At 67.7% G+C, this 109,437-nt stretch carries 116 protein-coding genes, 1 tRNA gene and 2 pseudogenes (1 of these 119 only partly in view); 62 read left to right on the top strand and 57 right to left on the bottom strand.

Annotated features, from left to right (window positions below; translation table 11 throughout):
* Both ACJASC_RS00595 and ACJASC_RS00590 read right to left on the bottom strand, forming a co-directional pair.
* Positions 1-1,537, bottom strand: the 5' portion of a protein-coding gene (locus tag ACJASC_RS00595; RefSeq protein ID WP_415142670.1) for a heparinase II/III family protein. 170 nt of this gene lie to the left of the window's left edge; only the first 1,537 of its 1,707 coding nucleotides appear in the window; the start codon lies at positions 1,535-1,537; its stop codon lies beyond the left edge, outside the window.
* A 63-nt stretch (positions 1,538-1,600) separates the two neighbouring features.
* Positions 1,601-2,914, bottom strand: coding sequence for an RsmB/NOP family class I SAM-dependent RNA methyltransferase (locus tag ACJASC_RS00590; protein ID WP_415142668.1), 1,314 nt, complete (start codon positions 2,912-2,914; stop codon positions 1,601-1,603).
* A gap of 83 nt (positions 2,915-2,997) precedes the next feature.
* On the opposite strand from ACJASC_RS00590, the gene ACJASC_RS00585 reads away from it, so the two are divergent.
* Positions 2,998-3,189: a DUF1674 domain-containing protein gene (locus ACJASC_RS00585; protein WP_021692320.1), complete on the top strand. Its 192-nt coding sequence runs from the start codon at positions 2,998-3,000 to the stop codon at positions 3,187-3,189.
* Positions 3,190-3,193: 4 nt separating this feature from the next.
* Here ACJASC_RS00585 and dapB read toward each other — a convergent pair whose 3' ends face one another.
* A complete protein-coding gene (gene dapB / locus ACJASC_RS00580; RefSeq protein ID WP_021692321.1) occupies positions 3,194-4,012 on the bottom strand; it encodes a 4-hydroxy-tetrahydrodipicolinate reductase in 819 nt (272 codons plus the stop codon).
* A gap of 85 nt (positions 4,013-4,097) precedes the next feature.
* On the opposite strand from dapB, the gene rbfA reads away from it, so the two are divergent.
* Genes rbfA through truB form a run of 3 tightly spaced genes read left to right on the top strand, consistent with a single transcriptional unit; the run spans position 4,098 to position 6,247 of the window.
* Entirely contained in the window at positions 4,098-4,547 is a 450-nt protein-coding gene (rbfA, locus tag ACJASC_RS00575; RefSeq protein ID WP_021692322.1) for a 30S ribosome-binding factor RbfA, read from the top strand.
* Positions 4,544-5,308, top strand: a complete 765-nt coding sequence (locus ACJASC_RS00570) for a phosphodiester glycosidase family protein (RefSeq protein WP_415142665.1) — start codon at positions 4,544-4,546, stop codon at positions 5,306-5,308. Before rbfA ends, ACJASC_RS00570 begins: the two co-directional genes overlap by 4 nt.
* A 33-nt stretch (positions 5,309-5,341) precedes the next feature.
* On the top strand, positions 5,342-6,247 hold the full coding sequence (gene truB, locus ACJASC_RS00565) for a tRNA pseudouridine(55) synthase TruB (protein ID WP_415142663.1): 906 nt from the start codon (positions 5,342-5,344) through the stop codon (positions 6,245-6,247).
* 17 nt (positions 6,248-6,264) lie between these two features.
* On the opposite strand, the gene ACJASC_RS00560 is transcribed toward truB, so the two are convergent.
* From ACJASC_RS00560 to rnhA, 3 genes are all read right to left on the bottom strand, one after another.
* Entirely contained in the window at positions 6,265-7,029 is a 765-nt protein-coding gene (locus ACJASC_RS00560; protein WP_415143042.1) for a sulfite exporter TauE/SafE family protein, read from the bottom strand.
* A gap of 63 nt (positions 7,030-7,092) precedes the next feature.
* A complete protein-coding gene (gene recO, locus ACJASC_RS00555) occupies positions 7,093-7,821 on the bottom strand; it encodes a DNA repair protein RecO (protein WP_415142661.1) in 729 nt (242 codons plus the stop codon).
* A 7-nt stretch (positions 7,822-7,828) separates the two neighbouring features.
* A complete protein-coding gene (rnhA, locus tag ACJASC_RS00550; protein WP_021692327.1) occupies positions 7,829-8,296 on the bottom strand; it encodes a ribonuclease HI in 468 nt (155 codons plus the stop codon).
* 136 nt (positions 8,297-8,432) lie between these two features.
* Between rnhA and ACJASC_RS00545 the strand changes: the two genes are divergently transcribed.
* On the top strand, positions 8,433-9,257 hold the full coding sequence (locus ACJASC_RS00545; protein WP_045319574.1) for a manganese catalase family protein: 825 nt from the start codon (positions 8,433-8,435) through the stop codon (positions 9,255-9,257).
* Positions 9,258-9,475: 218 nt separating this feature from the next.
* On the opposite strand, the gene ispH is transcribed toward ACJASC_RS00545, so the two are convergent.
* Together ispH and ACJASC_RS00535 are read right to left on the bottom strand one after the other, a co-directional pair.
* Positions 9,476-10,435, bottom strand: a complete 960-nt coding sequence (gene ispH / locus ACJASC_RS00540) for a 4-hydroxy-3-methylbut-2-enyl diphosphate reductase (protein WP_021692329.1) — start codon at positions 10,433-10,435, stop codon at positions 9,476-9,478.
* A gap of 107 nt (positions 10,436-10,542) precedes the next feature.
* A complete protein-coding gene (locus ACJASC_RS00535; RefSeq protein ID WP_045319550.1) occupies positions 10,543-11,112 on the bottom strand; it encodes a LabA-like NYN domain-containing protein in 570 nt (189 codons plus the stop codon).
* Positions 11,113-11,230: 118 nt separating this feature from the next.
* On the opposite strand from ACJASC_RS00535, the gene folK reads away from it, so the two are divergent.
* The 12 genes from folK to ACJASC_RS00475 all read left to right on the top strand — a co-directional run bounded on the left by folK (position 11,231) and on the right by ACJASC_RS00475 (position 20,977).
* Positions 11,231-11,824 (top strand): 2-amino-4-hydroxy-6-hydroxymethyldihydropteridine diphosphokinase, encoded by a 594-nt coding sequence (gene folK, locus ACJASC_RS00530; protein ID WP_415142657.1) that lies wholly within the window; start codon positions 11,231-11,233, stop codon positions 11,822-11,824.
* A gap of 130 nt (positions 11,825-11,954) precedes the next feature.
* Positions 11,955-12,308: a DNA-directed RNA polymerase subunit omega gene (gene rpoZ / locus ACJASC_RS00525; RefSeq protein ID WP_021692332.1), complete on the top strand. Its 354-nt coding sequence runs from the start codon at positions 11,955-11,957 to the stop codon at positions 12,306-12,308.
* A 37-nt stretch (positions 12,309-12,345) separates the two neighbouring features.
* The gene (locus tag ACJASC_RS00520; protein WP_021692333.1) at positions 12,346-14,502 is read left to right on the top strand and encodes a RelA/SpoT family protein; all 2,157 of its coding nucleotides are present in this window, start codon (positions 12,346-12,348) and stop codon (positions 14,500-14,502) included.
* Between the two features lie 11 nt (positions 14,503-14,513).
* Positions 14,514-15,170, top strand: coding sequence for a DUF2062 domain-containing protein (locus ACJASC_RS00515; protein ID WP_045319552.1), 657 nt, complete (start codon positions 14,514-14,516; stop codon positions 15,168-15,170).
* Between the two features lie 26 nt (positions 15,171-15,196).
* Positions 15,197-15,946, top strand: coding sequence for a pyridoxine 5'-phosphate synthase (locus tag ACJASC_RS00510; RefSeq protein WP_021692335.1), 750 nt, complete (start codon positions 15,197-15,199; stop codon positions 15,944-15,946).
* A 234-nt stretch (positions 15,947-16,180) separates the two neighbouring features.
* Positions 16,181-16,792, top strand: a complete 612-nt coding sequence (locus tag ACJASC_RS00505; protein WP_415142654.1) for a hypothetical protein — start codon at positions 16,181-16,183, stop codon at positions 16,790-16,792.
* A 166-nt stretch (positions 16,793-16,958) separates the two neighbouring features.
* The gene (locus tag ACJASC_RS00500) at positions 16,959-17,399 is read left to right on the top strand and encodes a DUF2383 domain-containing protein (RefSeq protein ID WP_415142651.1); all 441 of its coding nucleotides are present in this window, start codon (positions 16,959-16,961) and stop codon (positions 17,397-17,399) included.
* A gap of 104 nt (positions 17,400-17,503) precedes the next feature.
* Positions 17,504-17,911 carry a holo-ACP synthase gene (gene acpS, locus ACJASC_RS00495; protein WP_415142649.1) on the top strand — a complete coding sequence of 136 codons (408 nt, stop codon included), beginning with the start codon at positions 17,504-17,506 and terminating at the stop codon, positions 17,909-17,911.
* Positions 17,912-18,082: 171 nt separating this feature from the next.
* Entirely contained in the window at positions 18,083-18,934 is an 852-nt protein-coding gene (gene lepB / locus ACJASC_RS00490; RefSeq protein WP_415142647.1) for a signal peptidase I, read from the top strand.
* A complete protein-coding gene (rnc, locus tag ACJASC_RS00485; protein ID WP_415142645.1) occupies positions 18,931-19,611 on the top strand; it encodes a ribonuclease III in 681 nt (226 codons plus the stop codon). The genes lepB and rnc overlap by 4 nt, the downstream gene beginning before the upstream one ends.
* Positions 19,608-20,648 carry a GTPase Era gene (gene era / locus ACJASC_RS00480; RefSeq protein ID WP_415142643.1) on the top strand — a complete coding sequence of 347 codons (1,041 nt, stop codon included), beginning with the start codon at positions 19,608-19,610 and terminating at the stop codon, positions 20,646-20,648. The genes rnc and era overlap by 4 nt, the downstream gene beginning before the upstream one ends.
* Positions 20,645-20,977: a DUF1491 family protein gene (locus ACJASC_RS00475; RefSeq protein ID WP_415142641.1), complete on the top strand. Its 333-nt coding sequence runs from the start codon at positions 20,645-20,647 to the stop codon at positions 20,975-20,977. Before era ends, ACJASC_RS00475 begins: the two co-directional genes overlap by 4 nt.
* 17 nt (positions 20,978-20,994) lie before the next feature.
* Here the strand turns inward: ACJASC_RS00475 and ACJASC_RS00470 are convergent, their stop codons facing one another.
* The 6 genes from ACJASC_RS00470 to mbfA all read right to left on the bottom strand — a co-directional run bounded on the left by ACJASC_RS00470 (position 20,995) and on the right by mbfA (position 25,599).
* On the bottom strand, positions 20,995-21,894 hold the full coding sequence (locus tag ACJASC_RS00470; RefSeq protein ID WP_415142639.1) for an ornithine cyclodeaminase family protein: 900 nt from the start codon (positions 21,892-21,894) through the stop codon (positions 20,995-20,997).
* Entirely contained in the window at positions 21,891-22,511 is a 621-nt protein-coding gene (locus tag ACJASC_RS00465; RefSeq protein WP_021692344.1) for an HAD family hydrolase, read from the bottom strand. The genes ACJASC_RS00470 and ACJASC_RS00465 overlap by 4 nt, the downstream gene beginning before the upstream one ends.
* Entirely contained in the window at positions 22,508-22,966 is a 459-nt protein-coding gene (locus ACJASC_RS00460; protein ID WP_415142637.1) for a YaiI/YqxD family protein, read from the bottom strand. Before ACJASC_RS00460 ends, ACJASC_RS00465 begins: the two co-directional genes overlap by 4 nt.
* Positions 22,963-23,793: an S-formylglutathione hydrolase gene (gene fghA, locus ACJASC_RS00455; protein WP_021692346.1), complete on the bottom strand. Its 831-nt coding sequence runs from the start codon at positions 23,791-23,793 to the stop codon at positions 22,963-22,965. Before fghA ends, ACJASC_RS00460 begins: the two co-directional genes overlap by 4 nt.
* Complete coding sequence (locus ACJASC_RS00450; RefSeq protein WP_415142635.1) at positions 23,790-24,497, bottom strand: nitroreductase family protein; 708 nt, start codon at positions 24,495-24,497, stop codon at positions 23,790-23,792. The genes fghA and ACJASC_RS00450 overlap by 4 nt, the downstream gene beginning before the upstream one ends.
* A gap of 124 nt (positions 24,498-24,621) precedes the next feature.
* Positions 24,622-25,599, bottom strand: a complete 978-nt coding sequence (gene mbfA, locus ACJASC_RS00445; RefSeq protein WP_415142633.1) for an iron exporter MbfA — start codon at positions 25,597-25,599, stop codon at positions 24,622-24,624.
* A gap of 125 nt (positions 25,600-25,724) precedes the next feature.
* Here mbfA and ACJASC_RS00440 point away from each other — a divergent pair, with 125 nt between their 5' ends.
* The gene (locus tag ACJASC_RS00440) at positions 25,725-26,342 is read left to right on the top strand and encodes a TetR/AcrR family transcriptional regulator (RefSeq protein WP_415142631.1); all 618 of its coding nucleotides are present in this window, start codon (positions 25,725-25,727) and stop codon (positions 26,340-26,342) included.
* On the opposite strand, the gene ACJASC_RS00435 is transcribed toward ACJASC_RS00440, so the two are convergent.
* Both ACJASC_RS00435 and ACJASC_RS00430 read right to left on the bottom strand, forming a co-directional pair.
* A complete protein-coding gene (locus ACJASC_RS00435; RefSeq protein ID WP_021692350.1) occupies positions 26,339-27,079 on the bottom strand; it encodes an NYN domain-containing protein in 741 nt (246 codons plus the stop codon). The two genes, ACJASC_RS00440 and ACJASC_RS00435, sit on opposite strands and share 4 nt — an antisense overlap.
* A gap of 79 nt (positions 27,080-27,158) precedes the next feature.
* Positions 27,159-28,289: an S-(hydroxymethyl)glutathione dehydrogenase/class III alcohol dehydrogenase gene (locus tag ACJASC_RS00430; protein WP_415142628.1), complete on the bottom strand. Its 1,131-nt coding sequence runs from the start codon at positions 28,287-28,289 to the stop codon at positions 27,159-27,161.
* A gap of 128 nt (positions 28,290-28,417) precedes the next feature.
* Here ACJASC_RS00430 and ACJASC_RS00425 point away from each other — a divergent pair, with 128 nt between their 5' ends.
* The gene (locus ACJASC_RS00425; protein WP_415142626.1) at positions 28,418-28,705 is read left to right on the top strand and encodes an I78 family peptidase inhibitor; all 288 of its coding nucleotides are present in this window, start codon (positions 28,418-28,420) and stop codon (positions 28,703-28,705) included.
* A gap of 314 nt (positions 28,706-29,019) precedes the next feature.
* Positions 29,020-29,361, top strand: a complete 342-nt coding sequence (locus ACJASC_RS00420; protein ID WP_415142624.1) for a DUF2794 domain-containing protein — start codon at positions 29,020-29,022, stop codon at positions 29,359-29,361.
* Between the two features lie 3 nt (positions 29,362-29,364).
* Here the strand turns inward: ACJASC_RS00420 and ACJASC_RS00415 are convergent, their stop codons facing one another.
* The 3 genes from ACJASC_RS00415 to ACJASC_RS00405 form a co-directional block, all read right to left on the bottom strand.
* Positions 29,365-30,180 (bottom strand): C40 family peptidase, encoded by an 816-nt coding sequence (locus tag ACJASC_RS00415; RefSeq protein WP_415142622.1) that lies wholly within the window; start codon positions 30,178-30,180, stop codon positions 29,365-29,367.
* Between the two features lie 5 nt (positions 30,181-30,185).
* A complete protein-coding gene (locus ACJASC_RS00410; RefSeq protein ID WP_415142620.1) occupies positions 30,186-31,580 on the bottom strand; it encodes a leucyl aminopeptidase family protein in 1,395 nt (464 codons plus the stop codon).
* A 98-nt stretch (positions 31,581-31,678) separates the two neighbouring features.
* Positions 31,679-32,068 carry a hypothetical protein gene (locus ACJASC_RS00405; RefSeq protein WP_021692356.1) on the bottom strand — a complete coding sequence of 130 codons (390 nt, stop codon included), beginning with the start codon at positions 32,066-32,068 and terminating at the stop codon, positions 31,679-31,681.
* Positions 32,069-32,181: 113 nt separating this feature from the next.
* Between ACJASC_RS00405 and ACJASC_RS00400 the strand changes: the two genes are divergently transcribed.
* Positions 32,182-32,829: a carbonic anhydrase gene (locus ACJASC_RS00400; protein WP_045319554.1), complete on the top strand. Its 648-nt coding sequence runs from the start codon at positions 32,182-32,184 to the stop codon at positions 32,827-32,829.
* On the opposite strand, the gene ACJASC_RS00395 is transcribed toward ACJASC_RS00400, so the two are convergent.
* The 7 genes from ACJASC_RS00395 to ACJASC_RS00365 form a co-directional block, all read right to left on the bottom strand.
* Positions 32,793-33,899, bottom strand: coding sequence for an AbrB family transcriptional regulator (locus ACJASC_RS00395; protein ID WP_415142617.1), 1,107 nt, complete (start codon positions 33,897-33,899; stop codon positions 32,793-32,795). The genes ACJASC_RS00400 and ACJASC_RS00395 overlap by 37 nt on opposite strands.
* Before the next feature lie 41 nt (positions 33,900-33,940).
* Positions 33,941-34,813 (bottom strand): oxygen-dependent tRNA uridine(34) hydroxylase TrhO, encoded by an 873-nt coding sequence (trhO, locus tag ACJASC_RS00390; RefSeq protein WP_415142615.1) that lies wholly within the window; start codon positions 34,811-34,813, stop codon positions 33,941-33,943.
* A gap of 118 nt (positions 34,814-34,931) precedes the next feature.
* Positions 34,932-37,085 (bottom strand): selenide, water dikinase SelD, encoded by a 2,154-nt coding sequence (gene selD / locus ACJASC_RS00385; RefSeq protein ID WP_415142613.1) that lies wholly within the window; start codon positions 37,083-37,085, stop codon positions 34,932-34,934.
* Between the two features lie 49 nt (positions 37,086-37,134).
* Positions 37,135-37,689, bottom strand: a complete 555-nt coding sequence (locus ACJASC_RS00380) for a pyridoxamine 5'-phosphate oxidase family protein (protein WP_415142611.1) — start codon at positions 37,687-37,689, stop codon at positions 37,135-37,137.
* Positions 37,682-38,719 carry a lipocalin-like domain-containing protein gene (locus ACJASC_RS00375; protein WP_415142609.1) on the bottom strand — a complete coding sequence of 346 codons (1,038 nt, stop codon included), beginning with the start codon at positions 38,717-38,719 and terminating at the stop codon, positions 37,682-37,684. The genes ACJASC_RS00380 and ACJASC_RS00375 overlap by 8 nt, the downstream gene beginning before the upstream one ends.
* Entirely contained in the window at positions 38,709-41,090 is a 2,382-nt protein-coding gene (locus ACJASC_RS00370) for an FtsX-like permease family protein (RefSeq protein WP_415142607.1), read from the bottom strand. Before ACJASC_RS00370 ends, ACJASC_RS00375 begins: the two co-directional genes overlap by 11 nt.
* A complete protein-coding gene (locus ACJASC_RS00365; RefSeq protein WP_415142605.1) occupies positions 41,087-41,743 on the bottom strand; it encodes an ABC transporter ATP-binding protein in 657 nt (218 codons plus the stop codon). Before ACJASC_RS00365 ends, ACJASC_RS00370 begins: the two co-directional genes overlap by 4 nt.
* Before the next feature lie 214 nt (positions 41,744-41,957).
* Between ACJASC_RS00365 and ACJASC_RS00360 the strand changes: the two genes are divergently transcribed.
* From ACJASC_RS00360 to idi, 4 genes are all read left to right on the top strand, one after another.
* Positions 41,958-42,518 (top strand): heme oxygenase-like domain-containing protein, encoded by a 561-nt coding sequence (locus tag ACJASC_RS00360; RefSeq protein ID WP_415142603.1) that lies wholly within the window; start codon positions 41,958-41,960, stop codon positions 42,516-42,518.
* Entirely contained in the window at positions 42,519-45,092 is a 2,574-nt protein-coding gene (locus ACJASC_RS00355; RefSeq protein ID WP_415142601.1) for an HWE histidine kinase domain-containing protein, read from the top strand.
* Positions 45,093-45,166: 74 nt separating this feature from the next.
* Positions 45,167-45,499 carry a hypothetical protein gene (locus tag ACJASC_RS00350; RefSeq protein ID WP_021692369.1) on the top strand — a complete coding sequence of 111 codons (333 nt, stop codon included), beginning with the start codon at positions 45,167-45,169 and terminating at the stop codon, positions 45,497-45,499.
* Positions 45,500-45,592: 93 nt separating this feature from the next.
* The gene (idi, locus tag ACJASC_RS00345) at positions 45,593-46,117 is read left to right on the top strand and encodes an isopentenyl-diphosphate delta-isomerase (protein ID WP_415143040.1); all 525 of its coding nucleotides are present in this window, start codon (positions 45,593-45,595) and stop codon (positions 46,115-46,117) included.
* 7 nt (positions 46,118-46,124) lie between these two features.
* On the opposite strand, the gene ACJASC_RS00340 is transcribed toward idi, so the two are convergent.
* From ACJASC_RS00340 to ACJASC_RS00310, 7 genes are all read right to left on the bottom strand, one after another.
* Positions 46,125-46,577: a c-type cytochrome gene (locus ACJASC_RS00340; protein ID WP_415142598.1), complete on the bottom strand. Its 453-nt coding sequence runs from the start codon at positions 46,575-46,577 to the stop codon at positions 46,125-46,127.
* Between the two features lie 116 nt (positions 46,578-46,693).
* The gene (locus tag ACJASC_RS00335) at positions 46,694-48,907 is read right to left on the bottom strand and encodes a xanthine dehydrogenase family protein molybdopterin-binding subunit (RefSeq protein ID WP_415142596.1); all 2,214 of its coding nucleotides are present in this window, start codon (positions 48,905-48,907) and stop codon (positions 46,694-46,696) included.
* Positions 48,904-49,887 carry an FAD binding domain-containing protein gene (locus ACJASC_RS00330; protein WP_415142594.1) on the bottom strand — a complete coding sequence of 328 codons (984 nt, stop codon included), beginning with the start codon at positions 49,885-49,887 and terminating at the stop codon, positions 48,904-48,906. The genes ACJASC_RS00335 and ACJASC_RS00330 overlap by 4 nt, the downstream gene beginning before the upstream one ends.
* On the bottom strand, positions 49,884-50,396 hold the full coding sequence (locus ACJASC_RS00325; RefSeq protein WP_415142592.1) for a 2Fe-2S iron-sulfur cluster-binding protein: 513 nt from the start codon (positions 50,394-50,396) through the stop codon (positions 49,884-49,886). The genes ACJASC_RS00330 and ACJASC_RS00325 overlap by 4 nt, the downstream gene beginning before the upstream one ends.
* A 66-nt stretch (positions 50,397-50,462) precedes the next feature.
* Positions 50,463-51,026, bottom strand: coding sequence for a putative glycolipid-binding domain-containing protein (locus ACJASC_RS00320; RefSeq protein WP_415142590.1), 564 nt, complete (start codon positions 51,024-51,026; stop codon positions 50,463-50,465).
* Positions 51,027-51,130: 104 nt separating this feature from the next.
* Positions 51,131-53,179, bottom strand: coding sequence for a DNA helicase RecQ (gene recQ, locus ACJASC_RS00315; protein ID WP_415142588.1), 2,049 nt, complete (start codon positions 53,177-53,179; stop codon positions 51,131-51,133).
* Between the two features lie 104 nt (positions 53,180-53,283).
* Positions 53,284-53,571 (bottom strand): YggT family protein, encoded by a 288-nt coding sequence (locus ACJASC_RS00310; RefSeq protein ID WP_415142586.1) that lies wholly within the window; start codon positions 53,569-53,571, stop codon positions 53,284-53,286.
* Between the two features lie 167 nt (positions 53,572-53,738).
* Between ACJASC_RS00310 and ACJASC_RS00305 the strand changes: the two genes are divergently transcribed.
* Positions 53,739-54,311, top strand: a complete 573-nt coding sequence (locus tag ACJASC_RS00305) for an acyl-CoA thioesterase (protein ID WP_415142584.1) — start codon at positions 53,739-53,741, stop codon at positions 54,309-54,311.
* A gap of 43 nt (positions 54,312-54,354) precedes the next feature.
* Here the strand turns inward: ACJASC_RS00305 and ACJASC_RS00300 are convergent, their stop codons facing one another.
* Positions 54,355-54,486 (bottom strand): hypothetical protein, encoded by a 132-nt coding sequence (locus ACJASC_RS00300; RefSeq protein ID WP_021692379.1) that lies wholly within the window; start codon positions 54,484-54,486, stop codon positions 54,355-54,357.
* A gap of 326 nt (positions 54,487-54,812) precedes the next feature.
* Between ACJASC_RS00300 and ACJASC_RS00295 the strand changes: the two genes are divergently transcribed.
* From ACJASC_RS00295 to arfB, 4 genes are all read left to right on the top strand, one after another.
* Positions 54,813-56,174, top strand: a complete 1,362-nt coding sequence (locus ACJASC_RS00295) for an MFS transporter (protein WP_415142582.1) — start codon at positions 54,813-54,815, stop codon at positions 56,172-56,174.
* The gene (mepA, locus tag ACJASC_RS00290; protein ID WP_415142580.1) at positions 56,171-57,088 is read left to right on the top strand and encodes a penicillin-insensitive murein endopeptidase; all 918 of its coding nucleotides are present in this window, start codon (positions 56,171-56,173) and stop codon (positions 57,086-57,088) included. Before ACJASC_RS00295 ends, mepA begins: the two co-directional genes overlap by 4 nt.
* Positions 57,089-57,092: 4 nt before the next feature.
* Entirely contained in the window at positions 57,093-57,947 is an 855-nt protein-coding gene (locus ACJASC_RS00285) for an esterase-like activity of phytase family protein (RefSeq protein ID WP_415142578.1), read from the top strand.
* Between the two features lie 368 nt (positions 57,948-58,315).
* Entirely contained in the window at positions 58,316-58,732 is a 417-nt protein-coding gene (gene arfB, locus ACJASC_RS00280; RefSeq protein WP_415142576.1) for an alternative ribosome rescue aminoacyl-tRNA hydrolase ArfB, read from the top strand.
* Positions 58,733-58,809: 77 nt separating this feature from the next.
* Here the strand turns inward: arfB and ACJASC_RS00275 are convergent, their stop codons facing one another.
* The 6 genes from ACJASC_RS00275 to ACJASC_RS00250 form a co-directional block, all read right to left on the bottom strand.
* Positions 58,810-59,049 (bottom strand): Lrp/AsnC ligand binding domain-containing protein, encoded by a 240-nt coding sequence (locus ACJASC_RS00275; RefSeq protein WP_099275511.1) that lies wholly within the window; start codon positions 59,047-59,049, stop codon positions 58,810-58,812.
* A gap of 15 nt (positions 59,050-59,064) precedes the next feature.
* Positions 59,065-60,351: a nicotinate phosphoribosyltransferase gene (gene pncB / locus ACJASC_RS00270; RefSeq protein WP_415142573.1), complete on the bottom strand. Its 1,287-nt coding sequence runs from the start codon at positions 60,349-60,351 to the stop codon at positions 59,065-59,067.
* A complete protein-coding gene (gene pncA / locus ACJASC_RS00265) occupies positions 60,351-60,953 on the bottom strand; it encodes a bifunctional nicotinamidase/pyrazinamidase (protein WP_021692386.1) in 603 nt (200 codons plus the stop codon). The genes pncB and pncA overlap by 1 nt, the downstream gene beginning before the upstream one ends.
* 51 nt (positions 60,954-61,004) lie before the next feature.
* Entirely contained in the window at positions 61,005-62,057 is a 1,053-nt protein-coding gene (gene mnmH / locus ACJASC_RS00260; protein ID WP_415142571.1) for a tRNA 2-selenouridine(34) synthase MnmH, read from the bottom strand.
* A 197-nt stretch (positions 62,058-62,254) separates the two neighbouring features.
* Positions 62,255-63,850: a phosphoglycerate dehydrogenase gene (gene serA, locus ACJASC_RS00255; RefSeq protein WP_415142569.1), complete on the bottom strand. Its 1,596-nt coding sequence runs from the start codon at positions 63,848-63,850 to the stop codon at positions 62,255-62,257.
* 84 nt (positions 63,851-63,934) lie between these two features.
* A complete protein-coding gene (locus ACJASC_RS00250; protein ID WP_415142567.1) occupies positions 63,935-65,089 on the bottom strand; it encodes a phosphoserine transaminase in 1,155 nt (384 codons plus the stop codon).
* Positions 65,090-65,248: 159 nt separating this feature from the next.
* On the opposite strand from ACJASC_RS00250, the gene serB reads away from it, so the two are divergent.
* From serB to ACJASC_RS00220, 6 genes are all read left to right on the top strand, one after another.
* The gene (gene serB / locus ACJASC_RS00245; protein ID WP_415142565.1) at positions 65,249-66,121 is read left to right on the top strand and encodes a phosphoserine phosphatase SerB; all 873 of its coding nucleotides are present in this window, start codon (positions 65,249-65,251) and stop codon (positions 66,119-66,121) included.
* Between the two features lie 76 nt (positions 66,122-66,197).
* Entirely contained in the window at positions 66,198-66,521 is a 324-nt protein-coding gene (locus tag ACJASC_RS00240) for a YciI family protein (RefSeq protein WP_415142563.1), read from the top strand.
* 475 nt (positions 66,522-66,996) lie between these two features.
* A complete protein-coding gene (locus ACJASC_RS00235; protein ID WP_415142561.1) occupies positions 66,997-67,536 on the top strand; it encodes an invasion associated locus B family protein in 540 nt (179 codons plus the stop codon).
* 108 nt (positions 67,537-67,644) lie between these two features.
* The gene (gene rlmN / locus ACJASC_RS00230; protein WP_415142559.1) at positions 67,645-68,832 is read left to right on the top strand and encodes a dual-specificity RNA methyltransferase RlmN; all 1,188 of its coding nucleotides are present in this window, start codon (positions 67,645-67,647) and stop codon (positions 68,830-68,832) included.
* Positions 68,833-68,871: 39 nt separating this feature from the next.
* Positions 68,872-69,672, top strand: coding sequence for a hypothetical protein (locus ACJASC_RS00225; protein WP_415142557.1), 801 nt, complete (start codon positions 68,872-68,874; stop codon positions 69,670-69,672).
* Between the two features lie 61 nt (positions 69,673-69,733).
* Entirely contained in the window at positions 69,734-69,946 is a 213-nt protein-coding gene (locus tag ACJASC_RS00220; protein ID WP_021692395.1) for a hypervirulence associated TUDOR domain-containing protein, read from the top strand.
* Positions 69,947-70,098: 152 nt separating this feature from the next.
* Here the strand turns inward: ACJASC_RS00220 and ACJASC_RS00215 are convergent, their stop codons facing one another.
* A complete protein-coding gene (locus ACJASC_RS00215; protein WP_415142555.1) occupies positions 70,099-70,950 on the bottom strand; it encodes an LOG family protein in 852 nt (283 codons plus the stop codon).
* A 90-nt stretch (positions 70,951-71,040) separates the two neighbouring features.
* Here ACJASC_RS00215 and dapD point away from each other — a divergent pair, with 90 nt between their 5' ends.
* The 8 genes from dapD to ACJASC_RS00175 all read left to right on the top strand — a co-directional run bounded on the left by dapD (position 71,041) and on the right by ACJASC_RS00175 (position 79,215).
* Positions 71,041-71,874 carry a 2,3,4,5-tetrahydropyridine-2,6-dicarboxylate N-succinyltransferase gene (gene dapD / locus ACJASC_RS00210; RefSeq protein ID WP_021692397.1) on the top strand — a complete coding sequence of 278 codons (834 nt, stop codon included), beginning with the start codon at positions 71,041-71,043 and terminating at the stop codon, positions 71,872-71,874.
* A gap of 61 nt (positions 71,875-71,935) precedes the next feature.
* Positions 71,936-72,964 carry a sodium:calcium antiporter gene (locus ACJASC_RS00205; RefSeq protein ID WP_415142553.1) on the top strand — a complete coding sequence of 343 codons (1,029 nt, stop codon included), beginning with the start codon at positions 71,936-71,938 and terminating at the stop codon, positions 72,962-72,964.
* A 132-nt stretch (positions 72,965-73,096) separates the two neighbouring features.
* Positions 73,097-73,354 (top strand): GlsB/YeaQ/YmgE family stress response membrane protein, encoded by a 258-nt coding sequence (locus tag ACJASC_RS00200; RefSeq protein WP_045319560.1) that lies wholly within the window; start codon positions 73,097-73,099, stop codon positions 73,352-73,354.
* Between the two features lie 107 nt (positions 73,355-73,461).
* The gene (locus ACJASC_RS00195) at positions 73,462-73,827 is read left to right on the top strand and encodes a hypothetical protein (protein WP_415142551.1); all 366 of its coding nucleotides are present in this window, start codon (positions 73,462-73,464) and stop codon (positions 73,825-73,827) included.
* Positions 73,828-73,903: 76 nt separating this feature from the next.
* Positions 73,904-75,052, top strand: coding sequence for a succinyl-diaminopimelate desuccinylase (dapE, locus tag ACJASC_RS00190; protein ID WP_415142549.1), 1,149 nt, complete (start codon positions 73,904-73,906; stop codon positions 75,050-75,052).
* A complete protein-coding gene (locus ACJASC_RS00185; RefSeq protein ID WP_415142547.1) occupies positions 75,049-75,477 on the top strand; it encodes a GNAT family N-acetyltransferase in 429 nt (142 codons plus the stop codon). The genes dapE and ACJASC_RS00185 overlap by 4 nt, the downstream gene beginning before the upstream one ends.
* A 52-nt stretch (positions 75,478-75,529) precedes the next feature.
* On the top strand, positions 75,530-77,794 hold the full coding sequence (rnr, locus tag ACJASC_RS00180) for a ribonuclease R (RefSeq protein WP_415142545.1): 2,265 nt from the start codon (positions 75,530-75,532) through the stop codon (positions 77,792-77,794).
* A 164-nt stretch (positions 77,795-77,958) separates the two neighbouring features.
* Positions 77,959-79,215 carry a lytic murein transglycosylase gene (locus ACJASC_RS00175; protein ID WP_415143038.1) on the top strand — a complete coding sequence of 419 codons (1,257 nt, stop codon included), beginning with the start codon at positions 77,959-77,961 and terminating at the stop codon, positions 79,213-79,215.
* Between the two features lie 29 nt (positions 79,216-79,244).
* On the opposite strand, the gene ACJASC_RS00170 is transcribed toward ACJASC_RS00175, so the two are convergent.
* The 8 genes from ACJASC_RS00170 to ACJASC_RS00135 form a co-directional block, all read right to left on the bottom strand.
* A complete protein-coding gene (locus tag ACJASC_RS00170; protein ID WP_415142543.1) occupies positions 79,245-79,694 on the bottom strand; it encodes a hypothetical protein in 450 nt (149 codons plus the stop codon).
* A 14-nt stretch (positions 79,695-79,708) separates the two neighbouring features.
* Complete coding sequence (locus ACJASC_RS00165) at positions 79,709-80,191, bottom strand: RNA pyrophosphohydrolase (RefSeq protein WP_021692407.1); 483 nt, start codon at positions 80,189-80,191, stop codon at positions 79,709-79,711.
* Positions 80,188-81,591, bottom strand: a complete 1,404-nt coding sequence (locus tag ACJASC_RS00160; RefSeq protein ID WP_021692408.1) for a S41 family peptidase — start codon at positions 81,589-81,591, stop codon at positions 80,188-80,190. Before ACJASC_RS00160 ends, ACJASC_RS00165 begins: the two co-directional genes overlap by 4 nt.
* Positions 81,592-81,643: 52 nt before the next feature.
* A complete protein-coding gene (locus tag ACJASC_RS00155; protein ID WP_415142541.1) occupies positions 81,644-82,771 on the bottom strand; it encodes a murein hydrolase activator EnvC family protein in 1,128 nt (375 codons plus the stop codon).
* Positions 82,768-84,282, bottom strand: a complete 1,515-nt coding sequence (gpmI, locus tag ACJASC_RS00150) for a 2,3-bisphosphoglycerate-independent phosphoglycerate mutase (RefSeq protein WP_415142539.1) — start codon at positions 84,280-84,282, stop codon at positions 82,768-82,770. Before gpmI ends, ACJASC_RS00155 begins: the two co-directional genes overlap by 4 nt.
* 72 nt (positions 84,283-84,354) lie before the next feature.
* Entirely contained in the window at positions 84,355-84,825 is a 471-nt protein-coding gene (rlmH, locus tag ACJASC_RS00145) for a 23S rRNA (pseudouridine(1915)-N(3))-methyltransferase RlmH (RefSeq protein WP_415142537.1), read from the bottom strand.
* Positions 84,825-85,190 (bottom strand): ribosome silencing factor, encoded by a 366-nt coding sequence (rsfS, locus tag ACJASC_RS00140; RefSeq protein ID WP_415143036.1) that lies wholly within the window; start codon positions 85,188-85,190, stop codon positions 84,825-84,827. The genes rlmH and rsfS overlap by 1 nt, the downstream gene beginning before the upstream one ends.
* Before the next feature lie 158 nt (positions 85,191-85,348).
* Positions 85,349-86,773, bottom strand: coding sequence for a mechanosensitive ion channel family protein (locus ACJASC_RS00135; protein ID WP_415142535.1), 1,425 nt, complete (start codon positions 86,771-86,773; stop codon positions 85,349-85,351).
* A 110-nt stretch (positions 86,774-86,883) separates the two neighbouring features.
* Between ACJASC_RS00135 and ACJASC_RS00130 the strand changes: the two genes are divergently transcribed.
* The 9 genes from ACJASC_RS00130 to ACJASC_RS00090 all read left to right on the top strand — a co-directional run bounded on the left by ACJASC_RS00130 (position 86,884) and on the right by ACJASC_RS00090 (position 94,980).
* Positions 86,884-87,018, top strand: coding sequence for an isopropylmalate isomerase (locus tag ACJASC_RS00130; protein WP_200861242.1), 135 nt, complete (start codon positions 86,884-86,886; stop codon positions 87,016-87,018).
* Positions 87,019-87,107: 89 nt separating this feature from the next.
* The gene (gene leuC, locus ACJASC_RS00125) at positions 87,108-88,511 is read left to right on the top strand and encodes a 3-isopropylmalate dehydratase large subunit (protein WP_415142532.1); all 1,404 of its coding nucleotides are present in this window, start codon (positions 87,108-87,110) and stop codon (positions 88,509-88,511) included.
* The gene (leuD, locus tag ACJASC_RS00120; protein WP_415142530.1) at positions 88,511-89,116 is read left to right on the top strand and encodes a 3-isopropylmalate dehydratase small subunit; all 606 of its coding nucleotides are present in this window, start codon (positions 88,511-88,513) and stop codon (positions 89,114-89,116) included. The genes leuC and leuD overlap by 1 nt, the downstream gene beginning before the upstream one ends.
* Before the next feature lie 402 nt (positions 89,117-89,518).
* Positions 89,519-90,343, top strand: coding sequence for a hypothetical protein (locus ACJASC_RS00115; protein ID WP_369385336.1), 825 nt, complete (start codon positions 89,519-89,521; stop codon positions 90,341-90,343).
* Positions 90,340-91,443 (top strand): endonuclease/exonuclease/phosphatase family protein, encoded by a 1,104-nt coding sequence (locus tag ACJASC_RS00110; protein ID WP_415142528.1) that lies wholly within the window; start codon positions 90,340-90,342, stop codon positions 91,441-91,443. The genes ACJASC_RS00115 and ACJASC_RS00110 overlap by 4 nt, the downstream gene beginning before the upstream one ends.
* Positions 91,444-91,545: 102 nt before the next feature.
* On the top strand, positions 91,546-92,652 hold the full coding sequence (gene leuB, locus ACJASC_RS00105; protein ID WP_415142526.1) for a 3-isopropylmalate dehydrogenase: 1,107 nt from the start codon (positions 91,546-91,548) through the stop codon (positions 92,650-92,652).
* Positions 92,653-92,764: 112 nt separating this feature from the next.
* Complete coding sequence (locus ACJASC_RS00100; RefSeq protein ID WP_045319563.1) at positions 92,765-93,730, top strand: DMT family transporter; 966 nt, start codon at positions 92,765-92,767, stop codon at positions 93,728-93,730.
* Between the two features lie 52 nt (positions 93,731-93,782).
* Positions 93,783-93,859: transfer RNA gene (locus tag ACJASC_RS00095), tRNA-Pro, on the top strand.
* Between the two features lie 98 nt (positions 93,860-93,957).
* The gene (locus tag ACJASC_RS00090) at positions 93,958-94,980 is read left to right on the top strand and encodes an aspartate-semialdehyde dehydrogenase (RefSeq protein WP_415142524.1); all 1,023 of its coding nucleotides are present in this window, start codon (positions 93,958-93,960) and stop codon (positions 94,978-94,980) included.
* Positions 94,981-95,087: 107 nt separating this feature from the next.
* Here ACJASC_RS00090 and ACJASC_RS00085 read toward each other — a convergent pair whose 3' ends face one another.
* From ACJASC_RS00085 to merF, 5 genes are all read right to left on the bottom strand, one after another.
* Entirely contained in the window at positions 95,088-95,351 is a 264-nt protein-coding gene (locus ACJASC_RS00085; RefSeq protein WP_021692421.1) for a hypothetical protein, read from the bottom strand.
* A 759-nt stretch (positions 95,352-96,110) separates the two neighbouring features.
* Positions 96,111-97,457 carry a dihydrolipoyl dehydrogenase family protein gene (locus ACJASC_RS00080; RefSeq protein WP_415142521.1) on the bottom strand — a complete coding sequence of 449 codons (1,347 nt, stop codon included), beginning with the start codon at positions 97,455-97,457 and terminating at the stop codon, positions 96,111-96,113.
* Positions 97,458-97,504: 47 nt separating this feature from the next.
* Entirely contained in the window at positions 97,505-97,867 is a 363-nt protein-coding gene (locus ACJASC_RS00075) for a hypothetical protein (protein WP_415142519.1), read from the bottom strand.
* A gap of 4 nt (positions 97,868-97,871) precedes the next feature.
* Positions 97,872-99,287, bottom strand: a complete 1,416-nt coding sequence (gene merA, locus ACJASC_RS00070; RefSeq protein WP_415142517.1) for a mercury(II) reductase — start codon at positions 99,285-99,287, stop codon at positions 97,872-97,874.
* A 12-nt stretch (positions 99,288-99,299) separates the two neighbouring features.
* Positions 99,300-99,509, bottom strand: a complete 210-nt coding sequence (gene merF, locus ACJASC_RS00065; protein WP_021695835.1) for a mercury resistance system transport protein MerF — start codon at positions 99,507-99,509, stop codon at positions 99,300-99,302.
* Between the two features lie 173 nt (positions 99,510-99,682).
* Here merF and ACJASC_RS00060 point away from each other — a divergent pair, with 173 nt between their 5' ends.
* The 5 genes and pseudogenes from ACJASC_RS00060 to chrA all read left to right on the top strand — a co-directional run bounded on the left by ACJASC_RS00060 (position 99,683) and on the right by chrA (position 103,495).
* A complete protein-coding gene (locus tag ACJASC_RS00060) occupies positions 99,683-100,114 on the top strand; it encodes a MerR family transcriptional regulator (protein WP_021695834.1) in 432 nt (143 codons plus the stop codon).
* Positions 100,115-100,214: 100 nt separating this feature from the next.
* Positions 100,215-100,484: pseudogene (locus tag ACJASC_RS00055) on the top strand (transposase); the annotation flags it as partial.
* A gap of 92 nt (positions 100,485-100,576) precedes the next feature.
* A pseudogene (locus ACJASC_RS00050) lies at positions 100,577-101,630 on the top strand (IS110 family RNA-guided transposase).
* Between the two features lie 264 nt (positions 101,631-101,894).
* Positions 101,895-102,092, top strand: a complete 198-nt coding sequence (locus tag ACJASC_RS00045) for a chromate resistance protein ChrB domain-containing protein (protein WP_415142512.1) — start codon at positions 101,895-101,897, stop codon at positions 102,090-102,092.
* Positions 102,092-103,495 carry a chromate efflux transporter gene (chrA, locus tag ACJASC_RS00040; RefSeq protein WP_415142510.1) on the top strand — a complete coding sequence of 468 codons (1,404 nt, stop codon included), beginning with the start codon at positions 102,092-102,094 and terminating at the stop codon, positions 103,493-103,495. Before ACJASC_RS00045 ends, chrA begins: the two co-directional genes overlap by 1 nt.
* A gap of 3 nt (positions 103,496-103,498) precedes the next feature.
* Here chrA and ACJASC_RS00035 read toward each other — a convergent pair whose 3' ends face one another.
* Both ACJASC_RS00035 and ACJASC_RS00030 read right to left on the bottom strand, forming a co-directional pair.
* Positions 103,499-104,821: an MFS transporter gene (locus tag ACJASC_RS00035; RefSeq protein WP_415142508.1), complete on the bottom strand. Its 1,323-nt coding sequence runs from the start codon at positions 104,819-104,821 to the stop codon at positions 103,499-103,501.
* Positions 104,822-104,828: 7 nt separating this feature from the next.
* On the bottom strand, positions 104,829-105,089 hold the full coding sequence (locus ACJASC_RS00030) for a metal-sensing transcriptional repressor (protein WP_415142506.1): 261 nt from the start codon (positions 105,087-105,089) through the stop codon (positions 104,829-104,831).
* A 135-nt stretch (positions 105,090-105,224) separates the two neighbouring features.
* Here ACJASC_RS00030 and ACJASC_RS00025 point away from each other — a divergent pair, with 135 nt between their 5' ends.
* The 3 genes from ACJASC_RS00025 to ACJASC_RS00015 all read left to right on the top strand — a co-directional run bounded on the left by ACJASC_RS00025 (position 105,225) and on the right by ACJASC_RS00015 (position 107,005).
* Positions 105,225-105,527 carry a hypothetical protein gene (locus tag ACJASC_RS00025; RefSeq protein ID WP_415142504.1) on the top strand — a complete coding sequence of 101 codons (303 nt, stop codon included), beginning with the start codon at positions 105,225-105,227 and terminating at the stop codon, positions 105,525-105,527.
* 61 nt (positions 105,528-105,588) lie between these two features.
* Positions 105,589-106,317, top strand: coding sequence for a HupE/UreJ family protein (locus tag ACJASC_RS00020; RefSeq protein ID WP_415142502.1), 729 nt, complete (start codon positions 105,589-105,591; stop codon positions 106,315-106,317).
* A 19-nt stretch (positions 106,318-106,336) separates the two neighbouring features.
* The gene (locus ACJASC_RS00015; protein ID WP_415142500.1) at positions 106,337-107,005 is read left to right on the top strand and encodes a transmembrane anchor protein; all 669 of its coding nucleotides are present in this window, start codon (positions 106,337-106,339) and stop codon (positions 107,003-107,005) included.
* Between the two features lie 120 nt (positions 107,006-107,125).
* Here ACJASC_RS00015 and ACJASC_RS00010 read toward each other — a convergent pair whose 3' ends face one another.
* Complete coding sequence (locus ACJASC_RS00010; RefSeq protein WP_415142498.1) at positions 107,126-108,511, bottom strand: IS1182 family transposase; 1,386 nt, start codon at positions 108,509-108,511, stop codon at positions 107,126-107,128.
* A 493-nt stretch (positions 108,512-109,004) separates the two neighbouring features.
* Between ACJASC_RS00010 and ACJASC_RS00005 the strand changes: the two genes are divergently transcribed.
* On the top strand, positions 109,005-109,437 hold a 433-nt coding region (locus ACJASC_RS00005), incomplete at its 3' end, for a phospholipase D-like domain-containing protein (protein ID WP_462806363.1).

Here is a 109,437-nt window from a genome sequence, read left to right as displayed (position 1 = left end):
GCGCCAGCGACAGCCGCGCGCCGCCGTCATGCGCCAGCCGCCAGACCTCGCCCGAGCGCAGCCGCAAGAGCGCCACCGCGCCCTGCGCGTCGAGATCGGGCTCCACATCGGGGTGCAAGTGAAACCGGATGGTGAAGGCGACCCCCGGATCGCGGCCGGCATGGCTCGCGGCATCGAAGGCGCGTTCATCGGCTGGGCCGAGCGTGGTCAAAAGATCCTCGCCCACCAGCGTCAGGCCGCCCCGGTCTAGGCCCAGCCTGCGGTCATGCGTCAGGCCGAAAGCCGCGCGCCATGCGTCATGGCCGGCCTCGATCCGCTGCAACCCGTCGGAATCGGCCCGATGCGCCAGCACCTCGCGCGGCCCGTCGACCAGCGGTTCGCTCCCGCCCGCCCCCCTGCCGAGCCGGGCCGAGGAATGCCCATCGAGGCAGAGCGTCGAATGCGACGGCGTGGCGCGGCCGGCGCGGCGCCAGTCAGGGCCGTGATGCGTGCCCGAGCCGCAGCTGACGATGAGCGGACGGCGGCCGCAGGTCATCTCGAAGGCGAGGGTCGAGGCATGGGCGCGCGCCGCATCCGGGCCGCGCGGCGGCGGTGCCGCGTCGAGCAGAACGGTGGTGCGCGCGCTGGCGAGCCGCGCGAACCCCATGCGCAGATCGAAGGGCGATGGGCCCGCCGCCTCGCCCGCCTCAGCGAGCGCCCGCTCCAGCCGCCCTTCGGCCCCCCGCCCGCCGCCGTGAAACCGCGCCAGCCCGCCATCGGCATGGCGCAGCGCCCGCAAGGTCCGGGCCGCGCGCGCCATCGCGTCGCGTTGGGCGGGGGCGGTGGCCTGCCCGAGGATCACGGCGGCGGCGGCAAGTGCGCAGAACAGCTCGAGCAGCGCCTCGGGATCGCGCGAGGCGACATCACCGCCAGGTCCGATGGCCGAGGCCGCCGCCTGCCCCAATGCCGCCGCCCGGCGCGCCGCATGACGCGGCGCCCCGAAGAGCGCCGTCTCGACCTGCAACAGCGCCGCGAGCGCCGCGATGCGCCCCGCCTCGTCCCCCGCCCTGTGCCAATGTCGCGCCAGCCAGCGCGATTGCATCGACAGGCTGCGCAGGAACGCCGCCTCGTCGGCCTGCGGCGACGGGCTCTGGCACACCCACGCGCTGTTGGAGAGCCAGCGCGTCAGCCGTTCCGCGACGGCCTCAGGCGACCAGCCCGGCCCGCGCCCGTCGCCGTAACGCCCGATCCAGTCCATGAGCCAGACCCAGGCGAGGTCGCGAGACGCGGCCCCGCCCAGCGCCGCGAGGTCGTCGAGCCAGCCGAAACGGTGCTGCGTGGCGGTTTCGGGATCGGCCTCGGGCCCGAGCGACCAGATCGTGCGGCCCCGGCCCTCGACCTGCTGCCCGGCCCTGAGATGCCGCCCGGCGAGGAGGTCGCGGCCGCGCGCGGGATCGCCGAAGCCCTCGGGCGCTGCCGGGCGGGCCAGCGCCGCGGGCACGGGCGCGCGCATGTCCGCGCGCCAGCGAAGCCGCTCGATCCCCCATCGCCGCTGCATGACCGCCACCGGCCTCTCCCCCCTACCACGCGCCGCCATGCTAGGGCCGGGCGCGGACGCATGTCACCCGTCTCGCGCGTCGGGCCGCAGGCAAGCGATGAAAAAGCCGTCCATGCCGCCGCGTTCGGCCCAGAAGTCGGGCCGCAGGCGCAGCCCTTCGGGGCCGATCCAGTCGGGCTCGATGCCGGGCCGGGCCAGCGCCTTCAGATCGTTGGTCAGCCCTTCGTGCCGGGCCAGCGCCTCCTCGACTTGCACCTCGCCCTCGTCGGGCAGAAGCGAGCAGGTGCAGAACACCAGCCGACCGCCGGGCTTCAGGAGCGTCAGCGCGTGGTCGATCATCTCGGCCTGAAGCTCGATCAGCGCGCCGAACTCCGAGCCGTCCTTGGCGTATGGCAGGTCGGGGTGGCGGCGGATCGTGCCGGTGGCCGAACAGGGCGCGTCGAGCAGGATCGCGTCGAAACCGCCCTCCGCCTCCGACGCGTCGAACTCCAGCGCGTCGGCTTGCACGACCTCAGCCGCAAGCCCGGTGCGCGCGAGGTTCTCGCGCAGCCGCCCGAGCCGCGTCTCCGACAGGTCGAGCGCCGTGACCTGCGCGCCCGCGGCCGCCAGCTGCATCGTCTTGCCACCCGGCGCGGCGCACAGGTCGAGCACCCGCTCGCCGGGGCGCGCATCGAGCACCCGTGCGGCGATGGCGGCGGCGGCGTCCTGCACCCACCACTCGCCCGTGTCATAGCCGGGCAACGCCGAGACCTGCCCCGCCTCGCGCAGCCGCACCGACCCCGAGGGCAGCAGATCGCCGCCCAGCGCCTCGGCCAGCGCCGCGCCGTCGCCCTTGGGCGTGAGATCGAGCGGCGGTATCATGGCCTGCACCGCCTCCATCGCCTCGACCGACTTGCGGCCCCAGGCCTCGACCATCGGGCCGCGCAGCCAGTTTGGCAGCTTGGGGACCGGCATTCTGGCCCAGGCCTCGGGTGGCTGCTCGGCGAGCTTGCGCAGCACCGCGTTGACGAGGCCCTTGTAGCTCTGGGTGCGTTTGCCCTTGGACATGATCTGCACCATGGCGTTGACCACACCATGCGCCGCCGCCCCCTCCATGATCTCGACCGCGCCGAGCCGCAGGGCATTGCGCACCGCGAGCGGCGGCTGCTTGGTGAGAAACGGCTTGAGCGCCCGGTCCGCCGTCGGCAGTTGCCGCAGGACCTGTGTCGCGAGGCGCTGGGCGCGGGCCCGGTCGGGCGGCGACAGGCGTTCGAGCGCGCCCGCCGCGATGGTTTCGGACATGAGCCGCTGGCCCCCCGTCGCCTGCTCGATGAGGTGCAGCGCGGCGCGGCGCGCGGCGATGCCGTCGTCTGGGGCCGTGGCGCGGTCCTGTGTCATGGCGGGTCCGGGGGTTGTTGGAGACGGATCAGCACGTATATCCCGAGCATCCGCCGCACAAGCGCCGCCTCAGGAGAGACGCCATGGCCGACAAGACCCCCCAGATGTCCCCCGACATGCCCGAGGCCGCGAAGCGCGCCCTCGATGAGGCGCGCGCCCGGCGAGCGGCGCTGGACGAGGCTGCGAAATTGCCGACCGAGCTTGGCGGCCGCGACGGTCCCGAGCCGGTGCGCTACGGCGATTGGGAAAAACAGGGCCTCGCCATCGACTTCTAGGGTCTCAGCGCGCGAGGCCCAGCACGTCGACCATGTCGTAGGCGCCGGGCGACCGCCCCTGCCCCCACAGCGCGGCCTGAAGCGCGCCGCGCGCGAAGATCATCCGGTCGGTCGCCATGTGGCGGATCACGATCCGTTCGCCCTTTCCCGCGAAGATCACGTCGTGTTCGCCCACGATGTCGCCGCCGCGAATCGCCGAAAAGCCGATATGACCCCGGATGCGCGGCCCGGTGATGCCGTCGCGGCCCCGGTCCGCGATCTCGGGCAGCGTCACGCCGCGCCCCTCGGCGGCGGCCTCGCCCAGCATCAGCGCAGTGCCCGAGGGGGCGTCGGCCTTGCGGTTGTGATGCGCCTCGACCACCTCGATGTCCCAGCCGTCGTCGAGGGCGGCGGCGACCATCTTGGTCAGCCCGGTGAGCAGGTTCACCCCGAGGCTCATGTTGCCCGCGCGCACCTGCACCGAATGACGCGAGGCAGGGATCAGCCGCTCGATCTGGGCCGCGTCGAAGCCGGTGGTGCCGATGACATGCACAGCCCGCGCCTGCGCCGCGAGATGCGCGGTCTCCAGCGTCGTCTCGGGCGTGGTGAAGTCGATCACCGCCTGCGCGCGCGCCATCGCCTCGAGCGGGTCGTCGCTCACCGCGACGCCCATGGCGGGGCCGCCCATCGCATGGCCGACATCCTGACCGACCCACTCGTGGCCCGCCCGCACCACCGCACCGGCGAGCCGCGCGCGACCGCTGTCGCAGACGGCCCGCACGAGCATCTGCCCCATCCGGCCCGCCGCCCCCATGATCACGATCCCCGGTGCTGTCTCGGTCATGCCCTAGTCCTTTCGAATGCTGCCCCTTCCTCGCGCGAGCCGCGCCCGCTTGGCAAGACCGGCCCCGGAGACTAGATGAAGCCGCATGAGCAAAACCCGTTCCTCCGAGCCCCGTGGCCCGTCGCAGCGTCAGCTGCGGGTGGGCGAACTGATCCGCCGCAGCCTGTCCGAGCTGCTGACCCGTGGCGACCTGCACGAGCCCGAACTGTCGGGCATGTCGATCACCGTGGGCGAGGTCCGGGCCACGCCCGATCTCAAACGCGCCACCTGCTTCGTGCTGCCCTTGGGCGGTGGCGACGAAGAGACGATGCTGGCCGCGCTGCGCCGCGCCAAGCCCGAGATCCGCTTCCTGCTGGCCCGCAACATGAAGCTCAAGCACGCGCCGGACCTCAAGTTCGAGATCGACCGCACCTTCGACCGGATGGACGAAACACGCCGTCTGCTGTCGGACGAAAAGGTCCGCCGCGACGTCGAAGCCGACGACATCGCCCCGGACGATGCCGGGCCGGACGGCGCGGAGGGGGACGCGGGATGATCAGGCACCTCGCTTTGGCCGCGCTCGGCCTCGGCGCGGCCTACGCCCTGCCCGCGTCGTCCCAGGCCGCGACCTGCGAGGATATCGATTACGAAGGGCTGTCCTACACCGCCTGCGAGGTCGACCCCGCCGGCGACGACCTGCGGCTGTTCCTGACCGATGCACAGGGCGGGCTCTATGGCAGCTTTCAGGCGATCGACCGCGAGGCGGACGGAGCCGAGCTGGTCTTCGCGATGAATGCGGGCATGTACCATCCCGACCGCCGCCCCGTGGGGCAATATCTCGAAAACGGCGACGAGGTGATGCGCCTCGTCACCAATGCCGGCCCCGGCAATTTCGGCATGCTGCCCAACGGCGTGTTCTGCATCGGCGAGGACAGCGCGCGCGCGATCGAGACGCTGCGCTACGAGCGCGAGGCGCCCGAGTGCCGCTATGCCACGCAGTCCGGCCCGATGCTGGTGATCGACGGCGAATTGCACCCGCGTTTTTTGCCCGACAGCACCTCGCGCAACATCCGCAACGGCGTCGGCACGACCGATGCGGGTGACCGCGCGGTTTTCGTCATTGCCAATCAGCCGGTGACATTTCACGAGTTCGGCTCGTTTTTCCGCGACCACCTCGGCCTGCCGCAAGCGCTCTATTTCGACGGCAATGTCAGCCGCTTGCATGCGCCGGAGCTGAATCGCTCGGACTTCGGCTTTGCAATGGGGCCGATCGTCGGCGTGCTGTCGCCCGTTGACGAGGCGCGCCCCGGCGGCTAGGCCCCGCGACCTTACGGGATCAACGGGGGCGACATGGCACGCAAGCGCAAGGGACGCGACATCTCGGGCTGGCTCGTGGTGGATAAGCCCGCGGGCCTGACCTCCACGGCCGTGGTCAACAAGGTCAAATGGGCCTTCGACGCCAAGAAGGCGGGCCACGCCGGCACGCTCGACCCCGACGCCACCGGCGTGCTTGCCGTGGCGCTGGGCGAGGCGACCAAGACGGTGCCCTTCATCACCGACGCGCTGAAGGCCTACGAGTTCACCGTGACCTTCGGGGCCGCGACCAACACCGACGACGCCGAGGGCGAGGTCATCGCCCGCGCGGAGGCCCGCCCCGCGGATGCCGAAATCAAGGAGGCGCTGCACGGCTTTGTCGGCGACATCGAGCAGGTCCCGCCCGCCTTCTCGGCGGTCAAGGTCGATGGCCAGCGCGCCTATGCCCGCGCGCGCGCGGGCGAAGAGTTGGAACTGGCCGCCCGCCCGCTCTGGGTCGAGAGCCTGATCCTGATGGACCGCCCCGACGCCGACCACGCCGTGCTCGAGATGGTCTGCGGCAAGGGCGGCTACGTGCGCTCCATCGCCCGCGATCTGGGCGAGAAGCTCGGCTGTCTGGGCCATGTGCGCGAGCTGCGCCGGGTGTGGTCGGGCCCGTTCACCGCCGCCGAAGGGGTGACGCTCGATCAGATCGAGGCCGAAGCCAAATCCGAGACGCTCGACCGGTTCCTGCGGCCGCTCGAGGATGGCCTGGCCGATCTGCCGCGCGTCACCTGCTCGGCCGAATCGGCCACGCGGCTGCGCAACGGCAACCCCGCCCCGGTGATCGCCTCGGGCCTCGATTACGGCGAGGAGGCATGGGCCGCGCATGAGGGCCACGCCGTGGCGGTGGGCCGGGTCATGGGGCCGGAGCTGCATCCCTCCCGCGTCTTCGTCGTCTGACGGCCGCGCAGCAAAACCTAGAACACCGCGCGCCGCACGAGGTTGAGCCCGGCGACCAGCAGCACCGCCAGCGTCACGCGGCGGAACGCCTGCTGGTCGATCCGGTCATGCGCCAGCCCGCCGAGCATCATGCCCGCCACCGCCGGGACGATCATGAAGAGCGAGAACGGCAGCGTCGCGGCGTTGAGCACGCCCGATTGCAGATGCGCGCCCGACAGCGCCAGCGCGCCGAGGCCGTAGATCACTCCCTGCACCCGGATCGAATCGCCCTTGGGCGTGTCGATCGCGGTGAGATAGGCCACCGTCGGCGGCCCCCAGACACCCGAGACCCCGCCGACGAAGCCCGAAAAGCCGCCGATCAGCGCCTCGAGCGCGTTGGTCTTCTCCGGCACCTTCGGCTTCCAGCCCGAGAGCTGCAGGATGGCGAAGGCCGAGACCGGCGCGCCGATCAGCAGGAAGAGCGCCTCGGTCGAGAGCACCCGCACCAGCTGCGCGCTGAGCGCTAGCATCAGCCCGCCGACGATCAGGTAGACGCGAAACCGCTTCACCGTGGAGAGCGCCGCCGCGCCGCCTTGTCGCAGCGCCTGCATGCCATTGGTCACCAGCGTCGGTGCGATCAGCGCCGCCAGCGCCAGCTCTGGCGGCAGGAACAGCGACATCGCCGAGATCATGATCATCGGCATGGCAAAGCCGACCATCCCCTTTACGATACCCGCCCCGAAGCCCACGAGAACGGACAGCAGCACAAGCTGCGGCGGCATCAAATCGGCAAAGGGATACATGCGGCTCACGGATTTTTCGGTCGCCGCAGTGGTGGCCGGAAAGCGGGGCCCCGGCAAGGGGCCTCAGCCGATCCTCTGGATCGCCTCGATCAGCCGCGCCCGCGCCGGCGGCAGGGGGCGGTCGCCGGAGCCGGGCACGAGCCGGTGCTCGATGAACCAGCCGGTGGTCCTGAGCGCGGCGACGATGTCGGCGGCCTCGGCCTCCCCCTCGCCGCGCAGCACCGGCGGCAGCGGCAGGAGCTTCGACGCCCATTCCCCCGCGCCCTCGCGGCTCACCGCGCGGCCCGACTTCGGGCTGACGAGATCGAGGCCCTCGGTCGCGCCCGTCACCGCGCAGGAGGTCAGATCGAGCGCGAAACCCATCTCCTCCAGAAGCGCCAGCTCCCAGCGCAGATAGGCCAGCGGCCAGATTTCGGTTTCGCCCAGCAGATCGAGCAGCGCCATGGTGCGATCATAAAGGGGCGGGTGCGGGTCGCGCTCGGGCAGCACGGTGACGAGGAGCGCCGCCACGGCGTTGAGACCCGCCAGCGCCAGCCGGTCCTCCATCACCTGCGCCGCGCGCGAGCGTAGCGGTTCGAAGGTGAAGTTGCCCAGATGCTCGCCCAGCCGCGCCTTCCATGTCATCTCAAGCTGCGCGCCGGGCTGCAAGAGCGGCGCGATACGGCGCGAGCCGCCGCCCCTGACCACGCCCGCATGCAGGCCGTGACTACGGGTGAAGACCTCTATGATGGCCGAGCCCTCGCCATGGCGGCGCACCCGCAGGAGCGCACCCTCCTCGCGCCACTCGATCATGCGCGGATCACGCGCGGGCGCGGCCCGGCTTGAACGGCGCCATGCCGGCGCGGGCCAATTCGTCGGCGCGCTCGTTCTCGGGATGCCCGGCGTGACCCTTGACCCATGTCCAGACCACCGTATGCCGCGCCGCTGCCTCGTCGAGGCGGCGCCACAGATCCTCGTTCTTGACCGGTTTGCCGGTCGAGGTCCGCCATCCCTTGCGCTTCCATCCCGCCATCCATTCGGTGATGCCCCCCTTCACATAGGCGCTGTCGGTCACGACGGTAAGCTTCGAGGGCTTGCCCAGCGCCTCGAGCGCGGCGATCGCGGCCATCAGCTCCATGCGGTTGTTGGTGGTCATCACCTCACCGCCCTTGAGCTCGCGCTCCTTGGTGACGGTCTCGCCATCCTTGGCCTGCAAAAGCGCGCCCCAGCCGCCGGGGCCGGGATTGCCCGAACAGGCGCCGTCGGTGAAGGCGAAGATCTTGGCCATGGAGGGGCTCCGGTCAAAGGGGTCGGGGCGTTCCCTTTAGGCGAAGCTCCGCCGTGCGGCAACGTACCCTTGGGAACCGATGCACCGGCTTTGGGGGTTCTTCGGGCGTGACTTCACCGAATTCGGAGCCTTTTCCATGTTCCATCACTCATCCAAACTTCAGTATCAGGTCCGTGTCGACAAGCCCTCGCCGGCCTTCGCCAAGCATCTGCAGCAGGCGATCGGCGGCATCGAGGGCGAGATCCGCGTCGCGATGCAGTACTTCTTTCAGGCGATGGGCGCGCGCGGGGACAGCAAGTACCGTGACATGCTGATGATGACCGCGACCGAGGAGTTGAGCCACATCGAGTTTCTGGGCCACGCCGTGGCGCTCAACCTCGAAGGCGCGCCGGTCGAGGTGCAGGACGAGGCGGCGAAGGACCCGGTCGTCCACGCGATCCTTGGCGGCATGAACCCGCGCCACATCCTGTCCTCGGGCCTCTCGGCGATGCCGGTCAACGCCAACGGCGTGCCCTTCGACATGAGCCACGTCTATGCGACCGGCAACCTCGCCGCCGACATGATGGCCAACGCCACCGCCGAATCGGGCGGCCGGGTGCTGGCGTCGCGGCTCTACAACATGACCGACGACGCAGGCATGAAGGACATGCTGTCCTTTCTCATCGCGCGCGACACGATGCACCAACAACAGTGGCTCGCGGTGATCGAGGAGCTGGGCGGCTGGGAGGCGGCTCTGCCGATCCCGAACTCCACCCCACAGGAGCACGAGGCGACCGAGCACAGCTACTATTTCCTCAACACCTCGCTCGACGAGCCGACCCCGCAGGGCCGCTGGACTTCCGGTCCCTCGCTCGACGGGCGCGGCACCTTCTCGGTCATGGAAAAGCCCGAGCCACTGGGCCAGAAGCCCGATCTCGGCAAGGCCAAGCCGAAGACCGGCACCCAGACCGAGCAGCAGTGACACGGCGCGGGCGGGTTCTTCGGACCCGCCCGACCTCCAAGGCCCGGGTGCGATGCCTGCTGGGCCAGATGCTCAATGAACCAACCTCGTCGCCTCGGGCCGACGTCGCCCAAGCATCGAAGAGTGAGATACGAGACGCGCCGATCGCCGCGGCGCGCGGCAGGTCATCACGCGAACAGGGGGCTCCAGCCTCGGGGCAAGCGCCGCGCGCGAGCCTCTCAGGCAGTTTCGCGCAGGATGCGCGGCACCTTGAACTCCACGTTCTCCTGCGCCGTCTCGACCAGCTTCACCGTTACGTCGTAGCGCGCCCGGAAGGCTTCGATGACCTCCTCGACCAGCACCTCCGGCGCACTCGCCCCGGCAGTCAGCCCCAGCGACCCGATGCCCTCGAGCGCGCGCCAGTCGATGTCGGCGGCACGCTGGACGAGTTGGGCATAGGCGCAGCCCGCCTTCGAGGCGACCTCGACGAGGCGCTTGGAGTTCGATGAGTTCGGCGCGCCGACGACCAGCAGGGCATCGCAATCGGGCGCCATCGCCTTCACTGCCTCCTGCCGGTTGGTGGTCGCATAGCAGATGTCTTCCTTGCCCGGCCCCTTGATCGCGGGAAACCGCGCCTTGAGGGCCGCGACGATGCCCGCCGTGTCGTCGACCGACAGCGTCGTCTGCGTGACATAGGCGAGGCGTTGGGGATCGCGCACCGCGACCGTGGCGACGTCGGCCTCGGTCTCGACCAGAAGCACCTCGCCCTCGGGCAGCTGCCCCATCGTGCCCACTGTCTCGGGATGGCCCGCATGACCGATCATGATCATCTGGAGACCTTCGGCGGAATGACGCGCCGCCTCGTTGTGCACCTTGGTCACCAGCGGGCAGGTCGCATCGACCTGGATCATCTCGCGCCGCGTGGCCTCGGCGGGAACGGACTTGGCGACGCCATGGGCGGAAAAGATCACCGGGCGGTCGTCGGGCGCCTCGTCCAGCTCCTCGACAAAGATCGCGCCCTTGGCGCGCAGATCGTCGACGACATAGCGGTTGTGCACGATCTCGTGGCGCACATAGACCGGGGCACCCCATTTCTCGAGCGCCATCTCGACGATCTTGATGGCGCGGTCGACGCCCGCGCAAAAGCCGCGCGGCGCGGCGAGATGCAGGGTCAGGGGCGGCAGGGTGGTCTCGGTCATCGGGGGGCCTCCGGGGCACGCTTGGCCGGTCGCATGGACGTCGCTTGGGATGCCGCACAGCTAAGCATTCCGGACGCCGAGGTCCAGCACCCGCCCCGACGCCGCGCTCAGTCCTCCTGATCCGCACCGCCTTGGGCGGGCCCATGCTGGCGGGAGGGGCGTCCAACGACATCGCGCAGCTCCTCCAGATCGATGAAGTTGTCGGCCTGCCTGCGCAGCTCGTCGGAGATCATCGACGGCGAGGACCGAACCGAGGACACCACCGACACCCGAACCGCGCGCCGTTGCAGTGCCTCGGCCAGGGACCGGAAATCGCCGTCGCCCGAGAACAGCACCGCGTGATCGATCCGCCCGGCGATATCGAGCGCATCGACCGTCAGCTCCACCTCCATGTTGCCCTTGATCTTGCGCCGCCCCTGCGCATCGGTGAATTCGCGCGCGGGCTTGGTGCGCATGGTGAAGCCGTTGTATTGGAGCCAGTCCACCAAGGGCCGGATCGGCGAATATTCGTCGCCGTCGAGCAGGGCGGTGTAGTAATACGCCCGGACCAACCGGCCCCGGCGCATGAACTCCTGCCGCAGAAGCTTGTAGTCGATGTCGAACCCCAAGGCCTTGCCGGTGGCGTGCAGGTTGGCGCCGTCGATGAACAGCGCAAGGCGTTCGTCCCGATAGAACATTGTCAAAAAAACCCCTATTGAAATACCGCCGAGCCTGATCGGGTCCGGATGATCGAACATGCCAATCCCCTCCCTGCCTCTCTTTGTCCGGGGAAATCAAGCGCAGGAAACACTTTGTATGCCGCAACGGGACAATCCATACGTGCAGCCGATCAAGCGGCGGGCCCTGATCGCGCTGGGGGCCAATGCGGCGGCACCTCAGGGATCGCCGGCCCAGAGCCTGCGCGCGGCGATGGCACAGGTCGCAGCGCTGGGTTCTGCCGTGCGAGAGAGCAGGCTTTGGCGCAGCCCCGCTTTTCCGGCGGGCATCGGCCCTGACTTCGTCAACGCCGTCATGGTGCTGGAGACCGAGCGCGATGCTGACGACCTGCTTGCCGAACTGCACCGCGTGGAAGCGGCCTTCGGCCGCGAGAGGCAGACCCGCTGGGGACCACGCAGCCTCGATCTCGACCTTCTGGCGCTCGACGATCTGGTGCTGCCGGACCTCGCCGCGTGGTCGCTCTGGCGCGACCTGACCCCTGAAGCGCAGGCTCGCGAGACGCCGGATCGCCTGATCCTGCCGCATCCGCGGCTGCAGGATCGCAGCTTCGTGCTGGCGCCCTTGGCCGAGGTCGCGCCGGACTGGCGCCATCCGGTCACCGGCTTCGACGTGACGCAGATGCGCGACGCGCTGCCCACAGCGGCGCTGGATGGGGTGGAGCCGCTCGACTGACGGGCCAGCATGATGGGTCCGCTGCGCCTTGTGTTCCGGGCGCGTGCGCTGTATGCGTGCGCTTTCGAGGCCGTGCCGCGCGATTCCGCGTGCGGCGGTCCTTTGCCCAACCTCAGATGGGAGTCGTCCGATGGCCCGCGTGACAGTCGAAGATTGCGTTGACAAGGTTCCGAACCGGTTCGAGCTGGTGATGCTCGCCGCGCATCGCGCCCGCGAGATCACCTCCGGCGCGCCGCTCACCGTCGCGCGCGACAACGACAAGAACCCCGTCGTGGCGCTGCGCGAAATTGCCGACGAAACGCAGCAGGCCGACGATCTGCGCGAGCGGATGATCGAGGCGCACCAGACCCAGATCGAGGTCGACGAGCCCGAGGCCGATTCGATGTCGCTGCTGATGAGCCAGGAGGCCGACAAGCCGGCCCAGGACGACATGAGCGAGGAACGCCTGCTGCGCGAGTTGATGCAGGTCCAGAAAGAGGGCTGATCGCAGCCCGCACAAGGCCGGGGGTAGGACGACCCAGATGACATCCGCAGACGAGCTGATCGCTCTGGTCCGCAGCTACAACCCGGCCACCCGCGACGCGATGATCCGCGACGCCTATGCCTTCGGCGAAGAGATGCATGCCGGGCAGTTCCGCAAGTCGGGCGAACCCTATTTCATGCATCCCGTCGCCGTGGCGATGATTCTCGCCAAGCAGCAGATGGACGACGCCACGATCGTCACCGCCCTTCTGCACGACACGATCGAGGACACCCGCGCCTCCTTCGCGGTGGTTTCCAAGCGCTTTGGCCGCGAAATCGCCGAGCTGGTCGACGGCGTCACCAAGCTCACCAACCTGCAGCTCTCCTCGACCCGCACCAAGCAGGCCGAGAATTTCCGCAAGCTGTTCATGGCGACCTCCCGCGACTTGCGGGTGACGCTGGTCAAGCTTGCCGACCGGCTCCACAACATGCGCACGATCCGCTCCATGCGGCCCGAGAAGCAGGCCCAGAAGGCGCGCGAGACGATGGAGATCTATGCGCCGCTGGCGGGCCGCATGGGCATGCAGTGGATGCGCGAGGAGCTTGAGGACCTGTCGTTCCAGGTGCTCAACCCCGAGGCGCGCAACTCGATCATCCGCCGCTTCATCATGCTCCAGAAGGAGGCGGGCGACGTCGTCGAGCGCATCACCGCCGACATGCGCACCGAGCTTGACCGCGCCGGCATCAAGGCCGATCTGTTCGGCCGCGCCAAGAAGCCCTATTCGATCTGGCGCAAGATGCAGGAGAAGGATCAGGGCTTCTCCCGGCTATCGGACATCTACGGCTTTCGCGTCGTCACCGACAACGAGGCCGACGCCTACCGCGTCCTTGGCGTGATCCACCAGCGCTGGCGCGCCGTGCCGGGCCGGTTCAAGGATTACATCAGCCAGCCGAAATCCAACGGCTACCGGAGCATCCACACCACCGTCTCTGGCCGCGACGGCAAGCGGGTCGAGGTGCAGATCCGCACCCGCGAGATGCACGAGGTCGCCGAAACCGGCGTCGCCGCGCATTGGTCCTACCGCGACGGCCTGCGGGTCGAGAACCGCTTTGCCGTCGATCCGGCGCGCTGGATCGCCCAGCTGACCGAGCGGCTGGAAACCGGGCATGACGACGAGGATTTTCTCGAGGCCGTGAAGCTCGAGATGTATCAGGATCAGGTGTTCTGCTTCACGCCCAAGGGCGAGGTGATCAAGCTTCCCCGCGGTGCCACGCCGATCGATTTCGCCTTCGCGATCCACACCCGCATCGGCTCCGCCTGCGTCGGCGCCAAGGTGGACGGGCTGCGCGTGCCGCTCTGGACCCGGCTCAAGAACGGCCAGTCGGTCGAGATCATCACAGCCGACGGCCAGCGCCCGCAAGCGAGTTGGATCGAGATCGCGGTGACGGGCCGCGCCAAGGCCACGATCCGCCGGAGCCTTCGCGAGGAGGACCGCGAGCGTTTTGTGAAGCTCGGCTCCGAACTGGTGCGCGTCGCCTTCGAGAACGTCGGCAGGCGGGCCACCGACAAGGCGCTGCGCACCGCGGCCAAGACGCTGGGGCTCGAGAGCGCCACCGAGCTTCTGGCCCGGCTCGGTTCGGCCGACCTCACCACCCGCGAGGTGGTGCAGGCGCTCTATCCCGAACTGGCCGCACGCGGCGACGCGCACGAGATCTCGAAGGAGCGGGCCGTGGCGGGCCTTGCGGCGGGACAGAGCTTTCGCCGCGCGCCCTGTTGCCAGCCTGTCCCCGGCGAACGGATCGTCGGCATCGCCTTTCGCGGTCAGGGCGTGGTGATCCACGCCATCGATTGCCCGGCGCTGGCGCATTACGAGGAACAGCCCGAACGCTGGGTCGATCTGCGTTGGCAGGACGGCACGCATGCCCCGGTCAATACGGTGAGCCTCGATCTGACGGTTACCAACGACGCGGGCGTGCTGGGGCGGCTCTGCACGTTGATCGGCGAGCAATCGGCCAACATCTCCGACATGACCTTTCTCGACCGCAAGCCCGACTTCTACCGCATCCTCGTCGACGTGGACCTGCGCGACGCCGAGCATTTGCACCGGGTGATGACCGCGCTTGAGGCCGAGAGCCACGTCTCCTCGATCGAACGCCACCGCGACCCGAGCCGTGCCGTCGCCTCCGCGACGACGACGGTGACGGCCGGGGCCTGATCGGGGGCGCGGTGGTCTTCAAGCGGCGCGACAGGCGGTCGGTGGGCCGCGCGGTGGCCGAGACGGTCTATCCGCGTGGCGGTTGGCGCCGGGCGTTCGGCTATGTCAGGCACCGGCTGCAGCGCCTTCCCGACACGCCCGAAAAGATCGGTCGCGGCATCTTCGCGGGTGTGCTGGCAAGCTGGACGCCATTCTACGGGCTGCATTTCGTGATCGCCGTGATCTTCGCCAAGATCGGCCGCGGCAACATGCTCGCCTCGCTCTTGGGCACCTTCTTCGGCAATCCGCTCACCTATGTGCCGATCGGCGTAGTGGCGCTTCAGACCGGCTATTTCATCATGGGCCACCCGCCCGGACGCGGGATCGAGACCTCGCTCATGGGCAAATTCGCCGCCGCGGGCGAGGATCTATGGCACAATTTCGGCGCGCTGTTCGGCCCTGATCGCGCCGACTGGCACGGGCTGGGGCTATTCTACCATCAGGTGTTCCTGCCCTATCTCGTGGGGGGCATCCTGCCCGGGCTGATCTCGGCCTTCGCCTGCTATTGGCTTTTCGTCCCCGTGATCGCTGCCTACCAGAACCGCCGCCGCCGCAAGCTGCGCACCAAGCTGCAGGCCTTGGGAAAAAACCCTGAAAGCCCGGCTGACGACGGCACGGGACCGGGATAGGCTTCGGCCCGAAGGAGACCATTGGCATGACGGACCTCAGACTCGGCGTGAACATCGATCACGTGGCCACGGTGCGCAACGCGCGCGGCGGCGACACCCCCTCGCCCGTCCGGGCCGCAAAGCTCGCCGAGGAAGCCGGGGCCGACGGCATCACCGCGCATCTGCGCGAAGACCGCCGCCACATCTCGGACGCCGACATCGAGGCACTGATGGCGACGCTGAAGCTGCCACTCAACTTCGAGATGGCCGCCACCGACGAAATGCAGGCCATTGCGCTGCGCCACCGCCCGCATGCCGTCTGCATTGTCCCCGAAAAGCGCGAGGAGCGCACCACCGAAGGCGGGCTCGAGGTCGCGCGCGACGAGAATCGGCTGGCGCATTTCATCGCGCCGCTGCGCGATGCGGGCTGCCGGGTGTCGATCTTCATCGCCGCCGACCGACCCCAGATCGACGCCGCCGCCCGCATCGGCGCGCAGGTGGTGGAGTTGCACACCGGCGCCTATTGCGACGCCCATGCGGCCGGCGACACTGCCACTCGCGACGCGGAGCTTGCGAAGATCGCCGAAATGGCCACGCACGCCCATGCGCTGGGCCTCGAGGTGCATGCCGGGCACGGGCTTACCTATGACACCGTCGGCCCCATCGCCGGACTTCCCGAGATCCGCGAGCTGAACATCGGCCATTTCCTGATCGGAGAGGCGATCTTCCGCGGGCTGTCGCCCGCCATCGCGGAGATGCGTCGGAGGATGGAGGCCGCTCGACGGGTGATGTCCTGATCAGGTTCCCTTCTTGGTTGATCACGATATGCACGTGCGGGGGATGAAAATCGGCTTTCTGCAAAACATTGCCGAGACGGCAGCACCTTCCCGCCGATGTCTGCAGTGTTCCCGCCCTGCCCGAATTTGCGGCAGGAACATGATCCCGCCGCCGCAGTTTTGACCTTCAAGACCGCCGGGGACCACTCACACCCCCTGCCCCGGCGGTCATGACACCGGAGGAAAGGAACGCACATGTTCATGAAGTCCAAGAGCCTCGTCGCCGCCGCCGCCCTCACCGTCGCCGCATCGGGCGCCTTTGCCCAAGGGCAGGAAGGTCTCGTCAACGTCGCGGTTGACGACAACACCGTGCAAGTGCCCGTCGATGTCGCAGCCAATGTCTGCGACGTCGACGTGAACGTGCTCGCGGCCCAGTTCGTCGGATCCGACGAAACCGCCTGCGAGATCGACCAGAAGACTGCCGCCCAAAACGGCATCAAGTCGAACGGCAGCAACAACGCACAGGGCAACAACGGCCAGCAGAACGGCCTTGTGAACCTTTCGGTCGATGGCAACACCGTGCAGGCGCCGATCGGCGTGGCAGCCAATGTCTGTGACGTCGATGCCAACGTGCTCGCCCGTCAAGCCAAGGGCAACGACGATACCGTCTGCGAAATCAGCCAGGAGCAGGCTGCCGAGAATGGCATCGACATGTCGGGCATGACTGGCGGCACGGAGTCGACTGGCACGACCGATACGGTCACCGATGCGGCCGACACCGTGACCGACACGGCCACGGACGCCGCCGAAACGGTGACCGACACCGCCGAAGATGCGGCTGACGAGGTGGAGAACGCCACTAACTGATCGCGCATCCCAAACATGCTTCGAGGAGGCGTCCGGCATACCCGGACGCCTTTTTTCATTAACGATTCTTCGAAAAATTCTGCCCGAATCATGGACCGTTCATTCGGGTCGCACGTTGGTACTGCAAGAGGCTCCCGAGGGAGCATCCACCATATCGGAGACAGACATGAGCGACCATCTCGACACCCTGAAGAAGCTCCACACCCGCGTCATCGACAGCCGCGACGGTTACAAGCATTCGCGCGAGGATGTCGCTGACGAGCGTGGATTCGTCGGCTTCTTCGACCGCCGCATTGCCGAGCGCGAGCAGTTTCACACCGTGATCCATCGCCAGCTTGGCGCCGAGGGCGTGGACGTGAGCGAGAGCGGCTCGACCGCTGCTGCCGCCCATCGTGGCTGGCTGTCCTTGAAGGATTCGCTGACCGGTAATGACGAAGCGGTCTATGACGAGATCATCAGTGGCGAAGAGCAGCTCCTGAAGCTCTATGACGATGCCATCTCCGCCACGACCGGCAAGCCCGAGTGGAGTTTCCTGTCGAGCCAGCGTGCCGACGTGGAAAAGGCAATCACCGAGGCACGGGCGGAAAAGAGCCGCCACGCCGCCTGATCCGCAAATCCTTTTCGGTTCCATTTGCGCCGTCCCTTCGGGGGCGGCGCATTTCGTGAGGACCCCTCATTGCCCGTATGGGCGGCATCGGCTAGCGAGGGGCCATGATCCTTGGCATCGGCACCGATCTCGCGAATATCGACCGCATCGCCGGCGTGCTCGAACGCCATGGCGACCGGTTCCGCAACCGCGTCTTCACCCCGGTGGAGCAGGCCAAGGCCGAGCGCCGCCGCGACGTGGCCGGCACCTATGCGAAGCGGTGGGCCGCCAAGGAGGCATGCTCCAAGGCGCTGGGCACCGGGCTGCGCATGGGCATCGCCTGGAAGGACATGGCGGTGAGCAACCTCGCGACCGGCCAGCCGATGATGGAGGTCACGGGCTGGGCGCGCGAGAGACTCGACGCGATGACGCCCGCGGACCACGAGGCGATCATCCATGTCACGCTGACCGACGATCACCCTTGGGCGCAGGCCTTCGTGGTGATCGAGGCGCGCCCTCTCGCCGCGCGCTGATCGCTTCTTGCGACATGGTCCGAAGTCGCAAGGGCTCTAGGGAATCGCCATGCCTGTTGTCAGGCTCTGGCGCTGCGCCGTTGTGCGGGCTAGACCGCGTGCTTGGCGGTTTCCTTGACTAATTCCCCCGCCCCCCGCATGTAGCCCCGAAACCCCAAGGGACCCTTCCGCATGGCCAGCAGATCCGACACCGAGAAGCAGGGCTTCGTCCACAGCGTCTGGGAAACCGTCAAGACGGTGTTCTGGGCGCTGCTGATTGCGGGCATCTTCCGCACCCTGTTCTTCCAGCCCTTCTGGATTCCCTCGGGCTCGATGAAGGACACGCTGCTGATCGGCGACTTCCTTTTCGTCAACAAGATGGCTTACGGCTACTCCTACGCGTCGTGCCCCTCGGTGCGTCTGGCCTCGCTCGGCGTCGACATCTCGGCCGAGGATGTCTGCGGCTGGGCCAAGGGCGACAATGACAGGCTCTGGGGCGAATATCCCGAGCGCGGCGATGTGGTGGTGTTCCGCCACCCTGTGACCGGCGAGGATTTCATCAAGCGCGCCATCGGCCTGCCGGGCGACCGGATCCAGGTGCGCGAAGGGCGGCTCTTCCTCAACGATGAGGCGGTCGGGCAGGAACCGGCGGGCACCTTCACCGAGGTGATGGAGCGTCAGGGGCCGCAAGGGCTGATGCCGCGCTGCCGCAACGGCGCCGTCGGCATGGGGGCCATCTGTGAAAAGACCCGCTATACCGAGACGCTGCCGAACGGCGTGAGCCATGACATCCTCGACATCGGCAACCAGTCGTCCGACAATACCGGCGTCTACACCGTTCCCGAGGGGCATCTGTTCTTCATGGGCGACAACCGCGACAACTCCACCGACAGCCGGGTGCCGCAAAACGCGCGCGGTGTGGGCTTCGTGCCCTTCGAGGATCTCGTGGGCCGGGCCGACCGGATCATGTTCTCCTCGGCGGGGCGCTCGATGCTGGCCTTCTGGACCTGGCGCTCGGACCGCTTCTTCAAGGCAGTCGAGTGAAGCTTTCGGCCGAACTGCGTGCCTTTGCGGGCCGGCTGGGACACGAGTTTTCGCGGCCCGAGCTTTTGTCGCGCGCCGTCACCCACGGCTCGATCTCCGGGCCGATGCGCGATGACAACCAGCGGCTCGAATTCCTGGGTGACCGGGTGCTGGGGCTCGTGATGGCCGAGGCGCTGCTCGACGCGGATCGCGGTGCCACCGAGGGCCAGATCGCGCCGCGCTTCAACGCGCTGGTGCGCCGCGAGACCTGCGCCGAAGTGGCGCGCGAGATCGAGATCGGTGCGGTGCTGCGGCTCGGCCGGTCCGAGATGAAATCGGGCGGCCGCCGCAAGGAGGCGCTGCTCGCCGACGCGATGGAGGCAGTGATCGCCGCCGTCTATCTCGACGCGGGCTTCGAGGCGGCGCGCGGCGTGGTGCGCGGGCTTTGGGGCGAACGGATCAACCAAGTCGAAACCGATGCGCGCGACCCCAAGACCGCGCTTCAGGAATGGGCGCAGGCGCGCGGAGAGCCGCCGCCCGTCTATGCCGAGACAAGCCGCGAGGGACCGGACCATGCGCCGGTCTTCACGATCGAGGTGACGCTGGCCTCGGGCGCGTCGCACAGCGCCACGGCCGGATCGAAACGGCAGGCGGAACAGGCGGCCGCGGCCGCGCTATTGAAACAGGTGAGCGAATGAGCGAGCACGACGAGACGCCGAAAGGCGACGAGACCCCGGCGGCCGCTCAGGGTGAGCCGCAGGCTGACGCGCTGCACGAGGACGGCCTTCCCGGCGCGCCCATCGGCGGCGATCAGGACGGCGAGGAAGGCCCCACCGGCGCGGGCTATGTCGCCCTCATCGGCGAGCCGAACGCAGGCAAATCGACGCTGCTGAACCGCATGGTCGGTGCCAAGGTGTCGATCGTCACCCACAAGGTGCAGACCACCCGCGCCCGCATCCGCGGCGTCGCGATGGAGGGGCGCACGCAGATCGTCTTCGTCGACACACCGGGCTTGTTCCGGCCGCGCCGCAGGCTCGACCGCGCCATGGTCGCGGCGGCATGGGGCGGTGTCGCCGACGCCGATGTCGTGGTGCTGTTGATCGAGGCGCATCGCGGCATCACCGACGGGGTGAAGTCGATCCTCGAAAACCTCGGCGACCGCGTCGGACGCACGCCGGTCGCACTCGCCATCAACAAGATCGACAAGGTGAAGTCCGAGGCGCTGCTGAAGTTGACGCAGGATCTCAACGCCGCGCATCCTTTCGTGAAGACATTCATGATCTCGGCCGAGCGTGGCCATGGCTGCGCCGATCTCAAGGAATGGCTCGCCGAACAGATGCCGCGAAGCCCCTGGCTCTATCCCGAGGATCAACTCGCCGACCTGCCGCTGCGGATGATCGCCGCCGAGATGACGCGTGAGAAGCTGACGCTCCGGCTGCATCAGGAGCTGCCCTACGAGCTCACGGTCGAGACCGAGAGCTGGCAGGAGCGCGACGATGGCTCGGCCCGCGTCGACCAGATCATCTATGTCGCCCGCGACGGCCACAAGGGCATCGTGCTGGGCAAGGCGGGCGAGACGGTAAAGTCGGTCTCCAAGGCCGCGCGCGAGGAGCTGTCGGAGTTCCTCGGCCGCAAGGTGCACCTGTTCCTGCAGGTGAAGGTTCGGCCGAACTGGCTCGAGGAGAAAGAGCGCTATTCCGAGATGGGCCTCGACTTCAAGGACGGCAATTCTTGAGCCGTCTCGCCGCGGGCATCTGGGTTTCGGCCTATCTGACGCGGCTCAGGCTCGCCGACATCCCCGCCTTCGTCACCTCGAAAGGCGACGAGACGGCGGGGGCGGTGCTGGTGAAGTCGAACACGCTCGACGGGCAGGCGCGGCTGTTCCAGCGCAGCCTCGACCTGATGACCGGTGCACGGGTCTGGATCGTTCTGGCCGAGGGGCCGGAGCCGGAGGTCGACGCAAGCATCAAGAAGCAAAAGCGCTTCGACCCCGACCTGTGGGTGATCGAGGTCGAGGACCGGGCGGGCCGGACGCTTCTCGAAGAGGTAGGGCTGGCGGACTAGCCCCCGATGCGAGGCCGTCAGGCCGCGCGCCAACGCTCGAGAATGTGCCGCGCCACCATCAGGTCGAGATGCGCGCCGCCGCCATTCTTGAACAGGGTGATCTCGTCCGCGCTTTCGCGCCGGAACAGATCCGGCTCCGAGAACTCCGCCACCACGTCCTCGCGCGCGATCGCGCCCGTCTCCAGCGGGATCTTCAACTCGCCGATATGGTCGAGCGTCGTGGCGCGCGCATCGACAAAGATCCGCGCGCGTTGCAGCGCCCGGTCGTCCGCCTCGCGCATATGGGGCGTGAAGGCGCCAATCAGGTCGAGATGGGTGCCGGGGCGCAGCCAGTCGCCCCGCACCACCGGCGCTTTCGCCATGGTCGCGCAGGTGACGATGTCGGCGCGGCCCACCGCCTGCTCCAGATCCTCGGCGATCACGATATCCGGGTGCTGGACCTTCAGCCGCTCCGCCCCCGCCCGGGAGCGGTTCCAGACGGTGAAGCGGGCCTCTGGAAAGGCCGCTCCGTAAGCCTCGCGCAGCGATGCCGCGACGTTGCCCGCGCCGACGATCAGGATCTCGTGGCTGTCGGGGCGCGCGAGCTTCATCGCGCCGAGCAGGCTGTCGGCGGCGGTCTTCCACTTGGTGACGAGATGGAAATCCACCACGGCCTCTAGCGTCCCGTCCGTATCCGACAGGAGGTTCACCGCGCCGTTGATGCTGGGGCCGTCATTGCCCGGAAAGACCGTCACGACCTTCACCGCGATGCCCAAGCCCTCGATCCAGGCGGAGCGGTTCAAAAGCGTGTCCTTGCCCCGGTAGAGAAACGTGTCCGTCACTTGCGCGGGCGGCAGATCGTGCCCGGCCTCGATCGCACGGGCCATGGCGATCCAGTCGAGCTTCGCCTCGGCCTCGAAGGGAATGATCTCGGTCACGCGGCCTCCGCCTCATTGAGCAGCCCCTCGGCCACCAGCCTCTCGGCCAGCCCATCGGGGCCGGTGAAGTGATGCGTCTGCCAGCCACGCGCGCGGGCGGCGGCGATGTTGTCGGCACGGTCGTCGGTGAACAGGAGCCGCTCCGGCGCCACGCCGGTCTCGCGCTCCAGCCGCTCGTAGATCGGCGCGTCGGGCTTGGCCATGCGCAGGTGCCCCGACACGAACAGCGCGTCGAACTCGGCGAATACGGGATAATGCACGCGCGCGATCTCGAAGGTCTCGACCCCGAAGTTCGACAGCGCGAAGACCGGCACGCCGCGCGCCTTCAACGCCCGCAGGAGCCGCCCCGAACGCGGTATCTCGGGGCTCGCCATCTCGATCCAGCGGTCATGCCACAACGCGATCTCGGCGGCCCAGTCGGGATGCGCCTCGGCCAGCGCCATGACCTGCCCGTGGAACGCCTCGCCCATGTCGACCCGCTCGTTCATCGCGTGCAGTTCCACGGCGGCAAAGAGCGCGGCGCGCCGCTCCGCCCCGATCTCGGCGTCATAGAACCCTTCGGGATTCCACTCGATCAGCACGTTGCCGATGTCGAACACCACTGCATCCACGCTCATGATCCCGCTCCTTCGGTCTTGGCCTTGCGCAGCGCCCGCTCCAGCGCGTCGAGAAAGCGCGAGCGGTCGGATTTGGTGAAGCCCTTGCCGCCGCCCTGACGGAACGGATCGGCGGCGCGCAGATCGGCCATCAGGTCGCGGGTGGCGAGCACGTTGCCGATATTGGCCTGCGTCAGAGGCTCGCCATTGTGCTTGAGCACCTGCGCCCCGGCCTCGACGCATTTCGCGGCGAGCGGGATGTCATTGGTGATCACCACGTCACCCGTCCTGGCGCGGTCGGCGATCCACATGTCGGCCACGTCCGGCCCCTCGGGGACGATGATGGTCTCCACATAGGGGTTCTGCGAGGGGCGAAGTCCGCCATTCGAGACGATGGCGACCTTCACCTTGTGGCGGGTCCCCACCGCCTCGCATTCGGCCTTAACGGGGCAGGCATCGGCATCCACATAGATCATGACCAGAGCGCTGCGGCGTGGAAATCGACATGGTCCTCGATGAAGGAGGACACGAAGAAATAGCTGTGGTCATAGCCCTTCTGAAGGCGCAGCGTGCCGGGTTGACGCCGCTCGGCCATGGCGCGGGCGAAATGCTCGGTGCCGAGCTTGTCGCCGAACTGGTCGGCGGTGCCGGTGTCGATCAGGAGCGGCCCGTCGAAGCCGGTCTTGGTCATCAAGAGCGTCGCGTCGTGGCGTGCCCAAGTGGCCTCGTCTGTGCCGAGATAGGCCTCGAACTGGCGGCGGCCCCATTCGCTCTGCGTCGGATGGCAAATCGGCGCGAAGGCCGAGACACTTCGGTATCGTCCCGGCAGCCGCATCGCCATGGTCAGCGCGCCGTGCCCGCCCATGGAATGACCGGTGATCGCCTGGCGCGCCTCGTCGATGGCGAACTGCCCTTCGAGCAGGGCGGGCAGTTCCTCGGCCACGTAGTCCCACATCTGGTAATGCTTCGCCCAAGGATCCTCGGTCGCGTTAAGGTAGAACCCCGCGCCCTGCCCCATGTCGAAGCCGTCATCATCGGCCACGCCCGGCCCGCGCGGCGAGGTGTCTGGAAACACCAGCGCGATGCCCTGCTCGGCGGCCCAGCGCTGCGCGCCCGACTTGGTCATCGCGTTCTCATGGGTGCAGGTGAGACCCGACAGGAACCACAGCACCGGCACCGGCCCCTCCTGCGCTTCCACGGGCAGGAACAGCCCGAAGGTCATCTCGGTGCCGGTGGCCTCGCTGGCATGCGAATAGACCCCCTGCACGCCGCCGAAACAAGTGTTTTCGCTGATTGTCTTCATGTCGTCTCCGTATCCGCCGAGATCACGGTGAGGATCTCTTCAAGCGGCTTCTTGTTCAATGCCGCCGCCGGGACGGTGGCGTCTTTGGCGGGGTGACCGACGGCAAGGATCATCACCGGTTTCTCGGCCACCGGACGGTCGCAGAGCCCGGTGAGGAACTTCATCGGGCTCGGCGTGTGGGTGAGCACCGACAGCCCCGACAGATGCAGCGCCCCGATCAGGAAGCCGGTGGCGAGACCGACGCTTTCGGGCACGTAGTAGTGCTTGTAGCGCGCGCCGTCCTCGCGCGTGCCCCAGCGTTGCGCGAAGACGACGATGAGCCACGGCGCGATCTCGAGATGCGGCTTGGACGCGCCGGTGCCGATCGGCTCCAACGCTGCGATCCACTCGTCCGGCGCGCCGCCCTCGTAGAAGGCGCGCTCCTCCTCCTCGGCAGCGGCGCGAATCTTGGTCTTCATGGGCGTGTCAGAAATGGCGACGAAGTGCCATGGCTGCTGGTTGGCTCCCGAGGGTGCGCGCCCGGCGGTGGCGATGGCGGTCTCGATCACCGCGCGCGGCACCGACCGGTCGGAGAAGTCGCGCACCGTGTGGCGCGTCGCCATCGCGTCATGATGCGCCAGCGCGGCGGCCTGCATCGCGGCATCGGTCATGTCGCCCCGGTTGGGCAATGGCAGGGGCTGGTAACGGATCTCGCTCGTGGTCATCGTGGCCTCCCCCCTGCTGCCCCGCACTGTCGCCAATGGCGGCGGTGGGTGCAAGTCGGGCGCGGCGCCCCAAGGAGACCGCAAAAAGCCCGTATTCTAAAAGTGAAGGGGTCAGGGTCATGCCTCAGCCGCCGCCGATCAGCACCCCGGCGGCGAAGACCAGCGCGCCGCCCAGCACCACCTGGAAGGCCGCGCGCAGGAACGGCGTGTCCATATAACGGCTCTGAATCCAGGCGATGGCCCAAAGCTCGATGAAGACCACGATGATGGCGGTGATCGTCGCCGCCCAGAAATGCGGGATCAGGTAGGGTAGCGCGTGGCCAAGGCCGCCCACGGTGGTCATCACCCCCGTGGCGATGCCGCGCTTGATCGGCGAGCCGCGGCCCGACAGCTGCCCGTCATCCGAGGCGGCCTCGGTGAAACCCATGGAGATGCCCGCCCCGACACTGGCTGCGAGACCGACGAGGAAGGTCGTATGCGTGTCCTGCGTCGCGAAGGCGGTGGCGAAGATCGGCGCCAGCGTCGAGACCGAGCCGTCCATCAGCCCCGCCAGCCCCGGCTGCACATAGGTCAGCACGAATTGCCGCCGCGCAGCGTGATCCTCGTCGTCGCGCGCCTCGTCGTGCAGGTATTCCTCCGCGAGGGCCTGTGCCGTGTCCCGGTGCCCGGCCTCGGCGGCGGCGAGGTCGCCCAGAAGCGCGCGGGTCGCCGCGTCGCGCGCATGGGCGGCGGCGCGGGCATAAAAGGCCCCGGCCTCGCGCTCCATTTCCGCCGCCTGCGCGCGGATCGTCTCGAGCCCGAGATTTTCGATCAGCCAGACCGGGCGGCGGGCGTGGAACCCCGCCACGTGCTCGCGGCGCAAAAGCGGGATCACCTCGCCGAAACGGTCGCGGTGCAGCGCGATGAGCTGCCGCCGGTGGTCGTCCTCCTCCTCGGCCATGCCGTCGAACACCGCCGCCGAGGCCGCATAGCTTTCGCGCAGCCGCTCGGCATAAAGCCGGTAGATCCGCGCGTCATCCTCCTCCGAGGAGATCGCCAGCGCGAGGACCTCCTGTTCGCTGAGATCGTTGAACCGGCGACGCGAGGAGAATCCGGGAATCATGACCGCACCTTCTTTAGAATGATTCCAATCTATAGCCCCTCCAGTGCGGCGCAACCCGGCGTGACGACATGGCTGGCCGTCCTTCGGCGAGATGCCTATGCTGTCGACGATCCACAGGAGACGAGATGACCGCCGAACCGCAGGAGATCCGCAAGGGTCGCAAGTACGACCAGGTTCTGGACGGAGCCCGCGAAGTGTTTCTCATGGAGGGATTCGAAGGCGCCAGCGTCGATGACATCGCCCGTGCAGCGGGTGTGTCCAAGGCCACGCTCTACAGCTATTTTCCCGACAAGCGCCTGCTGTTTCTCGAAGTGGTGCGCAGCGAATGCAGACGGCACGCCGACAACGCCATGGCCGAGATCCGCAGCTCCGGCCCGCCCGCCGAGGTGCTGGGCCGCGCGGCGCGACGCAAGATCGCCTTCTACACCTCGGATTTCGGGCTGCGGATGTTCCGGGTCTTCGTCGCCGAAAGCGCGCGGTTTCCCGATGTCGGTCGCGCCTTCTACAAGAGCGGCCCCGAGATGGGTCGCGCCCAGATGATGGAATATCTCGGGCAGGCGATGGAACGCGGCGAGCTGCAGATCGAGGATCTCGCGCTGGCCGCCGACCAGTTCCACGAGCTATGCCGCGCCGACCTGTTCTACCGCGCGATCCTCAGCGTCACCGAAAGCTTTACCCCCGAGGAATGCGACCGCGTGGCCGATGGCGCGGTGGCCACGTTCCTCGCCCGCTACGGCACCTAATCCTTGCGCCGCACCTGAAGCTGGTTGCCCTGCTTGCGGGTCTCGAAGCGCTTGAGATCGAGCACGAGGTCTGACAGCTTGCGCTTGCCATAGCTGCGCACGTCGAAATCGGGGTTGTCGGCGGTGATGTACTGACCGAGCGGCCCCAAGGGGTACCATTCGTCGTCATCCTGCTCGATCTTGTCCATCGCGCGCAGGATCAGCGGCACCGCCTCAAGCGGGGGCTTCTTGCCCGTGGGCGCGGCCGGTGCCTCGCCCTCGACCTGCGGTTGGTCCGGCTTGGGGGTGGACACGGGCTCGTCCATGATGTTCTCGATCATCACGAAGCGGTTGCAGACGTTGCGCAGGCTTTCCGGCGCCTTGGCCTCGCCGATGCCGATCACGTCGAGCCCCTGCTCGCGGATGCGGTTGGCCAGCGCGGTGAAATCGCTGTCGGACGAGACCAGCACGAAGCCGTCGAAGCGGCCCGTATGCAGGATGTCCATCGCATCGATGACAAGACCGATGTCGGAGGCGTTCTTGCCCTTGGTGTTGGCGGTTTCCTGATGCGCCACGAGGCCGAGGGCGCGCACGTTGTCGGCCCAGCCGCGCAGCCGCTCGGCCGACCAGTCGCCATAGACCCGGCGCAGGGCGGGCTCGCCGAAACTGGTGATCTCCTTGAGGATCGGTTTGGCAAAGCGGGCCGGGATGTTGTCGGCGTCGATCAGCACGGCGTAGAGCGGGCGGGTCTCGGGCATGTCGGGGCCTCCTGCGACGGGTTTCCCCGCCTGTCGCGCCCCCGGAGCCCGGCGTCAAGCCGGACCCCGGGGGCAAGGATCAGTAGACCACCACCGAACGGATGCTTTCGCCCGCATGCATGAGGTCGAAGCCCTTGTTGATCTCGTCGAGCTTGAGCTGATGCGTGATCATCGGGTCGATCTCGATCTTTCCCTCCATGTACCAGTCCACGATCTTGGGCACGTCGGTCCGCCCGCGCGCGCCGCCAAAGGCCGTGCCCTTCCAGGTGCGCCCGGTGACAAGCTGGAACGGCCGGGTCGAGATCTCGGCCCCCGCGGGCGCGACGCCGATCACCACCGAGACACCCCAGCCGCGATGCGACGATTCGAGCGCCTGGCGCATCACCGTGACATTGCCGGTGCAATCGAAGGTGTAATCCGCGCCGCCGATCAGGTCGCCGCGCCGCTTGGTCATGTTCACCAGATGCGAGACGATGTCACCGTCGATCTCCTTGGGGTTCACGAAATGGGTCATGCCGAAGCGCTCGCCCCATTCCTTGCGGTCATTGTTGATGTCGACGCCGATGATCATGTCGGCACCCGCAAGCCTGAGCCCCTGGAGCACGTTGAGGCCGATGCCGCCCAGCCCGAACACCACCGCCGTGGAGCCAATCTCGACCTGCGCGGTGTTGATCACCGCACCGACGCCGGTGGTGACGCCGCAGCCGATGTAGCAGATCTTGTCGAAGGGCGCGTCCTCGCGCACCTTGGCGAGCGCGATCTCGGGCAGGACCGTGTGGTTGGCGAAGGTTGAGCAGCCCATGTAATGCAGGATCGGGTCGCCATCGAGCGTCGAGAAGCGCGAAGTGCCGTCGGGCATCAGCCCTTGGCCTTGGGTGCCCCGAATCGAGGTGCACAGATTGGTCTTCTGGCTCAGGCAGGAGGGGCACTGGCGGCATTCGGGGGTGTAGAGCGGGATCACGTGATCGCCGGGCTTGAGCGAGGTGACGCCCGCGCCGACCTCGACCACCACGCCCGCGCCCTCATGGCCCAAGATCGCGGGGAACAGCCCTTCAGGATCGGCGCCCGACAGGGTGAATTCGTCGGTGTGGCAGATGCCGGTGGCCTTGATCTCGACGAGGACCTCGCCTGCCTTGGGGCCTTCGAGGTTGACCTCCATGATCTCGAGCGGCTTTCCGGCCTGAACGGCGACGGCGGCACGTGTGCGCATGGGATGATCTCCGTTTTGGGGCGCGCCGCACTCCGGCGCGCTTTGGCGGGCAGGGTCGCGGAAACCGGCACGGAGATCAATGGCGCAGCCTCTTGTGCCGTCGCGCGCGACGGGTCAGGGTCCGGATCATGCGATACCTCATCCTGCCCCTTCTTCTGGCCGCCTGCGCGCCCTTGGCGCAGCCCCCCGGCCCCACGCCCCCGCCGGCGTCCAGCCCCGCCGATCCGGGCCGCTGCGGCGCGGCCGAGCGGCAGCGGCTCCTCAGCGCGCCGGTCACGGCGCTGGAGCGCGAGCTGATCCTTGGACAGGTGCGGGTGATCCGCCCCGATGATCTGGTGACGATGGATTTCCGCGAGGATCGGATCAATTTCGAGATCGACGCTTCGGAGAGGATCGCGCGGATCTATTGCGGCTGATCCCATCGGGCCGGGAGGGGGCCGAAAAGAGCCAGACCGACATTCCGAACGGAATCCGGCCCGGACGCGGTCATGCCGCACCCGGGCCGTAGAAGTTCGCGAACAGGCCCCGCCCCGTCGTGGATCAGGTGGGGGCTTTTATCACCGCGATGAAGCGGGTTGCCTGCCGCTGAACCCGTTGTGACAGCGAGTCGCGGCGCGGATGCGGTCGGGCGCGGCCAATGCGACGACGTTTTCGCGGCGTTCGCGTGGCGCGGGCGTCGGCAAAGCCCCCGAGCCTTGAAATGCCGCCCCGCGCGCGTAACTCTGAAGACATGACGCTTCAGCCCCCCACGCCGTTTCCAGGCCGCCTGCCCGAGCCGGTCGCCTTCCATCGCACAGAGTTGGGGCCGATCCTGTCGGTCTATGGGCGCATGGTCGCCGCTGGCGAATGGCGCGACTACGCGATCTCCTCCTTGCGCGACATGGCCGTGTTCTCGGTGTTTCGCCGCACCGCCGAGACGCCGCTCTATCGCATCGAGAAACGCCCCAAGCTGCGGCAGCGGCAGGGGCAGTTTGCGGTATTCGGCCCCGAAGGGCAGGTGCTGCGGCGCGGCGACGACCTCGCGCAGGTGCTCAAGGTCTTTGACGCGCGCCGCTTCAGGGTGATCGAGTGAGCGTCACAGCCTGCGGCGATGCGTCACCGGCCCGCCGCCCTGCGCCTCGATCCTGAGCACCGCCTTTTTCGCATCCTCGTAGGTCACGGCCATGGCGTGCCCGTTGGCGTGGATGATGGTGTCGGGGTCCACGAGCATCGCCACATGCCCCTTCCAGAACCACAGGTCACCGCGTTGCGGCGGCTCGTTCGCGGCATCGCGACCTAGGCCCTGTTGCAGGTCGCTATCGCCCGGAGAGGCCACCCCGCAGGCCAGCAGCGCCGCCTGCACCAGCCCGGAGCAATCGATGCCGAGCCGCGAATTGCCCCCCCACAGATAGGGCGTGCCGAAGAACATCTGCGCCACCGTCACCGGGTCCGAGAAGGGGCGGTCGATCTCGCGCAGATGCTTCTTTGGAATGAAACCCTCGGGCGTCTCGAACAGGGCCTTCAGCTCGTGCAGCACGGTGATCCGGCTGCCGAAGCTCAGATGCGCGAGGTCGCGCGACTTGATGCTCTCCTCGGCATAGAGATGGGTGGCCGGGGTGGCCACGATGTGGGTCGCGGCACGCGGCGCACCGAGGCCCGCCTCATCGACATAGCCGCAATAGCCGTCGCGTGCGGCGCGAATGAAGGCCCGGCCATCGCGCCGCTCGAACAAATCGACGCCCTCGCCCATGAGAAGCTGCCGGTCGCGCGCCCCGTCCGGCACAGCCAGCAGGTCGAGTACCGGCCGCGTCACCCGCGCGCCTTCGCCCGGCACGTAACGCTCGGCCGTGATCTTGCCCGCCAGCTCCAGCGCGGCGACGCGGCCATTGGCCGGGGTCAGGCGGCGATCCATGGCACTTACTCCAGATCCAGCAGCTCGGGCATCGCCTCCAGCAGCGCCCGCGCGCCCATGCCGACGCCGCCCTTGGGCCGCGCCGGGGCGGGTTTGGGGTTCCAGCCGTAGATGTCGAAATGCACGTAGCGCGTGCCCTCGGCAAAGCGGCGCAGGAACAGTGCCGCAGTGATCGACCCTGCCATGCCGCCTGATGGCGCGTTGTCGAGATCGGCGATGCCCGGCTCGATCATCGGCTCGTAGGGGGCGTGGAACGGCATGCGCCAGACCGGGTCGGCCACCCGCGCCGCCGCCCGCCCGATCGCTGCCGCGTCGGCATCGGCATCCGTGTAGAACGGCGAGAGGTCGGGGCCCACCGCCACCCGCGCCGCGCCGGTGAGCGTCGCCATGGAGATCATCAGATCGGGGCTTTCCTCGGCCCCCAGCGCCAGCGCGTCGGCCAGCACCAGCCGGCCTTCGGCGTCGGTGTTGTTGTTCTCGACCGTGAGCCCCTTGCGGGAGGCGAGGATGTCGCCGGGACGGAACGCAGTGGCCGAAACCGAGTTCTCGACCGCCGGGATCAGCACGCGCAGCCGGATCTTCAGCCCCAGTGCCATGATCATCTGCGCCAGCCCCAGCACCGTCGCCGCGCCGCCCATGTCCTTCTTCATCAGCCCCATGGAGGCGCCGGGCTTGAGGTTGAGCCCGCCGGTGTCGAAGCACACCCCCTTGCCCACCAGCGTCAGCTTCGGGCCCTGATCGCCCCAGCGCAGATCGAGAAGACGCGGCGCGCGGTCGGCAGCGGCGGCGCGGCCGACCGTATGGATCAGCGGCAGGTTGCCCGCCAGAAGCTCATCTCCCTTCGTCACGGCCATGCGCGCGCCAAAACGTTCGGCAAGATCGGCGGCGGCGGCTTCGAGATCGGTGGGCCCCATGTCGGAGGCCGGCGTGTTGATCAGGTCGCGGGTCAGCGCCTCGCCCGCCGCGATGATGCGCAGCCGTTCGGCATCGACGCCCTTCGGCGCCACCAGCCGCGCCTTGGCCGTGCTCTGGCTGGCATAGCGGTCGAAGCGGTAGCTCTCCAGAAGCCAGCCCAGCGCGGTCTCGTGCGCGAGGTCAGGATCAGTGGCCGGGTCGAGCGCATAGGTGCCCTCCGGCAGCTTCGATGCGGCGGAGGCGGCGATGAAACGTCCGCGCGCGCGAGCCTTGTCGTCGCCCAGGCCCACCAGCGCCCCCCAAAGCCCGCCGGAGGCGTCGGGCAGCGCCAGCACCGCACCCGGCCCGGCCCTGAACCCCTGCGCCCGCGCCCAGGCCTGCGCGACCTGCGGCAGATCGCCGAGCGCGGCGTCGAGGCCGTCGGGCGTCACGAGGCGCAAGGTCAGGGCATCGGTGCCGGGGGCGGCGAAATCGGGTGTCGGCATGGCTGTGGCTCCTCGGGGCGGGCGTCGGGGCGGGCGATCTCCGCACGCATCGGGGCGAGACTAGCCGCCGCCGCCGCCGCCGCAACCCGGATCGCGCGTCAGCCCGAGCGGCGAAGCGCGCCCAGCGCCCCGGCGCCGCAACGCCCCAGCCGCGCCACCGTCGCCCCGAGCGCCGCCGCGTCGCCACGCTTGGCGCAATCCTCGACGCTGGCCGCGACCCGCGCCATCTCCGACAAGCCGAGCCGCGTGGCCAATCGGCGCAGACCGCGCGCATCGGCGCGCAGCCGCCCGAAGGCGCAGGCCGACAGATGTGCCTCGAGCCGGGTCAGCCGGGCCGAAAGCTCGGCCGAGGGAGGCACGCCGCGCCGATGCGCCGCGCCCAGCATGGTGAGCAGGCGGGCCCGCAGCAACGCCTCGGCGGGCGGCTCTGGAAGCGGCATCATCGGCACGATGGCCTGCGGATCGGGGCATGTGTCAGCAAAGGTCATGACCGCATCTTTCGCCTCGATAGGTTCCGAAACCGTTGCGCTCGCACCGAGATATGTCTCGAATCTTCTCACAATTCCGCTTATCTGCGGCGGGACGACGCATGGAGAGCCACATGACCATCGCCAGACCCCTCCCCGACTATCTCGTGAAGCGCTATCACGGCTGGAAGGCCACCTCCTACGCGGAGAACAGCGCCTGGTACCGCAAGCTTGCCGATGATGGCCAGCATCCGCGCGCCATGGTGATCTCGTGCTGCGACAGCCGGGTGCATGTCACCTCGATCTTCGGCGCCGATCCGGGCGAATTCTTCATTCACCGCAACATCGCCAACCTCGTGCCGCCCTATGCCCCCGACGGCAATCAGCACGGCACTTCGGCGGCGATCGAATACGCGGTGACCGCGCTCAAGGTGCCGCATCTCATCGTGATCGGCCATTCGAGCTGCGGCGGCGTGCGCGGCTGCTTCGACATGTGCGAGGGCCACGCCCCGGCGCTCGAGGAGAAGTCGAGCTTCGTCGGCCGCTGGATGGACCTACTGCGCCCCGGCTATGCGCGGCTGCCCGAGGGCACCGAAGCCGAGCGCGTCGCGGCGCTGGAAAAGCAGGCGGTGCTGGTCTCGCTCGAGAACCTGATGAGCTTTCCCTACGTGAAGGAGGCGGTCGAGGAGGGCAAGCTGACGCTGCACGGGCTCTGGACCGACATCGGCGCAGGCGGGCTCGAATGCTACGATTCCGATCGCGGCGATTTCGTCCCGGTCTGATCTCTTTCCGATCTGGGCCGCGTCAGCCGGAACACCGGTTGCGCGGCAAAGATCACCAGCATGATCCGCACCAGATGCAGGACCGAAACATAGGCCACGTCCTGCCCCATCGCCAAAGCCAGCAGGCTCATCTCGGTGAGCCCGCCGGGTGAATACCCCAGAAAGCTGAGCGATAGCGGCAGGCCGGTGATCGCGGTAAGACCTGTGGCGAAGGCCACCGCCACCGCGATCATCGCCACCGACGACAACGCGCCGAGCGACAGGTCGCGTCCGATCTGGCGGGCGCTGACCCCGATGAAGCGGCAGCCGATCACCGTGCCGATCACCAGCTGTGCCACGACGATCAGAAACCCCGGCGGCGCCACGGTGACGAGCCCGGCGAGATGCAGCGCCCCGCTGAGCAGCATCGGTCCGGTGATCTGCGGCGCGGGCAGGCGCAGCGCGCCGCCCAGCGGCACCCCGGCCACCGCCGCGGCTCCCAGAAGCGTCCAGTCGAGCAGCGACAGCGCCGAGGCCGCGGTGCCGCGCGCCACCTCGCCCGAGCTGACATCGAGCGCGTAGCCATAGAACAGCACCACGAAGAGGATGACGAGCAGCACCCGCGCGGCATGGGCCAGCGCGATGCGCTTTTCGTTGCCGCCCGCCGCGCCGCCGAGGATCAGCATGTCGTTGAGCCCGCCCGGCATCGCCGAGAAGAACGCTGTGACCGGATCGTAGTGCCCGATCCGGCGATAGACCGCGTAGGAAACCAGCGCCGTCACGGCGAGGAACGGCAGCAAAAGCGCGAAGCTCGCGGCGTAGCGCGACGCGGCGGAGAACATCTCGGGCCGCATCGCCGAGCCGAGCATCACCCCGATCACCGGGATCACCAGCGGGCGAAGCCGGTCCGGTCCGCGCACCGGAAACGACAGAACCGCCGCCAGCGTGTTGCCGATCATCGGCCCCAGCATCCAAGGCAGCGGCATGCCCGCGACGCTGGCGAGCCAGCCCGACAGCGCACCGATGACCAAGGCGAAGACGGCGCGGCGCCCCGGCACGAGGCCGCGCAGATACATGACGACATCACCCATACCGCCTGCTTAACGTCGCGGCGGGTGGAGGTGTAGGGGGATCAGCGGTGCAATTGGCGCTGCCGCTCGGCATATCGCGCGCGATCGGCGTCGCTCCGCTCGTCGATGCAGCCGGGGCAGGAGATGCCCTCCACATAGGCCGGGTCCTGCATCGCCCGCGGCGAGACCGGCATCCGGCAGGCGCGGCACAGCACGTGGGAGCCGGGTTCAAGCCCGTGGCCCACCGCGACCCGCTCGTCGAAGACGAAGCATTCGCCGCGCCACAGGCTCTGCTCGGCGGGCACTTCTTCGAGGTATTTCAGGATGCCGCCCTTGAGGTGAAAGACATCCTCCACCCCTTGCGCCTTGAGAAACGAGGTCGATTTCTCGCAGCGGATGCCGCCCGTGCAGAACATGGCGATACGCTTGCCCGCCAGCGCCTCTCGGTTGGCCTCCCACCAGTCGGGAAACTCACGAAAGCTCGCGGTGCCGGGATCCACAGCGCCCTCGAAGCTGCCCACTGCGACCTCATAGCCGTTGCGGGTGTCGATCACCGCGACATCGGGGGCTAAGATCAGCGCGTTCCACTCGGCGGGATCGACATGGGTGCCGACCTGCCCCAACGGATCGACGCCGGGTTGGCCCATGGTGACGATCTCGCGCTTGAGCCGGACCTTGAGACGGCGGAAGGGCGCGGCCTCGGCGGTGCTCTCCTTCCATTCCAGCCCGGCGAATCCAAGCCAGCCGCGCAGATGCGCGATGAGATCGAGGATCGCGTCGCGGTCTTCGGCGGCGACGGTGCCGTTGATCCCCTCCTGCGCGAGGATCAGCGTGCCGCGAATCCCGCGCTCGGCGCAGAAATCGAACAGCGCCGCACGATGCGTGTCGGCATCCGCGAGCGGGGCGAAGTGATACAGGGCGGCGACGGTGAACATGGCGCGAGGGCTTAGGCCGCAAGCCCGGCAGGCGCAAGACACCCGCCCATCGGGGCACGGGCCTTGGCTACTTTTCTCCGAAAATACTGATTCCGGGGCCGCGGCCCGGCGCATCGCTTTAAATGAGGCGCAGCCCCGCCCCCTTGACCATCCGCCCGACCACCGCCGCCGCGTAGCCCGCGGCCCGCAACTCCGCCAGCAGCCGCTCGGCGTCCTGTTCGGCAACAGCGGCGAGCAGCCCACCCGCCGTCTGCGGGTCGAACATCAGATCGGTGCGCGGCCCGCCCGCGCCCGTGATCACCGCACCTGCCCCAGACAGGTTGTCGGCAAACAGTGTCGAGCGCGTGCCCGCCTCGGCCAGGTCCAGCGCGCCCGGCATCAAGGGCACGTCGGCCACGCGCAGCTCGGTGCCGCAGCCCGACGCCTCGCAGATGCCTGACAGATGCCCCGCGAGGCCGAAGCCGGTCACGTCGGTCATCGCTTGCGCGCCCTTCAGGATCGCAGAGGCGCGTCCCTGGTCCTGCCGCATCGCGTCCCAAGCCTCCGCCACGACCCGGCCGGGTGCCGCGCGCGCCATCTCGGCGGCCATGATCGTGCCCGAGCCGATCGGCTTGGTGAGGATCAGCACCGCGCCGGGCCTGGCCCCGCCGAGCGTCACGGGATCATCCTCGCAGATCCCCGTTACGGTGAAGCCCACCGTCAGTTCGGAGCCGAGCGAGCTGTGACCGCCAAGGATATGCGCACCCGCCGCGTCCATCACCTCGCGCGCCGCGCCCATGATCTCGACCATGGTCCGGCGCTGCATCTCGGCGCTCATGCGCGGCAGGATCAGGCTCACCGTTGCGGCCTGCGGCTTGGCGCCCATCGCCCAGATATCGCCAAGCGCGTGGATCGCCGCGATGCGGGTCATCAGGTCGGGGTCCTCGACGAAGCTGCGCAGATGGTCGGTCGAGATCACCTGCCGCAGGCCGCCGGTGACGATGAGGCCGGCGTCGTCGCCGGGCAGTGGCAGCACGTCGGCACGGGTGCGCGTGGGCAGCCCCGCCAGCGCCTCGCCCAGCGCGCCGCGCCCGACCTTGGCGCCGCAACCGCCGCACATCGGCTTGTCCCCCAGCGCCTCGACCACGCCCTCGGCCAGCGGCTCGGGCAGCTTGGGCGTCGCCATCTCGGGCAGATCCGAGAGCTTGCCCATGAAGCGCCGGTCGATCCGGTCCTTCCAGCGCCACAAAAGCGGATGGGCCACCGCGCGGCCCCATTTCTCGGCCATGGCCGATTTGCCGCCCAGCGAGACGAGCTTGAGGTAATCCTCCTGCGGGCAATAGTCGCGCATCGCGCCGCCCGACAGCGCCGCGCGCAGATTGTCAAAGAGCACCGGCGCCTGCCGCACCGCGAAGACCCCGGCCTTGGAGCGCGGCGTCTCGGTCATATGGGCGCAATCGCCCACCGCGAAGACGTGCCGCGCGCTGGTTTCCAGCGTCGGCGCGACATCGACGAAGCCATCCGTGGTCGCCAGCCCGGTCTCGGCCAGCCAGCCCTGCGGCCGCGCCCCCGCCGCCCCGATGGTGAAGTTAGAAGCCACCTCGCGCCCGTCGTCGAGCAGCACGCGGTCGGCCTCGATCCGCGCCACCCCGGCCCCTTCGATCGCCGTGACCCCGAGCGCGCTCATCCGGGTCCGGACGATCCGGCGGGCGCTGTCCGAGGCCCCGGCCAACAGCCTGTCCTTGTCGATCACCGTCACGGTCGCGGCGCGGTGGCGCAGCCCATGCGCCGCCGCCATCGCCAGCTCGGCCCCCGCCACGCCGCCGCCGATCACCGCGACGCGTGCCGGGCCTTCGCCCGCGCGGTATTCCCCCCAGGCGCGGGCGAGCAGGCCCAGCGGCTTGGCCGGGACGCCGTGTTCGGCAAAACCCTCGACCTGCGGCATCCGGCTGGTCACGCCGACATCGAGCGAGGCCGCGTCGAAGCCGATGCGCCGCGCGCCCACGATTACCTCGCGCAGCGCAAGGTCGATCGCCTCCGCCCGCCCGAGGATCAGCCGCGCACCGGCAAAGCGCGCCAGCCGCACGAGGTCGATCTGCAGGATGTCGGCGTCGTAATGGCCAGCGACATGGCCCGGCAGCATCCCCGAATAGGCGGTGAGCGGGCCGGGATCGATCAGCGTGACACGCACGCCGGGCAGTGGATTCATGCCCCAGCGCTTCAGCACCAGCGCGTGGGAGTGACCGCCGCCGATGAGCACGAGGTCGCGGGTCAGGGGGATGAGAGGCGTCATGCGCGCAGACCTATCGCGGCGCCGCGCGCCGTGCCAGTGGAAGCCACGGTCACGGCACCAGCCAACTGCCCTGCCAGCCCTCCTCTCGCTCGAACCGCGCGCGACGATGGATGTCACCGATATGCAGCGCCTCGATCCGCAGGATCCGCGCGCGCAGCACGGCAAAGCGCGCCGGGCGTGGATTGGGATGCCATGCATCGGCGGCGGCGATCGGCGTGCCGGGCGGCGGCACCGTGCCGTATTGGCGGCGCGCGGCTTCCGGCACCTGCTCCCACAGCGCCTTTTCCTGCTCATGCGGCAGGCGGATCACATGCGCGCGCATCCGCACCTGAAGCGACGCCTCCGCATCCCAGAACTGCAGCATGGCACGCGGCCCGTCGGTAAGCTGCAGCACCTTGGCCGCGTCGGCGTCGGAATGCACGTCGAGCGTCCAGTCCCCGGCGTCGAAGCCGCGCAGCACCATACTGCGCGCCGAGGGCCAGCCTTGGGCGTCGCGCGTGGCCAGCACCGGCAGCCGCGACGCCGCGTCCTTGTCCGTCAGCCCCGCCATGATGCGCGCGCGCACCAGATCCAGCAGCCCCGCAAGCGTCGTGATGTCACTCATAACCCGTCATCTCCAGATACCCTTTGCCCTCATGGCTCCCCGAGACCGTCACCGGCCCCTCCCAATAGGGCGGCGACAGCGCGTTCCACGCGGCTGCGTTCAACGCCTCGACCTCGACCGAGACGCCCTCCTCGGGCAGCCGCACCGCCCAGCGCACCGGCACATCCGCCCCGTCGGTCCGCGCCGTCTCCAGCGGCTCGGCCTCGAACGCGCCGACATAGGGCGTCGTCGTCCCGTCGGGCGCGATCCAGCTGGCGTAACTGTAACCCGCCGCGTCGTTTTCGCGAAGCTGGAAGCCCATCAGCTTGGTACCGTCCTCGAAGGAGAGCGAAAACCAGTCCCAACCGGTCTGCCGGTCCGAGAGCGGCTGCGAGGACCATTCATGGTCGAACCATGCCGTGCCCGTGACCTCGACCGGCCCCTCGGGCAGCGTCAGGCGACCGGCGACATCGAAGAAGGGCTGCGAATAGTAATAGCTCGCCTGCCCCTCGCCCGACTTGACCGAGAACCCGGCCTCGCCATGCCGCACCAGCGGCCCCTGCGCGGTGAGGGTCATGTCGTAGGCGAAGGCCGGGCCGGAGGCGGCAAGCTCCAGCGCGCCGAAATCCGGCCCCGCCATGCGCCAGTCATCGATCCATGCCGCGAAGGGGGTGGGCGTCACCCCCGCCTGCCCGATGCCGCCCCGCGCGAGGCGCTGGGTGAACAGGTGATCGTCGGGCGTGGTGACGGCGGCGTGGCCGAGCCATATCTGCGGGCTGTCCCATCCCGCCGCCTCGCGCGGGGCGAGCGCCGAGCGGAACAGCGTCCATTGCAGCCCGTAGGGCGTGCCGTCGGGGCCGGTGAGGTTGGCAGTGACATACCACCATTCGATGCGAAAATCGGGATGCGCGCCGTGATCGGCGGGAAAGGTCAGGACATGCCCCCGCGCGGGCAGGCCGAACCCGTCCGCCTCGCCCCCCAGACCGGCAAAGCCCTGCGCCTGCGCGAGGCCGGGCAGGCACGACAACAACAGCAGGATCCTAGCGTTCACTGGCAAACACTCCCAGAAGGGCGGCGGGCGGGGTGCGCGCCAGCCGGATCGCGGGCCACAACGCCGCAAGCGCTGCGGCGAGCAGCGCAAAGAGGCCGAGCTGCGCATAGGCCGCCGGAAACAGGGCCATCGGCAGCCGCCAGCCGAAAGCCGCGACGTTGACCACCGACAAAAGCACCCAAGCCAGCGCCAGCCCCACGGGCAGCGCCAGCAGCGTCGTCAGCGCCGCCAGAAGCACCGCGCGCAGCATCTCCAGCGCTGCGAGGCGGCGGCGCGTCAGCCCCAGTGCCCAGACCGGGGCCAGCTGCGGCAGCCTGAGCGCCGCCAGCGTCAGGAGCGACATCAGGATCGCGAAGCCCGCCACCGCCAGCGTCAGCACGTTGAGCGCCGCCGTCACCGCGAAGGTGCGCTCGAACACCTGCAGTGAAAACCGCTTGAGCGCCGCCTGATCGGTGATCGCGGCTTCGGCCACGCCCTCGGCGATGAGAGCGGCGCGGATGCGAGGCACCTCGTCCGGATCGAGCCGCAGACCAAAGCGGCGCGGCACGATTTCGGGATGCAGCTCCGCGAACAGCGCCTCGGTGACGATCACCTGCCCCACCGGGTTGCCGTAGTCGCCATAGATGCCCAGCACCGGCAGCTCGGCTCGGGGGCCGAGCGACACCGCATCGCCCAAGCCCAGACCGGCACGGCGGGAAAGTTGCTCGTTGATGAGCACGCCTTCGCGCGCGGCGAGGCGCTCCCACGGCGTCTCGACCGACTGCAGGAAGCGCCAGTTCTCGGGATAGGTCGGATCGGGCCGCGCGAGGTTCAGCTCGGCGGGCAGCCCGGCGACCTTGATCTCCACCGAGGCCAGCGGCAGCACCGAGCGCACGCGCGGCGCTAGAAATGCCTCGACCGTGCGGGCCTGCGCATCATCCGCTGTCTCGATATAGAGTTCGGGCGCGAGGCGCTGGTCGAGAAAGCCGGTGAAGGTCTGGCGGAAGGAGCCCACCATGGTCGAGACGCCGATATTGGCGGCCATCGCCAGCAACAGTGCCATGAGCGCCAGTGACAAGCCCGGAAGCTGCTGGCGCGTGTCGGCCCAGAACCACTGCGCCAACGCGCCGCGCGCCAGCCGCGCCGCCGCCGCCAGCACCGCCCCCAAGAGCAAGGGCAGCGCCAGCGCCGCACCGACGAGGCCCGCGCCCAAGGTGCCGAAGCCCGCGACCAGCCCGTCGCCCCAAAGCGCCAGCGCGGCCGCGACGCCGATCAGCCCCAGCGTCAGCGCGCCCTGCCAGCGGGCGCTGCGCGCATCCGCCATCGCCCAAGCCCGTTTGCCACCCGCCGCCAGCAGCGGCATCGTCGCGATGCGCCACAGCGCCGCCCCCGCCGCCAGCGCCGTGCCCAGCACCGCGATGCCCAGCCCCGACAGCCACCAGACCGGGCGGAAGGTCAGCCCGCCCGCCACCTCGGCCCCGTAGAGGCCGCGCAGCGTCGCCGCCACGTCGGGCAGAAGGCTCGCCGCCAGCAGCCAACCCAGGCCGACGCCGATCGTGCCCGCCACGAGCGCGATCCCGGCCAGTTCGGCCACCATCAGCGCCACCAGCCGCCCCAGCGGCACGCCCAGCGCCCGCATCGTGCGCAGCACCGGGCGGCGCTGTTCAAAGGCAAGGCCCACCGCGCCATGCACGATGAAGATACCCACCGCGAAGCACAGAAGGCCGAAGGCGGTGAGGTTGAGATGAAAGCTGTCGGTGAGCCTGCCGATTTCGGAGCCGCCCTGCGCCAAGCGCAGCGCGAGGTCTGGGGCGATCTCGGCCAGATCGGCGCGGCCCAAGGGCTGCTCCGGCGCGACCAGAAGCGCATCGACCCCGTCGCGCTCCAGCAATCGCTGCGCCACCGAGATGTCCGTGAGGACCGTGCCCGGCGCCACGTCCGGCGCGACCACCCGCTCGGCGTCGAGCGCGGGCAGCGCGTCAAGCGCCTCGGCGCGGCCGAAGACCTGCCCCGCGCCGCCCAGAAACGCCGCGATGTCGGCCTCCTCGGCCCCCGGCCCGATGCCGCCCGGCGCGGTCAGCGGTTCGATCCCGACGAGCCGGACCTCGCCCAGACGCCCCTGCACCACCGGGCTCACTTGCCAGCCCGCGCGGCGCAGCGCCACGTAGTCCGCAAGCGCGATCTCGCCGCCCGAGGCCGCTTCGATCCGCGCGTATCGCCCCTCGCCCAGCGTCGCGGCGGCGGCGTCGTAGCTTGCGCGCGCCTCGGCGTTGATCGCCTGCACCCCCGACCACAGCCCCGTCGCCAAGGCCAGGCCGGCGATCAGGGTAAAGAGCTGCAACGGCGCGCGCCGCCAATGCGACAGCAGCGCCCAGAGCACCGTGCGGGTCACGCGATGCGCCCCGCGCGCAGATGCAGCCGCCGTCCCATCCGGGCCGCGTGATGCGTCGAGTGCGTGACCATCAACAACGCCGCGCCGGTTTCGGCGACCAGTTCGAGCATCGCGTCCAGCACCGCCTCGGCGGTGGCCTCGTCGAGATTGCCGGTGGGCTCGTCGGCCAGCACGAGGCGCGGCCGCGCCGCAAGGGTGCGCGCGATGGCGGTGCGCTGCTGCTGGCCGCCCGAAAGCTGCTCGGGGTATTTCGCCAGATGCGGGCCGAGACCGAGACGCTCGACCAGCGCGGCTGTCGTCGCGGCGTCGTGCCGCCCCGCGAGACGCGCCTGAAACGCGATGTTGTCGCCGACATTGAGCGAGGGGATCAGGTTGAACTGCTGGAACACCATCCCCACCGTGCCGCGCCTGAGCGCCGCGCGGCCGGAATCCTCGAGCGCCGTGACCTCCACCCCGTCCAGATCGATGCGCCCCGCATCGGGCCGGTCCAGCCCGCCCACGAGATGCAGCAGCGTCGATTTTCCCGACCCGCTCTCGCCGGTCAGCGCCATGCTCTCGCCCTCGTCGAGATCGAGGTCGATGCCGCGCAACACCGGCACCGGCGCGTCGGCGCCCGGAAAGCTTTTGCGGATATCTCTGAGTTTCAACAGCATCAGGCGAAGCTAGGCCATTCGGCAGGGCGGGAAACACCCGCGATGTCTCAGGTAGGGGGTCTTCCGGTCCGGCGGATTGCGGACGTAACGTCGCACGTCTCGCCCGCCCCCCTTGCGAAAGGGCGAAAAATTGGGCTTTTTGGACAAGGTCCATCGATGCCGGGCATCGAAAGACCGCCCGGATTCGAGGATACGCACCGATTTGACCCCCCATATGAGCCTGCGCCAGAGGTTGAGATCGGATCTCGCGCCCTGCCACGATCGGCTCGACCGCTTCTTTTCCGACATCGACCTGGCCACCCGGCCCGGTCTGTCGCTATTCCTGCGCGCGCATCGCGCCGCCTTTGCCACGATCCGGCCTGCGCCGGGCGGACGCACAGGCCAGCCCCTGCTCGACACGATGATCGCGGCGATCGACGCGGACCTGCGGCATCTGGGCACGGCTCCGCCGCCCCGCCTGACCTCCCTGACGCTGATCCATGCGGATGCGCAGGATTACGTCCTGCTCGGCTCCCGGCTCGGCAGTCAGGTGCTGCGGCGGCGCTGGCAGGCGGCGACCGACCCGCGCGTGCAGGGCGCGGGGGCCTATCTGTCGCTGCCGCCGCTGACCGACCGTTGGCGCGCGTTCTGCGATGCGGCGGGGGCATCGCCGGCCGATGGTACGCAAGCGGACGCCACGCTGACGCAATCGCGACAGTTGTTTGAACTCTTTCTGGCGGCGGGCCATGCTGCATGCCGCGACGCTGCCCCTCTAGTGAGCGAACGGACCGCCTGAATGACCGACATCGCGACCGACGCCACCGTAGAGCTCAGCAATTGCGATCGCGAGCAGATCCAGTTTCTAGGCCATGTGCAGCCTTATGGCTGCCTGATCGCCATCAGCGGCGACTGGGTGGTTCAGCACGTCTCGGCCAATATCGACGACATGCTCGGCCTCGACCCCGAGACCGCGATCGGCGCGCGGTTTCTCGACCTGTTCCCGCGCGAGGTGGTCCATCACCTGCGCGGGCGGATCCAGATCCTCGGTCAGGATTCGGGCGCAGCGCGGGTCTACGGGGTCGATCTGTTCGAGGACGGGCGCTATTTCGACGTCTCGGTGCACGCCTCGGGATCGAGCTACCTGTTCGAGTTCGAGCCCAAGACCCAGCAGGCGATGCGCGATGAGATGTCGCTCGTGCAGCCGCTGATGTCCCGCGTGCGGCGCCGCCGCGAGATCCCCGCGATGGCGCGCGAGGCGGCGCGCGCGATGAAGGCACTGACCGGGTTCGACCGGGTCATGATCTACCAGTTCCAGCGCGACGACAGCGGAACCGTCATCGCCGAGGCCGCCCGTCCCGGCATGACGCCGTTCCTCGGGCTGCGATTTCCCGCCAGCGACATCCCGCGTCAGGCACGCGAGCTCTATGTCCGCAGCCCGATCCGGCTCATCATGGATGTGGATGCGGAACCGCAGCCGATCCTGCCCGCGTCCGGCCCCGAGGGCGCGCCGCTCGACCTGTCGATGTCGGTGACGCGGGCGGTGTCGCCGATCCATCTGGAATACCTGCGCAACATGGGCGTGGCCGCGTCGATGTCGGTCTCGATCCTGCGCGAGGGGCGGCTTTGGGGACTCATCGCCTGCCACCACGACACGCCGCATTACGTCGATTACGAGAAACGCTCGGCGGTGGAGTTGTTCACGCAGCTCTTCTCCTACGAGGTCGCCGCGGTCGAGACCGACGCCGAGCGCCAGCAGAGCCTGCAGGCGCGGATGCTGCACACTGGGCTGGTCGAGCACATGACCGACCCCAACGCCATCGGCGAGAACTTCGAGCATATCGCCCGCGCCATCGGCGAGGTGATCCCCTTCGACGGCATCACCATCTGGATCAACGACCGTTTCCATGCGCTGGGCTCCACCCCCACGCGCGAGGAGTTCATGGGGCTCTTGCGCCACCTGCACGGCGTGGCGGCGGGCCGGGTCCATGCGACCGACCTGCTGATGGACCGCTACCTGGCCGCCGATGGTTTCGTCGAGCGCGCGGCGGGGCTGCTGTCGCTGCCGATCAGCCGGGGCCCGCGCGACTACATCGTGCTGTTCCGCCGCGAACAGGTGCAACAGGTCACATGGGCGGGCGATCCGGCCAAGCCCGCGCAGCCGGGGCCCAACGGCCTGCGGCTCACCCCGCGCAAGAGCTTCGAGGCGTGGACCGAGACGGTGCGCCACCAGAGCGCGCCATGGACCGAGAGCGAAATCGCCGCCGCCGAGACAATCCGCATCACCCTGCTCGAGGTGGTGCTCAAGATCGCCGATGATTCCATCGCCGAGCGCAAACGCGCGCAGGAGCGGCAGGAGCTGCTCATCGCCGAGCTGAACCACCGGGTGCGCAACATCCTCAACCTGATCCGGAGTCTCGTGTCGCAAAGCCGCTCGGGCGTCACCTCGGTGAGCGAATACACCCGCATCCTCGACGACCGGATTGACGCGCTGGCCCGCGCGCATGACCAGCTCACCAACTCGGACTGGGAGGCGGCCTCGCTCAGGGAGCTGATCGAAACCGAAGTCACCGCCTTCGTGGCCGAGCGCCGCGACCGGGTGCGGATCACCGGCGACGACGTGCTGCTGGCGCCGGAGGCCTTTTCGACGCTGGCTCTGGTGGTGCACGAACTGGTGACCAATGCCGCGAAATACGGCGCGCTCAAGCATGAACACGGCACGGTAAACATCACCCTGACCCGGCGCGGAGATGACGGCCTCAAAATCGAATGGCGCGAGCGCGGCGGCGCGGCGGTGAAACCCCCGGAGGGGCGCGGATTCGGCACAACGGTGATCGAACGCTCGATCCCGTTCGAACTGGGGGGCACGGCGGAGCTGCGTTTCGCGCTTACCGGCACGGAGGCGACGTTCTCGGTACCGGCGCGCTTCGTATCGACCGCGCCCAAGCGCCCGGCCCCGGTGCAGACCCCGGGCGGTGCGGCCCTGCCCGAAGTGCCGCCGGCGCGGCTTTCGGGGCGCGCCCTGATCGTCGAGGACAACATGATCATCGCGATGGACGGGGCCGACATCCTGTCCGAGCTCGGCTGCGAGGAAGTCGCGACGGCAAGTGGCGTCGGCGAGGCGCTGCGGCTGATCGAGACGGGGCATTTCGACATCGCGCTGCTCGACGTGAATCTCGGGCACGAAACCTCGATGCCAGTGGCCGATGCGCTGCAGGCGCGCGGCGTGCCCTTCCTTCTGGCGACGGGTTACGGCGCGACAGACGGCATCGCCGAGAGCTATCCCGACGCGGTGATCCTCAAGAAACCCTACACCAAGCGCAGCGTGCAGACGAGTTTCACACTGCTTCTACGCGGTGAGGATCAGGGCTGATGCCGAACCGGTCTGGACCTCGTCGTCCCGGCGGGGCAGTCTGCCGCCGGTATCATGGAGCGGGAGACGAAGGCATGGTCGGATCGAAATGGCGCGGCTTGACCGTGCTGACGGGGCTGGCGGTTCTGGCGGGCTGCGAGGCGGTACCGACGGCGGCCCCTGCCGATCAGGCCGTGCCCATGGCCTTCTCCGCCTGCCTGTCGCGGATCGACGAGACGGCGACACGGATCGGCCAGACGCCCGCCATCCTCGCCGAGACCTCCGACAGCCGCATCGTGCGGTTTCGTGACGAGGGCGAGATCGTCACCGTGACCTGCGACGCCACCACCGCCCGGATGGTGGTGCAGACGCGCCCCGCCCCGATCGAGGCCGGCGCCGTACCGGTCGAGGCCACCGCGAGCTTCTGAGACGGAAGTGAGGCGCAGGCCCCGCGCCGCCGGATGGCGCGCGGGGCCTGCGCCTGCGAATGCGCCAGGGGCCGGACCGAAGGGGGGAGCATGATGGAGGATCGCCGCGACGAGATCGCGATTCCCGCCTGGGAAGGCGATCGGCTGGTGCCGGTCGACAAGATCGAGGTGCATCGACGCGGGCTGCGCCACCCGGCGGTGAGCGTCTTCGTGATGTGGCAGGGCCGCACGCTCCTGCAGCAGCGCGCGGCGGCCAAGTACCATACGCCCGGGCTGTGGACCAACAGCTGCTGCACCCACCCGCTTTGGGGCGAGGCCGCCGAGGATTGCGCCAAGCGCAGGCTCGGAGAGGAACTGGGGCTCGTCGATCTGCCGCTTCGGCATGTGGGACAGGTGGAATACCGCGCCGCCGTGGGCAAGGAGCTGATAGAGCACGAGCTGGTCGAGGTGTATCTGGCGAAACCCTTGCGCGAACCCCGGCCCGCGCCCGACCCGTTGGAGGTTCAGGACACGGACTGGGTCACGCTCGAGGCGCTGCGCATCGATATCGCCGCGCGCCCCGAGCGTTACACGCCTTGGCTCGCCATCTATCTGGCCGAGACCGGCCTGACGCTGTAAGCGTGGCTCACTTGTTGCCAGCGTCACCGGAGGGCAGCGACGCCAGATAGGCGAAGATATCGGCCGCGTTTTGCGGATCACGCACCCTGTAGGCCATCTTGCCGCGTGCCCGCCGGTCGTCCAACGCCGCGCGCAGCCAAGCGGTCGGGTCTTGGACGTATCCCGTGAACCGCTCTTGGGTCCATTCGACGCCACGCGCCTTCATTTCCTCCATGGCCTCGCCGTAGCGGAAGCCCTCGACCGACCCGATCACCCGCCCGTCGAGCGCATACAGGTTGGGTCCGGTGCGGGCGTTGCGACCGGCAAGCACCCGGCCATCGGGGCCCTGCACCACATGGCACGACACGCATTGCCGGCCGAACTGCAACTCGCCATTGGCGATGTCCTGCGACAAGGCCGGGGCCGACCAAAGCCCCAGCCCGGCCAAGGCCAGCGCGGCGCTTCGTGACAGCAAATTCATCGAGATCTCCTTGAACCCGTAAGTGACCGATGCCCCAGTCATCCTAGCAGATATATGCTCCGGGCAGGGCATCCAATCCCCACCGCGACACGTCACCGTGTCGCGGTGGGACGGGATCAATCGTGGGCGGCCAGACCTTCCATCACCCGGTCGAGCGTCGCGGGCAGGTCGCGCACCCGCACGCCGCAGGCGTTCTCGATGGCGTTGATCACCGCTGAACCCGATCCGCAGATCGCCAGCTCCCCGATGCCCTTGGCCTGCAGCGGGTTGGCCCAGTCGTCGCGCTCTTCGAGGAAATGCACGCCGAGCTGCGGCACGTCTAGGTTCACCGGCAGGTGGTATTCCGCAAGGTCGCGATTGACCATGTGACCATCACGCGGATCGTGCTCCAGCGCCTCGGTCAAAGCGAGGCCGAGGCCCCAGATCATGCCACCATGGCACTGCGAGCGCGCGGTCTTGAGGTTGAGAATGCGGCCACAGGCAAAAGTGCCCTCCATGCGCCGCACCCGCGTCTCGCCGGTCACGTCCGACACCGCGACCTCGGCAAAGACGGCGCCCCATGTCGCCTGCCGCACGTCCTGACCCGCCTTGCCCGGCTCCAGATGGCCAAGCGCACGCCATTCCTCCTCGCCCAAAAGCTCAGAGAGCTTGGTCTGGCGGTTGTCATGGATCGCGTGACCATCCTTGAGCGTCAGCTCGGTCTCCTTGACGCCGATCTTCGCCGCCAACCGCTCGCGCAGTTCCATGCAGGCAAGATAGACCGCCGTCGAAGTCGAGGCCGCGCCAAAGCTGCCCCCCGAGCCGGAGGCGGGCGGCAGATCGGTGTCGCCGAGCACCGTTTCGACCTGCGAGGGCGCAAAGCCCAGCATCTCGGCCGCCACCTGCGTCAGGATCACGTAGGAGCCGGTGCCGATGTCGGTCATGTCGCATTCGACCCGCACCCCCTTCCCGGTCAGCACGACACGGGCATGGGCCTCGATCATCATGTTGACACGCACGCAGCCCGCCATGCCGGTGCCGATCCACCATTCGCCTTCGCGGCGCTGACGCGGGGCCGTGTGCTCCCAGCCGAACCGCTTGGCCCCCTCGCGCAGCGTCGCCTCCATGGTCGAGGAGGAGAAGGGCTTGCCGTTCTCGGGGTGCTTCTCTGGCACGTTGCGCAGCCGGAATTCCAGCGGGTCGATGCCTGCCTTCTTGGCCAGCTCATCCACGGCGATCTCGAAGGCGGTGACGCCCACCGCCTCGCCCGGTGCTCGGACCGATCCGGCGGCGGGGCGGCGGATACGGGCGATATGATGCCCGACCAGCCGGTTCGGCGCGGCATATTGGAAATGCGTTCCCTGCGCCACCGGCTCGGAAAAGACCTCCTCGGGGAGCTGGCTCACGAGGTTCTCGTGACCGATGGCGGTGAGCTTGCCTTGCGCGTCGCAGGCCAGCCGGATGCGCTGTTTCGTCTCCGAGCGGCGGGTGACGGTCTCGAACACCTGCCGGCGGTGCAGCACCACGCGCACGGGTCGCCCCAGCACCTGCGCCGAAAGCGCCGCGGCCACTGCCTCGGGGGCGAGGCCAAGCTTGGAGCCGAAGCCGCCGCCGACATAGGGCGACAGGATGCGCACCTTTTCGGGCGCCACGCCCAGCACGTCGGCAAGCTCGTTCTTGTTGAAGCGCAACAGCTGGTAGGAGCCGCGCAGCGTCACTGCCCCATCCTCGTCCCACTGGGCGATCGAGGCATGCGGCTCCATCGCGGCGCTCGACATCGAGGACGTACGGTAGTCGTTGTCGATCGAAAAGGCCGCGCCCGACATCGCGCCGTCGAAATCGCCCTGCACGAGCTGCTTCTTCTCGGGCGTCTCAACTTGGGCCTCGCGGCTTTCGGCATCGAAAGCATGGGTGCCGTCGGGTTCGATCGTGACCATCATCGCCTGCGCCGCATGGCGCGCCTGCTCGAAGCTCTCGGCCACGACGCAGGCCACGGGTTGGCCCACATACCAAGCCTGACCCTGCTTCTGGACCGGGGATTTCCCGGCCATGCCTTGGGCGGCGTTGCGGATCATCCGCTCATCCTCGAGCACATGGAGCACGCCCGGCATCGCCCGGACCGCCTCGGCATTGGAGCCAGTGATCCGGCCGATCGTGGCGGCGCGCACGAGATAGCCGTGGGCCATGCCTTCGGGGGCAGTTTCCGCGGCATAAGTGGCGCGGCCCGACACCTTGAGCGGGCCTTCGGGCCGGTCCATGTCGGTGCCGAGAACCCCTTGGGCCATGCCGTCGAGGCGGCGATCGTGGTCGGGGGTGTCGTGTTTGAGGTGGCGTATAGTTTCGAGTGTCATGCCGAAGCCTCCGTCGCCTGCGTCAGAACGGCGGCAAGGGTGCGCCGCGTCAGCGGGATCTTGAAATCATTGCCACCATATCCCTTCGCCTCGGCGAGAAGGATATCGGCGGCGCGGTCGAACAGGGCGGCCGAGGGTGCCTCACCCACGAGGGCGGCTTCGACGTCCGCGTCGCGCCACGGCATCGGGCCAAGACCGCCGAAGGCCAGCTGTGCCTTGGAAATCACGCCATCCTCGACTTCGATCACGGCGGCCACGGAGACGAGCGCGAAGGCATAGGAGGAGCGGTCGCGCACTTTGCGATAGATCTGGCGGCCACCTGCGGGGGCGGGCAGAAGCACCGCGGTGATCAGATCGTCGGGCTTCAGAACGGTCTCGATCTGCGGAGTGTCGCCCGGCAGGCGATAGAACTCGCCCAGCGCCACCTCGCGGCGGCCCTCCGCGCCCTCGATCTCCACTCGTGCGTCCAAGGCCCGCATGGCCACGGCCATGTCGGAGGGGTGCGTGGCGATGCAATGCTCGGAGGTGCCGAGGATCGCGAGAATACGGTTCATGCCGTCCTTTGCCGCGCAGCCCGAGCCGGGCTCGCGCTTGTTGCAAGGCTCGCCCCGGTCATAGAAGTAGTAGCAGCGCGTGCGCTGCAGCAGGTTGCCGCCCGTGGTGGCCTTGTTGCGCAGCTGGCCGCTGGCACCGGCGAGCAGTGCCCTGCTCAGCACCGGCCAGCCGCGACGCACCCGCGCATCGGCGGCGAGATCGGAATTGGTAACGAGCGCGCCGATCCTGAGCCCGCCATCAGCCGTTTCCTCGATGCCGCCGAGATCGAGCCGCGTGATGTCGACAAGCTTGCCCGGCGCCATCACCTCGAGCTTCATCAGATCGAGCAGGTTGGTGCCGCCCGCGATGAAGCGCGTCTCTTCGCTTCCGGCCTCGCGCACCGCCTGTGCCGTATCGCCGGCACGCACATAGTCGAAGCTTCTCATGCCCCGGCCTCCTCTCTGGCCACCTGCCGGATCGCGTCGACGATGCCGGGGTAGCACGAACAGCGGCACAAATTGCCGCTCATCCGCTCGGAAATCTCCTCGATCGAGGCATCGACCTGCGCTTCCAGATCGCCTGTCACGTTGCTGGGCCAGCCCGCCTTGATCTCGTCGAGCATCGCGGTGGCCGAGCAGATCTGTCCGGGGGTGCAATAGCCGCACTGATAGCCGTCATGCTCCACGAAGGCGCGCTGCAACGGCGACAGGTCCTCGGGGGCGCCGAGGCCCTCGACGGTGGTGATCTCGTCGCCGTCATGCATGCAGGCCAACGTCAGGCAGGAGTTGATGCGCCGCCCGTTGACGATGACCGTGCAGGCCCCGCACTGGCCATGGTCGCAGCCCTTCTTGGAGCCTGTCAGCCCCAGATGATCGCGGAGCGCGTCGAGAAGCGTGGTGCGGGTATCGACGTCGAGCGCATGCCGCTCTCCGTTGATGTCGAGATTGAACTGCATGAGAGGCATCCTTCGTCGGCCGGACAGTCGGTCTCAACCGACACGGCCAAGCGAGGTTCCCCCGTATCAACTCCCCAGAGTGACCGCTCCATGCCACAACCCCGGGTCCTCGGTGACGAAGCCGGTCTCGTGCAGCGCGAGGCGCGCGTCGCGGCCCAGCGCCGGGATCGCATGGTCCATGCCATCGCGCAGCCGGGCAAAGCTGTGGCCCAGCGGCTCCAGCCGCCCGTCATCGCTGGCGCGCAGCCGCGCCGTTTCAACCAGGTAGGGCCGCGCCTCGGGCAGGTCGAGACGGTTCAGGGGCACCACCATCCAAGCCGGGGTGAAGCCGAGCTCGAGATCCGTGGCAGGCACCGGGGCTCGGCCTTCGAGCGCGAAGCCCGCGCCTTCACGCGTCATGCGAAAGGCCACCGGCCTCTCGCCGCGCAGCCCGGTCACATCCGCCGAGGTGCAGTGCCAGCCTGCGTCGCAGCGCAGGGCGTAATCGAGCGCCACCGCTTCGCCCGCCTCGTCCCAGCGCGCGTGCCCCATGATCAACCAGCCCGTGTCGAGCCGGGCGAGACGGCATCGATCGGTGCCATCGCGGTCGAGCCTGTGCCAGATCACGCTGGCCACGGTTGTGCCGGTCATCGCGCGCCTCTTCGGTCGATTTCGGCGGATCGTGGCACGACCGGCGCCATCCTGTCCACGATTCTGGGGGGTTGGCCGCTCAGGCCACGCCCAGGCTCCCGCCTTCAGGAGGTCTCGGAATCATCCTCGAAGATCCGCAGGAAGGCCGCCCCGAAGCGTTCGGCGTGGCGCGCCCCGAGCAGGCGTTCCATCGCCTCCATGTCGCGCGGCCGGGCGCTGGCCACCCGCGCCAACTCCTTGGCCGAGCAGGACATCGGTTTGTCATGCCCGTCCGCACCGCGCAGCAGATCGGCTTGCGCGGCCATCAGCCGGTCATAAAGCGATCCCGCCCCCCGGGTGGCAAGCTTGCGCCGCGCCGGATGGACGTCTTCGGAGGCGCCGGTGACGACCGCAAGAAACTCGCGTCCGTAGCTTTCAAGCTTCTTGGCGCCGACACCGCCGATCCGCGCCATGGCGTCGAGGGTTGCGGGTTTGGTCTCGGCCATCTCGATCAGGGTCCGGTCGGTGAAGATGATATAGGCCGGCAGGCTCGCCGCCTCGGCCAAGGCGCGCCGCTTGGCTTTGAGCGCCGAGAGCAGCGGAGCATCCTCTTCTGACACCATCTCGCGCACCTTCGGCCCAGAGCGTGCGGATTTGATCGTGTCGCGGCGCAGCGTGATGCTCTCCTCACCCCGCAGGATCGGGCGTGCGGCCTCGGTCATGCGTAGTGCGCCATGGCGTTCGGGGTCGGGGCGCATCAGGTCGCGGCCCATGATCTGCCGGAAGATCGCCTGCCACTGTGCCTTGGAATGATCCTTGCCCACCCCGAAGGTCGGCAGGTCTTCGTGGCCGCGTTGTTTCACCTTGTCGGTGGCATTGCCCATGACGATGTCGATCAGGTGACCCGCGCCGAACCGCTCATCGGTCCTGAGCGCGGCGGAAAGCGCCATGCGCACCGGCTGGGTCGCGTCGAAGGTCTCCGGCGGCTTGTCGCACAGATCGCAATGGCCGCAGGGCGCGCCGGGCGCCTCGCCGAAATAGCCCAAGAGCACGGTTCGGCGGCACTCCAACGCCTCGGCCAGCCCCAGAAGCGCATTGAGCCGCCCGTGATCGGCGGCACGACGCTCTGGCGGGGCGAGGCCCTCGTCGATCTGCTGGCGGCGGTAGCGGATGTCGTCGGGTCCATAGAGCGTCAGCGTTTCGGCGGGTGCGCCGTCGCGCCCGGCCCGGCCGATTTCCTGATAATAGGCCTCGATGGATTTCGGCAGGTCGGCATGGGCGACCCAGCGGATGTCGGGCTTGTCGATCCCCATGCCGAAGGCGACGGTCGCCGCGACGATCAACCCGTCCTCGCGCTGAAACCGGGTCTCGGCCTCGCGCCGGTCGCCCGCCTCCATGCCGCCATGGTAATGGAGCGCCGAATGCCCCGCCTCGCGCAGCGCGCCTGCCAAAGCTTCGGTCTTGGCGCGGGTGCCGCAATAGACGATGCCCGATTGCCCCCGCCGGGCGGCGGCGAAATCGAGGATCTGCCTTCGCGGGCTATCCTTGACCGCGAAGGCGAGGTGGATGTTGGGCCGATCGAAGCCGCGCAGGAAGGTCTCAGGTTGCTTGCCCTCGAAGAGTTTCTGGACGATCTCCTCACGCGTTTCGGCATCCGCCGTCGCCGTGAAGGCCGCGAGCGGCACGTCCAGTTGACGCTTGAGATCGCCGATCCGCAAGTAGTCGGGACGGAAGTCGTGGCCCCACTGGCTGACGCAATGCGCCTCATCCACCGCGATGAGAGAGGCGCCCGCGCGTTTCAAAAGCGGCACCGTCGCCCCCGAGGCGAGCCGCTCAGGCGCCATGTAAAGGAGCTTGAGCCGTCCCTCGCGCAGGGCCGCCAGCACCGCGTCGGTTTCTTCGGGCGTGTTGCCCGAGGTCAGTGCGCCTGCCTCGACGCCCGCCTCGCGCAGGCCGCGCACCTGATCGCGCATCAGCGCGATCAGCGGTGAGATCACCACCGTCACGCCGTCGCGCACCAGCGCCGGCAGCTGGTAGCACAGCGATTTGCCGCCCCCCGTCGGCATGATCGCCAGCACATCGTGCCCCGCCGCGACCGCGTCGACGATCTCCTCCTGCCCGGGCCGGAAGGCGTCGAAACCGAACACGTCGCGCAGATGGGTCGCCGGGCTCATGTCGGTCCTCGTCCAGGTCTGGCGGAAGCCTCCGATGAGGCGCGACAGGGGTTACTTGGTTCTTGAAATACTCACGATCCCGACGCCGGGCCGGGGCACTACTCTCAGTAGAAGAGGGCCGCGTTGTTCCTGAGCACAATTTCGATGGCATAGATGCCGACGAGGACCACCAGCGGCGCAAGGTCGAGCCCGCCCATCTGCGGCAGGATGCGGCGCACCGGGGCGTAGAGCGGCTCCAGCAGCCGGGTTAGACCGTCCCAGATCTGTGCCACCAGCGGCTGGCGCAGGTTCAGCACCTGAAAGCTGATCAGCCAGCTCATGATGAAATGCGCGAAGATGAAGAAGGTCGCGATGTCGAGGATGAGCATCAGGATTTGAAAGAGCGAGGTCATTGGCGGTCCGTCCGGGGCTTTGGGTCGCAACGACAGGTAAGGAGCCGGGACCCCGAGGGCAATCCCGAAGGCCAAGGCTGCGACCAAGGGCCCTCGCGTCACCCGTTGACGTGCCCGTCAGCCCCACGCAACCTGCGCGGCGAGCCCCCCGGTCCCGGAGTTTGCGCATGTATCCCTTCATCCGAATGTTCTGGCAGTTCTGGCGCCACCGCGCCGACGCGCCCCTCCCTGTCACCGGCACGCATGAGAGCCGCCACATCGTGATGCCGTGGGATCTCGACATGTGGAACGAATTGAACAACGGCCGCACGCTGACGCTGTTCGATCTCGGGCGGATGCCGCTGTCGAAGCGGATCGGGGTGATCGATGGGCTGCGCGCGAATGGCTGGGGCATGGCCGTGGCGGGTGTCTCGGTGCGCTATCGCCGCCGGGTGCAGGGGTTCGCCCGGCTGACCATGCGGTCGCGCGCGGTCTGTTGGGACGACCGCTACGTCTATACCGAGCAGGGCATGTTCCGGGCGGATGGCGAATGCACGAGCCACGCGTTGGTGCGGCTGGCCATCACCGACCGCAGACAAGGCGGCGTGGTGAACCCGGCGCGGCTGATGGAAGCGCTGGGTCAGGACCCCGCCTCGCCGCCGATGCCCGACTGGATCGCCGATTGGGTGCGTGCCGAGGCCGAGCGGCCCTGGCCCCCGATGGCGGATGCCCGGGCCGCGTCCGAAACCAGGGCCGCCTGAACGGCTGCGGGCGGACACTGCCCGCCCGCCCGCTTCGGCCCGCTCAGCGGCCCTTCTTCTCTCCGAGCGAAAGCGGCTTGGCCGCGCCCGAATTGGCGGTGGCCAGCACCTTCGGCTTTTCCTGTTTGGGCTTCTTCGCCTCGCGGTTGCCGCGCTTGTTGTCGCCTTTTCCCATCACGATCTCACATGCTGAAAGGACCGCCCGGCGACGCGCCGGACGGATGGTCCCGATGCAAATCAAGGTTGCCTGACCGATCGGTCAGGGCGGTGATCCTGGCAGGATGCGCGGGAGAGACTCGCGTCTCGCACCGATGCACGGCTCAAATCTACGCCGCGTATGACCGCTCGCACAAGCGGTCCCGGTGATAGACGCGTCACGACGCAGCAATCCAGCGGCGATCCGGCGGTATGGGCGGAGCCAGCGGGCCGCAATCCGCATCGGCGCTTGCCCCGGCCCCTGCCCGCCTGTCAGATCCGCCACGACAGGGCGAGGGGATCGGCATGGCGACGAAGAGACGGATCTGGGGCTGGATGATCTTCGATCTGGCGCAGCAGCCCTATGCGACGCTGGGGCTCACCTTCATCTTCGGCCCCTATTTCGCCGCTGTGGCCACCGCGCATTTCGCGGCCCAAGGGCTGCCGGAGGCGCTGGCCGACGCGCGCGCCCAGTCGCTCTGGGCCTCGGGGCAAACGGTGGCGGGGCTGTTCATCGCCTTTACCGCACCGGTGCTGGGCACTCTGGCGGACGCATCGGGCCGCCGGATGCCATGGATCGCGGCGTTCTCGGCGATCGCCGTGATCTGCGCTGCCGGGTTGTGGATCCTCGAACCCGATGGCGAGATGCTGATTCCGGCGCTGGTGCTGTTCTTCGCGGGCTTCGTCGCCGCCGAATCGGCCACCAACGTCAACAACGCGCTGCTGCCTTCGCTCGCCACGGGGCCGATGATCGGCCGGATCTCCGGCTCGGGCGCGGCGCTGGGCTATTGGGGCGGGGTGGTGTCGCTGATCCTGATGCTGCTGCTTCTGGCCGAGAACGACGCGGGTCTGACCCTTCTGGGCAGGCCGCCCGCCTTCGGGCTCGACCCCGAAACGCGCGAGGGCACGCGCGCTGTCGGGCCTGTGATCGCGCTGTGGTACGCGGTGTTCATCGTGCCGTTCTTTGTCTGGGTGCGCGACGCGGGCCCGGTGGCGCGCGTGCCGGTGACGCCGCGCGTGGTCGCGGCGCGCCTGTGGAGGTCGCTGCGCGATGTGGCCCGCCGCCCCAGCCTCGCGGCGTTTCTCGGCGCCTCGATGCTCTACCGGGACGCGCTGGCGGCGGTCTATGCCTTTGGCGGGGTCTATGCGACGCTGGTGCTCGGCTGGTCGGTGATCCAGATTGGCGTGTTCGGCATCATCGGCGCGATTTCGGCGGCGATCCTGACATGGGCGGGGGGGCTCGCGGATGCACGGCTCGGCCCCAAACCGGTGATCCGCTTGTCGGTGTGGGTGCTGATCGCGGTGTCGGTGCTGATCGTGTCGATGACGCGCGACAGCCTGTTCGGCCTGCCGCTGCCCCCCGGCTCACACCTCCCCGACATCCTGTTCTACATTTGCGGCGCGCTGATCGGCGGGGCGGGCGGGGCGCTCTATTCGGCCTCGCGCAGCCTGATGGTGCGCCACGCCGACCCCGAACGGGCCACCGAGGCCTTCGGCCTTTTCGCGCTGTCGGGCCGCGCCACCGCCTTTCTCGCGCCGCTGTCGATCACCGTCGCCACATGGATGAGCGGATCGACGCGCGCCGGTCTGGTGCCGGTGATCGCCCTATTCGCGCTGGGGCTGCTTCTGCTAGGATGGGTCAACAAGAACGGAGACCGAGCAGCATGATCCGCCCCCTCGCCGCCGCCCTGCTGGGCCTCGGCCTTCTCGCCGCCTGCGAAGGCGAGCCCCCCGCGCCGCGCGCCGTGGTCTCGACCCACAATACCAACGACACCCGCGTGGCGAAGCAGCTCTTCGGCCATGTCCCGACGGCCTCGGCGCAGCGGCCAGAATCGATCGGCTTCTACTCCAAGGGCTGTCAGGCCGGCGGCGCGCAGTTGGCCGAGACCGGCCCGACCTGGCAGGCGATGCGGCTGTCGCGCAACCGCAACTGGGCGCAGCCGGAGGCCATCGACTTCATTCAGGACCTGTCGCGCAAGGCCGCCGCCCTGCCCGGCTGGAACGGCATATATGTCGGCGACATGAGCCAGCCGCGCGGCGGCCCGATGCTCACCGGTCATGCCAGCCATCAGACCGGCATCGACGCCGACATCTGGCTGCGCCGCGCCGATCGGCTGGGCCTTTCGGTGGCCGAGCGTGAGGCGATCTCATCGACCGACATGCAGGCCCGCGGCGGCGCCTATACCAACGCCAACTGGACGCCCGAGCATATGGCGCTCGTGAAGGCCGCGGCCTCGGACCCGCGCACGGCCCGGATCTTCATCTTTCCCGGCGCCAAGGTGGCGATGTGCGACGCCGAGACCGGCGACAGGTCGTGGCTCAACAAGGTGCGGCCGTGGTACGGGCACAACACGCATTTCCACGTGCGGCTGAATTGCCTGCCGGGCGACACCGCCTGCGAAGCCCAAGACCCGCCGCCGCCGGGCGACGGCTGCGACGACGCGCGCGAGTGGCAGGCCAACATCCTGAACCCGCGCCCCGCCCCGCCCGCCGATCCCGACGCGCCCGAGCCTAAGCCCAAGGGCGAGATCACCATGGCGGATCTGCCCGGCCAGTGCGCCGCCGTTCTGGCGAGCGACTGAGCCCATGAAGGCAATGGTTCTGGCGGCCCTGCTTTCGGGCGGCGCGCCGTCCCAGCAGCAGGCCGATTACATCGGCAGCTATGTCTGGCCCGAAAGCGCGCATCGTTCGGGCGGGTTCTCCGCGATCGAGACCGAGGCCGACGGGCTCGGCTTCATCACCGTGAGCGACCGGGCACGGATGATCGACGGGCGGTTCGAGCGAGATGCCGAAGGGCGCATCACCGGCATCGACATTGCGCGTTCCGAGCCTCTGCGTTCCGGGCGTGAGGGGATCATGACGGCCCATCTGGCCGACAGCGAGGGGCTGGCCATCGGAGCCGACGGGCGGCGCTGGATCTCGTTCGAGGGCAAGGCGCGGGTGCGATCGGAGACCGGGCCGGACGGCCCCGAGGTCCTGCCGCGCCCCGAGGCCTTTCCCCACATGCAGTTCAACAGCGCGCTCGAGGCGCTGGCGGTCGACGAGGCGGGCGCGCTCTATACCATCCCCGAGCGTTCGGGGCGGATCGACAAGCCGTTCCCGGTCTACCGTTGGAAGGACGGGCAGTGGACGATCCCCTTCTCGCTCCCACGGCGCGACAACTTTCTCGTCACGGGGGCGGATTTCGGCCCCGACGGGCGGCTCTACCTCCTTGAGCGCGATTTCGCGGGCATCGGATTTCGCAGCCGGGTGCGCCGTTTCGCGCCCGACGGCACCGGCGAAGAGGTGCTGCTCGAAACCGGGGTCGGCGTGCATGACAACCTCGAAGGGATCTCGGTCTGGCGCGACGATCTCGGCCGGATCCGGCTCACCATGGTTTCCGATGACAATTTCCGCTTCTTTCAGCGTACCGAGTTCGTCGAATACGCGCTCGATGAATGACGATCCCGCCTCCTGTCGGGGATCGGCAACACTTCGCCTTCCCCAACGGAACGTCACAAAAATTTCTGTTTGACGACGCGGCCTTCCATGCCAGCTTTGGGTCAGGCGAAACTCATTGAAAGGAGGTGATCCAGTGTCGAGAAGGGTATTGGAGAAATGTGTCGGGACAGCTTGGGGGGTGCGCGGCTGAGGCAGCCCTTGGCCGAACAACCCACCAGGTGGACCTCGGTCTAACCGACCCACCTCCTGAACTTCGAAGGGTCGTTTCCATCGCCGGAAACGGCCCTTTTCGTTTGTCGCCGGGGCGGCAGTTTTTGTATCGCCCGCCCGGGCGCGCTATCTGGGGGGCGACGCCCCGGAGAACATACATGCTGCAGATCGACGACCGCATCACCATCGAGGATTGGGAACTGACCGAGCAGTTCACCCGCGCTTCCGGCCCCGGCGGCCAGAACGTCAACAAGGTGAGCACCGCAGTGGAGCTGCGTTTCGAGGCCGAGCGTTCGCCCAACCTGCCCGACCCGGTCAAGCGGCGGCTCAAGCGGCTTGCCGGGCGGCGCTGGACCAATGACGGAGCTGTCGTCATCTTCGTGCAGGACACCCGCCACCAGCCCCGCAACCGCGAGATCGCCCGCGAGCGGCTGGCCGAACTGATCCGCGCAGCGGTGCATGTGCCGAAGCGCCGCGTGCCGACGAAGCCGACGAAGGGATCGGTGCGGCGGCGGTTGGAGGCGAAAAAGCAGCGCGGCGAGGTGAAGGCGCTCAGGAAGGGGCCGGAGGATTGAGACTCAAGCTTCTGCGAAGCGTCTCATTAGAGATTGAACGAGCAAGATGATCTGTTCTCCTACTCTCGCCTATTAATCTAGAACACCCTGAACGTCTGCGTCGTCAGCGTCCGCTCGATGCCCTCGATGCCCATCAGGTGCTCATTGAGATACATGCCAATATCCTCGCCCTCGGGGACATAGATCTTCACAAGAAGATCGAAGGCCCCCGAGGTCGAATAGAGCTCGGAGTGAATTTCCTTGAGCGCGATGGCGTCGGCGACCTTGTAGGTGGTGCCGGGGGTACAGCGGATCTGGACGAAGAGCGGGAGCGACATGGGATTTCTCCGGGGTCAGACGGTGACGGGAATGGCGTCCTGTGGGCCGACGCCGAAGACGCGCTTGTAGCGGGCGATCTCGGAGGCCGGGCCCATCGCCTTTTCGGGGTTGTCCGAAAGCTTCACGGTGGGGCGGCCCTCGGCGGCGACGGCCTTGCAGACGAGGGAGAAGGGCGCGAGCGCGTCGCCCGCCAGCCCCTTGAAGTCGTTGGTCAGCATCGTGCCCCAGCCGAAGCTCACCTTCACCCGGCCCGCGAAGCGCGCATGCAGGTCGAGGATCTTGTCCGCATCGAGCCCGTCGGAGAAGATCACCAGCTTTTCGCGCGGGTCCTCGCCGCGCTCCTGCCACCACTTGATCGCCGTCTCGGCCCCGGTGGCCGGATCGCCTGAGTCGATGCGGATGCCGGTCCAGCCGGCGAGCCAGTCGGGCGCACGGTCGAGGAAGCCTTGGGTGCCGTAGGTGTCGGGCAGGATGACGCGCAGGTTGCCCTCATGCTCGTCATGCCAATCGGCGAGCACGCGGTAGGGCGCCTCGGCCAGCGCCTCGTCGCTGTCGGTGAGGGCGGCATAGACCATGGGCAGTTCATGCGCGTTGGTGCCGATGGCTTCGAGGTCGCGGTTCTTGGCGATGAGGCAGTTCGAGGTCCCGGCAAAGCTCGCGCCCATGCCTTCGAGCATCGCCTGCACGCACCAGTCCTGCCACAGAAAGCTGTGGCGACGGCGGGTGCCGAAATCGGCGATGCGCAGGCCGGGCGTGCCACGCAGACGCTCGACCTTTTCCCATGTGCGGGTCATGGCGCGGGCATAAAGCACCTGAAGCTCGAACCGCCCCATGTCGTTGAGGACTGCGCGCGAGCGCAGTTCCATGAGGACCGCGAGCGCCGGGATCTCCCACAGCATCACCTCGGGCCACGCCCCTTCGAAGGTCAGCTCGTACTGCCCGTCGCGCTTCTCGAGGTGGTAAGGCGGCAGGCGCAGCCCCTCGAACCACTCCATGAAGTCGGGACGGAACATCTGCCGCTTGCCATAGAAGGTGTTGCCGCGCAGCCAAGTGCTTTCGCCGCGGGTGAGCGAGAGCGAGCGGATATGGTCGAGCTGCTCGCGCAACTCGCCCTCGTCGATCAGGTCCGCGAGGCGGATGGATTTGGTGCGGTTGATCAGGGAGAAGGTGACCTGCGTGTCGCGGTGGTTGCGAAACACCGACTGGCACATCAGAAGTTTGTAGAAATCTGTGTCGATCAGCGAACGGACGATCGGGTCGATCTTCCACTTGTGGTTCCAGACGCGGGTGGCGATGTCCATCAGTCCAGCACCACGCCGGCATCGAGCATCGCCTGGCGCGCATCCTCGAGGCTGCCGTCGAGGTCGATCCCGCGCGACAGGCTCTCGATCACCGTGACCTTGTAGCCGAGCTTCGCGCCGTCGAGCGCCGAGTAGTTCACGCAGAAATCCGTGGCGAGGCCTGCAAGCGTGATCCCGGTGATGCCACGCTCGGACAGGTAGCCGTGCAGCCCGGTCGGCGTTTCGTGGTCGTTCTCGAAGAAGGCCGAGTAGCTGTCGATCTCGCGCCGGAATCCCTTGCGGATGATGAGGTCGGCGTCGGTCCGCAGGTCGGGGTGGAAATCCGCGCCATTCGTGCCCTGCACGCAGTGGTCGGGCCAGAGCACCTGCGGCCCGTAGGGCATCTCGGTCATCGACATCGGCGCCGCGTTCTCGTGCTGGCTCGCGAAGGAAAGGTGATCGGCCGGGTGCCAGTCCTGCGTCAGCACTACGGCGCGGAACTCCTGCATCAGGGCGTTGATGCCGGGAACGATGGTGTCGCCCTCGGCCACGGCCAGCGCGCCGCCGGGGCAGAAGTCGTTCTGCATGTCGATGACGATCAGGGCCTCGTTCGCGGGGCGCATGGCTCTCTCCTCCGGTCTATGTCACCGAGGTAAGCTGCTGGCCGGTCTGCGTCAAATGGCGTGCATCGCCGCCGCGATCTCTTCGGCCGCACGGGCGAGGCCGTCCGCGTCGAGCGATTGCGCCGCGACGGTGGCCGCGAATTGCGGATCATGTGCGGCGCGCGACCGGGCATAGGCCGGGTCGTAATGCTCGATCATCAGCGCCGCCGACAGCTCGACCATGCGGCCCTCGGACAGGAGCGCCTGCCAGCCATCGACCACCTCGTGGCCGCGATGCGTCCGCAATTGATCGAGAAGACGCGACAGCCGCGCGGGATCGGCACTGACATCCTCGTACCGGCGGGCGAGGAATGCGGCACGCGCCTCGATCGGTGCAGTGATCTCGATACGCGGCGCGCGGGTCATCAGCGCCCAGAGCGAAGGCGGCAGGGTGATCCGACCGATCTTGGAGCTTTCGGCCTCGACGAGCACGGGACGCTCGGGGTCGAGCCGGGCGAGGCGTTCGGCCAACCCGCTCTCGAAGCCCTTCTGCGCGGGCTGGTCGGCCGGATCGCCCCCCAGAAGCGAGCCGCGATGGTTGGCCAGCCCTTCGAGATCGAGCACCTGCCTGCCGCGCGCCTCGACCAGCGGCAGCAGCGCGGTCTTGGCGGTGCCAGTGAAGCCGTCGAGCAGCACGAGCCGATGCGGCAGGGCGGCCTCGTAGAGCGCCGTATGCACCAGCCGCCGCCATGTCTGGTAGCCGCCCTCCACCACCTCGGCGCGCCAGCCGATCTGGGTCAGGATCGAGGCGAAGGAGTTCGACCGCTGCCCGCCGCGCCAGCAATAGACCAATGGCTTCCAGCGATATTCCCGACCCGCGAGTGTCCCGGCGATATGTTCGGCGGCGTTGCGCGCGACGATGGCCGCGCCGATCTTGCGCGCGTCGAAGGGCGAGATCTGCTTGTAGATCGTGCCGACCTCGGCCCGCTCGGCATTGGACAGAACCGGCAGGCTGATCGCACCGGGGACGTGGTCCTCGGCAAACTCGGCGGGGCTGCGCACGTCGATCACGTCGTCGAAGCCGTGGTCGAGAAAGGCAGGGATGGTCTCGAAACGGGTGCTCATGCGGTTCTCCCTATAGCGATCACGGATGCTCGGAAAGCGCGGCTCCTGGCAACCTCACTCTCCAACTACTCATGGCGCACCGTTCGGATGCGGCGGGATATGAGTATTTGAAGTGTAAAGTTGCCGCAGGATACGCCTCGAACGGCAAGGGGCCGCGGTGCGCCACCACGGCCCCCTACCCTGCCTTGCGGCGAGGATTACTCCTCGACGTCGAAGGTCAGCGCCTTGACCTGCTGGAACTTGCCGGTGTCGCGCAGCTTCTGCAGCACCTCTTCGGAGACCGCTTCGTCGGCATAGAGGATGGCGATCGCCTCGCCGGCGCGCTGGTTGCGGCCCAAGGTGAAGTTGGCGATGTTCACGCCGTTCTCGCCCATCATGGTGCCCAGCACACCGATGATGCCCGGCACGTCCTGATTGGTGGTATAGACCATGTGGCGGCCGATCTCGGCGTCGATGTTGATGCCCTTGATCTGGATGAAGCGCGGCTTGCCGTCCGAGAACACCGTGCCCGCGACCGAACGCTCGCGCTTGTCGGTGGTCACGGTGACCTTGACGTAGCCCTCGAAGGTGCCGGACTGGTCCTGCTTGGTGGTCGAAATCTGGATGCCGCGCTCCTTGGCGATCACCGGGGCGGAGACCATGTTCACATCCGGGTTCGCCTTGCGCATGATGCCCGCCACCAGCGCCGAGTTCAGCGCGGCGAGGTTCATCTCCGAGACGACGCCGTCATAGAGGATGTTGATCGCGGTGACCGGCTCGTCGGTCATCTGGCCGATGAAGTTGCCAAGGTGGCCCGAGAGGCCGATCCAAGGGCCCATCACCTTGGCCTCTTCGGCGGTGATCGAGGGCATGTTGATGGCATTGGTGACGGCACCGGTCAGAAGGTAGTCCGACATCTGTTCGGCCACCTGCAGCGCCACGTTTTCCTGCGCCTCGCTCGTCGCGGCGCCGAGATGCGGCGTGACGACGACGTTGGGCAGGTTGAACAGCGGTGAGTTGGTCGCAGGCTCCTCGGCGAAAACGTCGAAGGCGGCACCGGCGACGCGGCCTTCGGTGATCGCCCCGGCCAGCGCCGCCTCGTCCACCAGACCTCCGCGGGCGCAGTTGACGATGCGCACGCTCGGCTTGAGCTTGGCGATGTTTTCCCTGGACAGGATGTTCTTCGTCTGCTCGGTCAGCGGCACGTGCATGGTAATGAAGTCCGAGCGGCCCAGAAGCTCGTCCAGTTCGACCTTCTCGACGCCGATCTGGGCGGCGCGCTCTTCCGACAGGAAGGGGTCATAGGCCACGACCTTCATCTTGAGGCCATGCGCGCGGTCGATGACGATCGAGCCGATATTGCCCGCGCCGATCACGCCGAGCGTCTTGCCGGTGACCTCGACGCCCATGAAGCGCGACTTCTCCCACTTGCCCGCATGGGTCGAGGCGTTGGCCTCGGGGATCTGGCGCGCCACGGCCATCAGCATCGAGATCGCGTGCTCGGCGGTGGTGATCGAATTGCCGAAGGGCGTGTTCATCACGATGATGCCCTTCTTCGAGGCCGCCGGGATGTCGACGTTGTCGACGCCGATGCCGGCGCGGCCGATGACCTTGAGGTTGGTCGCGGCCTCGATCAGCTTTTCGGTGGCCTTGGTGGCCGAGCGGATCGCGAGACCGTCATAGTTGCCGATGATCTCGGCCAGCTTTTCCTTGTCCTTGCCAAGCTTGGGCTGGAAATCGACCTCGATGCCGCGATCGCGGAAGATCTGCACGGCGGCGTCGGAGAGGGCGTCGGAGATGAGAACCTTGGGCATTTGGATGCTCCTGTGGCGGTCGGACGGAATGCGTCCGGGGAATGGGGGAGGACGGGGCGCGTCAAACGCGCGCCCCGAGAGGCTTCAGGCGGCTTCGGCCTGCGCCTCGATCTCGGCGTGGAAGGCCCAGTCGAGCCAGGGCAGCAGCGCCTCGATGTCGGCGGTCTCGACCGTGGCGCCGCACCAGATGCGCAGGCCGGCGGGCGCATCGCGATAGGCGCCGATGTCGAGCGCCACGCCTTCCTTCTCGAGCCGCTTGGCGACCGCCTTGGCGAAGGCGGCTCCGTCGGTGATGCGCTCATCGGTGAACTTCAGGCAGACCGAGGTGTTCGAGCGGGTCGCCTCGTCCTCGACGAGGTTGGCGATCCAGTCGCGGCTTTCGCAGAAGTCCCAGACAGCCTGCGCGTTGGCATCGGCGCGGGCCTTCAGCCCTTCCAGTCCGCCGACCTCGCGGCCCCAGGCCAGCGCGACGAGGTAATCCTCGACGCAGAGCATCGACGGCGTGTTGATCGTCTCGCCCTTGAAGATGCCCTCGATCAGCTTGCCGCCCTTGGTCATGCGGAAGATCTTGGGCAGCGGCCATGCGGGGGTGTAGCTCTCCAGCCGCTCGACGGCACGGGGGCTCAGAATCAGCATGCCATGCGCCGCCTCGCCGCCCATCACCTTCTGCCACGAGAAGGTGGTGACGTCGAGCTTGTCCCAAGGCAGGTCCTGCGCGAAGGCCGCCGAGGTGGCGTCGCAGATGGTGAGACCCTCGCGGTCGGCCGGGATCGCATCGCCGTTCGGCACCCGTACGCCCGAGGTGGTGCCGTTCCATGTGAAAACGACGTCGGTGTCGTAGTCCAGGCTCGCCATGTCGACGATCTGGCCGTAGTCGGCGGTCCTCACCTCGGCGTCGATCTTGAGCTGCTTGACCACATCGGTGACCCAGCCCGCGCCAAAGCTTTCCCACGCGACCATCGTGGCCTTGCGAGCGCCGAGCATCGACCACATCGCCATCTCGACGGCGCCGGTGTCCGAGGCGGGCACGATGCCGATGCGATAATCGGCGGGCACGCCCAGAAGCGCGCGCGTCTCTTCGATCGCGGCGGCGAGCTTCGATTTGCCGATGGCGGCGCGGTGCGAGCGGCCGAGCGGCGCGTCGGAGAGCTTGTCGAGGCTCCATTGGGGGGGTTTGGCGCAGGGGCCGGAGGAAAAACGCGGATTCGACGGACGAACGTCCGGAGTCGTGCTGACCATTGCTGGTATCCTTGCAGATAAGCGCCTCTCGTTGGGGAGAGGTGTCCCGCCGCCGCATCTACGCCCCCTCATGCGCTTTCACAACGGGGAAATTGCCGTTAAGGCACCGCCAAACGTCGCAAGCGGGCCATCCCGCGTCACTATCGGAAACATCGCCCCATGTTCACCGCCCTGCTCCTCACCGCACCCGGCACTCCTCTCGACCCGCATCTGGCGGAAAACCTGCGCAGCGCCTGGGGCGGCACCGTGCTCGATTGGCTCGCCCCCGGCGAGGCGGTGGAGTTCGGGATCCCGATGGTGCCGGACAATCGCTGGCAGGTCTGGGCCGATCTTCAGGCAAGCCGCGTCGACATGGTGATCCAGCGCAGCAAAGGCCGCCGCAAGAAGATGCTTCTGGCCGACATGGACAGCACCATGATCCAGCAGGAATGCATCGACGAGTTGGCCGCCGAAGCCGGCGTCGGCCCGCGTGTGGCCGAGATCACCAAGCGGGCGATGAACGGAGAGCTCGATTTCGAGGGCGCGCTGATCGAGCGCGTGGGCCTTCTCAGGGATCTCGACGAGGCGGTGATCGCCCGAGTTCTGGCCGAGCGGATCACCCACATGCCCGGCGGCCGCGAACTCATCGCAACGATGAAGGCCGATGGCGGTCACGCGGCGCTGGTCTCAGGCGGCTTCACCGCCTTTACCGAAAAGGTGGCCGAGGCGCTGGGCTTTCACGAGCATCGCGCCAACACGCTGCTGGCGGCAGGCGGCAGGCTCACCGGCGATGTGGCCCGCCCGATTCTCGGGCGCGAGGCCAAGGTGCAGGCGCTGCACGAGATCACCGAACGGCTCGGCATCATGCCCGATGACGTCATCGCCGTGGGCGACGGCGCCAACGATCTCGGCATGCTTGGGCTGGCCGGAACAGGCGTGGCGCTCCATGCCAAGCCGGTGGTGGCCGAGCAATGCGAGGTACGGGTGAACCATGGCGACCTGACGGCACTGCTCTACATCCAAGGCTACCGCAAGGAAATGTTCTCTATTTGATCTTGCGCGACTCGGCTTGTCGTCCGACACTGACGCAGGGGCAGGCAGTGGCCGCCCCGCCACTGGGGAGGACGACATGGCAGACAAGCGTTTCATGTATATCTACCACGGCAACGGGATGAGCCCGCCCGAGAGCGAAGAAGCGGGTCGCGAGGCAATGGCCCGCTGGCAGGGCTGGATGGATGGCATTCGCGACAGCATCGTCGACGAGGGCGCGCCGGCCGGAAAATCCCATACCGTGAGCCAGAGCGGCGTGACGCATGATGGTGGTGCCAACCCCGTCTATGGCTACACGCTGGTCACCGCGCCCGACATCGACGCGGCGATTTCCATGGCCAAGGACTGTCCGATGGTCGCCGATGGCGGCAGCGTCGAGGTCTGCGAGGCCATGGAGATGTGACGGATGGCCGGGTCCTCTGCGAGGTCCGGCCAGCGACCCTCATGCGCGGCACCGCCTCTTGGCGCTAGGCCCGACGATGGGCGTTTCGCTTAGTTCAAGAGCGCCGACGCGGGCCGCGCCAGCTTTGGAGCACCGGCATCAGACGCTTTCTTGTCGCCGGGCGCTTCGGGCCGAACATGCCGGGGCGTATCAGGATTGCGGCGAGGTGCCATGTCTCGTTCCCAACCCATCATCCTGCATCCATGTGATCCTCCATGTGGTCTTCCGACCATACCCAGTGGCAAAGCCGCCACAGTTCCAGAGTGAGGGTCCGAGGCCCCTGTCTGCGCGGATATCCGCGCAGACATGTGACCGGGCAGGGCTTTCCCATGGGGCGGGAATCTTGATAAGCCTCTGGCTATCGAGTTGAACCCGCCCCTTCCAGTCGAAAAGGCGCCGGGGGCATCCACGAGGCCAGACAGCTGGAGGCTGCTACATGATGTCACGACTTTTCCGCGCGATTGGGTCCCTGTCGGCAGGCGCGCTGATCGCCGCCGCCGCCACGAACGCCGCCGCGCAGGAGGCGTCGAACCGCGTCGCCGCAGAGACCGACTGGAGCGTGTTTCAGGAAACCGATCCGGTCGAGTGCTTTGGCGTCTCGGCCCCCAAGAGCCAGCTCAACACCAAGGACGGCCAGCCCGTCACCGTGAGCCGCGGCGAAACCCTTCTTTTCGTGTTCTATCGCCCCGCACAGGGCGTCAACGGTCAGGTGACCTTCACCGGCGGCTACCCCTTCGCCTCGGGCTCCACCGTGACGCTCGAAGTGGGTGGTCAGGACTTCCAGCTCTTCACCGAAGGCGACTGGGCCTGGCCCGCGACGCCGCAGGACGACGCCGCGATCGTCGCGGCGATGAAGCGTGGCGCCGATGCGGTGCTGACCGGCCGGTCCGGCCGCGGCACCCAGACCAAGGACACCTTCTCGCTGCTGGGCTTCACCGCCGCAGTGGACGAGGCGGCCAAGCGCTGCACGAGCTGATCCACGCCCCCCGGGGCGCCATGTTACACTGAAGCGGGGCCGGTTTTCCTTGATGACCGGGCCCGCTTTCCCATATGAGCCGGGCACCCCCGGCCCCGAGGTACCCCGATGACCGCCCCCGTCGCCCCGACTTCCCCGATCACGCAGGACGTGATGACCATCCCGCGCAAGGCCGCGCCGGGCCTGCCCAACCTCGTCGGCATGAGCCGAGACGCGATGCGCGAGGCGCTGATCGCGGCGGGCACGCCCGAGAAACAGGCCAAGATGCGGGTGAACCAGGTCTGGCAGTGGATCTACCATTGGGGCGTGCGCGACTTCGAGGCGATGACCAACCTCGCCAAACCCTACCGCGAGCTCTTGGCGGCGAACTTCGTGATTTCCTTGCCCGAGATCGTCTCGAAGCAGGTCTCCTCCGACGGCACGCGCAAGTATCTCGTGCGGATCGCCGGCGGTCATGAGGTCGAGGTGGTCTATATCCCCGAGACCGATCGCGGCACGCTGTGCATCTCCAGTCAGGTGGGTTGCACGCTCACTTGCTCGTTCTGCCACACCGGCACCCAGAAGCTGGTGCGCAACCTCACCGCTGGCGAGATCATCGGTCAGGTCATGCTGGCGCGCGACGATCTCGAGGAATGGCCCACGCCGGGCGCGCCCAAGGACGAGACGCGGCTTTTGTCGAACATCGTGCTGATGGGCATGGGCGAGCCGCTCTACAATTTCGAGGGCGTGCGCGACGCGATGAAGATCGCCATGGATGGCGAGGGGCTGTCGCTCTCGCGCCGCCGCATCACGCTGTCCACGAGCGGAGTCGTGCCCGAGATCGCCCGCACCGCCGAGGAGATCGGTTGCATGCTGGCGGTGAGCTTTCACGCCACCACCGACGAGGTGCGCGACAAGCTGGTGCCGATCAACAAGAAATGGAACATCGAAAAGCTTCTGCAGGCGCTCAAGGCCTATCCCAAGCTGTCGAACTCAGAGCGGATCACGTTCGAATACGTCATGCTCAAGGATGTGAACGACAGCGACGAGGACGCGCGCCGTCTCGTGAAGCTGATCGAGGGCATCCCGGCCAAGATCAACCTGATCCCCTTCAATGAATGGCCCGGCTCGCCCTATGAGCGGTCGTCGAACAACCGGATCAGGGCCTTTGCCGACATCATCTACAAGGCGGGCTATGCCAGCCCCATTCGCACGCCGCGCGGCGAGGACATCATGGCCGCCTGCGGCCAGTTGAAGTCCGCGACCGAGCGCGCGCGCAAGAGCCGCGCCGAGATCGCGGCCGACGTTCAGGGATAAGGCGCGCGGGATCGACCGCGCGCCACGAGGGAGAGAGCCGTGAAGATCAAGCTCAACGGGATCGAATTCGACGTGGCGGCGGTGGATGCGAGGACGCGCGAAGCGATCCTCGGCGATCCGGTCATCGCGCGCGCCGTCTGGCGCGACGTCTACGTCTGGGACGCCACCGCGCAGGAGGGCAAGCACACCGGACCGGTGACCCAGACCGGCGCGATCCCGCTGGCCAACGGCATCTCGTTCTACGTGCCCAAGGGCGACGGGCCGGCCAAGAACGAGAGCGCCTCCAAGACTTCGGGCGAGCGGTTCCTCAAGGCGCTGGGTGTCTCCTCGACGCTCGACGTGCTCAAGGCGATGGCGCGGCTTCTCGGCATGCCACAAAAGACCCTGCCCAAGGAGTTCGACGCGCTCAAACCCGTGGCGTCCTTCAAGCTCAAGATGCATGTCGAACACTCGGTGCTGCAGCTGCGCAACGCGAGCCGCAACCTGCAGGCCTACCTGCTGGTGCCCGGCCAGATCGGCTTTCACCACGAGATCGCCGCGATCACGGATCAGCCCGGCTACGACGCGCTGATCGAAGACAAGCCCGAGCTGAAGACGCTGACGCCGCTGTTCCTCGTGCCCGCCCGCTCCAAGGCCAACCGCGAGATGCGCGCCACCGCGCTGATGGCGCAGACCCGCGATCTGGCGGCCGCGGCGCAGGGCAAAACGCCCGAAGAGCTGCCAGAGGCGCTGCGGATGCGCATCGGCCGCAACCAGGCCGAACTGCGGATGCTGGCGCAGGTCGCCAAGCAGGCCGGGCAGCAGACGGGCCAGACCCGACCCGCCGCCACCACCGTCTGAGGCGCGGAACCCGCCGCCGCCACCGCTCGTTGGTCGTGCAACCAAAAACGGAGGCACGGCCATGAGCCATTCCGAAGGCGACAAGGTGAAATGGAGCTGGGGCAACGGCACCGGCACCGGCACGATCACCAAGGTCTATACCCGCAAGATCACCCGCACGATCAAAGGCTCCGAGATCACTCGCAACGCCAGCGAGGACGATCCCGCCTATCTGATCGAGCAGGAGGATGGCGACGAGGTGCTCAAGGGAGAAACGGAGATCTCGAAGGCGTGAGCGCCGGCCCGAGGGAGACCCGACCGCGGCGCGCCGGAGATCGCACAGTCCCCTGAGAAGCGAAAAGCGCGCCGCCGTGGCTCGGCCGCGCGCTTTTCGATGCATAGGAGCGGCCTCGCGCAGGTCCGGGACCCCTGCCCCGGCAGCGCGGCCTATTCCTCCCGGCCGGGAATATGCTCGCGCCGCTCGCCCGCATGGGTCCAGCTGCGCATTGCCTCGAAGGCTTCGTCGGCGGTCTCGACGAACTTGAACAGCTGCAGGTCCTCGTCAGCGATAGTGCCGGCCTCGGCCAGCGCCTCCCAGTTGACGATTCGCTCCCAGAAATCGCGGCCGAACAGCAGGAAGGGCACCCGCTTCATCCGTCCGGTCTGGATCAGCGTCAGCGCCTCGAACAGCTCATCAAGCGTGCCGAACCCGCCGGGGAAGACGCAGACCGCCTTGGCGCGCATCAGGAAATGCATCTTGCGGATCGCGAAGTAATGGAAGTTGAACGCCAGATCCGGCGTCACATAGGGGTTCGGGGCCTGCTCGTGCGGCAGAACGATGTTGAGGCCGACCGAACGTCCGCCCGCTTCCTGCGCGCCGCGATTGCCCGCCTCCATCACGCCGGGGCCGCCACCGGTGACGATGACGTTCTCGGTGCCGCCGGTCTCCAGCGACCATTCGGTGACCCGGTGCGCGAAGCGCCGCGCCTCCTCGTAGAAGGCCGAGAGATCGGCCAGCGTCTGGGTCCGCGCCGTGGCCTTGCGCGCGGGCTCGGGGATGCGCGCGCCGCCGAACAGCACCACGGTCGAGTTGACCCCTGCCTCGTTCATCAGCAGTTCGGGCTTCAGAAGTTCGAGCTGCCAGCGCACCGGGCGCAGTTCGTCGCGCAGCAGGAACTGCTCGTCGGCAAAAGCGAGACGGTAGGAGGGTGACATGGTCTGCGGCGTCTGGGGCACCTGATCGGCGGTGCGCTGGTCCTCGTGGCTGTCGCGCATGAGGTGTCGTCTGTCCTTGGTCATGCCGGTTCCTTACCCTGGGGCGCGTTGCGCCGATTGCCGCATCCGGTCTATAGCCGCAGCCGAGCCGCATCACAAACCGGAGCCCGCCCCATGGCCGATACCAACACCGCCCAGCTCGAAACCGCGATCGAGGCCGCCTGGGAGGCGCGCGACACGATCACGCCCCAGACCACCGGCGAGACCCGTGAGGCGATCGAGGACACGTTGAACGCCCTCGATTCCGGCAAGCTGCGCGTCGCCGAAAAGCGCGGGCAGGACTGGCACGTGAACCAATGGGCCAAGAAGGCGGTGCTCCTCGGGTTTCGCATCAAGGACATGGAGATGCAGTCGGGCGGCCCGCAGGGCAGCGGCTGGTGGGACAAGGTCGACAGCAAGTTCGAGGGCTGGGGCGAGAACCGCTGGCGCGAGGCGGGCTTTCGCGCCGTGCCCAACGCCATCGTGCGCCGCTCGGCCTATATCGCGCCCGGCGTGGTGCTGATGCCCTCCTTCGTCAACCTCGGCGCCCATGTCGACAGCGGCACCATGGTCGACACCTGGGCCACAGTCGGCTCCTGCGCGCAGATCGGCAAGAACGTGCACCTCTCGGGCGGCGTCGGCATCGGCGGTGTGCTCGAACCGCTGCAGGCCGACCCGACCATCATCGAGGACAACTGCTTCATCGGCGCGCGCTCCGAGGTGGTCGAGGGCTGCATCGTCCGCGAGGGCTCGGTGCTTGGCATGGGGGTCTATATCGGCAAGTCGACCAAGATCTTCGACCGCGAGACCGGCGAGGTCTCCTATGGCGAGATCCCGCCCTACTCGGTCGTGGTCTCGGGCTCGCTGCCCTCGAAGGGCGGCGTGAACCTCTATTGCGCCGTGATCGTCAAGAAGGTCGACGCCCAGACCCGCTCCAAGACCGGCATCAACGAGCTGTTGCGCGACTGATCGACGCCGCGTTCCGGGCGCGGGCGCAGGAACCGCTCCCGCCGCCCGAACCTTGGGGGACATGATCCAGAGCCTGTCCCTCCCGCTTCTGCTGGCCGTCTTCGCTTTCGCGGGGGCGGCCGTCATCTTCTCATCGATCCGGGCCACCCGGCTGGCCGACATCATCGCCGACCGCACCTCCATGGGCGAGGCGATGGCGGGAGGCATCATTCTCGGCGGCGCGACCTCGCTCGCGGGCGTGGTGGTCTCGGTCAACGCCGCGCTCGACGGTGACGCCTCCTTCGCCTTTTCGAACGCGGTGGGCGGCATCGCGGCGCAGACCCTGTTTCTCGCCATCGCCGACCTGATCTACCGCCGCGCCAATCTCGAACACGCCGCCGCGGAGCCCGCCAACCTGTTTCAGGCGGTGATGCTGATGATCCTGCTCAGCCTGCCGCTTTGCGCCATCGCCGGGCCGGACATCTCCTATTTCGGCGTGCATCCCGTCTCGGTGGTGCTGTTCCTCGTCTATCTCTACGGCGTCCGCGTCTCGGCCCGCGTCTCCGAAGAGCCGATGTGGCGCCCGGTGATGACCTCCGAGACCCGCACAGACGAGCCGGAGGACGAAGACGAGGCCGGCCGCTCGGTCACCGGCCCGGCGCTGCGCTTTGCAGGGCTGGTGCTGGTGATGGGGCTGGGCGGCTTCGTGATCGCGCAGGTCGGCAGCGCCTTCATCGAACGCTTCGGGCTGCGCTCGGGCCTCGTGGGATCGCTGATCACCGCCGTGGTGACCTCGCTCCCCGAATTCGTGACCACCATCGTCGCGGTGCGGCGCGGGGCGCTGCAGCTCGCCGTCGGCGGGATCATCGGCGGCAACACCTTCGACACGCTGTTTCTCGTGATCTCGGATCTGAGCCTGCGCGAAGGCTCTCTCTACCACGCAGTCGGCACGACCGACCTCTACTGGCTCGGCACCGGGCTCTTGATGACCGGCATCCTGCTGGCCGGGCTGATCGCGCGGCAGCGCGAGGGCCCCGCAAGGATCGGCTTCGAGAGCGTCGCCATGCTCGCGGTCTATGCCATCGCCGCCACGGTCGAGGTCATGGGGTAAGGCCGATGTCCCGATGTGGCCCGATCAGGCCGGGCCGCAGACCAATATCGCGTGGCAGGGAACGATTTCGTGAGCGGCTGGTTACCGCTGCAACAGCCCGGAAGGTCCGGGCGTCAGGTTTGGAGTGACGACATGACGGGTGTGGGTTGGTTCATGACCATCATCATCGGCGCGATCGCCGGATGGCTCGCCGAAAAGGTGATGAAGGCGGATATGGGTCTGTTGATGAACATCATCATCGGCATCCTCGGCGCGCTGCTGTTCAACTGGCTGCTGAGCCTGATCATGGGCGAGGCGCTCGTGGGCTGGATCGGATCGCTGATCGCGGGCTTCATCGGTGCCTGCATCCTGATCTTCCTCGCCCGGTTGGTGCGCGGCAAACGCGCCTGACATCCGGCAGGATCGGACAACCGAGACCCCGCGCCAGCAAGGCGCGGGGTCTTGCGTATCCGGCCCCGCGATGCCACCTGCCTGCCGATCGAATGAGGGAGACGCGCATGGCCGAGAAGCAGGACAAGCCCAAGCGGGTGCAGCAGGTCTACACGCTGCTGGTCGAGGTCGGTCGCAAGCAGGGCGACGGCCTCCCCGAGGAGGCCACCGGTGCGGCGCTGATGTGCTATGCCTCGGGCGTCGACGAGGCCGAGGCGGTGCGCGAGACCGTGGCGATCCTCAAGCAGGCCGATCTCGCCCCCCTGGATGTGACCGGCTACGGCACGCTTGACGAGCGTCTGGCCGAAGGTCACGACATCGACGAGGACGAGCGCGAACTGATGGGCCGCGCGCTCGAGGAGAACTCGGTCATCGTGGCGCAGATGACCCCGTTCTTCGAGGACGCCAAGGGCGGTTCCGACACGCTTCATTGATCCGCTCCGCGATCCCGGTCGATTGAAACCGCCCAGCCCGCGCGCTACGCCTTCTCGCAGCCGAAGGAGTGACCGGATGTCCCAGACCATCGACCCCGCAGACCTGACCGCGCGGCTGATCCGCTGCGCCTCCGTCACCCCCGAGGAAGGCGGCGCGCTGGTGCTGTTGCAGGAGATGCTGGAACGGGCGAGCTTCGACTGCACCCGCGTCGACCGGAACGGCATCGCCAATCTCTTCGCCCGCTGGGGCGCCAAGGACGCCGAGAAGAGCTTTGGCTTCAACGGCCATACCGACGTGGTGCCGGTGGGCAACCGCGACGACTGGTCGGTCGATCCCTTCGGCGCAGAGGAGAAGGACGGCCAGCTCTACGGGCGCGGCGCCTGCGACATGAAATCGGGCGTGGCGGCCTTCGTGGCCGCTGCCATCGATTTCGTGCAGACGACGCCGCCCGATGGCGCGGTGATCCTGACCATCACCGGCGACGAGGAGGGCGACGGCGTCGATGGCACCCGTGCGCTGCTCGACTGGATGGACGAGACTGGCGAGCGGATGCGGATGTGCCTCGTGGGCGAGCCGACCTGCCCCCAGAACTTCGGCGAGATGATCAAGATCGGGCGGCGCGGCTCGCTCAACGCCTTTGTCACGGTGACCGGGACGCAGGGCCACGCGGCCTATCCGCACCGCGCCAACAACCCGATCCCCGCGATGGCGCGGCTGGTCGACCGCCTGTCGAACCATGCGCTCGACACCGGCACCGAGCATTTCGACGCCTCGACGCTGGCGGTGGTGACGCTCGATACCGGCAACCCGGCCACCAATGTGATCCCGCGCCAGACCCGCGCCACGCTCAACATCCGGTTCAACGACCTGCACACGGGCCGCAGCCTGAAGGAATGGCTCTGGGCCGAGGCGGACTGGGTCGCCGAGGAGTTCGGCGTCGAGATCGGCATCGAGGTAAAGGTCTCGGGCGAAGCTTTCCTGACGCCGCCGGGCGAACTTTCGGCCATGGTCGCCAGAGCCGTCGAGGCCGAAACCGGCATGGTGCCGGAACTGTCGACCACGGGCGGCACCTCGGATGCGCGCTTCGTCAAGAACCACTGCCCGGTGGTGGAGTTCGGTCTCGTTGGCCAGACCATGCACCAGGTCGACGAACGGGTGGAGATCGCGCAGATCCACCGGCTCAAATCCGTCTATACCCGCATCCTCGAAAGCTACTTCACGTGAAACACGATATCATCGAGACCACCGATCTCACCCACTGCCACGCGCTGCGCCGCACCGTCTTCATCGAGGAGCAGAACGTCTCCGAGGCCGAGGAGATGGACGGGCTGGACCACGAGGCGATCCACCTGCTGGCCACCTGCGACGGCACGCCGGTCGGCACCGCGCGGCTGCTGCTGCGCGGTGAGACCGGCAAGATCGGCCGCGTCGCGGTGCTGCGGACGCATCGCGGCACCGGCCTCGGGGCGGCGATCATGCGCATGGCCGAGGAGGTGCTGCGCTCGCGTCCCGGCGTCACCCGGCTCTACCTCTCGGCCCAGACCCACGCCCTGCCCTTCTACGAAAAGCTCGGCTACACGGCCTACGGCCTCGAATACGACGACGCGGGCATTCCGCATCGCGACATGGAAAAGCGGCTCAGGAGCTGAGCGCGCGACGTGATCGCGTGACGAGACCCCATGCGCGTGCTACCTGCACGCCATGAACAGATTGCCCTCCCGCGACGAGATCCTGCAATGGATCTCCGACAACCCGACCCAGACCGCGAAACGCGACATCGCCCGTGCCTTCGGCATCAAGGGCGCGGCGCGGATCGACCTCAAGCGCATCCTGCGCGAGCTTGAGGCCGAGGGGCATCTCGAGAAGAAGCGCAGGACCTACCGCGATCCCGAGCGGCTGCCTCCGGTCTCGGTGCTCTCGGTGCTGCCGCCCGACGCGGATGGCGACCTCTGGGCCCGCGCGCTCGAATGGCACGGTGAGGGCGAGGGTCCCAAGGTGCTGCTGCTGCCGCGCGAAAGCGACGCGGCGATGGGCGCGGGCGACCGCATCCTTGCCAAGCTCACCGCCACGCCAGGGGAGGAGCACGACTACACCGCGCGGCTGATCCGCAAGATCGGCACCAACCCGCTGCGCATCTTGGGCATCTTCAAGAAGGCCTCCGAGGGCGGGCGCATCGTGCCGATCGACAAGGGCGTCGACAAGCAGTGGATCGTCCCCGAAGGGGCCGAGCACGGCGCCAAGGACGGCGAGCTGGTGGAGGCCGAGCAGGCCGGCCCCAAGGGCCGCCTCGGCCTGCCCAAGGCGCGCGTGATGTCGCGCTTGGGCGATCCGACCGCGCCGCGCGCCGTCTCGCTCATCGCGATCCACCAGCACGGCATTCCCGACCATTTCCCCGACGCGGTCCTTGCCGAGGCCGACGCGATGAAGCCCGCGGGCCTCAAGGGTCGCACCGACCTGCGCGAGCTGCCGTTGATCACCATCGATCCGTCGGATGCGCGCGATCACGACGACGCGGTGCTGGCCCAGCCCGACGACGCCCCCGACAACGAGGGCGGGCACATCCTCTGGGTCGCCATCGCCGACGTGGCCCATTACGTGACGCCCGGCTCGGAGCTCGACCGCGAGGCGCGCAAGCGCGGCAACTCGACCTATTTCCCCGACCGGGTCGTGCCGATGCTGCCCGACCGGCTCTCGGGCGATCTGTGCTCTCTGCATGAAGGCATGCCGCGCGCGGTGATCGTCGTGCGCATCCGCATCGACGCGGAAGGCAACAAGATCGGCCACAAGTTCGAGCGCGCGCTGATGCGCTCGGCCGCTTCGATGTCTTACGAAGAGGCGCAGGAGGCGATCGACGGCACCCCGACCGACCGCGCCGCCACCATGCTCGACGAGGTGCTGCGCCCGCTCTGGGCCGCCTACGCCGCGCTGAAAAAGGCGCGCGAGCGGCGGCAGCCCTTGGAGCTCGACCTGCCCGAGCGGCGGATCGAGCTGAACGAGATGGGTCAGGTGACGGCCATTTCCTTCAAGGAGAGGCTCGACGCGCACCGGCTGATCGAGGAGTTCATGGTGCTGGCCAATGTCTGCGCCGCCGAAACCCTGATCGCCAAGCGCCAGCCGCTCTTGTTCCGGGTCCACGAGGAGCCCAACCCCGACAAGCTCGACGCGCTGCGCGAGATGGTGAAGGGGTCGGGGCTGGTGCTGGCCAAGGGGCAGGTCCTCAAGACGGCGCATCTCAACCGCTTGCTGGAGCAGGCGCAGGGCACCGAACAGGACGAGTTGATCAACCTCGCGACGCTGCGCTCGATGACGCAGGCCTATTACAACGCCGAGAATTTCGGCCATTTCGGCCTCGCGCTGCGCGATTACGCGCATTTCACCTCGCCGATCCGGCGTTACTCCGACCTGATCGTGCATCGTGGCCTCGTCTCGGCGCATGGCTGGGGCAAGGATGGCCTGTCGGATCACGATCTCGAACGCCTCGACGAAACCGCCAAGCAGATTTCCGACACCGAGCGCCGCTCCATGCTGGCCGAGCGCGACACCACCGACCGCTACCTCGCCGCCTTCATGTCCGACAGGATCGGCGCCGAGCTGCCGGGCCGGATCAGCGGCATCGCCCGCTTCGGCGTGTTCGTGAAGCTCGACGAGACCGGCGCCGACGCGCTGGTGCCGATCCGCTCGCTTGGCAACGAGTTCTTCCATTACGACGCCGCGGATCAGACCCTGATGGGCGCGGATAGCGGCCGGGTCATCGCGCTGGGCCAAAGGGTTACGGCGCGTCTCGTCGAAGCCGCACCGATCTCTGGCGGGCTCATTGCCGAGCTGGTCGAGATCGACGGCGCGACCATGCCGAGCGGCCCCTCGCGCCGCCCCGGCAAACCGCCGCGCCACAAGGCCGGTGCCGCCAAGAAGAAGGCCGCCGTCAAGGCCAAGAAGGAAAAGCGCAAGGTCACGCGCAAGCGCTGAGCCCGCGAACGCCCTCGGGGCCGCAGTACCGCTGCCCCGACCATGCGGGGATGGAGAGGCTTTGGGCCTGAGCGGTTTCCCGCCGCTGGCCACCCTGCCCCGTGCCGACTCGCCCGCTTCGCGGTAGTGCTGCCACAAAGCAAAAGGAGCGGGCGGTGCGAAACTTGACGAGCTTTGGACGGACGGGCCTTCTGGGCCTCACAATCGCGGCCCTGGCGTCCTGCGGAGCGGTCTCGGGCCCGCTCGACAGCTCGCCCCGGCCCCCCGCCCGTGCGGAACAGATGGACGAGAACATGCGACCCCGACCCAACGCAGGCTTTTCGAACTGGGTCGGCGGCTACCGGTCCCGCGCCCTTTCGGCTGGCGTCTCCGGGGCCACCTTCGACCGTGCCTTCGCCTCCGCGGGCTACATCCCCGGCGTGATCGAAAAGGACCGCAACCAAGCCGAGTTCACCAAGTCCTTGGGCGATTACCTTTCCACCGCCGCCTCGGACACGCGGGTCGAGACCGGACGCGCGATGCTGTCGCAATATTCGAGCCTGCTCTCCGAGATCGAGGCCCGCTACGGCGTCGATCGGCAGACCGTGCTCGCGGTCTGGGGCATGGAGAGCAATTTCGGCAAGCGGCGCGGCGAGATTCCCGTCATCTCGGCGCTGGCGACGCTGGCCTATGAAGGACGGCGCGGCCGCTTTTTCGAACAACAGCTCACCTCGGCGCTCAAGATCCTGCAGAACGGCGACGTCGCGCCCGAGAACATGAAGGGCAGCTGGGCCGGCGCGATGGGCCACACCCAGTTCATCCCTACGAGCTACGAGGCCTATGCCGCCGATTTCCGCGGCGACGGGCGGCGCGACATCTGGTCCGACGATCCGACCGACGGGCTCGCCTCGACCGCGAAGTACCTGTCGAACTTCGGTTGGCGCAGGGGTCAGCCCTGGGGCGTCGAGGTGGTGCTGCCCTCGGGATTCAACTACGGCCTCGCGGGCGGCGCCAAGAAAAGCGCGGCCGAATGGCAGGCGCTCGGCGTGCGCGCCGCGACCGGCGGCCAGATCCGCGACTTCGGCGCCGCCGAGATCCTCGTGCCGGAAGGCGCGCAGGGCGTGGCCTTCATGACGTTCAAGAACTTCGACGTCATCAAGCGCTACAACGCCGCCGACGCCTATGCGATCGGCGTGGGGCATTTGGGCGACCGCATCGCCGGGGGCGCGCCGCTGCGCACGAAGATGGCCATGGGCCGAACGCTGAACCGGGCCGAGCGCTCGGAGGTCCAGCAGCGGCTGACCGCGCTGGGCTATGACACCGGCGGCAGCGACGGCATCATCGGCCCCAATTCCATCGCCGCAATTCGCCGCTACCAGCAGGCAAACGGCCTGGCGGTGGACGGCTTCGCCTCTGAGGCGCTGCTCAAGCGGCTGCGCTGAGAAACGAGCCGCCCTTCGGGGCGGCCTTCTTATCCGGCGAAGTCGCAGGCCTCGCCGCGCATGCAGGCGGCCAGCCGATCACGCGTCGCGGCGTCGGGTGCCGCCTGCACCTTGCCCGGGCAAGGCTCCAGATCGACGACCAGTTGCCCCTCCTCCTCACGTGCGAAGATCAGCACCTCGTCACCAGGCGCGAGGCTGCCGCACCACGGCCCCGCGCAGGAGGGTTGCAGCAGCACCGCCGTCTCCACGGGCGTGTCGAAACCGGTGGGGCCGAGTTGGTAGCCAGAGAGGCCCGCCGGGATCGCGGGCGGCGTGGCGTTGGCGGGAGCGGCGGCGACGGAGGGGGGCAGCTTCGAAGCGTCGAAGCTCAGGCGACCTACAAAGGCGCGGTAGCTCTCGGGCGCGGCATGGATTTCCACGAAGCTGCGGACCGGGTCGGGAACGAGGCAGGACAGCGCGGCGGCAGGCTGGGCCGCCACCGCAAAAGCCAGGCTCAGATAAGCGGTCCGAGCTGCGCCAGAGCCTGCTCGTAGACCTGCCGCTTGAAGGGCACGATGGCCGAGACCAGATCGGCGGGGTCGATCCATTTCCATGCGCTGAACTCCGGATGCTCGGTGGCGATGTCGATATCCCCGTCCGTCCCGGTAAAGCGCATCAGCACCCAGGTCTGGGCCTGGCCGCGATAGCGGCCGCCCCAGATATGCGGCACCACGTCGGAGGGGAGGTCGTAGCGGAGCGGCGCTTCGGTCTGGGCCACCATGATCACCTTGTCGGGCGTCACGCCGGTTTCCTCGCCCAGCTCGCGCAGCGCCGCCGTGGTCACGTCTTCGCCCGGGTCAATGCCGCCCTGCGGCATCTGCCAGGCGTCCCGGTCGCGGTCGATCCGCTGGCCGACGAAGACCTTGCCTTCGGCATTCGCCAGCATCACCCCGACGCAGGGGCGGAACGGCAGGGCGGCGATCGAGGCGGGTCTCACTGGGCGGTCTCCCCCTCGTCGGCCTCGGCCGGGGCCTCGGCGCGCTCGTCAGGATCGGGCAGCGCGCGGGGACCGAGCGCCGAGAGACCCTTGAGGATGTCGATCGCATAGGCGAGCTGGTAATCCTGCTCGCGCAGTTCGGCGGCGGCCTCGGCCCGCGCGCGATCCTCTTCGAGCTGCTTAATCTCGTCCTCTGTCAGGCTGTCATTGTCGAGGCTGCCGCGCAGATCGGCCTCCGAGCGCAGCGAACGCGGCGTCGTCGTCTCCTCCTCGGTCTCGTCCACCGGTGCGGGGCGTGGCTGTTCGACGATGATGTCGGGCGAGATGCCCAGCGCTTGGATCGAGCGTCCCGACGGCGTGTAGTAGCGCGCCGTGGTCAGCCGCATCGCGCCCTCGCCACGCAGCGGCATCACCGTCTGCACCGATCCCTTGCCGAAGCTCTGGGTGCCGACGACGATGGCGCGGCGGTGGTCCTGCAACGCGCCCGCGACGATCTCCGAGGCCGAGGCCGAGCCGCCATTGACCAGCACCACCATCGGCTTGCCGTCGATCAGATCGCCGGGGGTGGCGTTGTTGCGATCCGACTGCGCCACGTCGCGGCCACGGGTCGAGACGATCTCGCCCGCCTCAAGGAAGGCGTCGGAGACGTAGATCGCCTGGTTCAGCAGGCCGCCGGGGTTGTTGCGCAGATCGAGCACCACGCCGTTGACGTTGTCGAGCCCGCCCGCCTTCTCGATCTCGTCGGCCAGCCCCGATTGTAGGTCGGGGAAAGTCTGGTCGTTGAAGGTGGTGACGCGCATCACGATGGTGTCGCCTTCGGTGCGCGCGCGCACGGCGTTGAGCTTGATCGTGTCGCGGATGATCGACACGTCGAAGGGCTCGTCCTCGCCCTCGCGCACCACGGTGATGATGATCTCCGAGCCGACCGGCCCCCGCATCAGGTCCACCGCCTCGTCGAGCGTCAGGCCGAGCACGCTTTCGCCATCGACGGCGGTGATGAAATCACCGGCGAGGATACCTGCGGCGTCGGCGGGTGTGCCGTCCATCGGCGAGACGACCTTGACGATCCCCTCCTCCTGCGTGACCTCGATCCCGAGGCCCCCGAACTCGCCGCGCGTCTGGGTGCGCATGTCGGCGGCGTCCTCGGGCGAGAGATAGGAGGAATGCGGGTCGAGCGAGGTCAGCATGCCGTTGATCGCGGCCTCGATCAGCTCACCCTCGTCAACGGTCTCGACATATTCGGCGCGGATCCGCTCGAAGATGTCGCCGAAGAGATCGAGCTGCTCGTAGACGCTGGCGTTGCGCTCGGCTTCCTGTGCCACGAGCGGCCCTGCCACCTGCGTCGTGACGACGAGCCCGAGCGCGGTGCCGCCGAGTGCCGCCAGTACCAGTTTCCTCATGCGCAACATTCCCTCTGCCTGCGGCGCGTGCCGCAATTTGGGCGCGCGCCGGTCAGGCCGGCGCGAACCATGTCGCGGGGTCGACGGGCGCATCGCCCTCCCGCACTTCCAGATAAAGCGTTTCCGGCTGGCGTGCGCCACCACCCTGCGCCGTTTCGGTCAAGATTTCGTGCGGCGCGGGCAGCTCTCCGCCCATCAGGCCGATGGCCGCGCCCTCCGGCAGGATCTCCCCGGTACGGCCATAGACCTCGGCCAGCCCCGCGAGGATCACCAGCACGCCGGCGGCCGGCTCGAGGATCGCCACATTGCCGTAATCGAGCAATTCGCCGCGAAACCGCAAGGTCGCCGCGACCGGCGTGGAGACGAGGCTGCGCGGCGCGGTGGCGATGACGAGGCCGGGCCGCGCGACGCCGGAGGCATCCGCCTCGCCGAAGCCGCGCAGCACCTGCCCCTGCACCGGCAAGGCGATGCTGCCCTTGAGCGCCGAGGCGTCGGGTACCGTGCTCGACAATTCGGTGTCGACGGTCTGTGCCAGCCCCGAGGCAAAGGCGTCGAGCGTGTCGGTCGAGGCCAGAAGCAGGGCCGTCGCCACCGGGTCCTCGCTGAAGCGCAGCGGCAGGTCGGTGCGCTCCGAGATTGCCTCAGAAAGGGCGCTGCGCGCCGTCTGCGCCCCCGCGAGCCCCTCCTCCAGCGTGCCGATAGCGCTTTGCTGCAAGGCGGCGAGGTCGGCGGCCTCCTGCAGATCGGCGCGCAGCGCCTCGGCCTGGGCCTGCAGCGCCGGCGTCACCTCGGTCGCGATGAGGCCCGAGCGCGCGGTGCCCAGAGACCCCGCCGGGTGCAGCAGCAACAGCGGCGCGGGCGCGCGCGACATCGACAAGAGCGCCCCAAGAAGCCCCGCGATCTCGGCCCGCTTGGCGTCGAGTTCTACGGCGATGGCCCGCTCGCGGATCGCTGCGCGGCGCAGCCCGTCGCGCAGCGCCTCCAGCCCTTCCTCATAGGCGCGCACCGTCTCGGTCAGCGCCGCGACCCGGTCGCGCGAGGCCTGCGCCGCTGCGAGCGACTGGCTCGCGGCGGCAAGCCGCGCCGCCGCCGCCTGCGCCGCCGTCGCCGTGTCCTGCGCCATGGCGGTCCCGGCAGGTCCGGCCAGCAGCGCCAGCGCGAGGAGCAGCGCCGCCCTCATTCGATGAGGCTGCGCCCGGTCATCTCGGGCGGCAGGTCGAGCCCCATGAGATCGAGCAGCGTCGGCGCGAGATCGGCGAGCCGGCCTTCGCGCAGCCGCGCGCCCTCGGGCCCGCCGAACAGCGCCACCGGCACCGGGTTGAGCGTGTGAGAGGTGTGCGGCCCACCGGTCTCGGGGTCGATCATCGTCTCGCAATTGCCGTGATCGGCAGTGACGATCATCACGCCACCCGCCTTTTCGAGCGCTGCGCAGACCCGCGACAGGCCCGCATCCACCGCTTCGCAGGCGCGGATCGCCGCAGCCAGATCGCCGGTATGACCGACCATGTCGGGGTTGGCGAAGTTGGTGACGATCAGGTCGTAGCCCTTCTCGATCGCGCCGACGAAAGCTCGGGTCACCTCTTCGGAGGACATCTCGGGCTGCATGTCATAGGTCGCGACATTGGGCGACTTCGGCATGAACCGGTCCTCGCCCTCCTCCGGCTCCTCCTTGCCGCCATTGAGGAAGAAGGTGACATGCGGGTATTTCTCGGTCTCGGCCAGACGGAACTGCGAGCGGCCTTTGGCAGCGACCCATGCGCCCAGCGTGTTGACGATGTCGCGCTTGGGGAACACCGCCTTGTACCACGCCACGTGCCGGTCGGAATATTCCACCATGCCCAGACGCGCGGCGAGCGCCGGGGTGGCGCCCCGATCAAAGCCGTCGAAATCGGGATCGGCTATGGCGGCGAGGATCTCGCGCGCGCGGTCGGCGCGGAAGTTGAGGCAGAAGAGCCCGTCCTGCGGCTGCAGGCCCTCGTGGTCGCCGATCACGGTGGCGGGGATGAACTCGTCGGTCTTGCCCGCGTCCCAGGCCGCCTTCACCGCCGCGAGCGGGTCGTCGGCGCGGGGGCCTTCGCCCCGCATGATGGCGTCATAGGCAGTCTTCACCCGGTCCCAGCGGTTGTCGCGGTCCATGGCGAAATAGCGGCCGATCACGGTGGCGATCTTCGTGCCCTCGGGGAGCCTTTCGATCAGGTCCTCGAGATAGGCGTCCGCCGAGGACGGCGCCACGTCGCGCCCGTCGGTGATGGCATGGATCGTCACCGCCACGTCGCGATCGCGCAGCGCCTTGGCGGCAGCGACGATATGGTCGAGATGGCCGTGAACACCACCATCCGAGACGACGCCGAACAGATGAGCCGTGCCGCCCGAATCCTGCAATGTCTTGGCGAAGTCGACGATCGCCTCGGCATCGAAGAAGGAGCCGTCCTCGATCGCGAGGTCGATCTGGCCCAGATCCATCGCCACGACCCGGCCCGCGCCGATATTGGTATGGCCGACTTCGGAGTTGCCCATCTGGCCCGAGGGCAGGCCGACATCGGGTCCATGGGTGGTCAGCGTCGCGTGCGGGCCTTGCATGATCCGGTCGAAGGTCGGGGTCTTGGCGAGGGCGGGCGCGTTGCCGGTGGTCTCCTCGCGCTGGCCCCAACCGTCGAGGATGCACAGGACCACGGGTTTGGGTATCGCCATCTCGAAAGCCTCCTCGGAAAATCTCGTGGTCAGTCCTGAGGCAAAGCGGCGGCGATGTCCACCAAGGCGGGATCAGACCCTGTGATAGGGCGATCCGGCGAGGATCGAGGCCGCGCGGTAGAGCTGTTCGCACAGCATCGCGCGCACCAGCATGTGCGGCCAGACCATCGGCCCGAAGGAGAGCATGGCATCGGTGCGAATGCGCAAGGCGGGGTCGATCCCGTCGGCACCGCCGATCACGAAGGCGATTTCCGCGCGGCCCTGATCGCGCCAGCCCGCGAGCATCTGCGCGAAATCGGGCGAGGTCATCTCGCGACCGCGCTCGTCCATGGCACAGATCACGGCGCCGTCCGGAATGGCACGGTCCAAGAGCGCGGCCTCGGCGGCCATGCCGCCACCCTTGCGGTCGTCGACTTCGCTGATGGTGAGAGGGCCGAGGCCCAGCGCCCGCCCGGTTCGGTCGAACCGGGTGGTGTAGTCGTCGACCAGCGCGCGTTCGGGGCCGGATTTCATCCGGCCCACCGCGCAGATCCTGACGCGCATCAGCGGAAGCTATCGGCGGCCGCCCCGGAAGGCGCCCACATCTTCTCCAGCTGGTAGAACTCGCGCACCTCGGGTCGGAACACGTGCACGATCACGTCGCCGGTGTCGATCAGCACCCAGTCGCCGGTTTCCTTGCCCTCGGTCTTCGAGAGCACGCCGTATTCCTGCTTGAGCTTGTCGGTCAGGTGTTCGGCGATGGCGGCGACCTGACGGGTCGAGCGGCCCGAGGCGATCACCATGTAATCGCCCATCTCGGAACGCCCGCGCAGATCGATCTGCACGACCTCTTCGGCCTTGTCGTCATCGAGGGAGACGAGGATCGCTGCCAGCAGCTTTTCGCTCGTCGCGGAGGGCGCCCCGGCCATCAGGCCCGCGCCCTGGGGAGCAGCTTGCGCCGCTTGGGTGGAAAGGGACAGGTCATCATCCTCCGGTTTCACGCCGCCGACTTTGCCCCGGCGCCGGGCATATGTTCAATGTAGCAAGGCAGGGGTCCGTTTTCAACGATCCCGGTCCTCGCCTGCCGTCACTCGGCGGCGGGTTGCGCGACACGCAAGGCGGAGCCATCGAGCACCCGAACCTCGCGTTGCGGAAAGGGAATCGAGATGCCCTCGGCCTTGAACGCATCCCAAAGCGCGAGGAACACGTCGCCGCGGATATTGGTGAGCCCCGCCGTCGCATCGTCGATCCAGAAGCGCAGGGTATAGTCCACGCTCGAATCGCCGAAGGCGGTGATATGGCAGACGGGGGCGGGCTTTTCCAGAACCCGCGTGCAGCCCGCTGCGGCGGCGGTCGAGACCCGCCGCACGAGGTGCGGGTCGTCGCCGTAAGAGGCGCCGAAGGAGATATCGATGCGCACCGAGTTGTCGGAATGGGTCCAGTTGACCACCTGCGTGGTGATCAGGTCCTCGTTCGGAATCAGGTATTCCTTGCCGTCGCGGGTGACGACGGAGGCGTAGCGCGCGCCCAGAGTCGAGATCCAGCCGAAGGTCTCGCCGAGCGAGATGACGTCACCGGGTTTGATCGACTTGTCCAGAAGGATGATCAGCCCCGAGACGAGGTTTGACACGACCTTTTGCAGGCCAAAGCCCAGGCCCACGCCGATCGCGCCCGACAGCACGGCGAGGCCGGTCAGGTCGACCCCCACCGCCCGCAGCCCGACGAAGACCGCGATGCCGTAGAACAGAAGCTGCGACAGCTTGACCGCCAGCACCTGCATTGAGGGGCTGATCTCGCGGTTGCTCTCGATCCGGTGCGCCGAGGTGCGCGCCAGCAGGCGCGCGATGAAGAAGGCCACGCCCAGCACCAGCGCCGCCTTGAGCACCAGAAGTACCGAGATCCGCAGATCGCCCAGATCGATCGAGAGGCTGTCGAGCAGCCGCGCGGTTTCGTTCGTCAGGTCGAGGATGCGCAGCGTGATCCAGGTCCAGGCGCCGTAACGCACCACGCCGCGCAGCAGCGGGTTCGAGATCAGGCGCGACACCAGCGCTACGAAAAGCCACCCCGTGGCGAGATTGGCCACGATCCGGAGCACGGCCGCGCCGCCCAAGGGCGCCAGCTGTTCGACCACGGCGACGGCGATCCAGGCCAGCACCACGAACAACACCGCGCGCAGCCGCCGGTGCAGCGTCACCGCGTAGCGCATCCGCCAGCGCGGCCAGCCGCTGCGTTTGCGCATCCAGTCGTGCAGCTTCGGCCCAAGCCAGGCCCGGCCCAGATGCGCCAGCACGAAGGCCCCGAGCAGGATCGCGACCTGCCAGGCGTTCCAGGGCTGCATCACGCCCTGCGTCACCCGTTCGGCATCCCGCAGAAGCCGTTCGCCGAAATCGCTCGCGGCAGCGGCGATCACCTCGGGCGCTTCGGCCGCCTGCTGCGCCATCTCGGCGGCGGTCTCGCCCGCCTCCGCCGTGGCAACCCCTGCCACGTCGTCCAACCCGGTCTCCGGCTCCATCGCCCGCTCCGCCCTGCCTCATTGCTCCGGAGCATGTAGCGCCCCCGCCCCCCGGTCCAGCCGCCACGACGTCTTGACGCCGCGACGGGGCGAGGTGCGCCTGTGGGGCCGTGCGCGGGCCTCTTGTGCCGCAGGGTCCGACGGAGTATCTGGGCGCCATGACACGGGTCTTCGACATGGACGATCGCGCGCGGCTGCCTTGGCGGTTCTTCGGCGCGACCTGCACGATCCTCGCGCGGCTTTGACGCGGCGGGGCGCGATTGCGCGCCCGATCGACCCCTGGGCGCGCAATCGCGCCCCGTCACCTACATCCAGCCGCAAGAGGATATCTCCCATGACCGGCAAGACACTTTACGACAAGATCTGGGACGCCCATCTCGTTCATCAGGCCGAGGATGGCTCGAGCCTGATCTACATCGACCGCCACCTCGTGCACGAGGTCACCAGCCCGCAGGCCTTCGAAGGGCTGCGCATGGCGGGCCGCCAGGTGCGTGCGCCCGAAAAGACCATCGCCGTGCCGGACCACAACGTCCCCACCACCGAGGGGCGCGACAAGGTCATCGAGAACGAGGACAGCCGGATCCAGGTGGATGCGCTCGACAAGAACGCCCGCGATTTCGGCATCAACTACTATCCCGTCTCTGACGTGCGTCAGGGCATCGTCCACATCGTCGGCCCCGAGCAGGGCTGGACCCTGCCCGGCATGACGGTCGTGTGCGGCGACAGCCACACCGCGACGCATGGCGCCTTCGGCGCGCTGGCGCATGGCATCGGCACATCGGAGGTCGAGCACGTGCTCGCGACCCAGACGCTGATCCAGTCGAAGTCCAAGAACATGAAAGTGGAGATCACCGGCAAGCTGGCGCCGGGCGTCACCGCCAAGGACATCACGCTTTCGGTGATCGGCAAGACCGGCACCGCGGGCGGCACCGGATATGTCATCGAGTATTGCGGCGAAGCGATCCGCGCGCTGTCGATGGAAGGCCGGATGACGGTCTGCAACATGGCGATCGAGGGCGGCGCCCGCGCCGGGCTGATCGCGCCCGACCAGACGACCTTCGACTACGTCAAGGGTCGCCCCCACGCGCCGAAGGCCGCGCAGTGGGAGGCCGCGATGGACTGGTGGAAGACGCTCTATTCCGATGACGACGCGCATTGGGACAAGGTCATCACCATCCGCGGCGAGGACATTGCACCGGTCGTCACCTGGGGCACCTCGCCCGAAGACGTGCTGCCGATCACCGACGTCGTGCCCGCGCCCGAAGCCTTCAAGGGCGGCAAGGTCGAGGCCGCCAAGCGCGCGCTCGACTACATGGGGCTGACCGCCGGCACGCCGCTCAAGGACATCAAGATCGACACGGTGTTCATCGGGTCCTGCACCAATGGCCGGATCGAGGATCTGCGCGCCGCGGCCGCGATCCTCAAGGGCAAGAAGATCAAGGACGGCATGCGCGCCATGGTCGTGCCTGGCTCGGGCCTCGTGCGCGCGCAGGCCGAGGAAGAGGGCCTGGCCGACATCTTCAAGGAGGCGGGTTTTGAGTGGCGCCTCGCGGGCTGCTCGATGTGTCTTGCCATGAACCCCGATCAGCTCTCGCCCGGCGAGCGCTGCGCCGCGACCTCGAACCGCAACTTCGAGGGGCGTCAGGGCAAGGGCGGGCGCACCCACCTGATGAGCCCGGCGATGGCGGCGGCCGCCGCGATCACCGGACATTTGACCGACGTGCGGGAGATGATGTGATGGACAAGTTCGAAAGCTTCTCGGGCGTCGCCGCCCCCATGCCGCTGGTCAACATCGACACGGACATGATCATCCCCAAGCAGTTCCTGAAGACCATCAAGCGGTCGGGGCTGGGCGTGAACCTGTTCGCCGAGATGCGTTTTCTCGACGACGGATCGGAGAACCCCGATTTCGTGCTCAACACCCCGGCCTACCGCAACGCCGAGATCATCGTCGCCGGCGACAATTTCGGCTGCGGCTCCTCGCGCGAGCACGCGCCTTGGGCGATCAAGGATTTCGGGATCAAATGCGTGATCGCGACCAGCTTCGCAGACATCTTCTTCAACAACTGCTTCAAGAACGGCATCCTGCCGATCGTGCTGCCGCAAGAGCAGGTCGATGTGCTGATGAAGGATGCCGAGAAGGGCTCGAACGCGCGGCTCGACATCGATCTCGAGAATCAGACCGTGACCACCTCCGAGGGCGAGAGCTTCGCCTTCGAGGTCGACCCGTTCCGCAAGCATTGCCTGTTGGAAGGCCTCGATGACATCGGCCTGACCCTGGAGAAGGTCACCTCGATCGACGGCTTCGAGGCGCAAGCGAGTCAGGCCCGGCCCTGGGTCTGACCTCCGATCCATCCAAGGTTGATTCGACCATGAATGAGGCGGCCCCAAGGGCCGCCTCATTGCATTTGAACCCTGTACGAACGGATATTGCCGCAAGGTCATCTTGGAACAACATCATATGGTGCCCTGTTAGGGGCTTGGCCCTATATACGAGCCTCGGCCCTGCTTCATTCTGGGTGAAATGCCGCATTATGGGTCCATTACTGCGCCTCGCACGTCGCAAAAGCGCCGCAGTTCAAGGGCTTCTTGTTAACTATTCGTTGCTGCCTTCATCGGGAAAGGGCACAAATAGTGGCAGGATTGAGGCAAATCGGCCCGCATGGGCCGTATCACGCCGGTACAGAGCCGCGACAAGCAAACGTGGCCGCCCGGTGCAGGAATGGGCAGACTATGGTCACGCGATTGACAGGAGGACTCCTGCGAGCGGCGCTGGTGGTGTTGATGATCGCGACACCTTCGATGCTGCTGCCGGCAGGTGGATCGGGCACCCCCGAAATCGTCGCCCTCGTGGCGCTGGCCGCCGGGCTGTTCACGGCGGTCGAATACACCTCGCTTTCGCCGAGCCTCGTCGAATTCCGCGACGCCCAGCCCTTCAACCGGATCCGCTTCGTGACCACGGCCGCGGCGGTGTTCCTGCTGTCGCTGATGATCCGCGACGCCGCGGGCGAGGCCTCGACCATCACCGCTCTCGTCGTCGCCTTGGCCACACCGCTGGGCCATGCGCTCGACATCCCCTATTCGCCGGTGCGGTTGGTGATGCTGACCCTGCCCGAGGGCACGCCCGCCGTGCTCGCCGATCAGGTGCGCACCGGTGCTGCGCTGAGCTACCTGATCTCGCTGGGGTCGCTGGTGACCTTCGCGGCAATGCTGCGGTTTCGCGGCTGGCCGATGCGCAGCGGCAATTTCAACGTCTGGATCAACCTGCCCACCTTCGACCCGACCGCGGGCCCCGACGTGATCTGGCGGCTGCGCCGTGACGGGCAGTTCAACCTCGTGCTGGGCTTCCTGCTGCCCTTCGTGATCCCGGCGCTGATGGCCCTTGGCGGGCCGGTGTTCGGCCCTCTCAACCTGTCGAACCCGCACACGCTGATCTGGACCCTCACCGGCTGGGCCTTCCTCCCGGCGAGCCTTTTGATGCGCGGCGTGGCGCTGCAACGCGTGGCCGACATGATCGGGGCCCAGCGCGAACGCGCCACGGCGCGCGAGGCCGGGCTGCTCCCCGCATGACGCCCGGGGCGCGCGCCCGTGTCGCCGCCCCTCTCGTCCTTGCCACGCTGCTGCTGGCCGGCACCGCCCCGGCCGAGCCGATCCGCCTCGCCACCTATGATCCCGGCCTGAGCCGTGACGGGCCCGGCCTGCTGCTGCGCGACATCCGACGCGGGGAGGCGCAGGCCTCTGATGCCGCCCGGATCATCGCCCATGCCGCCCCTGACATCCTGCTGCTGACCGGCTTCGACCACGACTCGCAAGGCGTGGCCCTCGCGGCCTTCGCGACGCTGCTGCGCGACACCGGCGGGCCGGACTATCCGCATCTGCTGACCCTGCCCTCCAATGCCGGGCTCGCCTCTGGGCTCGACCTCGACGGTGACGGGCGCGAGGGGGCCGCGCGCGACGCACAGGGCTATGGGCGCTTTACCGGCGACGGCGCGATGGCGCTGCTGTCGCGATTTCCGGCGGAACCGGTCCGCGACCTTACTCCCATGCTCTGGCGTGACCTCCCCGGCGCGACCCAACCCGTATCCAACGGCGCGCCCTTCCCGTCCGAGGCGGCGCAGGCGGCGCGGCGATTGTCGAGCACCGGGCATTGGGTGCTGCGGCTGCGAACGCCCGACGGCCCGCTCACCCTCATGGGGTTCGCCGCGACGCCGCCGGTGTTCGACGGCCCCGAGGATCTCAACGGGCTGCGCAACCGCGACGAGATCCGGGCGTGGCAGCGGCTCATGGATGGCGATCTCGGCGCGCCCCCCTCCCCCCCCTTCGCGATCCTCGGCCTGGCCAATCTTGATCCCGCCGACGGCGCCGGGCGACGTGCTGCGATGCGCGACCTCCTGGGCGATCCGAGGCTCATCGATCCACGCCCCGCGAGCGCCGGGGGCCGCGCCCATGCCGACGCCGATCACGCGGGCGACCCCGGCCTCGACACCGCCGATTGGGACGCGGCTCCCGATGGCCCCGGCAACCTGCGCGTCGATTACATCCTGCCGTCGCGCGCGGGCCTTTCAGTGATCGAGGCGGGCGTGGTCTGGCCCGAAGGCGGCGAGATCGCCGAGATCGCGGCCCGCGCCTCGGCGCATCGTCTGGTCTGGGTCGACGTTGAGTTGGAGTGACGCCCCGCTCCGCTCCGGGAAACACCCCGCGCAAACTTGACCCTGCGGCGGCCTCGGGCTACCGCATCGCCATTCCATTCGTTTCAAATCGGAGCGCGCAACGTGTCCAATCCTTCCCTTCTGATCCTCGCCGGAGACGGCATCGGTCCCGAAGTCATGAACGAGGTGAAGAAGATCATCGGCTGGTACGGTGACAAGCGCGACCTCGCCTTCGACGTCGAGGACGATCTCGTCGGCGGCGCCGCCTTCGACGCCCATGGCACCCCGCTCACCGATGCGACCATGGAAAAGGCACAGAACGCCGATGCGGTGCTGCTCGGCGCCGTAGGCGGGCCGAAATACGACACGCTCGACTTCTCCCAAAAGCCCGAGCGCGGCCTCTTGCGCCTGCGCAAGGAAATGGACCTGTTCTCGAACCTGCGCCCTGCGCAGTGCTTCGACGCGCTGGCCGATTTCTCCTCGCTCAAGCGCGACGTGGTCGCCGGGCTCGACATCATGATCGTGCGCGAGCTGACCTCCGGCGTCTACTTCGGCGAGCCGCGCGGCATCCACAAGGAAGGCAACGAGCGCGTCGGCGTCAACACCCAGCGCTACACCGAAAGCGAGATCGCCCGCGTCGCGCGCTCGGCCTTCGAGCTGGCCCGCCGTCGCAACAACAAGGTCTGCTCGATGGAGAAGGCCAACGTCATGGAATCGGGCGTGCTCTGGCGTCAGGTGGTGACCGAGATCCACGAGGCCGAGTACGCGGATGTCGAGCTGAGCCACATGTATGCCGATGCAGGCGCGATGCAGCTCTGCCGCTGGCCCAAGCAGTTCGACGTGATCGTCACAGACAACCTGTTCGGCGACCTGCTGTCGGACGCCGCCGCGATGCTGACCGGCAGCTTGGGCATGCTGCCCTCGGCAAGCCTCGGCGCGCCGATGGCCAATGGCCGCCCCAAGGCGCTCTACGAGCCGGTGCACGGCTCGGCCCCCGACATCGCGGGTCAGGGCAAGGCCAACCCGATCGCCTGCATCCTGAGCTTCGCCATGGCGCTGCGCTACAGCTTCGATCAGGGCGCCGAGGCCGAACGGCTGGAGAAGGCCGTCGAGAAGGTGCTCGCCGATGGCAAGCGCACCGCCGATCTGCTCGGACCCGAGGGCGGCACGCCGATCTCGACCGCCGAGATGGGCGACGCGATCGTCGAGGCGCTCGACGCCTCGCTCTGAGCGACCTGCGGGCGGGGAAAACCCGCCCGCCCTCCCGCTCCCCGCCTTGCATCGCCCTCCGGGCTCGGCCAATGGTGGCGCCAACACCAACAGGCTGACCGGGAGAACGCGCATGGGCAACAATGCGAAAGGCGCGCTGCTGGCGCTCGTGTCCTTCGGCGTCTTCGCCACGCATGACGTGATCGTCAAGGTGCTGGGTGGCGGCTACTCGCCGGTGCAGCTCATCTTCTTCTCGGTGACGCTCGCCTTCCCTTTGGCGATGTTCATGATCATCGGCGACCCCGAACCCGGCACGCTGCGCCCGCGCCATCCTTGGTGGGTGGCGCTGCGCACCGCCGCGGGTCTGCTCACCGCGATCTCGGCCTTTTACGCCTTTTCGGTGCTGCCCCTTGCGCAGGTCTACGCCCTCATCTTCGCCTCGCCGCTGATCATCACCGTGCTGGCGATCCCGGTCTTGGGCGAAAGCGTCGGTCCGCGCCGCTGGGGGGCGGTGCTGGTGGGGCTCGTGGGCGTTCTGGTGGTGTTGCGCCCCGGCGCGACCGAGCTGGGGCTGGGGCATCTCGCGGCGCTGGGCGCGGCGATCGGCGGCTCCACCGCCTCGATCATCGTGCGCAAGATCGGCAACGAGGAGCGGCCCATCGTGCTGCTGCTCTACCCGATGATCGCCAACTTCGTGGTGATGGGTGCCGCGCTGGCCTTCGTCTACAAGCCGATGCCTGTGTCGCATTTCGGACTGATGGCGCTGATCGCGGTGCTGGGCTGGATCGCAGGCCGCATCATGGTGTCGGCCTACTCCACCGGCGAGGCGGTGGTGGTCGCGCCGATGCAATACAGCCAGATCATCTGGGCCACCGCCTATGGCGCGCTGTTCTTCGACGAATTGCCGGACGGGCCCACGGCGCTGGGCGCGGGCATCATCATCGCCTCGGGGATCTACATCGTAGCGCGCGAGGGGCGCGGCGGCAATTCGGCGCATCGTCCCGTCTCGCGGACCCGGCTGCGCTACGAGACCGGATCGAGCCCCCGCGCCAGCGTGCTCAAGCGATTCCTGCGGCCCGGACGGTTCCGCGCGGAATGAGCGCAGGCCCTCTTGCAAAGCCGCAAGCAAGGCGTTAGGTCGGCGCCACGGTCGGAGTGTAGCGCAGCCTGGTAGCGCACCTGCTTCGGGAGCAGGGGGTCGGAGGTTCGAATCCTCTCACTCCGACCAGTTTTTCCCCGCATGACAGCCTTGCGACGTCTTCGGACGCTTTCCCTTCCGTGGCGAAACATGTAGGGACCTCACGAACTTTCAGGAGGCTCCAGAACATGGGCTACAAGGTCGTCGTCGTCGGCGCCACGGGCAACGTGGGTCGCGAAATGCTCAACATCCTGGACGAGCGCGCGTTTCCGATCGAGGAAATCGTCGTTCTCGCCAGCCGCCGCTCGCTCGGCACCGAGGTGAGCTTTGGCGACCGAACTTTGAAAACCCAGGACCTCGCCGCCTTCGACTTCACCGGCTGGGACATCGCGCTCTTTGCCGTGGGCTCCGAGGCCACCAAGGAATACGCCCCCAAGGCCGCCTCGCAGGGCTGCGTGGTGATCGACAACTCGTCGCTCTACCGCATGGACCCCGACGTGCCGCTGGTGGTCCCCGAGGTCAACGCCGACGCGGTGATGGGCTATACCAAGAAGAACATCATCGCGAACCCCAACTGCTCGACCGCGCAGATGGTGGTGGCGCTCAAGCCGCTGCACGACCGCGCCCGGATCAAGCGGGTCGTCGTCTCGACCTACCAGTCCGTCTCCGGCACCGGCAAGGACGCCATCGACGAGCTGTGGAACCAGACCAAGGGCATGTATGTCCCCGGTCAGGAGGTCGAGCCTTCGGTCTATCCGCGCCAGATCGCCTTCAACGTGATCCCGCATATCGACGTCTTCATGGAAGATGGCGGGACCAAGGAAGAGTGGAAGATGATGGTCGAGACCAAGAAGATCCTCGACCCCTCGATCAAGCTCACCGCGACCTGCGTGCGGGTCCCGGTCTTCGTCGGCCACGCGGAATCGATCAATATCGAATTCGAGGAGTTCCTCGACGAGGACGAGGCCCGCGACATCCTGCGCGAGGCCCCCGGCATCCTCGTGATCGACAAGCGCGAGCCCGGTGGCTACGTCACCCCCGTCGAATGCGTGGGCGACTATGCCACCTTCATCTCGCGTATCCGTCAGGATGGCACGGTCGAGAACGGCCTGAACCTGTGGTGCGTATCCGACAACCTGCGCAAGGGCGCCGCGCTCAACGCGGTGCAGATCGCCGAAGTGCTGGGCCAGAAGGCCCTCAAGAAGGGCTGAGCCCGCCTCAGACCTGCACGAGGCGGCGCCTTGCCTTGCGCGCCGCCTCGCCTACAACCCTCTCCGGCGGAGCCGGGACCACTGCCCCGGCCCCACTGTCGCGCACCTCAATTATCGCGCATGTTAACGTAGTCCCAGGACTGGATCGTGCCCTCATGGGCATCGATGATCAGGGACACCTCGCTCCCATAGCTGTCATAGGCCACGATCCGGCGCGCCTCGGCATCGACAAGCCGTGCCTCGCGGTAGCCCTGTTCGGACAGCTTTGCGATCACCCCGTCGAAATAGCCAAGCACGTCCTGCGCCAGTGACAGGGACGGCGCGATCAGGGCCACGCCCATGGCGCAGCCTGCCAGAACATTGAATCTCATAGCGTATCCAATCTTTAACTGACGGCCCCATCCCGGCCCGGCCCGGCGCGGATCGCGCCGTGGGATGACCGTCGAACTGATTGCAAATCGGAGACGCTTCGCGCTCCTTTTGACGATACGTCACCAATGCATCGAAACTACACTTTTCGAGCTCATACCGCAATCTTGTGCCGGTAAAGCGGCCCATCTCCGCATTATCCGAATACAACCTCAAGGAGCGCTGGACTTCTTAAGTCTCTGCCCATCGGGCATTTTTGCAAGCCGCGATCCTAGTCTGAAATGACAGCATTCCAAGTATGCACCACGCGCCTGCCCGCAACCCCAAAGTTTCTCGCCAGCGCCCGGCGCAACCCCGGGGGCTGAACCGCTTCCCTGATAGATTCGCCTGTCCCCCGAAGGCCCCGCAGCAAGAGGACGGTCCCGGTCGGACGACAGGCGAGGTGGCTGTAGGGGGGCGCATGATTTTCCGTGCGGGGGAACACAGAACAAGGGTTTTCGAGCGTTCTGCGCGCGAAATATTTTGCCGATCACGCGCATAATTCTTCGCCCTAATGATGTGCCCGGGTGCCGATTCGAATGTCATCTTTCGGCCCTGAGCCACCATTGCTGAGCGACGCCGCGAAGGTCCGGATCAAGCCCAAACTGACCGCGTTGACCGTAAGATTTTCGCAGGTGCAGCATAGGCGCGCCTGTCGCGATCCGCCCATACCGACCCTTAAAGCCACATGCAGCGAATGGCTGCTCACAGGCCGAGCTTCCTCAGAACATCGAGCCGACATCGGATGCGGCAGTGGGATAGGCGGCGGGCATTGCCTTCAGCTGCTGCACCGTCAGCCCCAGCTTGATCGCCAGCGAGAAGAAGTTGATCAGCTCCGCGTAATCCGGGCCGAAGAGATGCGCACCGAGGATCTTGCCGTCCGAGCCGGTGATGACCTTGGCCGCTGCATGGCTTTCGCCACGGCGCTTCTGCGAGAACCAGCCCGAGGTGTCGGTGAAGCTCACTACGGCTTCGCCCCTCTCGCGCGCCTCCTCCTCCATCAGGCCCACGCGCGCCAGCTCCGGGATGGTGAAGACCACACCCGGCACGCCGGTATAGTCCGGCTCGGTGCGCTCGCCCTTGAGCATGTTCGACGCGGCAATCTTGCCCTCGAACACCGCGACCGGGGTCAGCGGTTTGCCGGGCGAAGCCGCGGCGTCGCCGGCCGCGAAGATGCGCAGGTTGGAGGTCGATTGCAGCCAGGGCGTCACCTTCACGCCGCCATGCTCGGTCTCGATTCCGGCGGCGGTAGGGTCGAGATGGTCGATGGCGGGCACGCGCCCGGCGCCATGAACGATGAGGTCGGCCTCGATGGCGTGGCGTTCGCCGTCCCTCGTGTAAACGACACGATGTGCATCGGCCACCGCTTCGATCCGCTCGGGCATTGCTTCCGCCACAATCTCGATCCCGGCGGCGCGGCTGCGCTCGAGCAGCATGTCAACGAGATCGGGGTCGAAAATCTTGAGCTGACGCGCACCCCGGTCGAGGATTGTCACTTCTGCGCCCGCCCGCGCGGCGATATGCGCGAACTCGAAGGAGATGTAGCCGCCGCCGACGAAGACGATGCGGCGGGGAAGCTCCTCGAGATTCAGAAAATCGGTGCTGTCGATCACCTGCTCTGTGCCGAGAAAGTCGAGCGGGCGCGGCTTGGCTCCGGTGGCGATCAGCGCGTGGTGAAAGACGATCTCGCCGTGCCCCTCGATCTCGATCCGGTCCTTGGCGGTAAAGCGGGCCTGGCCATACAGCGGGCGCACGCCCGCCTCCTTCAACCCGCCTTCCACGCTCTCGGGCACCGGGTCGGTGAAGCTCTCCTTGTGCTTCATCAGAGCGGGCCAGTCGATCCGCGCCTCGCCAGTGACCCCCTTGCCCGACATCAGCCGCGCCGCTTCGACGGCCTCTGCGCCAGCGCGCAGCATCTTTTTTGGATCACAACCCCTGAGCGCGCAGGTGCCACCATAAGGCAGCTCGTCGACGATGGCGACGGACCAGCCGGCGCGGGCGCATTTCTTCGCGGCGCTGATCCCGGCCATGCCGGCGCCAATGACGATGAGATCGAGGGTGTCGGTCATGTCTGCTCCTTGTGTCATTCGGTTTTGGTCGGGGACGGTGGCTGTCCTCAACGATAGCGGCCCAGCAGTCGTTCGCTGCTCCACCAGATCGCGGCCATGCCGCCCCCCGTCACGAGGCCCAGCCAGAGCCAGCCGTTTTCGCCCAGAAGCACCAGCCCGTTGCCATGCCCCAGAACGGGCAGGATCATCGCCAGCAGGAACGGCCCGGTATAGCGGCAATGCACCCGGCCGCAGCGCCGGGCATTGATCAGGCAGGCGCTACCCATCCAGGCAAGCGCCAGCGTCCAGACGACCGTTTTGGGCGCACCAAGCAAAGAGATCGCCAGCAGCATCGCGCCGAAGGGCAGCCCCCAGGCCAACAGGCTGCTGCGCGCCGTTCCCAGAAGGTCGCTCGTGGAGCGGTTGCGCATCACGTCACCCCGCACAGCATGACAGGGCGGCGACGTCCTTCTCGAAGGTCTGCGCGGCGAGCTTCAACCCTTCGACCGTCGTGAGGTAGGGCATGATCGTGTCGCCCAGCTCCTCGTAGGTCAGCCCCGCCCTCAGCGCCATCGCGGCGGTCTGGATGCTGTCGGCGCCCTCGGGCGCAAGGATCTGCGCGCCCAAGAGACGCTTGCTGCCTGCCTCTGCCACCAGCTTGATCAGCCCGCGGGTATCGCGCGCGGCCAGCGCGCGCGGCACGGCGTCGAGCGGCAGAACCGAGGTGACGATCTCGTGCCCTGCGACCCGGGCCTGCGCCTCGCTCAGACCGACACCCGAAACTTGCGGGTCCGAAAACACGACCCAGGGCATATGCGCATTGTCGTAGACCCGCGCCTCTCCTGCCACCGCGTGGCGCGCTGCGATCTTGGCGCCATAGGCCGCCATGTAGACGAACTGGTCGCGCCCGGTGACGTCGCCCGCGGCCCAGATTTTGGTATTGGCGGTGCGCATATGGGCATCGACTTCGATGCCGCCATGCGTATCGACGGCGATCCCGGTCGCCGCGAGGTTCAGCCCCTCGCTGTTGGGCACCCGCCCCGTGGCGAGCAGCAGGCGCTCGGCGCGCAACTCCTCGCCGCCGGTGCCGAACAGGCGGACGGCATCGGCATGCTGCGAAACCCTCTCATAACCTGAAAAGCGAATCAGACGGATGCCCTCCTCGGCGAGGTAGCCTTCCAGCGCCGCCGAGACCTCCGGCTCCGCCTCGGGCAGCACGCCGCGACGGCTCACCAGCGTGACTGCGACACCGGCGCGCGCAAAGATCTGCGCTAGCTCAACGCCGATATAGCCCGCTCCCAGCACCAGCATCGACGCGGGCAGTTCGGTCAGCTCGAGCGCCGACGTGCTGTCGAGGGTATCGACGCTCTTGATGCCCGGGATCTGCGGCACATGCGGGCGCGCGCCGGTGGCGATGATCACCTTCCCGGCGGCGAAGACCTCCCCATTGACGGTAAGCTGACCGTCATCGCCAAAGCAGGCATGGCCCGCGATGTAATCGATATTCTCGTATCGGGGCAGCACGTCGGCGTATTTCGCGCCGCGCAGCTCCTCGACCAAAGCCTGCTTCTGCGCCACCGTGGCGGCCCAGTCGGTAACGCGGGCGCTCGCCTCGATGCCGTCGAAGCGCGCGGCGTTGCGGGCGTGGTGCAGGCTCTCCACGGCGCGGATGAGCGCCTTGGAGGGCACGCAGCCGACATTCACACAGGTCCCGCCGAGGGTGCCCGCACCTATCAGCGCCACGCGCGTACCCGCCTCGGCGGCGGTGATGGCAGCCGAGAACCCGGCCGACCCGGCCCCGATGACGGCGAGGTCGTAGCCGTTGCTTGTGGGAGTGTAGCAGTCCGTCATGACGATCCTTTCCTATCGCGCCGCGTGGCGGCGCCAGAGCGCGTAGAAGGTGATGCCGATGAACACGGCGAGCGCCGGCAGCAGCACGTAATCGAGCCAGCCCAGAAGGGCTGACAGGCCGACCGCGCCCAGCAGGATGACCAGCACCGGTGTGAAGCAGCACAGCGCCACGATCACCGTGCCGATCAGGCCGAACCTCAGCAGGCTAGTTCGGTCCGGCATGGATTGTGTGGGTTTCTTCGAGAATCTCACGACCGAGCTCTCGCCATGACGCAAACCGACACTGACTGCTGCTGTGTGGTCATATCTCCAAATGTCATCGCGGCGCCCTTGATTGCTGCATGATGACTGGCAAGGTAGGGTCTGTAGCAGCTACAGGAACAAGGGGTTTCTCGATGGCAACAGATCACAGCGACGCGAGCGAGCTGAAGCGCTCGGAACTGGCGCGGTGCACCGGCTGCAATCTTGAAACGATCCGCTACTACGAAAGCGTCGGCCTGATGCCCGATCCGCCGCGCAGCCCGGCCGGTCACCGGCGATACGGGCAGGCGCATGTCGAGCGCCTGAACTTCATCATGCGCGCCCGGGAACTCGGTTTCACCATGGAGGAAATCCGAGGCCTGCTGTCGCTGGTCGACCGGGGCAGCCACACCTGCGCGGATGTCGAGAAAATGGGGCGCCACCACCTCGACGTGGTCCGGTCTAAGATCCGCGACCTCCAAGGTATAGAGACCATCCTCTCCGAGACGATCTCACGCTGCACCGGAGCAAGCACCCCCGCCTGCCCCTTGCTCGATGTTCTTACGAATAATCACACTGCGTCCTGAGCCTTGAGGCTCACGGGCCTCGGGCAGCTGCCGTTCGAGAACATTGAATAGCCCCATGTGTTGTGGGCGCTTTCTTCGCTAATTTTGAGGTAAAGAGGCCATGATGAGCAGCAGCAAGTTCAGCGACGAGTTCAAGCGGGACGCGGTCGCGCAGATCACCGAGCGAGCCTACCCGTTCAAGGAGGTGTTGCAGCGGCTTAGGGACAGCCCGGATTCGCTCTACGCCTGAAATAAGAAGTTCGCAAAGGCGTCATCCGGAGAGAAGGCGTCATCCGGAGAGGCGGAGAAGGGCACCGAGATCTGGCGCCTAAACAAAGAACTGGCGCGGGTGTCGGATGAGCGTGACATCCTAAAAAAGGGTCGCCATTGGCGCGCCATTGATGGAGTGGATGGCTCCCGCTCCCGGCATCGCAATCTGCCACATCGGGTGCTGTCATGCTGAACCCATGAAGGGAGCCATCCATGGAACAGCCTATCACGGTCGGTGTCGATCTCGCCAAATCGGTCTTTCAGCTTCACGGCGTTGATGCCGAGGGCGCGGTCGTTCTTAGGCGGCAGTTGCGGCGCAGCCAGATGCTCGAGTTCTTCCAGAACCTGCCACCCTGCCTCGTCGGCATGGAGGCTTGTGCCGGGTCCCATCACTGGGCCCGCGCCCTTGGCCAGTTCGGACATGATGTCCGCCTGATGCCACCGTCCTACGTCAAACCGTATGTTCGGCGCGGCAAGACGGACCAAGCCGATGGTGAGAAGGACCGTGGCCGCAGTGCGGCCGCGTAAGCCGACGAACGCAATTTGTGAAGCGGTCACCCGGCCCTCAATGCGCTTCGTTCCGGTCAAGAGCGAGGAGACGCAGGCGCTGCTGCTCTGCCACAAGGCCCGCGAGTTCCTGGTCCGTCAGCTCACGCAGATCACCAACGCCATCCGGGCCCATCTTGGCAAGTTCGGCATCGTCGCGGCAAAGGGTGTCCACAACGTCGGCAGGCTGCTGGAAGCCGGAGAACGCGCCGCTCTTCCCGCTTCCGCCCGAGGGCCGCTCCGCCTGCTGGCTGACCAGTTCTTCCAGACCCAAGAGAAGATCGACGAGTCGACGCGGGAGATCCGCCGGAAGGCCGAGGCCAGCGCACCGGCCAAGAGACTACAGACTACACCCGGCGTCGGTCCGATCACCGCGACCGCGCTGGTAGCGACCCTGCCGGATGTGACAGGCTTCCGGACCTCGCGCGATCTGTCCGCTTGGCTCGGTCTGACGCCAAAGCCGCATTCGAGCGGTGGCAAGGAGCGGCTGGGACGCATTTCGAAGATGGGCAATCGCTACCTGCGCCGCCTGCTGTATCTCGGCGCGATAGGCGTCATCACGTCGCGCCGACGAGGGCAGTCCGGCGAGGACTGGTTGTGGCAAATCTTGCAGCGGAAGACCGCGAAGCAGGCCGCCATCGCCTTGGCCAACCGTATGGCCCGGATCGTCTGGGCACTGTTGAGAAATGGGACACAATACGAGGCCGCGCGCGCAGCCTGAGAGCTACGGGGCCTTTTGCCTCGGACGAAACGGTGAGATGCAAGGTGGCATGATGGCCAACTGACGGACAGATCGCCGGAATACCCTGTTTGAACCGGAGCACCTTCGAGCGCGTGTCATTGATCGGGATCCAAGGCGAGACGCGGAGTTTCATCAGGGCGCACAGCCTTCGAGCTGCAATCTCGACGCCGCATAAATGGCCGCAACCGACCAGTCGCCGAAACGCCACGAAAGCCCTTGCCACGCGGGAGCCATCCATAAACGGTGCAGGAGTTCGGGCTTTCAGGCAAGGCACTTGATCGTCTGGCGCGGATCGTCCGCGGGGCCGATACGGCCCGGCCGGACCTCGCTCCCGAAGTTCCGGGCCTGCTCGCAGCCTCGCTCGGATTGTCGCGGATGTATTCGGACGACAACGCGCAGATGGAGGCGGGTCTCTTTTTGTATGATGCGTTCTACCGCTGATGCCGGGACGCTTCGGACAAAACGCGCAACTGGCCGACCAACGAGAGCCGCCCGTGAGCCGGCCCGGGATCCCCTTCAGGGAGGCCGTCCGAACTTGGGCTCGTGTCGCCGCCTTGCCCTTCGGCGGACCCGCCGGGCAGATCGCCGTCATGCATCGCATCGTCGTCGACGAGAAACGGTGGATCGGCGAGGGGCGCTTTCTAAGCGCCCTCAACTTCTGCATGCTGCTGCCCGGCCCGGAGGCCCAGCAGCTGGCGATCTACCTGGGCTGGCTGCTGCATCGCACGAAGGGCGGCATCGTCGCCGGGGTGCTCTTCATGCTACCGGGCTTCCTCGCCATTCTTGCACTGAGCCTCATCTATCTGCACTTCGGAGCCGTCCCCGCGATCGAAGGGGCGTTCCTCGGATTGAAGGCGGCGGTGCTCGCGGTCGTCGTGCAGGCCGTCTGGCGGATTGGAAGCCGAGCGCTTCGAAGCCGGGCGGCGCTGGCGCTCGCGGCGCTGGCTTTCGTCGCCATTCACGTCTTCGCGGTGCCGTTCCCGGTCATCGTGCTCGGCGCCGGGATCACGGGCTGGGCCGCCGCGCTGAGTGGACGCGCATTCTTCGCACCCGCCGGCCATGGAAGTGGAATGGATGGCCCGAAGGATACCGAGGCTTGGCTCGGCGCGGAGATCCCGCCTCATGCGCGGCGCGGCAACACGACCGTGCGGCCCACCTTGGCATGTCTGGCGCTCTGGCTGGTGCCGGTGAGCGGGTTGCTCGCTATGCTCGGCCTCGATCATACCTTCGCCCGTTTGGGGCTGTTCTTCAGCCAAATGGCCGTGGTGACCTTTGGCGGTGCATACGCAGTGCTGGCCTATGTCGCCCAGGCGGCGGTCGAAACCCATAACTGGCTCACACCTACGGAAATGCTCGACGGGCTTGGCATGGCGGAGACGACACCCGGTCCGCTGATCCAGGTCGTGCAATTCGTGGGCTTCCTCGGGGCGTTCAGGAACCCCGGCGGGCTCGATCCGTGGGTGGCGGCGGTGCTGGCCTCGCTCCTTGTGACTGGGGTGACCTTCGTGCCGTCGTTCCTCTGGATCTTCCTCGGGGCCCTGCACATCGAGCGGCTGTGCGGCAACGTGGCACTCTCCAAGACGCTTTCGGCGATCACCGCGGCGATCGTTGGCGTGATCCTGAACCTCGCCGTCTGGTTCGGCGTCCACGGCCTCTTCGCGCGACAGATCGCGCTGACCGGCGGGCAGCTCGATGTCGACCTCCCCGTGCCAGCAAGCGTCGAGCCGGTCGCGGCACTCATTGCTGTCGCCGCTGCCATCGCCCTGTTCCGGTTCCGGCTGGGGGTTCTGCCGGTCCTGATAGCCGCGGCTCTGGCCGGCGCACTGTGGAGCCTTGCTGCGTGAGATTCAGCCGGGCCATTCCGGATGCAAGCGGTCGATCACCACGGCATGCGCATGGCGGTGATGGCCGCCATGCTCAGCGAGATGCGGATGACCGATCGGCAGATCCTCGTGGCTGTGCGGCAGGGTTTGCGGATCGCGCGGAGGCCACATGCGGATCGCCACCAGGATGCCGAAGGATGCCAGCACGGCCAGCCCCAGCAGCGCCGTGGACGCGCCGGCCAATGTCATCAGCAGGCCTGCCAGCGGATAGGTGACCAGCCAGCAAGCGTGGCTCAGCGCGAACTGGGCGGCGAAGATGGCCGGCCGGTCCTCGGGCCGCGCGGACCGCCGCAGCAGGCGCCCCGACGGCGTGAGCACCGCTGAATAGCCCACCCCTGCGACGAGCCAGGCTACGAGCAGGAGAGGCCAGGAGAGGCCGAACGCGAGGATGGTGGCGGCGAAAAGTACCAGTGTCGTGGTCAGCGCAGCCGCGCCGGCCAGCATGACCAAGCGGTCGGGCACCCGATCGAGCAGCCTCGGCAGACCGAGCGCCGCGATCATGGAGCCAGTGCCGAACGCGCCCATGGTCCAGGCCAGCGCGCTTTCGGGCAGCGCCAGCTCGCCGCGCACCAGCACCACGGTGTTCACGAGAACCATGGCGCCGCCGGCCGCCGCCGCGAGGTTCAGCGCCAGCAGCCCGCGCAGGCGAGGTGTGCCGAAGTAAATGCGGATGCCCCGGGTCGAGCGGTCGTAGATGCCTCGCGGCTCCGAGGGCTGCGGGCTCGGCAGCAGGACCGAGACCACCAGAACCGCGGAGACGAGAAAGCCCGCGACAGTGCCGAGGAACAGCGCGCTGTAGGACATAACCATGAGCAGCAGCCCGGCGAGGATCGGGCTCGCGATGTTCTCAAGATCATAGGCCAGGCGCGAGAGCGACAGCGCGCGCGTGTAGCGGTCCTCTTCCGGCAGCACATCCGGGATCGTGGCCTGAAAAGTCGGCGTGAAGGCCGCCGAGGCCGATTGCAGCAGGAAGATGAGGATATAAACCTGCCAGACCCCGGTGACGAAGGGCAGCGCCAGCACGACACCTGCCCGGACAAGATCGAGCGCCACGAGCAGGGCCCGGCGCGGCACGCGGTCCGCGAAGGCCCCGGCGATGGGGGCGATACCCACATAAGCCACCATCTTGATGGTGAAGACCGTCCCGAGCACCAGCCCGGCCCGATCTCCGGCGAGATCATAGGCCAGAAGGCCGAGCGCGACGGTGGTAAGCCCCGTGCCGAGGAGCGAGGCCAGCTGCGCGAGGAAGAGATGTCGATAGGTGCGGTCGCCGAGGATGGACAGCATCTTGCCCTCAGAGGTAGCGGGAGATCGCCTTGAGTTGGGCGCGATCGGTGTCCGATCCCTCGGTGTCGAGGCAGTGAGCTATGTGATCGTGGATCAGGACCCGCTTGGCGTTCGTCACCGCCTTCTCGACCGCCTGAAGCTGCTGGGCGACGTCGAGGCAGGGCTTGCCCGCCTCCAGCATCTCGATGACCGCGCGCAGGTGGCCGTCGGCGCGTTTCAGCCGAGCGATGAGGGCGGGATGGGTTGCGTGAACATGGGGGTCTGCCATAAGCTGAAATTATCCCCCCGGGGAGGATAGAGCAAGACGCCGCAAAGGGCGTTCGAGACCGAGGCGAGTGGACAGGCAGGACCGATGATTTCCTTGCGGACAATCGGACAAACCGTGTTTGCGGCGCTCCTTGGCATGGCCATTCTCCTATGGTCGGTGATGCCCGCGACCTCCCATGCTCCCGCGCTGTTCGAAACCATCCAGGAGCATGCGGAGATGGTCGCCGAGCACGGCCATTCGCACGGCTTCGAGGAGGATCTCTACTGGGCGATGCACGGGCACAGCCATGACGGCGCCGATCATGACCACAGCCCCGCCCTGCTGACCTTCTCCTCGCTCTCCCGGCCGTTCAGCGCCGTCGGGTCCATCTGGCACCTCGGCGCCGTTCCGACGGGACCCACACGCGCCTTCCTGATCGAACGACCTCCACGCGCCTGATCGGCAGCGCGCGACCGCGCGCACCAATCCGATCAACAACGACACCTGTGGAGACCAATCCATGATCACAGCCCATCGGGGCTGGAGCGATCCCGGCACGCGCCGGGGCGCCCTTCTGTCCCTTCTTGCCCTGACCGCGCTCCTGCTGAGCGCGGGCCATGCGGCCGCCCATAACGTCACCGAGGGTGACGCGGGCTACATCCAAGAGATCTGGGGGGTGAACATCATCCCCTTCATGTATCTCGGCGCCAAGCACATGGTGACGGGCTACGACCATATCCTGTTCCTGCTTGGCGTCGTCTTCTTCCTCTACCGGATGAAGGATGTCGGCATCTACGTCAGCCTGTTTGCCCTGGGGCATTCCTCCACGATGCTGCTCGGCGTCTGGTTCGGCTGGGGCGTCAACGCCTATGTCGTCGACGCCATCATCGGCCTGTCGGTGGTCTACAAGGCGCTCGACAACCTCGGCGCCTACCAGCGCTGGTTCGGCTTCCAGCCCAACACCAAGGCCGCGACGCTGATCTTCGGCTTTTTCCACGGCACTGGCTTGGCGACCAAGATCCTCGACTACGACATCGCCTCCGAAGGGCTTCTGGCCAACCTCCTGGCGTTCAACATCGGCGTCGAGCTCGGCCAGATCATGGCCCTCGCCGTGATCCTGATCGTCATGGGCTACTGGCGCAGATCCTCGAACTTCTTCCGCCAAGCCTACACCGCCAACGTCGTGATGATGGCCCTCGGCTTCATCCTCGTCGGCTACCAGCTCACCGGCCTCTTCGTCGCCGCGTAACCAGATAGGAAACAGATTCATGTTCAACGCAAAGAAACCCAGCCTCGACGAACTCCCCAGCTCGGCGCAGCTTCGCCGTTCCACTATCATTGCAGCGGCCTCGGCCGCCGCGCTTCTCGTTACCGTGGTCCTGCCCGCCGAATACGGGATCGACCCCACCCGTATCGGTCGCGTGATCGGCCTGACCGAGATGGGCGAACTCAAGATGCAGCTCGCCGAAGAAGCCGAGGCGGATCGGCAGATGGAACCGGTCTTCGAGGAGCAGTCGGGTTTGCTAAACGACCTCCTCGGGCTCTTCGTCGGCACGGCCCATGCGCAGGAAGCCATGGATACTGAAGCCCCCGCGGACGCCGAAGCGACCGAGGCGGCCGATGCCTGGCGCGACGAGATCAGCTTCACGCTGGCCCCCGGCGACACCGCCGAGTGGAAGCTGGTGATGGACGAAGGCCAGATCGCCGAATACGTCATGACCGTCGATGGTGGACGAGTGAACTTCGACCTGCACGGCCATGGCGGCGGCCAGTCGATCACCTATGAGAAGGGCCGCGGCTCCACCGGGGCCGAGGGCACCATTCCGGCTGCATTCGGCGGCGAACATGGCTGGTTCTGGCGCAATCGCGACAGCCAGGACGCCACCGTGACGCTCCAGCTGCGCGGCGAATACGCCGAGTTCAAAGATGTGAGCTGAACCAAAGCTGCCATTCCCGCACCGCGCGGCGAATGGCAGCACTCCGCCGATTCCGTGGAAAAACACCCGTTCGCGAGCGCAGAACAACGGCCATTGGAAAGAGGGCGAACGCCTGTCCCGTCAGGCGTTCCGGGCTTTCTGCGGTGCGGGAAGGATCTTGGCCAGTTTGCGGAGGTTCTGGGCGGTGGCGGCGAGGAGGAATTCGTCTTTCGCGCCGCATGGACCACGCAATCGGAGCCTGTTGAGGCCAAGGATGCGCTTCAGGTGAGCGAAGAGCATTTCGACCTTCTTCCTCAGCTTCATCGAGAGGACGTATTGGTCGGTCTTCGCGATGTCGCGGGCGACCTGCCGTGCGTCTTCATGCTCCTCGCGGGTGATCGACCGGAAGTCCATGTTGGGGCAGCAACGTGACTTCGAGGGACAGGCCTGGCAGGTATGCTTCAGGCACCGGTATTTGGCGACGCCCTTCCCGGTCGGCCCGCGGTTCGGATCGGAATAATTCCGGCGGAACTGCTTCAGCTCGTGGCCCTCCGGGCAGATGTATTGGTTGTTCTCGGCATCCCATTCGAAGTCAGCGCGGGTCCAGGTCCCGTCGCTGCGCCCCGATTTGTCGAAGACGGGGATGTGTGGCGCGATCTTGCGATCGACCAGCCAGCCCAACATCGGTGCGGTGCCGTAGGCCGTGTCTGCGATCAGGCGCTCGGGGTGGAGGTCGAACCGAGCCTTGACCCGATCCAGCATGGCCTTGGTCGATCCAACCTCCGCCTGGCGGATGGAACGCGTCGCCTCCACATCCAAGATGACGCCGTGGTCCGTATCGATCAGGTAATTATCCGAATAGCTGAAGAAGGCCGGGCCTTTGCGGGCCGCCGTCCATTGGCTGGCGGGGTCGGAATGCGACGTGAACTTGGGCTGGACCTCGCTGGCCGCGCCGAACGCTGCCTCATCCAAGGTATCGAGATACTCACGAACCGCCCGCGGCGCGTCAGCGGGGTCGATCTTCCCGGCGTCCCATTCCTCCTTGGGCGTCGAGTTCTGCTTGTTGGCATCAGCCTCGATCAGGCTGGCATCGACGGCCATGCGCTGCCCGCTGACAAGGCCCTCTTCGATGCAGCGCGCTACGGTCGTCTCGAACAGATGCCGCAGCAGTTCGCTGTCGCGGAACCGACCGTGGCGGTTCTTCGAGAAGGTCGAGTGGTCCGGGACCCGGTCACTTAGATCAAGCCGGCAGAACCACCGGTATGCGAGGTTCAGATGCACCTCCTCACACAGCCGCCGTTCCGAGCGGATACCGAAGCAATAGCCAACCAGCAGCATGCGGATCAGGAGTTCGGGATCGACGGACGGGCGGCCTGTATGGCTGTAGAAATCGGCGAGGAAGGTGCGGATGCCGGACAGATCCACAAACCGGTCGATGGAGCGAAGAAGGTGGTCCTGCGGGACATGATCCTCAAGCGAGAACTCGTAAAACAGCGCGGGCTGCGCCTCCTGCCGCGGTCCCATCATCGCCGATCCTCCCATCCCCTATGGGAATTGAATCAGCCAAGGGCACCCCGATCAAGTTCGAGTTTTTCAACGGAATACGCCCTTCTTGATGGGGCCTTCACAGGCGTAGCGGCGATCGAGCAAGCGCAGCGAACGGCAGCAAGATCCGCTGAACTATCGCTCGAACGGACCACGGCGAACGGCACCTCTCCCGCCCGGAGCCCACGAGCTCTCGATCGAACTACGCGATGACGCTGTTGCCGGCTGCCTTGATCTCTTGGCGGACATCACGGCAGCGGTGCCAACGGCTCGCGAGTCGCGCGATGCCATGCAGGCCATGCGAACAGCGTTGAGGTTGAAGCCCGGACGGCTACTCGATGCTACCCCGACAGAGGATGAGATTCCCGCAACCCTTCACATACTCGCCGCGCCAGACCACCTACCGCTGCTTCGCCGCGTCGCGCATGAGGCGGAAAAGCGTTTGATGGTGATGTATCACCGGATGGGGTCACCCATGATCCAGAACGTCTTCGACCCGGCCCAAGTGGCGTCCGAGCGCATCGAAACCGTGCAAGCGCTCTATTCAATCCCATCTGGCAAGGTGAAGAAGCGTGATGTGCGCGCGGCGGGGGAGATGGGCGGCGGGAGGACTGAACTTCGAAAGATCCAAAGCCAAGGCGCAATGCTTCACGGTAAGGCGCTGCTATGGGATCACGATGACATCGTCGTAACGAGCTTCGACTGGGGGGCTCAGACTGCCTCCGAAAACAAGTCTCTCGACGAGATCGGGCTGCACTTGAAAGGCGACGGTATCGCGGATAGAGGTGGTTCGGTTTGTCTGAACAGTTCCCGGGCGTTTTCTAAGTGGTTTTCCGCTTCGGTTACGCCGCCACCGCTTCGGGTGCCGGCTGGTGGAAATAGGCTTGATCGGGGGTTCTTCCGTCAAG

The sequence above is a fragment of the Limimaricola cinnabarinus genome (assembly GCF_047631075.1).
Taxonomy (GTDB): domain Bacteria; phylum Pseudomonadota; class Alphaproteobacteria; order Rhodobacterales; family Rhodobacteraceae; genus Limimaricola; species Limimaricola cinnabarinus.
Note: the sequence above shows the minus strand (reverse complement) of the source record. Positions and strands in the feature narration are given on the sequence as shown.

Bases quoted from the DNA above. Each gene is read 5' to 3' on its own strand.
- ACJASC_RS00590 (WP_415142668.1), bottom strand. From the start codon at position 2,914: ATGACACAGGACCGCGCCACGGCCCCAGACGACGGCATCGCCGCGCGC.
- ACJASC_RS00585 (WP_021692320.1), top strand. From the start codon at position 2,998: ATGGCCGACAAGACCCCCCAGATGTCCCCCGACATGCCCGAGGCCGCG.
- dapB (WP_021692321.1), bottom strand. From the start codon at position 4,012: ATGACCGAGACAGCACCGGGGATCGTGATCATGGGGGCGGCGGGCCGG.
- rbfA (WP_021692322.1), top strand. From the start codon at position 4,098: ATGAGCAAAACCCGTTCCTCCGAGCCCCGTGGCCCGTCGCAGCGTCAG.
- ACJASC_RS00570 (WP_415142665.1), top strand. From the start codon at position 4,544: ATGATCAGGCACCTCGCTTTGGCCGCGCTCGGCCTCGGCGCGGCCTAC.
- truB (WP_415142663.1), top strand. From the start codon at position 5,342: ATGGCACGCAAGCGCAAGGGACGCGACATCTCGGGCTGGCTCGTGGTG.
- ACJASC_RS00560 (WP_415143042.1), bottom strand. From the start codon at position 7,029: ATGTATCCCTTTGCCGATTTGATGCCGCCGCAGCTTGTGCTGCTGTCC.
- recO (WP_415142661.1), bottom strand. From the start codon at position 7,821: ATGATCGAGTGGCGCGAGGAGGGTGCGCTCCTGCGGGTGCGCCGCCAT.
- rnhA (WP_021692327.1), bottom strand. From the start codon at position 8,296: ATGGCCAAGATCTTCGCCTTCACCGACGGCGCCTGTTCGGGCAATCCC.
- ACJASC_RS00545 (WP_045319574.1), top strand. From the start codon at position 8,433: ATGTTCCATCACTCATCCAAACTTCAGTATCAGGTCCGTGTCGACAAG.
- ispH (WP_021692329.1), bottom strand. From the start codon at position 10,435: ATGACCGAGACCACCCTGCCGCCCCTGACCCTGCATCTCGCCGCGCCG.
- ACJASC_RS00535 (WP_045319550.1), bottom strand. From the start codon at position 11,112: ATGTTCTATCGGGACGAACGCCTTGCGCTGTTCATCGACGGCGCCAAC.
- folK (WP_415142657.1), top strand. From the start codon at position 11,231: ATGCCGCAACGGGACAATCCATACGTGCAGCCGATCAAGCGGCGGGCC.
- rpoZ (WP_021692332.1), top strand. From the start codon at position 11,955: ATGGCCCGCGTGACAGTCGAAGATTGCGTTGACAAGGTTCCGAACCGG.
- ACJASC_RS00520 (WP_021692333.1), top strand. From the start codon at position 12,346: ATGACATCCGCAGACGAGCTGATCGCTCTGGTCCGCAGCTACAACCCG.
- ACJASC_RS00510 (WP_021692335.1), top strand. From the start codon at position 15,197: ATGACGGACCTCAGACTCGGCGTGAACATCGATCACGTGGCCACGGTG.
- ACJASC_RS00505 (WP_415142654.1), top strand. From the start codon at position 16,181: ATGTTCATGAAGTCCAAGAGCCTCGTCGCCGCCGCCGCCCTCACCGTC.
- ACJASC_RS00500 (WP_415142651.1), top strand. From the start codon at position 16,959: ATGAGCGACCATCTCGACACCCTGAAGAAGCTCCACACCCGCGTCATC.
- acpS (WP_415142649.1), top strand. From the start codon at position 17,504: ATGATCCTTGGCATCGGCACCGATCTCGCGAATATCGACCGCATCGCC.
- lepB (WP_415142647.1), top strand. From the start codon at position 18,083: ATGGCCAGCAGATCCGACACCGAGAAGCAGGGCTTCGTCCACAGCGTC.
- era (WP_415142643.1), top strand. From the start codon at position 19,608: ATGAGCGAGCACGACGAGACGCCGAAAGGCGACGAGACCCCGGCGGCC.
- ACJASC_RS00465 (WP_021692344.1), bottom strand. From the start codon at position 22,511: ATGAGCGTGGATGCAGTGGTGTTCGACATCGGCAACGTGCTGATCGAG.
- ACJASC_RS00460 (WP_415142637.1), bottom strand. From the start codon at position 22,966: ATGATCTATGTGGATGCCGATGCCTGCCCCGTTAAGGCCGAATGCGAG.
- fghA (WP_021692346.1), bottom strand. From the start codon at position 23,793: ATGAAGACAATCAGCGAAAACACTTGTTTCGGCGGCGTGCAGGGGGTC.
- ACJASC_RS00450 (WP_415142635.1), bottom strand. From the start codon at position 24,497: ATGACCACGAGCGAGATCCGTTACCAGCCCCTGCCATTGCCCAACCGG.
- mbfA (WP_415142633.1), bottom strand. From the start codon at position 25,599: ATGATTCCCGGATTCTCCTCGCGTCGCCGGTTCAACGATCTCAGCGAA.
- ACJASC_RS00440 (WP_415142631.1), top strand. From the start codon at position 25,725: ATGACCGCCGAACCGCAGGAGATCCGCAAGGGTCGCAAGTACGACCAG.
- ACJASC_RS00435 (WP_021692350.1), bottom strand. From the start codon at position 27,079: ATGCCCGAGACCCGCCCGCTCTACGCCGTGCTGATCGACGCCGACAAC.
- ACJASC_RS00430 (WP_415142628.1), bottom strand. From the start codon at position 28,289: ATGCGCACACGTGCCGCCGTCGCCGTTCAGGCCGGAAAGCCGCTCGAG.
- ACJASC_RS00425 (WP_415142626.1), top strand. From the start codon at position 28,418: ATGCGATACCTCATCCTGCCCCTTCTTCTGGCCGCCTGCGCGCCCTTG.
- ACJASC_RS00420 (WP_415142624.1), top strand. From the start codon at position 29,020: ATGACGCTTCAGCCCCCCACGCCGTTTCCAGGCCGCCTGCCCGAGCCG.
- ACJASC_RS00415 (WP_415142622.1), bottom strand. From the start codon at position 30,180: ATGGATCGCCGCCTGACCCCGGCCAATGGCCGCGTCGCCGCGCTGGAG.
- ACJASC_RS00410 (WP_415142620.1), bottom strand. From the start codon at position 31,580: ATGCCGACACCCGATTTCGCCGCCCCCGGCACCGATGCCCTGACCTTG.
- ACJASC_RS00405 (WP_021692356.1), bottom strand. From the start codon at position 32,068: ATGACCTTTGCTGACACATGCCCCGATCCGCAGGCCATCGTGCCGATG.
- ACJASC_RS00400 (WP_045319554.1), top strand. From the start codon at position 32,182: ATGACCATCGCCAGACCCCTCCCCGACTATCTCGTGAAGCGCTATCAC.
- ACJASC_RS00395 (WP_415142617.1), bottom strand. From the start codon at position 33,899: ATGGGTGATGTCGTCATGTATCTGCGCGGCCTCGTGCCGGGGCGCCGC.
- trhO (WP_415142615.1), bottom strand. From the start codon at position 34,813: ATGTTCACCGTCGCCGCCCTGTATCACTTCGCCCCGCTCGCGGATGCC.
- selD (WP_415142613.1), bottom strand. From the start codon at position 37,085: ATGACGCCTCTCATCCCCCTGACCCGCGACCTCGTGCTCATCGGCGGC.
- ACJASC_RS00380 (WP_415142611.1), bottom strand. From the start codon at position 37,689: ATGAGTGACATCACGACGCTTGCGGGGCTGCTGGATCTGGTGCGCGCG.
- ACJASC_RS00365 (WP_415142605.1), bottom strand. From the start codon at position 41,743: ATGCTGTTGAAACTCAGAGATATCCGCAAAAGCTTTCCGGGCGCCGAC.
- ACJASC_RS00360 (WP_415142603.1), top strand. From the start codon at position 41,958: ATGAGCCTGCGCCAGAGGTTGAGATCGGATCTCGCGCCCTGCCACGAT.
- ACJASC_RS00355 (WP_415142601.1), top strand. From the start codon at position 42,519: ATGACCGACATCGCGACCGACGCCACCGTAGAGCTCAGCAATTGCGAT.
- ACJASC_RS00350 (WP_021692369.1), top strand. From the start codon at position 45,167: ATGGTCGGATCGAAATGGCGCGGCTTGACCGTGCTGACGGGGCTGGCG.
- idi (WP_415143040.1), top strand. From the start codon at position 45,593: ATGGAGGATCGCCGCGACGAGATCGCGATTCCCGCCTGGGAAGGCGAT.
- ACJASC_RS00340 (WP_415142598.1), bottom strand. From the start codon at position 46,577: ATGAATTTGCTGTCACGAAGCGCCGCGCTGGCCTTGGCCGGGCTGGGG.
- ACJASC_RS00335 (WP_415142596.1), bottom strand. From the start codon at position 48,907: ATGACACTCGAAACTATACGCCACCTCAAACACGACACCCCCGACCAC.
- ACJASC_RS00330 (WP_415142594.1), bottom strand. From the start codon at position 49,887: ATGAGAAGCTTCGACTATGTGCGTGCCGGCGATACGGCACAGGCGGTG.
- ACJASC_RS00325 (WP_415142592.1), bottom strand. From the start codon at position 50,396: ATGCAGTTCAATCTCGACATCAACGGAGAGCGGCATGCGCTCGACGTC.
- ACJASC_RS00320 (WP_415142590.1), bottom strand. From the start codon at position 51,026: ATGACCGGCACAACCGTGGCCAGCGTGATCTGGCACAGGCTCGACCGC.
- recQ (WP_415142588.1), bottom strand. From the start codon at position 53,179: ATGAGCCCGGCGACCCATCTGCGCGACGTGTTCGGTTTCGACGCCTTC.
- ACJASC_RS00310 (WP_415142586.1), bottom strand. From the start codon at position 53,571: ATGACCTCGCTCTTTCAAATCCTGATGCTCATCCTCGACATCGCGACC.
- ACJASC_RS00305 (WP_415142584.1), top strand. From the start codon at position 53,739: ATGTATCCCTTCATCCGAATGTTCTGGCAGTTCTGGCGCCACCGCGCC.
- ACJASC_RS00300 (WP_021692379.1), bottom strand. From the start codon at position 54,486: ATGGGAAAAGGCGACAACAAGCGCGGCAACCGCGAGGCGAAGAAGCCC.
- ACJASC_RS00295 (WP_415142582.1), top strand. From the start codon at position 54,813: ATGGCGACGAAGAGACGGATCTGGGGCTGGATGATCTTCGATCTGGCG.
- mepA (WP_415142580.1), top strand. From the start codon at position 56,171: ATGATCCGCCCCCTCGCCGCCGCCCTGCTGGGCCTCGGCCTTCTCGCC.
- ACJASC_RS00285 (WP_415142578.1), top strand. From the start codon at position 57,093: ATGAAGGCAATGGTTCTGGCGGCCCTGCTTTCGGGCGGCGCGCCGTCC.
- arfB (WP_415142576.1), top strand. From the start codon at position 58,316: ATGCTGCAGATCGACGACCGCATCACCATCGAGGATTGGGAACTGACC.
- ACJASC_RS00275 (WP_099275511.1), bottom strand. From the start codon at position 59,049: ATGTCGCTCCCGCTCTTCGTCCAGATCCGCTGTACCCCCGGCACCACC.
- pncB (WP_415142573.1), bottom strand. From the start codon at position 60,351: ATGGACATCGCCACCCGCGTCTGGAACCACAAGTGGAAGATCGACCCG.
- pncA (WP_021692386.1), bottom strand. From the start codon at position 60,953: ATGCGCCCCGCGAACGAGGCCCTGATCGTCATCGACATGCAGAACGAC.
- mnmH (WP_415142571.1), bottom strand. From the start codon at position 62,057: ATGAGCACCCGTTTCGAGACCATCCCTGCCTTTCTCGACCACGGCTTC.
- serA (WP_415142569.1), bottom strand. From the start codon at position 63,850: ATGCCCAAGGTTCTCATCTCCGACGCCCTCTCCGACGCCGCCGTGCAG.
- ACJASC_RS00250 (WP_415142567.1), bottom strand. From the start codon at position 65,089: ATGGTCAGCACGACTCCGGACGTTCGTCCGTCGAATCCGCGTTTTTCC.
- serB (WP_415142565.1), top strand. From the start codon at position 65,249: ATGTTCACCGCCCTGCTCCTCACCGCACCCGGCACTCCTCTCGACCCG.
- ACJASC_RS00240 (WP_415142563.1), top strand. From the start codon at position 66,198: ATGGCAGACAAGCGTTTCATGTATATCTACCACGGCAACGGGATGAGC.
- ACJASC_RS00235 (WP_415142561.1), top strand. From the start codon at position 66,997: ATGATGTCACGACTTTTCCGCGCGATTGGGTCCCTGTCGGCAGGCGCG.
- rlmN (WP_415142559.1), top strand. From the start codon at position 67,645: ATGACCGCCCCCGTCGCCCCGACTTCCCCGATCACGCAGGACGTGATG.
- ACJASC_RS00220 (WP_021692395.1), top strand. From the start codon at position 69,734: ATGAGCCATTCCGAAGGCGACAAGGTGAAATGGAGCTGGGGCAACGGC.
- ACJASC_RS00215 (WP_415142555.1), bottom strand. From the start codon at position 70,950: ATGACCAAGGACAGACGACACCTCATGCGCGACAGCCACGAGGACCAG.
- dapD (WP_021692397.1), top strand. From the start codon at position 71,041: ATGGCCGATACCAACACCGCCCAGCTCGAAACCGCGATCGAGGCCGCC.
- ACJASC_RS00205 (WP_415142553.1), top strand. From the start codon at position 71,936: ATGATCCAGAGCCTGTCCCTCCCGCTTCTGCTGGCCGTCTTCGCTTTC.
- ACJASC_RS00200 (WP_045319560.1), top strand. From the start codon at position 73,097: ATGACGGGTGTGGGTTGGTTCATGACCATCATCATCGGCGCGATCGCC.
- ACJASC_RS00195 (WP_415142551.1), top strand. From the start codon at position 73,462: ATGGCCGAGAAGCAGGACAAGCCCAAGCGGGTGCAGCAGGTCTACACG.
- dapE (WP_415142549.1), top strand. From the start codon at position 73,904: ATGTCCCAGACCATCGACCCCGCAGACCTGACCGCGCGGCTGATCCGC.
- rnr (WP_415142545.1), top strand. From the start codon at position 75,530: ATGAACAGATTGCCCTCCCGCGACGAGATCCTGCAATGGATCTCCGAC.
- ACJASC_RS00160 (WP_021692408.1), bottom strand. From the start codon at position 81,591: ATGAGGAAACTGGTACTGGCGGCACTCGGCGGCACCGCGCTCGGGCTC.
- ACJASC_RS00155 (WP_415142541.1), bottom strand. From the start codon at position 82,771: ATGAGGGCGGCGCTGCTCCTCGCGCTGGCGCTGCTGGCCGGACCTGCC.
- gpmI (WP_415142539.1), bottom strand. From the start codon at position 84,282: ATGGCGATACCCAAACCCGTGGTCCTGTGCATCCTCGACGGTTGGGGC.
- rlmH (WP_415142537.1), bottom strand. From the start codon at position 84,825: ATGCGCGTCAGGATCTGCGCGGTGGGCCGGATGAAATCCGGCCCCGAA.
- rsfS (WP_415143036.1), bottom strand. From the start codon at position 85,190: ATGGCCGGGGCGCCCTCCGCGACGAGCGAAAAGCTGCTGGCAGCGATC.
- ACJASC_RS00135 (WP_415142535.1), bottom strand. From the start codon at position 86,773: ATGGAGCCGGAGACCGGGTTGGACGACGTGGCAGGGGTTGCCACGGCG.
- leuC (WP_415142532.1), top strand. From the start codon at position 87,108: ATGACCGGCAAGACACTTTACGACAAGATCTGGGACGCCCATCTCGTT.
- leuD (WP_415142530.1), top strand. From the start codon at position 88,511: ATGGACAAGTTCGAAAGCTTCTCGGGCGTCGCCGCCCCCATGCCGCTG.
- ACJASC_RS00110 (WP_415142528.1), top strand. From the start codon at position 90,340: ATGACGCCCGGGGCGCGCGCCCGTGTCGCCGCCCCTCTCGTCCTTGCC.
- ACJASC_RS00100 (WP_045319563.1), top strand. From the start codon at position 92,765: ATGGGCAACAATGCGAAAGGCGCGCTGCTGGCGCTCGTGTCCTTCGGC.
- ACJASC_RS00090 (WP_415142524.1), top strand. From the start codon at position 93,958: ATGGGCTACAAGGTCGTCGTCGTCGGCGCCACGGGCAACGTGGGTCGC.
- ACJASC_RS00085 (WP_021692421.1), bottom strand. From the start codon at position 95,351: ATGAGATTCAATGTTCTGGCAGGCTGCGCCATGGGCGTGGCCCTGATC.
- ACJASC_RS00080 (WP_415142521.1), bottom strand. From the start codon at position 97,457: ATGACCGACACCCTCGATCTCATCGTCATTGGCGCCGGCATGGCCGGG.
- ACJASC_RS00075 (WP_415142519.1), bottom strand. From the start codon at position 97,867: ATGCGCAACCGCTCCACGAGCGACCTTCTGGGAACGGCGCGCAGCAGC.
- merA (WP_415142517.1), bottom strand. From the start codon at position 99,287: ATGACGGACTGCTACACTCCCACAAGCAACGGCTACGACCTCGCCGTC.
- merF (WP_021695835.1), bottom strand. From the start codon at position 99,509: ATGCCGGACCGAACTAGCCTGCTGAGGTTCGGCCTGATCGGCACGGTG.
- ACJASC_RS00060 (WP_021695834.1), top strand. From the start codon at position 99,683: ATGGCAACAGATCACAGCGACGCGAGCGAGCTGAAGCGCTCGGAACTG.
- chrA (WP_415142510.1), top strand. From the start codon at position 102,092: ATGCCGGGACGCTTCGGACAAAACGCGCAACTGGCCGACCAACGAGAG.
- ACJASC_RS00035 (WP_415142508.1), bottom strand. From the start codon at position 104,821: ATGCTGTCCATCCTCGGCGACCGCACCTATCGACATCTCTTCCTCGCG.
- ACJASC_RS00030 (WP_415142506.1), bottom strand. From the start codon at position 105,089: ATGGCAGACCCCCATGTTCACGCAACCCATCCCGCCCTCATCGCTCGG.
- ACJASC_RS00025 (WP_415142504.1), top strand. From the start codon at position 105,225: ATGGCCATTCTCCTATGGTCGGTGATGCCCGCGACCTCCCATGCTCCC.
- ACJASC_RS00020 (WP_415142502.1), top strand. From the start codon at position 105,589: ATGATCACAGCCCATCGGGGCTGGAGCGATCCCGGCACGCGCCGGGGC.
- ACJASC_RS00015 (WP_415142500.1), top strand. From the start codon at position 106,337: ATGTTCAACGCAAAGAAACCCAGCCTCGACGAACTCCCCAGCTCGGCG.
- ACJASC_RS00010 (WP_415142498.1), bottom strand. From the start codon at position 108,511: ATGATGGGACCGCGGCAGGAGGCGCAGCCCGCGCTGTTTTACGAGTTC.